Annotated in this window: 105 protein-coding genes, 3 tRNA genes and 1 pseudogene (1 of these 109 only partly in view); 49 read left to right on the top strand and 60 right to left on the bottom strand. The window is 65.7% G+C overall.

Annotation, left to right across the window (positions count from 1 at the left end; translation table 11 throughout):
• Both QCE69_RS05400 and QCE69_RS05395 read left to right on the top strand, forming a co-directional pair.
• Positions 1-1,180 (top strand): pseudouridine synthase (locus QCE69_RS05400; RefSeq protein ID WP_309929770.1); only part of this gene is annotated, 1,180 nt, incomplete at its 5' end.
• A 224-nt stretch (positions 1,181-1,404) separates the two neighbouring features.
• Positions 1,405-1,641, top strand: a complete 237-nt coding sequence (locus tag QCE69_RS05395; protein WP_309915464.1) for a hypothetical protein — start codon at positions 1,405-1,407, stop codon at positions 1,639-1,641.
• A gap of 92 nt (positions 1,642-1,733) precedes the next feature.
• On the opposite strand, the gene def is transcribed toward QCE69_RS05395, so the two are convergent.
• From def to QCE69_RS05370, 5 genes are all read right to left on the bottom strand, one after another.
• A complete protein-coding gene (def, locus tag QCE69_RS05390; protein ID WP_309808066.1) occupies positions 1,734-2,267 on the bottom strand; it encodes a peptide deformylase in 534 nt (177 codons plus the stop codon).
• A complete protein-coding gene (gene ligA, locus QCE69_RS05385) occupies positions 2,264-4,342 on the bottom strand; it encodes an NAD-dependent DNA ligase LigA (RefSeq protein ID WP_309929768.1) in 2,079 nt (692 codons plus the stop codon). The genes def and ligA overlap by 4 nt, the downstream gene beginning before the upstream one ends.
• Positions 4,343-4,564: 222 nt before the next feature.
• Positions 4,565-5,827 carry a cell division protein ZipA C-terminal FtsZ-binding domain-containing protein gene (locus QCE69_RS05380; RefSeq protein WP_309929765.1) on the bottom strand — a complete coding sequence of 421 codons (1,263 nt, stop codon included), beginning with the start codon at positions 5,825-5,827 and terminating at the stop codon, positions 4,565-4,567.
• A gap of 188 nt (positions 5,828-6,015) precedes the next feature.
• The gene (gene smc, locus QCE69_RS05375; protein ID WP_309929763.1) at positions 6,016-9,531 is read right to left on the bottom strand and encodes a chromosome segregation protein SMC; all 3,516 of its coding nucleotides are present in this window, start codon (positions 9,529-9,531) and stop codon (positions 6,016-6,018) included.
• Between the two features lie 124 nt (positions 9,532-9,655).
• Positions 9,656-10,663 carry a DMT family transporter gene (locus tag QCE69_RS05370; protein WP_309929761.1) on the bottom strand — a complete coding sequence of 336 codons (1,008 nt, stop codon included), beginning with the start codon at positions 10,661-10,663 and terminating at the stop codon, positions 9,656-9,658.
• A gap of 226 nt (positions 10,664-10,889) precedes the next feature.
• Between QCE69_RS05370 and dapC the strand changes: the two genes are divergently transcribed.
• From dapC to cls, 6 genes are all read left to right on the top strand, one after another.
• On the top strand, positions 10,890-12,110 hold the full coding sequence (dapC, locus tag QCE69_RS05365; RefSeq protein ID WP_309915448.1) for a succinyldiaminopimelate transaminase: 1,221 nt from the start codon (positions 10,890-10,892) through the stop codon (positions 12,108-12,110).
• 66 nt (positions 12,111-12,176) lie between these two features.
• A complete protein-coding gene (gene dapD, locus QCE69_RS05360; protein WP_309808060.1) occupies positions 12,177-13,004 on the top strand; it encodes a 2,3,4,5-tetrahydropyridine-2,6-dicarboxylate N-succinyltransferase in 828 nt (275 codons plus the stop codon).
• Positions 13,005-13,006: 2 nt separating this feature from the next.
• Entirely contained in the window at positions 13,007-13,378 is a 372-nt protein-coding gene (locus tag QCE69_RS05355; RefSeq protein ID WP_309929759.1) for an ArsC family reductase, read from the top strand.
• 97 nt (positions 13,379-13,475) lie between these two features.
• Positions 13,476-14,612, top strand: a complete 1,137-nt coding sequence (gene dapE / locus QCE69_RS05350; protein ID WP_309929757.1) for a succinyl-diaminopimelate desuccinylase — start codon at positions 13,476-13,478, stop codon at positions 14,610-14,612.
• A gap of 43 nt (positions 14,613-14,655) precedes the next feature.
• Positions 14,656-15,540 (top strand): 50S ribosomal protein L3 N(5)-glutamine methyltransferase, encoded by an 885-nt coding sequence (gene prmB / locus QCE69_RS05345; protein WP_309915442.1) that lies wholly within the window; start codon positions 14,656-14,658, stop codon positions 15,538-15,540.
• 144 nt (positions 15,541-15,684) lie between these two features.
• Positions 15,685-17,175, top strand: coding sequence for a cardiolipin synthase (gene cls / locus QCE69_RS05340; protein WP_309929755.1), 1,491 nt, complete (start codon positions 15,685-15,687; stop codon positions 17,173-17,175).
• Between the two features lie 4 nt (positions 17,176-17,179).
• On the opposite strand, the gene QCE69_RS05335 is transcribed toward cls, so the two are convergent.
• Positions 17,180-17,671 (bottom strand): glutathione peroxidase, encoded by a 492-nt coding sequence (locus tag QCE69_RS05335; protein WP_309811483.1) that lies wholly within the window; start codon positions 17,669-17,671, stop codon positions 17,180-17,182.
• A gap of 181 nt (positions 17,672-17,852) precedes the next feature.
• Here QCE69_RS05335 and QCE69_RS05330 point away from each other — a divergent pair, with 181 nt between their 5' ends.
• Both QCE69_RS05330 and QCE69_RS05325 read left to right on the top strand, forming a co-directional pair.
• The gene (locus QCE69_RS05330) at positions 17,853-19,790 is read left to right on the top strand and encodes an ATP-binding cassette domain-containing protein (protein ID WP_309929753.1); all 1,938 of its coding nucleotides are present in this window, start codon (positions 17,853-17,855) and stop codon (positions 19,788-19,790) included.
• 16 nt (positions 19,791-19,806) lie between these two features.
• Complete coding sequence (locus tag QCE69_RS05325; RefSeq protein WP_309929752.1) at positions 19,807-20,844, top strand: CaiB/BaiF CoA-transferase family protein; 1,038 nt, start codon at positions 19,807-19,809, stop codon at positions 20,842-20,844.
• On the opposite strand, the gene QCE69_RS05320 is transcribed toward QCE69_RS05325, so the two are convergent.
• From QCE69_RS05320 to alr, 3 genes are all read right to left on the bottom strand, one after another.
• A complete protein-coding gene (locus QCE69_RS05320) occupies positions 20,841-21,104 on the bottom strand; it encodes a DUF2866 domain-containing protein (RefSeq protein WP_309915434.1) in 264 nt (87 codons plus the stop codon). The two genes, QCE69_RS05325 and QCE69_RS05320, sit on opposite strands and share 4 nt — an antisense overlap.
• Before the next feature lie 197 nt (positions 21,105-21,301).
• Positions 21,302-22,687, bottom strand: a complete 1,386-nt coding sequence (radA, locus tag QCE69_RS05315) for a DNA repair protein RadA (RefSeq protein WP_309900582.1) — start codon at positions 22,685-22,687, stop codon at positions 21,302-21,304.
• A 51-nt stretch (positions 22,688-22,738) separates the two neighbouring features.
• The gene (alr, locus tag QCE69_RS05310; protein WP_309929750.1) at positions 22,739-23,809 is read right to left on the bottom strand and encodes an alanine racemase; all 1,071 of its coding nucleotides are present in this window, start codon (positions 23,807-23,809) and stop codon (positions 22,739-22,741) included.
• Between the two features lie 280 nt (positions 23,810-24,089).
• On the opposite strand from alr, the gene lplT reads away from it, so the two are divergent.
• Genes lplT through thiD form a run of 4 tightly spaced genes read left to right on the top strand, consistent with a single transcriptional unit; the run spans position 24,090 to position 27,728 of the window.
• Positions 24,090-25,397 carry a lysophospholipid transporter LplT gene (gene lplT / locus QCE69_RS05305; RefSeq protein WP_309915426.1) on the top strand — a complete coding sequence of 436 codons (1,308 nt, stop codon included), beginning with the start codon at positions 24,090-24,092 and terminating at the stop codon, positions 25,395-25,397.
• Between the two features lie 36 nt (positions 25,398-25,433).
• The gene (thiM, locus tag QCE69_RS05300; RefSeq protein ID WP_309929748.1) at positions 25,434-26,249 is read left to right on the top strand and encodes a hydroxyethylthiazole kinase; all 816 of its coding nucleotides are present in this window, start codon (positions 25,434-25,436) and stop codon (positions 26,247-26,249) included.
• A 2-nt stretch (positions 26,250-26,251) separates the two neighbouring features.
• Positions 26,252-26,899: a thiamine phosphate synthase gene (thiE, locus tag QCE69_RS05295; RefSeq protein ID WP_309929747.1), complete on the top strand. Its 648-nt coding sequence runs from the start codon at positions 26,252-26,254 to the stop codon at positions 26,897-26,899.
• A gap of 16 nt (positions 26,900-26,915) precedes the next feature.
• Complete coding sequence (gene thiD, locus QCE69_RS05290; RefSeq protein ID WP_309931560.1) at positions 26,916-27,728, top strand: bifunctional hydroxymethylpyrimidine kinase/phosphomethylpyrimidine kinase; 813 nt, start codon at positions 26,916-26,918, stop codon at positions 27,726-27,728.
• A gap of 18 nt (positions 27,729-27,746) precedes the next feature.
• On the opposite strand, the gene QCE69_RS05285 is transcribed toward thiD, so the two are convergent.
• From QCE69_RS05285 to tsaB, 4 genes are read right to left on the bottom strand one after another with little or no spacing between them, the layout of a single operon-like run.
• Positions 27,747-28,730, bottom strand: coding sequence for a DUF1853 family protein (locus QCE69_RS05285; protein ID WP_309929746.1), 984 nt, complete (start codon positions 28,728-28,730; stop codon positions 27,747-27,749).
• Positions 28,730-29,701: a uracil-DNA glycosylase gene (locus tag QCE69_RS05280; protein WP_309929745.1), complete on the bottom strand. Its 972-nt coding sequence runs from the start codon at positions 29,699-29,701 to the stop codon at positions 28,730-28,732. The genes QCE69_RS05285 and QCE69_RS05280 overlap by 1 nt, the downstream gene beginning before the upstream one ends.
• Complete coding sequence (rimI, locus tag QCE69_RS05275) at positions 29,688-30,182, bottom strand: ribosomal protein S18-alanine N-acetyltransferase (RefSeq protein ID WP_309808045.1); 495 nt, start codon at positions 30,180-30,182, stop codon at positions 29,688-29,690. Before rimI ends, QCE69_RS05280 begins: the two co-directional genes overlap by 14 nt.
• Positions 30,179-30,976, bottom strand: coding sequence for a tRNA (adenosine(37)-N6)-threonylcarbamoyltransferase complex dimerization subunit type 1 TsaB (gene tsaB, locus QCE69_RS05270; protein WP_309929744.1), 798 nt, complete (start codon positions 30,974-30,976; stop codon positions 30,179-30,181). The genes rimI and tsaB overlap by 4 nt, the downstream gene beginning before the upstream one ends.
• Before the next feature lie 182 nt (positions 30,977-31,158).
• Between tsaB and QCE69_RS05265 the strand changes: the two genes are divergently transcribed.
• The 3 genes from QCE69_RS05265 to aceA all read left to right on the top strand — a co-directional run bounded on the left by QCE69_RS05265 (position 31,159) and on the right by aceA (position 35,267).
• Positions 31,159-31,428: an acyl-CoA-binding protein gene (locus QCE69_RS05265; protein ID WP_309929742.1), complete on the top strand. Its 270-nt coding sequence runs from the start codon at positions 31,159-31,161 to the stop codon at positions 31,426-31,428.
• Between the two features lie 508 nt (positions 31,429-31,936).
• Positions 31,937-33,562 carry a DEAD/DEAH box helicase gene (locus QCE69_RS05260; RefSeq protein WP_309929740.1) on the top strand — a complete coding sequence of 542 codons (1,626 nt, stop codon included), beginning with the start codon at positions 31,937-31,939 and terminating at the stop codon, positions 33,560-33,562.
• 397 nt (positions 33,563-33,959) lie between these two features.
• The gene (aceA, locus tag QCE69_RS05255) at positions 33,960-35,267 is read left to right on the top strand and encodes an isocitrate lyase (RefSeq protein WP_309915399.1); all 1,308 of its coding nucleotides are present in this window, start codon (positions 33,960-33,962) and stop codon (positions 35,265-35,267) included.
• 112 nt (positions 35,268-35,379) lie between these two features.
• On the opposite strand, the gene QCE69_RS05250 is transcribed toward aceA, so the two are convergent.
• Both QCE69_RS05250 and QCE69_RS05245 read right to left on the bottom strand, forming a co-directional pair.
• On the bottom strand, positions 35,380-35,814 hold the full coding sequence (locus QCE69_RS05250) for a universal stress protein (protein WP_309808040.1): 435 nt from the start codon (positions 35,812-35,814) through the stop codon (positions 35,380-35,382).
• A 105-nt stretch (positions 35,815-35,919) separates the two neighbouring features.
• On the bottom strand, positions 35,920-36,831 hold the full coding sequence (locus tag QCE69_RS05245) for a LysR family transcriptional regulator (RefSeq protein ID WP_309929738.1): 912 nt from the start codon (positions 36,829-36,831) through the stop codon (positions 35,920-35,922).
• Between the two features lie 192 nt (positions 36,832-37,023).
• On the opposite strand from QCE69_RS05245, the gene QCE69_RS05240 reads away from it, so the two are divergent.
• The 3 genes from QCE69_RS05240 (at position 37,024) to QCE69_RS05230 (ending at position 39,913) form a co-directional block, all read left to right on the top strand.
• Positions 37,024-37,803: a haloacid dehalogenase type II gene (locus QCE69_RS05240; protein ID WP_309929736.1), complete on the top strand. Its 780-nt coding sequence runs from the start codon at positions 37,024-37,026 to the stop codon at positions 37,801-37,803.
• Between the two features lie 87 nt (positions 37,804-37,890).
• Positions 37,891-39,492 carry a malate synthase A gene (aceB, locus tag QCE69_RS05235; RefSeq protein WP_309931558.1) on the top strand — a complete coding sequence of 534 codons (1,602 nt, stop codon included), beginning with the start codon at positions 37,891-37,893 and terminating at the stop codon, positions 39,490-39,492.
• A 160-nt stretch (positions 39,493-39,652) separates the two neighbouring features.
• On the top strand, positions 39,653-39,913 hold the full coding sequence (locus QCE69_RS05230; RefSeq protein ID WP_309931557.1) for a DNA-binding protein: 261 nt from the start codon (positions 39,653-39,655) through the stop codon (positions 39,911-39,913).
• A 21-nt stretch (positions 39,914-39,934) separates the two neighbouring features.
• On the opposite strand, the gene QCE69_RS05225 is transcribed toward QCE69_RS05230, so the two are convergent.
• The gene (locus QCE69_RS05225; RefSeq protein ID WP_309929734.1) at positions 39,935-40,225 is read right to left on the bottom strand and encodes a putative quinol monooxygenase; all 291 of its coding nucleotides are present in this window, start codon (positions 40,223-40,225) and stop codon (positions 39,935-39,937) included.
• A gap of 484 nt (positions 40,226-40,709) precedes the next feature.
• On the bottom strand, positions 40,710-41,963 hold the full coding sequence (gene bamC / locus QCE69_RS05220) for an outer membrane protein assembly factor BamC (protein WP_409017799.1): 1,254 nt from the start codon (positions 41,961-41,963) through the stop codon (positions 40,710-40,712).
• A gap of 420 nt (positions 41,964-42,383) precedes the next feature.
• On the opposite strand from bamC, the gene QCE69_RS05215 reads away from it, so the two are divergent.
• Positions 42,384-42,845: a DUF2844 domain-containing protein gene (locus tag QCE69_RS05215; RefSeq protein ID WP_309929733.1), complete on the top strand. Its 462-nt coding sequence runs from the start codon at positions 42,384-42,386 to the stop codon at positions 42,843-42,845.
• A 9-nt stretch (positions 42,846-42,854) separates the two neighbouring features.
• Positions 42,855-44,156 carry a DUF3443 domain-containing protein gene (locus tag QCE69_RS05210; RefSeq protein ID WP_309929731.1) on the top strand — a complete coding sequence of 434 codons (1,302 nt, stop codon included), beginning with the start codon at positions 42,855-42,857 and terminating at the stop codon, positions 44,154-44,156.
• 85 nt (positions 44,157-44,241) lie between these two features.
• Here the strand turns inward: QCE69_RS05210 and pcaC are convergent, their stop codons facing one another.
• The 6 genes and pseudogenes from pcaC to QCE69_RS05180 all read right to left on the bottom strand — a co-directional run bounded on the left by pcaC (position 44,242) and on the right by QCE69_RS05180 (position 49,479).
• Positions 44,242-44,631: a 4-carboxymuconolactone decarboxylase gene (pcaC, locus tag QCE69_RS05205; protein ID WP_309808034.1), complete on the bottom strand. Its 390-nt coding sequence runs from the start codon at positions 44,629-44,631 to the stop codon at positions 44,242-44,244.
• 2 nt (positions 44,632-44,633) lie between these two features.
• On the bottom strand, positions 44,634-45,422 hold the full coding sequence (gene pcaD / locus QCE69_RS05200) for a 3-oxoadipate enol-lactonase (RefSeq protein ID WP_309931555.1): 789 nt from the start codon (positions 45,420-45,422) through the stop codon (positions 44,634-44,636).
• Positions 45,423-45,464: 42 nt separating this feature from the next.
• Positions 45,465-46,802: pseudogene (locus QCE69_RS05195) on the bottom strand (3-carboxy-cis,cis-muconate cycloisomerase); the annotation flags it as partial.
• 4 nt (positions 46,803-46,806) lie between these two features.
• Positions 46,807-48,009: a 3-oxoadipyl-CoA thiolase gene (gene pcaF / locus QCE69_RS05190; protein ID WP_309915383.1), complete on the bottom strand. Its 1,203-nt coding sequence runs from the start codon at positions 48,007-48,009 to the stop codon at positions 46,807-46,809.
• A 95-nt stretch (positions 48,010-48,104) separates the two neighbouring features.
• Positions 48,105-48,761 carry a 3-oxoacid CoA-transferase subunit B gene (locus tag QCE69_RS05185; RefSeq protein ID WP_309929730.1) on the bottom strand — a complete coding sequence of 219 codons (657 nt, stop codon included), beginning with the start codon at positions 48,759-48,761 and terminating at the stop codon, positions 48,105-48,107.
• Between the two features lie 25 nt (positions 48,762-48,786).
• Entirely contained in the window at positions 48,787-49,479 is a 693-nt protein-coding gene (locus QCE69_RS05180) for a 3-oxoacid CoA-transferase subunit A (RefSeq protein ID WP_309808028.1), read from the bottom strand.
• A 252-nt stretch (positions 49,480-49,731) separates the two neighbouring features.
• On the opposite strand from QCE69_RS05180, the gene QCE69_RS05175 reads away from it, so the two are divergent.
• The 8 genes from QCE69_RS05175 to QCE69_RS05140 all read left to right on the top strand — a co-directional run bounded on the left by QCE69_RS05175 (position 49,732) and on the right by QCE69_RS05140 (position 55,025).
• A complete protein-coding gene (locus QCE69_RS05175) occupies positions 49,732-50,568 on the top strand; it encodes an IclR family transcriptional regulator (protein WP_309929728.1) in 837 nt (278 codons plus the stop codon).
• Positions 50,569-50,610: 42 nt separating this feature from the next.
• A complete protein-coding gene (locus tag QCE69_RS05170) occupies positions 50,611-51,534 on the top strand; it encodes a LysR family transcriptional regulator (RefSeq protein WP_309915374.1) in 924 nt (307 codons plus the stop codon).
• Between the two features lie 65 nt (positions 51,535-51,599).
• On the top strand, positions 51,600-52,493 hold the full coding sequence (locus tag QCE69_RS05165; protein ID WP_309929726.1) for a LysR family transcriptional regulator: 894 nt from the start codon (positions 51,600-51,602) through the stop codon (positions 52,491-52,493).
• 149 nt (positions 52,494-52,642) lie between these two features.
• Positions 52,643-53,089 (top strand): hypothetical protein, encoded by a 447-nt coding sequence (locus QCE69_RS05160; RefSeq protein ID WP_309919642.1) that lies wholly within the window; start codon positions 52,643-52,645, stop codon positions 53,087-53,089.
• Positions 53,090-53,324: 235 nt separating this feature from the next.
• On the top strand, positions 53,325-53,924 hold the full coding sequence (locus QCE69_RS05155; RefSeq protein WP_309929724.1) for a hypothetical protein: 600 nt from the start codon (positions 53,325-53,327) through the stop codon (positions 53,922-53,924).
• A gap of 153 nt (positions 53,925-54,077) precedes the next feature.
• Positions 54,078-54,154 (top strand) — tRNA-Pro (locus QCE69_RS05150).
• A 121-nt stretch (positions 54,155-54,275) separates the two neighbouring features.
• Entirely contained in the window at positions 54,276-54,530 is a 255-nt protein-coding gene (locus QCE69_RS05145) for a hypothetical protein (RefSeq protein WP_309915265.1), read from the top strand.
• Between the two features lie 135 nt (positions 54,531-54,665).
• Positions 54,666-55,025 (top strand): hypothetical protein, encoded by a 360-nt coding sequence (locus QCE69_RS05140; RefSeq protein ID WP_309915262.1) that lies wholly within the window; start codon positions 54,666-54,668, stop codon positions 55,023-55,025.
• Here the strand turns inward: QCE69_RS05140 and QCE69_RS05135 are convergent.
• The 15 genes from QCE69_RS05135 to QCE69_RS05065 all read right to left on the bottom strand — a co-directional run bounded on the left by QCE69_RS05135 (position 55,022) and on the right by QCE69_RS05065 (position 69,479).
• Complete coding sequence (locus QCE69_RS05135) at positions 55,022-55,621, bottom strand: short chain dehydrogenase (RefSeq protein WP_309929722.1); 600 nt, start codon at positions 55,619-55,621, stop codon at positions 55,022-55,024. The two genes, QCE69_RS05140 and QCE69_RS05135, sit on opposite strands and share 4 nt — an antisense overlap.
• 194 nt (positions 55,622-55,815) lie before the next feature.
• A complete protein-coding gene (locus QCE69_RS05130; protein WP_309915257.1) occupies positions 55,816-56,199 on the bottom strand; it encodes a MerR family transcriptional regulator in 384 nt (127 codons plus the stop codon).
• Positions 56,200-56,298: 99 nt separating this feature from the next.
• The gene (locus QCE69_RS05125) at positions 56,299-56,703 is read right to left on the bottom strand and encodes an integration host factor subunit alpha (protein WP_309808019.1); all 405 of its coding nucleotides are present in this window, start codon (positions 56,701-56,703) and stop codon (positions 56,299-56,301) included.
• A gap of 70 nt (positions 56,704-56,773) precedes the next feature.
• Positions 56,774-59,206, bottom strand: a complete 2,433-nt coding sequence (gene pheT, locus QCE69_RS05120) for a phenylalanine--tRNA ligase subunit beta (protein ID WP_309929719.1) — start codon at positions 59,204-59,206, stop codon at positions 56,774-56,776.
• Between the two features lie 83 nt (positions 59,207-59,289).
• Complete coding sequence (gene pheS / locus QCE69_RS05115) at positions 59,290-60,303, bottom strand: phenylalanine--tRNA ligase subunit alpha (protein WP_309915249.1); 1,014 nt, start codon at positions 60,301-60,303, stop codon at positions 59,290-59,292.
• Between the two features lie 194 nt (positions 60,304-60,497).
• Complete coding sequence (gene rplT, locus QCE69_RS05110) at positions 60,498-60,857, bottom strand: 50S ribosomal protein L20 (protein ID WP_008350196.1); 360 nt, start codon at positions 60,855-60,857, stop codon at positions 60,498-60,500.
• A gap of 26 nt (positions 60,858-60,883) precedes the next feature.
• Positions 60,884-61,081 (bottom strand): 50S ribosomal protein L35, encoded by a 198-nt coding sequence (gene rpmI / locus QCE69_RS05105; RefSeq protein WP_004191477.1) that lies wholly within the window; start codon positions 61,079-61,081, stop codon positions 60,884-60,886.
• Positions 61,082-61,312: 231 nt separating this feature from the next.
• Positions 61,313-61,840 carry a translation initiation factor IF-3 gene (gene infC / locus QCE69_RS05100; protein ID WP_075583873.1) on the bottom strand — a complete coding sequence of 176 codons (528 nt, stop codon included), beginning with the start codon at positions 61,838-61,840 and terminating at the stop codon, positions 61,313-61,315.
• 47 nt (positions 61,841-61,887) lie between these two features.
• Complete coding sequence (thrS, locus tag QCE69_RS05095) at positions 61,888-63,795, bottom strand: threonine--tRNA ligase (RefSeq protein WP_309915243.1); 1,908 nt, start codon at positions 63,793-63,795, stop codon at positions 61,888-61,890.
• Between the two features lie 306 nt (positions 63,796-64,101).
• Positions 64,102-64,178: transfer RNA gene (locus QCE69_RS05090), tRNA-Val, on the bottom strand.
• A 138-nt stretch (positions 64,179-64,316) separates the two neighbouring features.
• Positions 64,317-66,560, bottom strand: coding sequence for a bifunctional (p)ppGpp synthetase/guanosine-3',5'-bis(diphosphate) 3'-pyrophosphohydrolase (locus tag QCE69_RS05085; protein WP_309929716.1), 2,244 nt, complete (start codon positions 66,558-66,560; stop codon positions 64,317-64,319).
• A 35-nt stretch (positions 66,561-66,595) separates the two neighbouring features.
• Entirely contained in the window at positions 66,596-66,949 is a 354-nt protein-coding gene (locus QCE69_RS05080) for a RidA family protein (protein ID WP_309915238.1), read from the bottom strand.
• A 69-nt stretch (positions 66,950-67,018) separates the two neighbouring features.
• Positions 67,019-67,939, bottom strand: a complete 921-nt coding sequence (locus QCE69_RS05075; protein WP_309915234.1) for an alpha/beta hydrolase — start codon at positions 67,937-67,939, stop codon at positions 67,019-67,021.
• Between the two features lie 191 nt (positions 67,940-68,130).
• On the bottom strand, positions 68,131-68,772 hold the full coding sequence (locus tag QCE69_RS05070; protein WP_309929714.1) for a CoA transferase subunit B: 642 nt from the start codon (positions 68,770-68,772) through the stop codon (positions 68,131-68,133).
• A gap of 2 nt (positions 68,773-68,774) precedes the next feature.
• The gene (locus QCE69_RS05065) at positions 68,775-69,479 is read right to left on the bottom strand and encodes a CoA transferase subunit A (protein ID WP_309929713.1); all 705 of its coding nucleotides are present in this window, start codon (positions 69,477-69,479) and stop codon (positions 68,775-68,777) included.
• A 265-nt stretch (positions 69,480-69,744) separates the two neighbouring features.
• Between QCE69_RS05065 and QCE69_RS05060 the strand changes: the two genes are divergently transcribed.
• Positions 69,745-70,290 (top strand): LuxR C-terminal-related transcriptional regulator, encoded by a 546-nt coding sequence (locus QCE69_RS05060; protein ID WP_309915224.1) that lies wholly within the window; start codon positions 69,745-69,747, stop codon positions 70,288-70,290.
• Positions 70,291-70,299: 9 nt separating this feature from the next.
• Here QCE69_RS05060 and QCE69_RS05055 read toward each other — a convergent pair whose 3' ends face one another.
• A complete protein-coding gene (locus tag QCE69_RS05055) occupies positions 70,300-70,737 on the bottom strand; it encodes a thioesterase family protein (protein WP_309915221.1) in 438 nt (145 codons plus the stop codon).
• A gap of 59 nt (positions 70,738-70,796) precedes the next feature.
• Positions 70,797-71,570 carry an SDR family oxidoreductase gene (locus QCE69_RS05050; protein WP_309808008.1) on the bottom strand — a complete coding sequence of 258 codons (774 nt, stop codon included), beginning with the start codon at positions 71,568-71,570 and terminating at the stop codon, positions 70,797-70,799.
• Between the two features lie 208 nt (positions 71,571-71,778).
• Here QCE69_RS05050 and QCE69_RS05045 point away from each other — a divergent pair, with 208 nt between their 5' ends.
• A complete protein-coding gene (locus QCE69_RS05045) occupies positions 71,779-73,452 on the top strand; it encodes an electron transfer flavoprotein-ubiquinone oxidoreductase (RefSeq protein ID WP_309915218.1) in 1,674 nt (557 codons plus the stop codon).
• Positions 73,453-73,543: 91 nt separating this feature from the next.
• On the opposite strand, the gene aroC is transcribed toward QCE69_RS05045, so the two are convergent.
• The 3 genes from aroC to QCE69_RS05030 form a co-directional block, all read right to left on the bottom strand.
• The gene (gene aroC, locus QCE69_RS05040; protein WP_309929711.1) at positions 73,544-74,650 is read right to left on the bottom strand and encodes a chorismate synthase; all 1,107 of its coding nucleotides are present in this window, start codon (positions 74,648-74,650) and stop codon (positions 73,544-73,546) included.
• Between the two features lie 67 nt (positions 74,651-74,717).
• Positions 74,718-76,658, bottom strand: coding sequence for an MFS transporter (locus QCE69_RS05035; protein WP_309929708.1), 1,941 nt, complete (start codon positions 76,656-76,658; stop codon positions 74,718-74,720).
• 196 nt (positions 76,659-76,854) lie between these two features.
• Positions 76,855-77,307 carry a CBS domain-containing protein gene (locus QCE69_RS05030; protein WP_309808003.1) on the bottom strand — a complete coding sequence of 151 codons (453 nt, stop codon included), beginning with the start codon at positions 77,305-77,307 and terminating at the stop codon, positions 76,855-76,857.
• A 370-nt stretch (positions 77,308-77,677) separates the two neighbouring features.
• Between QCE69_RS05030 and QCE69_RS05025 the strand changes: the two genes are divergently transcribed.
• The 3 genes from QCE69_RS05025 (at position 77,678) to QCE69_RS05015 (ending at position 80,294) form a co-directional block, all read left to right on the top strand.
• Positions 77,678-79,009: an O-acetylhomoserine aminocarboxypropyltransferase gene (locus tag QCE69_RS05025; protein ID WP_309929705.1), complete on the top strand. Its 1,332-nt coding sequence runs from the start codon at positions 77,678-77,680 to the stop codon at positions 79,007-79,009.
• Entirely contained in the window at positions 79,006-79,848 is an 843-nt protein-coding gene (locus tag QCE69_RS05020; protein WP_309929703.1) for an alpha/beta hydrolase, read from the top strand. The genes QCE69_RS05025 and QCE69_RS05020 overlap by 4 nt, the downstream gene beginning before the upstream one ends.
• Positions 79,849-79,973: 125 nt before the next feature.
• Complete coding sequence (locus QCE69_RS05015; protein ID WP_309929701.1) at positions 79,974-80,294, top strand: Mpo1-like protein; 321 nt, start codon at positions 79,974-79,976, stop codon at positions 80,292-80,294.
• Positions 80,295-80,307: 13 nt separating this feature from the next.
• Here the strand turns inward: QCE69_RS05015 and QCE69_RS05010 are convergent, their stop codons facing one another.
• Positions 80,308-81,621 carry a YihY family inner membrane protein gene (locus tag QCE69_RS05010; protein WP_309915201.1) on the bottom strand — a complete coding sequence of 438 codons (1,314 nt, stop codon included), beginning with the start codon at positions 81,619-81,621 and terminating at the stop codon, positions 80,308-80,310.
• Between the two features lie 135 nt (positions 81,622-81,756).
• Here QCE69_RS05010 and wrbA point away from each other — a divergent pair, with 135 nt between their 5' ends.
• From wrbA to QCE69_RS04985, 5 genes are all read left to right on the top strand, one after another.
• Positions 81,757-82,374, top strand: coding sequence for an NAD(P)H:quinone oxidoreductase (gene wrbA, locus QCE69_RS05005; protein WP_309807997.1), 618 nt, complete (start codon positions 81,757-81,759; stop codon positions 82,372-82,374).
• An 8-nt stretch (positions 82,375-82,382) separates the two neighbouring features.
• Positions 82,383-82,778, top strand: a complete 396-nt coding sequence (locus tag QCE69_RS05000; protein ID WP_309929699.1) for a DUF2069 domain-containing protein — start codon at positions 82,383-82,385, stop codon at positions 82,776-82,778.
• A 160-nt stretch (positions 82,779-82,938) separates the two neighbouring features.
• Positions 82,939-84,393, top strand: a complete 1,455-nt coding sequence (locus QCE69_RS04995; RefSeq protein WP_309929698.1) for an FAD-binding oxidoreductase — start codon at positions 82,939-82,941, stop codon at positions 84,391-84,393.
• A complete protein-coding gene (locus tag QCE69_RS04990; protein ID WP_309929697.1) occupies positions 84,390-85,193 on the top strand; it encodes a metallophosphoesterase in 804 nt (267 codons plus the stop codon). The genes QCE69_RS04995 and QCE69_RS04990 overlap by 4 nt, the downstream gene beginning before the upstream one ends.
• Positions 85,194-85,275: 82 nt before the next feature.
• Positions 85,276-85,986, top strand: coding sequence for an SOS response-associated peptidase (locus tag QCE69_RS04985; protein ID WP_309915189.1), 711 nt, complete (start codon positions 85,276-85,278; stop codon positions 85,984-85,986).
• A 14-nt stretch (positions 85,987-86,000) separates the two neighbouring features.
• On the opposite strand, the gene QCE69_RS04980 is transcribed toward QCE69_RS04985, so the two are convergent.
• Complete coding sequence (locus tag QCE69_RS04980; protein WP_309929695.1) at positions 86,001-86,165, bottom strand: hypothetical protein; 165 nt, start codon at positions 86,163-86,165, stop codon at positions 86,001-86,003.
• 115 nt (positions 86,166-86,280) lie between these two features.
• On the bottom strand, positions 86,281-87,219 hold the full coding sequence (locus QCE69_RS04975) for a LysR family transcriptional regulator (RefSeq protein ID WP_309915183.1): 939 nt from the start codon (positions 87,217-87,219) through the stop codon (positions 86,281-86,283).
• Between the two features lie 167 nt (positions 87,220-87,386).
• Here QCE69_RS04975 and QCE69_RS04970 point away from each other — a divergent pair, with 167 nt between their 5' ends.
• The 5 genes from QCE69_RS04970 (at position 87,387) to QCE69_RS04950 (ending at position 92,518) form a co-directional block, all read left to right on the top strand.
• On the top strand, positions 87,387-88,910 hold the full coding sequence (locus tag QCE69_RS04970) for an efflux transporter outer membrane subunit (protein ID WP_309915180.1): 1,524 nt from the start codon (positions 87,387-87,389) through the stop codon (positions 88,908-88,910).
• Between the two features lie 10 nt (positions 88,911-88,920).
• Entirely contained in the window at positions 88,921-91,083 is a 2,163-nt protein-coding gene (locus tag QCE69_RS04965) for an FUSC family protein (RefSeq protein ID WP_309915178.1), read from the top strand.
• On the top strand, positions 91,070-91,273 hold the full coding sequence (locus QCE69_RS04960) for a DUF1656 domain-containing protein (protein ID WP_309929693.1): 204 nt from the start codon (positions 91,070-91,072) through the stop codon (positions 91,271-91,273). Before QCE69_RS04965 ends, QCE69_RS04960 begins: the two co-directional genes overlap by 14 nt.
• A 42-nt stretch (positions 91,274-91,315) precedes the next feature.
• Positions 91,316-92,179, top strand: a complete 864-nt coding sequence (locus QCE69_RS04955; RefSeq protein ID WP_309929691.1) for an HlyD family secretion protein — start codon at positions 91,316-91,318, stop codon at positions 92,177-92,179.
• Positions 92,180-92,272: 93 nt separating this feature from the next.
• Positions 92,273-92,518, top strand: a complete 246-nt coding sequence (locus QCE69_RS04950; RefSeq protein WP_309929689.1) for a hypothetical protein — start codon at positions 92,273-92,275, stop codon at positions 92,516-92,518.
• Between the two features lie 30 nt (positions 92,519-92,548).
• Here the strand turns inward: QCE69_RS04950 and astE are convergent, their stop codons facing one another.
• The 12 genes from astE to QCE69_RS04890 all read right to left on the bottom strand — a co-directional run bounded on the left by astE (position 92,549) and on the right by QCE69_RS04890 (position 105,620).
• Positions 92,549-93,580: a succinylglutamate desuccinylase gene (gene astE, locus QCE69_RS04945; RefSeq protein ID WP_309929687.1), complete on the bottom strand. Its 1,032-nt coding sequence runs from the start codon at positions 93,578-93,580 to the stop codon at positions 92,549-92,551.
• Positions 93,564-94,937 (bottom strand): N-succinylarginine dihydrolase, encoded by a 1,374-nt coding sequence (astB, locus tag QCE69_RS04940; RefSeq protein ID WP_309929686.1) that lies wholly within the window; start codon positions 94,935-94,937, stop codon positions 93,564-93,566. The genes astE and astB overlap by 17 nt, the downstream gene beginning before the upstream one ends.
• Positions 94,938-95,004: 67 nt before the next feature.
• On the bottom strand, positions 95,005-96,477 hold the full coding sequence (astD, locus tag QCE69_RS04935; protein WP_309929685.1) for a succinylglutamate-semialdehyde dehydrogenase: 1,473 nt from the start codon (positions 96,475-96,477) through the stop codon (positions 95,005-95,007).
• 12 nt (positions 96,478-96,489) lie between these two features.
• Entirely contained in the window at positions 96,490-97,521 is a 1,032-nt protein-coding gene (gene astA, locus QCE69_RS04930) for an arginine N-succinyltransferase (RefSeq protein WP_309929683.1), read from the bottom strand.
• Positions 97,518-98,570: an arginine/ornithine succinyltransferase subunit alpha gene (gene aruF, locus QCE69_RS04925; RefSeq protein ID WP_309931553.1), complete on the bottom strand. Its 1,053-nt coding sequence runs from the start codon at positions 98,568-98,570 to the stop codon at positions 97,518-97,520. Before aruF ends, astA begins: the two co-directional genes overlap by 4 nt.
• Positions 98,571-98,586: 16 nt before the next feature.
• Positions 98,587-99,813 (bottom strand): aspartate aminotransferase family protein, encoded by a 1,227-nt coding sequence (locus tag QCE69_RS04920; protein WP_309929682.1) that lies wholly within the window; start codon positions 99,811-99,813, stop codon positions 98,587-98,589.
• 108 nt (positions 99,814-99,921) lie between these two features.
• Positions 99,922-100,890: a GlxA family transcriptional regulator gene (locus QCE69_RS04915; RefSeq protein ID WP_309931551.1), complete on the bottom strand. Its 969-nt coding sequence runs from the start codon at positions 100,888-100,890 to the stop codon at positions 99,922-99,924.
• Between the two features lie 61 nt (positions 100,891-100,951).
• Positions 100,952-101,779, bottom strand: a complete 828-nt coding sequence (locus tag QCE69_RS04910; RefSeq protein WP_309929680.1) for an ATP-binding cassette domain-containing protein — start codon at positions 101,777-101,779, stop codon at positions 100,952-100,954.
• Positions 101,780-101,834: 55 nt separating this feature from the next.
• Positions 101,835-102,566 carry an ABC transporter permease gene (locus QCE69_RS04905; RefSeq protein WP_309929678.1) on the bottom strand — a complete coding sequence of 244 codons (732 nt, stop codon included), beginning with the start codon at positions 102,564-102,566 and terminating at the stop codon, positions 101,835-101,837.
• A 31-nt stretch (positions 102,567-102,597) separates the two neighbouring features.
• Positions 102,598-103,287 carry a histidine ABC transporter permease HisQ gene (locus QCE69_RS04900; RefSeq protein WP_309915151.1) on the bottom strand — a complete coding sequence of 230 codons (690 nt, stop codon included), beginning with the start codon at positions 103,285-103,287 and terminating at the stop codon, positions 102,598-102,600.
• A 242-nt stretch (positions 103,288-103,529) separates the two neighbouring features.
• Positions 103,530-103,937, bottom strand: a complete 408-nt coding sequence (locus QCE69_RS04895) for a hypothetical protein (protein WP_309929677.1) — start codon at positions 103,935-103,937, stop codon at positions 103,530-103,532.
• Between the two features lie 75 nt (positions 103,938-104,012).
• Complete coding sequence (locus QCE69_RS04890; protein WP_309929675.1) at positions 104,013-105,620, bottom strand: EAL domain-containing protein; 1,608 nt, start codon at positions 105,618-105,620, stop codon at positions 104,013-104,015.
• Positions 105,621-105,898: 278 nt separating this feature from the next.
• Here QCE69_RS04890 and QCE69_RS04885 point away from each other — a divergent pair, with 278 nt between their 5' ends.
• From QCE69_RS04885 to rpsU, 4 genes are all read left to right on the top strand, one after another.
• Positions 105,899-106,459 carry an N-acetyltransferase family protein gene (locus tag QCE69_RS04885; protein ID WP_309929673.1) on the top strand — a complete coding sequence of 187 codons (561 nt, stop codon included), beginning with the start codon at positions 105,899-105,901 and terminating at the stop codon, positions 106,457-106,459.
• Positions 106,460-106,492: 33 nt separating this feature from the next.
• Positions 106,493-107,086, top strand: a complete 594-nt coding sequence (locus QCE69_RS04880; protein ID WP_309915140.1) for a YigZ family protein — start codon at positions 106,493-106,495, stop codon at positions 107,084-107,086.
• Positions 107,083-107,427, top strand: coding sequence for a 2Fe-2S iron-sulfur cluster-binding protein (locus QCE69_RS04875; RefSeq protein WP_404987295.1), 345 nt, complete (start codon positions 107,083-107,085; stop codon positions 107,425-107,427). Before QCE69_RS04880 ends, QCE69_RS04875 begins: the two co-directional genes overlap by 4 nt.
• A 163-nt stretch (positions 107,428-107,590) precedes the next feature.
• The gene (gene rpsU, locus QCE69_RS04870; protein WP_006999077.1) at positions 107,591-107,803 is read left to right on the top strand and encodes a 30S ribosomal protein S21; all 213 of its coding nucleotides are present in this window, start codon (positions 107,591-107,593) and stop codon (positions 107,801-107,803) included.
• 385 nt (positions 107,804-108,188) lie between these two features.
• On the opposite strand, the gene QCE69_RS04865 is transcribed toward rpsU, so the two are convergent.
• Both QCE69_RS04865 and QCE69_RS04860 read right to left on the bottom strand, forming a co-directional pair.
• Positions 108,189-108,265, bottom strand: a tRNA-Met gene (locus QCE69_RS04865).
• A gap of 39 nt (positions 108,266-108,304) precedes the next feature.
• Positions 108,305-109,519, bottom strand: the 3' portion of a protein-coding gene (locus QCE69_RS04860; protein WP_309929672.1) for an oligopeptide:H+ symporter. The gene runs 357 nt beyond the window's last position; the window shows 1,215 of its 1,572 coding nt (coding positions 358-1,572); its start codon lies off the right edge, out of view; its stop codon occupies positions 108,305-108,307.

The raw sequence follows: 109,519 nt of genomic DNA, 5'->3' as shown, positions 1-109,519 counted from the left end.
CGGTGACCGCGAACGCGGCCCGCGCAAATCGTTCGAAGGCCGCCCGCCTGCGCGTGGCGAGCGTCCTGCGGGCGATGAAGAGCGTCGCACATTCAAGCCGCGTGGCGACGATTCGCGTCCTGCGTTCGGTGACCGCGAACGCGGCCCGCGCAAATCGTTCGAAGGCCGCCCGCCTGCGCGTGGCGAGCGTCCTGCGGGCGATGAAGAGCGTCGCACATTCAAGCCACGCGGCGACGACACGCGTCCGTCCTTCGGCGACCGCGAGCGCGGCCCGCGCAAGTCGTTCGGCGCCGATGCGCGCTCCGGCCCGGCCCCGCGCAAGAACACGGAGAGTCGCGCACCCGCGCGCGCAAGTCACACCGACACGCGCCAGCCGGCCGCCGCCGAATCCGCACCGAAGCATCGCGATCACGACCACCACGACGGCCTCGTGCGTCTCTCGAAGGTCATGTCGGAACTCGGTCTCTGCTCGCGCCGCGAAGCCGACGAATGGATCGAGAAAGGCTGGGTCCTCGTCGATGGCGAAGTGATCGATACGCTCGGCACGCGCATCCGTCCGACGGCGGAAATCGACGTGCTGCCCGCAGCGCGCTCGGCGCAGTCGCAACGGGTGACCATCCTTCTGCACAAGCCGGTCGGCTATGTGTCGGGTCAGGCGGAAGATGGCTACGAGCCGGCCGTCACGCTGATCACCCCGGCCAATCGCTGGGAAGAGGATCGCGCTGGCATCCGCTTTGCGCCCAGCCACTTGCGCACGCTCGCGCCGGCCGGACGGCTCGACATCGATTCCACCGGCCTGCTGGTGCTGACCCAGGACGGCCGCATCGCGAAGCAGCTGATCGGCGGTCATTCGGAAGTGGACAAGGAATATCTGGTGCGCGTGCGGCTCGGCGACCATACCGTCGATGTCGACAAGCATCTGCCCGCGGAACAACTCGCGCTGCTGCGCCACGGCCTCGAACTCGACGGCGTGCCGCTCAAGACCGCCCAGGTCAGCTGGCAGAACGGCGAGCAACTGCGCTTCGTGCTGCGCGAAGGCAAGAAGCGGCAGATTCGCCGGATGTGCGAGCTCGTGGGGCTGGAAGTGGTCGGGCTGAAGCGCATCCGCATGGGCGGCGTCACGCTCGGCAACCTGCCGCCGGGACAGTGGCGCTATCTCGGACCCAACGAATCCTTCTGAACGCCGCGCGTCGGGACCTGCCCGGCGCGTGGCGTACACGCCACTTTTACCGCTCTGAAAGGCACGATCCATCGCGGATCGTGCCTTTTCTTTTTTGACCGCTTTTTGGTTAAAGAAAATGAATCATCGATCCGTTACATCTGGCAGGCCAGGGCGCGACGCGCATGGCCGCGCCGGCCAGATGAACGGCGGCAAGCATTGAACGGCATCGAAGGAGAATGGCCATGTCAGTTGAAATCATCGTGCGGGAAACCGGAACCGGCCTCGAAATCGTCAGCGGCCGACGACGGCTCGAAGCCCTGCTCGCCCTGCGCGACGAAGTCGTCGTGATGAGTCCGGGCGTCGGTGAAATGGTGATCGCACGCCTGCCCGATGGCCGCCTCCAAGCCACCGCCAATCCCGAACACGTCGCGCTGTTCCGTCAGCCGGACATCTCCGGCATTTCCAAAACCCTCGCCTGAACGCAAGGCCGCGTTGTGTGAAGCGGCCTCCCGTCCAGCGTCCTTCCAGGCCCGGGCGGCGCATGCAGCCAGCGCATGCCGCCGGCCCGGCGTCAGTCGTCGTGGGCCGGATCCAGTCCGGGGAACAGCACTTCGGTGAAGCCGAACTTCGAGAAGTCGGTGATGCGCATCGGATAGAGCTTGCCGATCAGGTGATCGCACTCATGCTGCACGACGCGCGCATGAAACCCCTCGGCAAGCCGCTCGATGGCATTGCCATATTGGTCGAAGCCCTGATAGCGGATCATCGAGAAGCGCTGCACCACGCCGCGCAGCCCCGGCAAGGACAGGCATCCTTCCCAGCCCTCCTCCATGTCATGCCCGTTCGGCGAGATGATCGGATTGATCAGCACCGTCTCGGGTACCGAAGGCGCGTCGGGATAACGCTCGTTGTGGCCGAAGCCGAAGATCACCACCTGCAGATCGACACCGATTTGCGGCGCGGCCAGTCCTGCCCCGTTGGCGTCGCGCATCGTGTCGAACATGTCCTGCACGAGCGCGTGCAGTTCCGGCGTGTCGAAGTGCTCGACCGGCTGCGCGATCCGCAACAAGCGCGGATCGCCCATCTTCAAAATTTCGCGAATCATTGAATGGCTCCTTCCAAGAGCTTGCGCATACCGTCTTCGTCGAGCACCGGAACGCCGAGTTCCTCCGCTTTTGCAAGCTTGCTGCCGGCTTCCGCGCCCGCCACGACATAGTCGGTTTTCTTCGATACTGATCCGGCGACTTTCGCCCCGGCGTTCTCCAGTATTTCCTTGGCTTCTTCACGCGAGAGCGTGGGCAGCGTGCCCGTCAGCACGACGGTCTTGCCCGCCAGCACGCCCTGCGGCGCCTTCGGTGCGGGCGGACCTTCGGGCCACGACACCTTCAGACGCAACTGTTCGATCACATGCTGGTTGTGCGCCTCGCTGAAGAAGTTGTGGATGGCCTCGGCCACGATCGGGCCGACATCGTTCACTTCGAGCAGCTCTTCGACCGTTGCCTTCATGATCGGGTCCAGCGACCCGAAGTGCTTCGCGAGATCCTTCGCAGTCGATTCGCCGACGTGCCGGATCCCCAGCGCATAGATGAAGCGCGCGAGCGTCGTGTTGCGCGCTTTCTCAAGCGAGTCGAGCAGGTTCTGCGCGGATTTGTCGGCGAAACGGTCGAGCGCCGCGAGCGTCGAGAAGCCGAGGTTGAAGAGGTCGGCGGGCGTGCGCACGAGATTCTCTTCGACCAGCTGGTCGATGATCTTTTCCCCGAGTCCGTCGATGTCGAGCGCCCTGCGCTGCGCGAAGTGCCACAACGCCTGCTTGCGCTGCGCCGGGCAGAACAGCCCGCCGGTGCAGCGTGCAATGGCTTCGTCTGGCAGGCGTTCGATCTTCGAGCCGCATACCGGACATTCCGTGGGCATGACGAACTCGCGCGCATCAGCGGGACGCCGATCGAGAATAGCCCCGACGACCTCGGGAATCACGTCGCCCGCGCGCCGCACGGTGACGGTATCGCCGATGCGGATGTCCTTGCGCCGCACTTCGTCCTCGTTGTGCAGCGTGGCATTCGTGACCGTCGCGCCGCCGACGAACACCGGCGCGAGCCGCGCGACCGGCGTGATGGCGCCGGTGCGGCCGACCTGCACGTCGATGCCGACGAGCTGCGTCAGCGCTTCCTGCGCGGGAAACTTGTGGGCGAGCGCGAAGCGCGGCGCGCGCGACACGAAGCCCAGTTGTTCCTGCTGGTCGCGCCGGTCGACCTTGTAGACGACGCCGTCGATGTCGTACGGCAGCTTGTCGCGCTTCTCGCCCACCTTGCGGAAGAAGCCGAGCAGGCCGTCCGCGCCTTGCACCACGGCGCGCTCCGCGTTCACGGGCAAGCCCATGTCCTTGTACCAGTCGAGCAGGCCGGTGTGCGTGGCCGGCATCTCGGCGCCGTCCAGCACGCCGATGCCGTACGCGAAGAACGACAGCGAGCGCTGCGCGGTCATCTTCGAGTCGAGCTGGCGCAGGCCGCCCGCTGCCGCATTGCGCGGATTCGCGAACTCACGCTGCCCGGCATCGCGCTGCCGCTGGTTCAGGCGCTCGAAGTCGCGCTTGAACATCAGCACTTCGCCGCGGACGTCCAGCCGTTTGGGCACATGCTTGCCCTTCAGCGTGAGCGGGATCGAACGGATGGTGCGGACGTTGGCCGTGACGTCCTCGCCGGTCGCGCCGTCGCCGCGCGTGGCCGCCTGCACGAAGCGGCCGTCCTCGTAGCGCAGCGAGATGGCGAGGCCGTCGAACTTCAGTTCGCACGCATAGTCCACGGGCGCCTGGTCCAGCGCGTCGGACACGCGCTTGTCGAAGGCGGCGATGTCCTCGTCCGCGAACCCGTTGTTGAGCGACAGCATGGGCACGTCATGCACGACCGGCGTAAAGCCTTCGGCCACTTCGCCGCCGACCCGCTGGGTGGGCGACTCCGGCGTGACCAGGTCCGGATGCGCGCTCTCGATGCCCTGCAGTTCCTTGAACAGCGTGTCGTATTCGGCGTCGGGCAGGTCCGGCTGATCCAGCACGTAATAGGCGTAGTTCGCGCGCTCCAGTTCCGAGCGCAGCCAGGCGGCGCGTTCGGCCGGATGATCGGCGCTGGGCACGGCGGCGCCCGACTTGCGGCTGGCGGCGGACTCGGCTTTGGTTTTTGCGGACATGCTTGTGGAATGATTGAGATCGATCGCGCCTGTCCGTGATTGCGATCCTGCAACCCGACAGGCAGTCGTTCGATTGTCGCAGAAGATCGGACAATCGGGGCATCGGCCGAACGGCCAGCACATGCGGCTCGACACGCCATTGCACAGGATAAGCAGGCAAAAGAAAGCGCCCCGGTCGGGGCGCGGTCTTCACTGCCGGAACAGCGCGTGCAACCCTTGCGCTTACTGGCTGAACAAACGCCGCGTCGCCGGCGATCCGGCCGGCATGCCCGCCTGCTCCAGCTTGGCATACAGCGTCATCAACTGCTTCTCGATGGCGAGCAGCGCGGACTCCGGCAGCGGCCGGCGCTGATCGTCGACGACGCGCGCGCCGATGCGCTCCGACAGCGACTTCGCGTAATCGCACATGAGGCGGAACGGCAGGATGTCTTCGTCGGCGACCGGCACGTCGAGCACCAGCGTGATCATCTGGCCGCCCTTGTAGGTGAGGTCGTCGCGCAGGAAGTTGGTGTCGCCGAACAGCAGCATGAACACCGGGTTCTGCTTCGCGTCGAGCTTGACGAAGCGCGTGCCGTCGCGCGACAGCAGCAGGCCGTCCTGCGACGCCACCGCCTGCACGTAGTTGGCGGACCACGGCGCGCCGTCGGAGAGAATGTTGATCGACAGTTGCGCGTCGCATTGCGCGGCGAAGCCGTCCAGCTCGCGCGCCATGCCGACCGTTTCCATCATGTCGGGGAATTCGGGCGCACCGTCGAGCGCGTCGGCCAGACGCTGCACGCCCGTCACGAATTCCGAGAATTCCAGTTCATTCAGCGGCCCGCTGCGATTCGCCAGTTGCGCCGCCGCGCGCAGTTCCTCATAGCGCCCGCCGTTGCGCGGCAGTTCCCACGCGCTGTCGCCTTCGGGCTTGCCTTCGATCGTGACGGGCTTCGTGCCCGCGCGGCGCAGACGCTGCGCCAGCGGAATCACGCGGTCGCCCGCGACCGGCGCGGCAAGACGGATAGGCACGACGCAATCGATGCGGCGATCCACGACCGCCGGCAGCGCCGACGAATGCGTGGTCGCGGCAGGCATCACCGGCTCGGCGCGGGTTTCGTCGGCGTCATCGCCAGAGATTTCGGCTGCGCCGTTCGGCGCCGTCGCTTCGGCCTGGAGATCGACGGCCGTGTCAGCCGGCGGAACCGGCACAACAGGCGGCGTCGAGGCTGCCTGCGTGGCCTGCGCCGTGCCGAAGCTCGGCTCGACGCGCGAATCACGCTCGGCGGCGCCGTCTCCGGCGGCCGGCTCGCGGCGCGGCTGGCGCACCGGCTCGATGAACGGCTGCTCGTCGTCAGCGTCCTGGCGCGCGAGCGCGTCGGCGGCTTCGTCCGGCATCGGGCGCGGCATCTTGCGCCGCACCTTGGCGTTCTGCCACGCGTTGTACACCACCACGCCGCCCACCACCACGGCACCGGCTCCAATCAAACCGAGCGTCAACTCATCCATGCAGGCTCCATCATTCTTTTACGTTACGAAGCGCCGCGCGATCTGTCGCCCGCATCGCACCGCGTTCCGGCTTGTCGCCGCCGCCTGGCCGATGCGCGCCACTCCGCGCCTTTGCGCACGCCGCCGGATCATCGTCCGGCCCAATCAACCCATGACTCAGTGAAACAGTGTCGCGAACCGCGAGACCTTCAGCCGTTCTGCGCGAAACCCGCCGCCGATTCCATGTCCACCGCGACGATGCGCGACACGCCCTGCTCCTGCATCGTCACGCCGATCAACTGCTGCGCCATTTCCATCGCGATCTTGTTGTGCGAGATGAACAGGAACTGCGTCTTGACCGCCATCGCGCGCACCAGGTTCGCAAAGCGTTCGGTGTTGGCGTCGTCGAGCGGCGCGTCCACTTCGTCGAGCAGACAGAACGGTGCCGGATTCAGCTGGAACATCGCGAACACGAGCGCGGTTGCGGTCAACGCCTTCTCGCCGCCCGACAGCAAGTGAATGGTCGAATTCTTCTTGCCGGGCGGCTGCGCCATCACCTGCACGCCGGCGTCGAGAATTTCGTCGCCGGTCATGATGAGCCTCGCCTGCCCGCCGCCGAACAGCCGCGGGAACAGTTCGCCGAAGTGACGGTTCACTTCATCGAAGGTGCCTTGCAGCAGCGCGCGGGTTTCCTGGTCGATCTTCTGGATTGCATCTTCGAGCGTGTTGATGGCGCCGGTCAGGTCGGCCGACTGGGCGTCCAGGAAGTGCTTGCGCTCGGTCGCCGAGGCGAGTTCTTCCAGCGCGGCCATGTTGACCGGACCCAGCGCGAGGATCGCGTTGTTCAGGCGCGTGACCTCGCCCTGCAGATACGACGGCTTCATGTCCGGCGCGAGCTTCTGTGCGAGCTCGGCTTCGTCGACGCCCGCCGCCTGCAACTGCTCGACGAACTGCTCGCCGCTGATGCGCGCCGCCTGTTCCTTCAACTGCAATTCGTTGATGCGGTCGCGCAGCGGCTGCAGCGAGCGCTCGGCCAGCAGACGCTGTTCGTCGCACTGGCGCAGGCGCGCGGTCAGGTCGTCCAGTTCGATGCGCGCCGCATGCAGCGCTTCCTCGCGCGCGCCGCGCACTTCCAGCGCGTCGTGCAGGCCGGTTTGCGCGGTCTGCTCGTTGATGGTCTCGAGCTCGGCGCGGGCGTCTTCCAGCGTGGCCGCGATCTGCTCGCTCTGGTCGTGCGCGGTGTCGATGTTGCGCCGGTACTCGTCGATCTTTGCGGACAGGCCGCGCACGGCAAAACCGGCATCGCTCGCGGCGCGTTCCAGCTCGCGCAGTTCCTGGCGCGCGGCCGTGAGCTGTTCGTCGAGGGTTTCGAACGCAAGCTGGTTGTCCTCGAAGCGCGCCTGCAACTGGGCGATCTCGCCGTCGTGACGCTCGAACGCGGCTTCGGACTCGGCGCGCAACGCACGCTGCTCTTCGACCTGCGCGGCGATCTCTTCCAGTTCCTCGCCGATCTGCGTGTTGCGCTGCGTATAGCGCTCATGCGCCTGCGCGAGCTTCAGCACGTCGAGCTGCAGTGCATGGACGCGCTGGGTGGCGCGCTCGGCGGCGGCGCGGGCTTCGGCAAGCGTCTGCGAGGCCTGCGTATGGGCGGCATCGGCACGCACGGCGTTGGACTTCGCTTCGTCCGACAAGAGCGCCTGCGCGCGTACCTGCCTGGTCAGATTCTCGATTTCCTGTGCCCGCGCGAGCATGCCCGACTGCTCGGAGTCCGACGCATAGAGCTGCACGCCCACGCGCGTCACCACGTGCCCCGCCTTCACGACGAATGCGCCGCCATCGGGCAGTTGCTGACGCTGGGCCAGCGCCTGCGCGAGGTCGTCGGCGACGAAGGTCGCGGCAAGCCATTCGTTGAGCACGGCACGCAGGCCCGGATCGTCGATGCGCACCAGCGACAGCAGCGGCCGCAAGCCCTGCGGCGTCTCGACCGGCTTGCCCGCGACGGGCGGCGAATAAAATGCGAGCTTGGCCGGCGGCGCGTCGGTGGCGAAGGCCTTGATCCAGTCCAGGTTCGACACCTCGAGCGCAGCCAGGCGTTCGCGCAGCACGGATTCGAGCGCGGCTTCCCAGCCCGCCTCGACATGCAGCTTCTTCCACAGACGCGGCAGCGCGCCGAGCTCGTGCTTGTCGAGCCACGGCTGGACCTTGCCTTCGGTCTGCACGCTTTCCTGAAGCTGCTTCAATGCCGCGAGACGCGCTTCGAGCTGATGAATCTGCGCGCTTTCCTTCTGCACGCGTTCCTGCGCGGCGCGGCGTTCAGCGTCCAGACGCGGCACGGTTTCCTGCGCGTCCGTGAGACGCGCCTGGGCTTCCGCGAGAATTTCTTCGTTCTCGGCCAGTTGCATGCGCAACTCTTCGAGCTGCGCTTCATCCGGTGCGTCGAGGCCGCTCGCCTCGTTCTTCAGACGTTCCTGGCGCTGCTGCAACTGCTGCAGCTGCTGGTCCGCGTTGCGCTGATGGGCGGCTTCGAGCTTGAGCGCCTGCTCCGCCCGCGCGATGCCCGCACGCTCCTCGTTCAACTGCGTCTGCGCGTCGCGCCAGCGGGCTTCGAGCGCGGGCAGTTCATCGTGTTTCGTCGCGGCGCTTTCCTGCGCGATGGCCGCCTTTTCCTCGCCCTCGGCCAGTGCTTCGGTCGCCGTATCGATTTCGTCGCGCGCCTTCAGCGCCTGAACCTGCCATTGTTCGCGCTGCGCGGTAAGCGCGGCGATCTGCGCCTGCACCCGGTTGCGCGACTCGACGATGAAGCGGATCTCCGCTTCCAGCCGGCTCACTTCGGCATTCGCCTCATAGAGCGCGCCCTGCGCGCCCTGCATCGAATCGCTGGCGCTGTAGTGCGCGACGCGCAGCGTTTCCAGCTGCGCCTCGACTTCGCGCAGACGCGCCGTCTGGGCTTCGAGCTCGACCTGCGCCTCGCGGATCGCGCGCTGCTGGCGCTCGGCCTCGTTGCCCGCTTCCTTCTTGCGCAAGAGCCACAGCAGACGCTGCTTCTCTTCGCCTTCGGCCTGCAAGGCCTTGTACTTCGTCGCGACGACGGCCTGCGCCTCGAGCTTCTCGAGATTGGCGCCCAGTTCGCGAACGATATCCTCGACGCGCGTCAGGTTCTCGCGCGTATCGTGCAGGCGGTTCTCGGTTTCGCGGCGGCGCTCCTTGTACTTCGAGACGCCCGCGGCTTCCTCGAGGAACACGCGCAACTCTTCCGGCTTGGCTTCGATGATCCGCGAGATCATGCCCTGCCCGATGATCGCGTACGCGCGCGGACCCAGGCCCGTGCCGAGGAAGATGTCCTGGATGTCGCGGCGGCGCGCCGGCAGATTGTTGATGTAGTAGCTGGAGGTGCCGTCGCGCGTGAGCACGCGCTTGACCGCGATCTCGCCGTAGCTGCTCCATTGGCCGGCGGCGCGGCCGTCGGCATTATCGAAAATGAGTTCGACGCTTGCCCGGCTGCCGGGCTTGCGCGCCGTCGAGCCGTTGAAGATCACGTCCTGCATCGATTCGCCGCGCAGCTCCGAGGCGCGCGATTCGCCGAGCACCCAGCGCACGGCATCGATGATGTTGGACTTGCCACAGCCATTCGGCCCGACGACGCCGACCAGCTGGCCGGGGACCTGAAAATGCGTGGGATCGACGAAGGACTTGAAGCCAGCGAGTTTTATCGAGGTCAGACGCACGGCGATATCGCTGTTTTGAATGAGACGGAGGATGAATGGCAGACAGGCCGCAGTGCGGCCCGTCGATCGTCATGGGCCGGTACGCTGCATGGATCTGCGCCCGGGCCCGGCGAAGCGGACACCATCATACCATCGCGCGAACCGATTTCTTTTTGCTTTCCGGCGCGTGTTCGCTCGCGCCGGACGCCTCGGACGCGTGCGGCGAACGCGGTGAATCCGACGATCGCGGCACGCTGGGCGGCACGCGCCGCCGGTGCACCCACGCCGACAGCACGCACGCCGCGACGATGCACGCACCGCCCGCCCATTCGCGCGGACCGGGCACCTCGCCCGCGAAGAGCCAGGACGACAGCGCCGTCACCACGAGTTCGAACAGCATGATGATGGACGCGCGATTCGGCGGCACGCGCGCGAGCCCGAGCTGCACGATCATGTTGTTGCCCGCGAGCACGATGCCGAGCCCGATCACGATGCACGCGACCATCGGCCAAAGCGCGGCGGCGGGCGGCGCGGGCATCGGCTCGAACAGCGTGGCGAGGGACGCGAGCAAGGCCGCGCCGCCGAAGATCACGGCGGTGCGCATCTCGGCCTTCATGGCGGGCAGCGTGCGCGAGACCTTGACGATCAGCACGTTGCTCATCGCGAAACCCATGCCGCCCATCAGCCCTGCCCACTCGGCGAGGCTGGCGGGCAGCGGAAGCCCCAGCTCGGGCGACCAGAGCATCGTCACCGCGCCTGCGAGCGAGAGCAGCGACAGGCACGCATCGGCGCGCGTCAGGCGTTCCCTGAGGATGAAGTGCGCGAAGACCGCGGTCCACGCGGGTGTCAGATAGAACAGCAGCAGCACGCGCATCACCTGGCCGTGGATGGCGCCCCACACGAAGCCCAGGTTGGTCACGCCCGACGCCAGCCCGAGCGCGACCAGCAGCCAGTGCCAGGACAGCGTGCTGATCGAGCGGCGCCGGACCAGCAGCACGAACAGACAGGCGGCGGCGCTGGTGGTGGCGCTCGCGGCGGTGCCGGTGAAGCCCATGGCGGCGAGCATGCGCATCGGATACCAGACGAGTCCCCAGACGGACGCGCCGAGCATGATCGCGAACGTGGGCCATGCATTGCGCAGACTGCCGGTCATTGCGGCGCGCCGGTCATGGTGTGCTTCTTCACTACTGTCTCCGGTTTGATGGTTCAGCCTCTTGAGGCGGCGGACCGCCGGCCGTTTCACGCATACGGCCCCGCGCTATAATCTTCAGCTTGCCTTGCGCGCGCGTTCAAAGCACTCGGTGGCGAGTGTCTGTCTCGTTCCGTTCGATGCCCTTCGGATGCCGCTCGCGCGTCGACCCCTGCTTATCGATCACGCCGTGAATCCACTTCTCAAGACACTTCAGCCCTATCCGTTCGAAAAGCTTCGGGCGCTTTTCGAAGGCATCGAACCGCGCGCCGGATTCACGCCGATCGGCTTCGGCATCGGCGAACCCAAGCATCCGACGCCGCCGCTCGTCCGCGACGCGGTGATCGCCGCCCTCGACGGCCTCGCATCCTACCCGGCGACGCTCGGCAGCGAGCCATTGCGCAAGGCGATCGCGGCATGGGTCATGCAGCGCTACGGCCTCGAGAAAGTGAATCCGGCGACCGAAGTGCTGCCTGTATCGGGTTCCCGCGAAGCGCTGTTCTCGCTCGCGCAGACCGTGATCGACAGCCGCAGCGCGGGCATGGCCGAAGCGCCGCCCATCGTACTCTGTCCGAACCCGTTCTATCAAATCTACGAAGGCGCCGCGCTGCTCGCTGGCGCCGAGCCCTACTTCGTCAACAGCGATCCGGCGCGCAACTTCGCCTGCGATTACTCCGCTGTCCCGGAAGACATCTGGGCCCGCACGCAACTGCTCTACGTGTGCTCGCCGGGCAACCCGACCGGCGCGGTGCTCACGCTCGACAACTGGCGCGAACTGTTCGCGCTCTCGGACAAACATGGTTTCGTGATCGCCTCGGATGAGTGCTACTCGGAGATCTACTTCGACGAAGCGCAGCCCCCGCTCGGCGGCCTGGAAGCAGCCCGCCTGCTCGGCCGCGGCTTCGAGCGTCTGGTCATGCTGTCGAGCCTGTCGAAACGCTCGAACGTGCCGGGCATGCGCTCGGGCTTCGTCGCCGGCGACGCAGCGATCCTGAAGGACTTCCTGCTGTATCGCACGTATCACGGCGCGGCCTTGTCGACGATGTTCCAGCGCGCGAGCATCGCCGCCTGGCAAGACGAAACGCACGTGCGCGAAAACCGCGCGAAGTATGTGGAGAAGTTCACGACCGTCACGCCGATGCTCGCCGAGGTGCTCGACGTGCGCCTGCCGGACGCCGCGTTCTATCTCTGGGCGAACGTCGAACGCACTGGCCTGACGGATACCGAGTTCGCGGCGCGCCTGTACGCCGACTATAATGTGACCGTTCTGCCGGGCTCCTTCCTCGCTCGCGCGGCGCATGGCACGAATCCCGGCGTCGGCTTCGTGCGCATCGCGCTGGTGGCCGAAACCGGGGAATGTGTCGAAGGCGCACGCCGCATCGTCGAATTCTGCCGCTCGCTCGCGTCCTGAGCTTGAAGAACTGAGTCTCACGGACCCATCGCCAGCCGGCCCGATTACCCATCCTCGAACCCTACTATGTCGCAACAACTTCAGAGCATCATCGATACCGCCTGGGACAACCGCGCCGAGCTCTCGCCCAAGGCCGCGCCCGCCGAAGTCCGCGAAGCCGTCGCGCACGCCATCGAACAACTGGACAAGGGTCACATGCGCGTCGCTGAAAAGCGCGACGGCGAGTGGACCGTGAACCAGTGGCTCAAGAAGGCCGTGCTGCTGTCGTTCCGCCTCGAAGACAACGCGCCGATGCCCGCCGGCGGCTACTCGCAGTTCTACGACAAGGTGCCCTCGAAGTTCGCGAACTACACCGCGGAAGACTTCGCGGCAGGCGGCTTCCGCGTCGTGCCGCCGGCCATCGCGCGCCGCGGCTCGTTCATCGCGAAGAACGTCGTGCTGATGCCGTCGTACACCAACATCGGCGCCTACGTCGACGAAGGCACGATGGTCGATACCTGGGCCACCGTCGGCTCGTGCGCGCAGATCGGCAAGAACGTGCACCTGTCGGGCGGCGTGGGCATCGGCGGCGTGCTGGAGCCGCTGCAGGCGAACCCGGTCATCATCGAGGACAACTGCTTCATCGGCGCGCGCTCGGAAGTGGTGGAAGGCGTGATCGTCGAAGAAAACTCGGTCATCTCGATGGGCGTGTACCTCGGTCAATCCACCAAGATCTACGACCGCGAAACCGGTGAAGTCAGCTACGGCCGCATCCCGGCGGGCTCGGTGGTGGTGGCGGGCAACCTGCCGTCGAAGGACGGTTCGCACAGCCTGTACTGCGCCGTGATCGTCAAAAAGGTGGACGCCAAGACGCGCGCCAAGGTCGGCCTGAACGAACTGCTGCGAGGCGACTGAACGTGGCCCGCGGCTCGACTCCAACCACCGTCGTCTACGGCATTCCGAACTGCGACACCGTGAAGAAAGCGCGCGTGTGGCTGGAAGAGCACGGCGTGCCGTTCGAGTTCCACGACTTCAAGAAGGCCGGCGTGAATGACAAGCTGATCCAGGACTGGCTCAAGGACGTGCCGCTGGACCAACTCATCAACAAGCGCGGCACCACCTGGCGCGGTTTGTCGGAGGTCCACAAGGCCGAGGCCGGCACCACGGCCGGCGCCATTGCACTGATGATCCACAAGCCGTCCATCATCAAGCGGCCGGTAATCGTCGTGAACGGGCGCGTGAAGACGCTCGGTTTTTCCGCCGAGCAGTACGACACGCTCTTCGCCTGAGTCCCCGCGATGACTGTGCCTCTTACGGTCATCGCCCGCTTGCTTCGAGTGCCGGCCCGCGCGCCGGCATTTTTCATCGCACCTACGTGAATTCACCATGTCCGGCACCCTTTCCCTCACCGAAGCGCTGATCGAGCGCGCCTCCGTCACGCCCGACGACCAGGCCTGTCAGGCGCTGATGATCGAGCGGCTCGCCGCGCTCGGCTTCGACTGCGAAACGATCGAATCGGGCGGCGTCACCAACCTGTGGGCCGTGAAGCGCGGCACGGACCCGTCCGGCAAGCTGCTCGCCTTCGCGGGCCACACCGATGTCGTGCCCACCGGCCCGCTCGAACAGTGGACCTCGCCGCCCTTCACGCCGACCCACCGCGACGGCAAGCTCTACGGCCGCGGCGCGGCGGACATGAAGGCGTCGCTGGCGGCGTTCGTCGTGTCGAGCGAAGAGTTCGTCGCGCAGCATCCGCAGCATCGCGGCACGCTCGCGTTCCTGATCACCAGCGACGAGGAAGGCCCCGCCACCGACGGCACCATCAAGGTCGTCGAAGCACTGATGGCGCGCGGCACGCGGCTCGACTACTGCATCGTCGGCGAGCCGACGTCGAGCGCGACGCTCGGCGACATGGTCAAGAACGGCCGGCGCGGCTCGATGAGCGGCAAGCTCATCGTCAAGGGTGTGCAGGGGCATATTGCCTATCCGCATCTGGCGAAGAATCCGGTACATCTGCTGGCCCCGGCGCTGACGGAACTCGTCGCGGAAAAATGGGACGACGGCAACGAATACTTCCCGCCGACCACCTGGCAGGTGTCCAACCTGCACTCCGGCACCGGCGCCACCAACATCATTCCCGGCCTCGCGGACCTGATGTTCAACTTCCGCTTCTCGACGGCGAGCACGGTGGAAGGACTGCAGGCCCGCGTCCACGCGATCCTCGACCGGCACGGCCTCGACTACGACCTGACGTGGACCGTCAGCGGCCTGCCCTTCCTGACGCCGCGCGGCGCGCTGTCCGACGCGCTGGAGCAGGCCATCCACGACGAAACCGGCGTGCGCACCGAGCTGTCGACGACCGGCGGGACGTCGGATGGACGCTTCATTGCGCAAATCTGCGATCAGGTCGTGGAATTCGGCCCGCCGAACGGCACCATCCACAAGATCGACGAGCATGTGGAAGTGCGCTTCATCGAGCCGTTGAAAAACGTGTACCGCCGCGTGCTGGAACGGCTCATCGCCTGAAACGGTCCGCTCAATCCAGTCCGACAACAAACAGGAGCCTTCCATGGCGCTACCCTTCACGACCGTGCGCGACCTGCTGCGCTTCGGCGTCTCGCGTTTCACGCAAGCCGGACTCTCGTTCGGCCATGGCACGACCAATGCCTACGACGAAGCCGCCTATCTGATCCTGCATACGCTGCATCTGCCGCTCGACACGCTCGACCCGTTCCTCGACGCGCGCCTGCTCGACCATGAAATCGACGCCGTGATGAAGGTGATCGAACGCCGCGCGACCGAGCGCGTGCCCGCTGCCTACATCACGCAGGAAGCGTGGATGCACGGCAACCGCTTCTACGTGGACGAGCGCGTGATCGTGCCGCGCTCGTTCATCGGCGAATTGCTGCAGGACGGCCTGCAACCCTACGTGGCGGACCCCGATCAGGTGACGCGCGTGCTCGAACTCTGCACCGGCTCGGGCTGCCTCGCGATTCTCGCGGCGCACGCGTTCGACCATGCCGATGTCGATGCCGTCGACATTTCCGCGGACGCGCTCGCGGTGGCGCGCCGCAACGTCGACGACTATGGACTCGACGCGCGCGTGACCCTGTACGAAGGCGACCTCTACGCGCCGCTGCCGACCACGCGCTACGAGGTGATCCTCTCGAACCCGCCCTACGTCAACGCCGAGTCGATGCAGGCGCTGCCGCGCGAATACCAGCACGAGCCGGAACTGGCGCTGGCGGGCGGTGCGGACGGCATGGATGTGGTGCGGCGCATCGTGCGCGAAGCGGGCAAGTGGCTGACCGAAGACGGCGTGCTGGTGGTCGAGATCGGCAACGAGCGGGCAAATGTGGAAGCGGCGCTGGGCGGCCTCGACCTCGTCTGGCTCTCGACCAGCGCCGGCGACGACAACGTGTTCCTGATCCAGGCCGCCGACTTGCCGGCCTGAGACCGCACGACCGGGCGTCGCGGCACGACTTCGCGACACTGCGCGGCGCCCCGCTGCAACGATTGCTGACACTTCGCGCGGAAGGCTTGGGTAAGATGGCGAATCGCCGTCAGCCTACCCTTTTTCCTCTCCCGTTTCGCGTCTATGCAAGCATCGGACTGGCTCCACATAGGCACGCTGGTGATCGCCGCGCACGTGCTGGGCGTGATCGCCGCGATCCATGCCGTGATTCATACGCGCACCTCGCAAGGCGCGGTGGCGTGGGCCGTGTCGCTGGTCGCGATGCCTTACTTCACGCTCATCCCCTACCTGTTCCTCGGCCGCAGCAAGTTCGCCGGCTATATCGACGAGCGCCGCCTCGAACTCGATATCCTGCGCAGCCGCTCGAAACCCGCCGAATGGGATTCCGGCGCACGCAGCGATGCGCCCGACACCCTGCCCGCTCTGGATTCTTCAGGCGCGCGCGGCGAACTGGCGCCGGGACCGGCCGCCTATCTCGGCAACCCGACCATCCGCACGCTGCAGCGCCTGTCCGGCATGCCGTTCCTGCGCGGCAATTCGGTGCGCGTGCTGGTGAACGGCGACGCCACCTTCGCCGCGATCCTCGACGCCATTGCCACCGCCGAGCACTACGTGGTCGTGCAGTTCTTCATCGTGCGCGACGACGCCCTCGGCGAGATGCTGAAGGACGCGCTCATCCGCCGGGCGCAGGCAGGCGTGCGCGTGTACTTCCTGTATGACAGCGTCGGCAGCTTCGACCTGCCGCATCGCTACGTGAACGCACTGCGCGCGGGCGGCGTGGAAATCCATCCGTTCGCGGCCAAGCGCAAGTTCGTCCACCGCTTTCAGATCAACTTCCGCAATCACCGCAAGATCGTGGTGGTGGACGGCAAGCGCGCGTTCGTTGGCGGTCACAACGTGGGCGTCGAGTATCTCGGCGGCAATCCGCGTCTCTCGCCCTGGCGCGACACCCATGTGGAAGTGCGCGGACCGGCCATCGCCAGCATCCAGTTCGTCTTCACCGAGGACTGGTACTGGGCCACGCAGCGCCTGCCCGAACTCGGTCCCGCACCGCATTCGGACGAGAACATGCATTGCATGGTGCTGTCGAGCGGCCCCGCCGACAAGCAGGAAACCTGCTCGCTGTTCTTCGTGGAAGCGATCAATGCGGCGCGCGAGCGCATCTGGATCACTTCGCCCTATCTGATTCCCGACGAAGCCGTGTTTTCCGCGCTTCGTCTCGCGGTGCTGCGCGGCGTGGACGTGCGCATCCTGATTCCGAGCCGGCGCGATCATCACGTGGTGTTCGCGGCGTCGAAACTCTTCGCCTACGACCTCGTGCAGGCGGGCGTGCGCATCTTCCGCTACCAGCCGGGCTTCCTGCATCAGAAAGTGGTGCTCGTGGACGACACGGCCGCGTCCGTGGGCAGCGCGAACCTCGACAACCGTTCGTTCCGCCTGAACTTCGAAATCACGGTGCTCACCGTGGACCGCGCTTTCGCAGCCGAAGTGGAAGCGATGCTGGATGCCGATTTCGCGCATTCCGTCGAGATCGACACGAACGATTATCGCGGCGCCGTGTTCTGGCGGCGCATGGCGATGCACGTGGCGCGGCTGTTCTCGCCGATCCTCTGAAGCCTCAGAGCAGCTTTTCGATGTCCTCGACGATCGCCTCGGGCTTGGTCTGAGGCGCATAGCGCTTGACCACGGCGCCGTTGCGGTCCACGAGGAACTTCGTGAAATTCCATTTGATGGCCTCGATGCCGAGCAGCCCGGGTTCCTTGTCCTTCAGGTACTTGAAGAGCGGATGGGCGTTCGCGCCGTTCACGTCGATCTTCGCGAACATCGGGAAGGTGACGCCGTAGTTCTGCTCGCAGAACGCACCGATCTGCGCGGCGTCGCCGGGCTCCTGCTTGCCGAACTGGTTGCAGGGAAAGCCCAGCACCTCGAAGCCGCGCGCGGCGAGCTGCTGATAGACCGCCTGCAAGCCCTTGTATTGCGGCGTGAAGCCGCATTCGCTCGCCGTGTTGACGATCAGCAGCACCTTGTCCCGGTACTGGTCCAGGGTGACGGTGCCGCCGCCGAGGGTTTCGGCCGAGAAACCGTAGATGTCCGTGCCGGGTGTGCTCATGGATTCGCTCATGATCCTGCTCCTGAAAGGCGCGCTATGCGCATTCGATGAAAGTCCCGGGATGCTAACCCGCCGCGCGAATGCCTGCCATCGGCCGAACGGACGACCCCTGTGGCGCGATCGGTCCGGTCTAAAATAGCGCTTTCTCTTCAAGCCGCGCCCCCTTCGCCGCCCTACGCACGTGATCCGCTTCAACCAGTTCAGCCTGTCGCGCGGCACCAAGCCGCTTTTCGAAGACACCAGCTTCACGCTCAATCCGGGCGAAAAAGCCGGTCTCGTCGGCGCCAATGGCGCAGGCAAGTCCACGCTCTTCTCCGTGCTGCGCGGGGAACTGCACGCGGACGGCGGCGACTTTTCCATGCCGCCGTCGTGGCGCATTGCCCATGTCGCGCAGGAAACGCCCGCCGTACACCGCAGCGCGCTCGAGTACACGTTGGACGGCGATACCCGCCTGCGGGACATCGAAGCCCGCATCGCGGCTGCCTCCGCCGCGCACGACGGCGCCGCCGAAGCCGAAGCGCACGCCGCCTTCGCGGATGCCGACGGCTACACCGCCCCCGCTCGCGCCGAAACCTTGCTGCTGGGCCTCGGCTTCACGCTGGAGCAAACGCGTGAGCCCGTTTCCAGCTTTTCGGGCGGCTGGCGCATGCGGCTGAATCTCGCCCAGGCGCTGATGTGCCCGTCGGACCTCCTGCTGCTCGACGAACCGACCAATCACCTGGATCTGGACGCCATTGTCTGGCTGGAAGACTGGCTCGCGCGCTATCCGGGCACGCTGGTCGTGATTTCGCACGACCGCGAGTTTCTCGATGCAGTCTGCAACGTCACGCTGCATCTGGAAAATCGTCAGGTCAAGCGCTACGGCGGCAACTACAGCCAGTTCGAAGTGCTGCGCGCCCAGCAGATCGCGCTGCAGCAGAGCGCCTATGAGAAGCAGCAGAAGACGGTCGCGCACCTGCAAAGCTTCATCAACCGCTTCAAGGCGAAGGCCACCAAGGCCAAGCAGGCGCAGAGCCGAGTGAAGGCGCTCGAAAAGATGGAGCTGATCGCGCCGGCGCACGCGAGTTCGCCGTTCACGTTCGAGTTCCGCGAACCCGACGCGGCGCCCAATCCGATGATGGTCATGGAGGACGTGCGCTGCGGCTATCACAGTGAGGAAGGCGGCGAGATTCCGATTGTCGAGGGCGTGTCGCTGTCCATCCAGAACGGCCAGCGCATCGGCCTGCTCGGCGCCAACGGCCAGGGCAAGTCCACGCTCATCAAGACCCTGGCGCACACGCTCGCGCCGTTGTCGGGCGACGTGCGCCAGGGGCGCGGTCTGCAGATCGGCTATTTTGCGCAGCATCAGCTGGAAACCCTGCGTCCCGACGATTCGCCGCTCCAGCATCTCGCGCGCCTCGCCCCCGACGCGCGCGAACAGGAATTGCGCGATTTCCTCGGCAGCTTCAACTTCTCCGGCGACATGGCCACGGCGAAAATCGCGCCCTTCTCCGGCGGCGAGAAAGCGCGGCTGGCGCTGGCGCTGATCATCTGGCAAAAGCCGAACCTGCTGCTGCTCGACGAACCGACCAATCACCTCGACCTCGAAACCCGTCATGCGCTGACCATGGCGCTCGCGCAGTTCGAAGGCACGCTGATCCTGGTGTCGCACGACCGCCATCTGCTGCGCGCGACCACGGACACCTTCATGCTGGTCGCGAAACATCGGCTTCATCCGTTCGACGGCGACCTCGACGACTACCGCGACTGGCTGCTGCAACATGCCGCCGAAACGCGCGCGGCGGCTCGGGAAGCGGGCGCGGCGGCGGCGGGCGAGGCGCAGGACAGCGGCGTGAACCGGCGCGAACAGCGTCGGCAGGACGCGCAGGAGCGGCAGAAGCTTGCGCATCTGAAGAAGCCGCTGCAGACGCGCATCAAGAAGATCGAAAAGGAAATGGACACGCTCAACGCCGAGAAAGCCGAACTCGATGCGTTCGTCGCCGATCCCGCGAGCTATGACACGGCCTTGAAGACCCGGCTGACCGAGACGCTCCGTCGTCAGGGCGAAGTCGGTGCGCGTCTCGAAACGCTCGAAATGGAATGGCTCGACACGCACGAGGAACTGGAGCAGATCGGCTGATGAGGAGACCCGCCACGTGACGCCTGCACTCACCGGCCTGCGCGTCCTCGACCTGACGCGGCTTCTGCCCGGACCCGTCGCCACGCTGCGGCTGGCGGAACTCGGCGCCGACGTCCTCAAGATCGAACCGCCGGGCGACGGCGACTATGCGCGCACGATGCTGCAAAGCCCGGCCGACCGCGCGCGCGGCGTGCCGAGCGCGTTCTATCGCATCGTCAATCGCGGCAAACGGCAGGTCACGCTGGATCTGAAAACGCCGGAAGGTCGCGCCCGGCTGATCGAACTGGCGCGCGACGCGGACATTCTGGTGGAAAGCTTCCGCCCAGCGGTCATGGCGCGGCTGGGTGTGGGTGACGAGGTGCTGCGCGAGGCCAATCCGAAGCTCGTCTATTGCGCGATCACGGGCTTCGGCGCCGAGGGACCGTTTGCGCACAAGGCCGGTCACGACCTGAACTACATCGCCTACGCGGGCGTGCTCGATCAGCTAGCCGCCCGCGACGGCACGCCCATCGCACCGAATTTCCAGCTGGCCGACCTGCTCGGCGGCGCGTTGACGGCAGTGACGGAAATGCTCGCGGCAGCGTGGCAGGTGGCGCGCGGCGGCGCGGGAAGGCGCATCGATATATCGATGACGCACGCGATGCACGCCCACAACGTGATGGCCCACATCGCGCTCGCCAATGAAGACCCCTCGGTCACGCGCGCCGGCGCGGGTTTGCTGAACGGTGGCGTGCCCTGTTACGACGTGTATCGCACGCGCGATGAACGCTTCATTGCCGTCGGCGCGCTCGAGTTGAAGTTCTGGCGAACGCTGTGCGAAGCGCTCGGCCGCCCGGACTGGGCCGGCCGTCACTGGAGTCTCGGGCAGGCTATCGGCGGCGTGGATGCGGCGCAACTGTCGGCGGAACTCGCGGCATGCTTTCGCGAGCGCACGCGAGACGAATGGATGGCGTTGCTGGAGCCGCTCGATTGCTGCGTCGCGCCGGTGCTCACCCCCGCCGAAGCGGCCATGCATCCTCTCTTTACAGCGCAAGCACGCCAGACGCCAGACTAGCGGCGAGGCAGAACCTGGCGCGGCTCGCGTTCGTCATCCACCAGCACGTGCTTGCGGCCGGTCACATGCTTGCGGATGGTGGCGACCACTTCGTCTTCGGTGACGTCGGCGGCAACGGCGCGGCGCGAAATCTGGCCGTTCTCGTCGATCCATTCCACGATCCTGCAGCCGCTGCCCCACGGCTGCTGCAGCGGCGCGGAGACACGGCAACCGCGCAGATGGAACGCGGGCTTCGGCCGGGTAGATTTCAGGTGTTTCAAAGCGTGGTCCTCTCGATCCTTCCAGTCACCTCGCTTCTTGAGAGGCGTGAGCGAGGTTGCCGGGTCCGTAGCTCTGGAAGGATAAGAAAAGCGCGCTTCGATTGGGTTACATTGCGCAACGATAATTTTACGACGCGTTACGAGGGGCCCGATCATTGCAGGTTTCCCTGCCGCACGGCGCGCGCTACGCGAACGTCCTATTCGAGATCGCGCACCCGGTCTATCGCTTCCTCGATGCGGTCCACAGCCACGACCTTGAGTCCGTCGATCGCCTGTTTCGGCGCATTCGCCTTCGGAATCAGCGCGACCGAAAACCCGAGCTTGGCAGCTTCCTTCAGACGGTCCTGGCCGCGCGGCGACGGCCGGATCTCGCCGGCCAGTCCGACCTCGCCAAAGGTGATGAGCCCCTTGGGCAGCGGCTTGTTGCGCAGCGACGAGTGAATGGCGAGCAGCACGGCCAGATCGGCCGCGGGTTCGGTGATCTTGACCCCGCCGACCGCATTGAGGAACACGTCCTGGTCGAAGCACGCAATGCCCGCGTGCCGGTGCAGCACCGCGAGCAACAGCGCCAGACGGTTCTGCTCCAGGCCGACGGCAAGACGGCGCGGATTGGGAACATGGGCGGTATCGACCAGCGCCTGCACTTCCACCAGCAAGGGCCGCGAGCCTTCCTGCGTCACCAGCACGCACGAACCCGAGACGCTCTGCTCGTGCTGCGAGAGAAACAGCGCCGACGGATTGGCGACGCCGCGCAAACCCTTTTCCGTCATCGCGAACACGCCGAGTTCGTTGACCGCGCCGAAGCGGTTCTTGAACGCGCGCACGAGCCTGAACGACGAGTGCGTGTCGCCCTCGAAGTACAGCACGGTATCGACGATATGCTCCAGCACGCGCGGCCCCGCGAGACTGCCTTCCTTGGTCACGTGGCCGACCATGATGATCGCCGTGCCGGTCTGCTTCGCGATGCGCGTCAGTTGCGCCGCGCACTCGCGCACCTGCGCGACCGAACCGGGCGCCGAGGTCAGCGCTTCGGAGTAGATGGTCTGGATGGAGTCGATCACGGCGACTTCGGGCCGCTGCTCGTCGATGGTCGCCTGGATCTTTTCGAGCTGGATTTCCGCGAGCAGCGCGAGGTCGCCCACACCGCTCGAACCGCCGATCAGCCCCAGCCGCTGCGCCCGCAACGCGATCTGCGCGCCGGATTCCTCGCCGCTCACATACAGCGCGGGCCGTTCGCGCGCGATCTCGGCAAGCGATTGCAGCAACAGCGTGGACTTGCCGATGCCCGGATCGCCGCCAATCAATACGACGCCGCCCGGCACCAGACCGCCGCCCAGCACGCGGTCGAATTCACCGACGCCGGTGGTGAAACGCGGCACGTCGGCGGCCTCGATGTCCGCCAGCTTGCGCACCGCCGAACTCTTCGCCAGCGCCTGGAAGCGATGCGCCGAGGGCGCCTGCTCCACCGTCTCCACCAGCGTGTTCCACGCCCCGCACGCGGCGCACTGGCCCGTCCACTTTGGCGATTGTCCGCCGCATTCGCTACACGTATAAAGCGTCTTCGCCTTTGCTGCTTTTGCCACGTAATGCCTTGCCTTGTTCTAGAGTCGTTCGGATTGCCTGTCGGAGGCGCGTCACTCCGCGCGCACCGGCACGCGCTGCGCGATCGCGCACATGAGTTCATAGCCGACCGTACCCGCCGCGGCCGCGACGTCATCGACCGGCAAGTGCGAGCCCCACAGTTCGACGCGCGAACCGATGCCCGCGTTCGGGCACGGCGTGAGATCGACGGTGAGCATGTCCATCGAGACGCGGCCGACGAGCTTCGTGCGCACGCCGTCGACGATCACCGGCGTGCCTTCCGGCGCCACGCGCGGATAGCCGTCCGCGTAACCGCACGCGACCACGCCGACGCGCATCGACTGCCCCGCCGTGAAGGTCGAGCCATAGCCGATGCTGCTGCCCGCATCGACCGTCTGCACGGCGATCAGCTCGGATTGCAGCGTCATGGCGGGCTTGAGTCCGATGGCGGCAATATCCGCGGTCACGCCCGACGGCGAAGCGCCGTACAGCATGATGCCCGGCCGCACCCAGTCGAAATGCGCGCCTTCATGCCACAGCAGGGCCGCCGAATTGGAGAGGCTGCGCGCGCCGGCAATACCCTCGGCGCCGCGCTCGAAGGCCTCGAGCTGATGAGTGATGCCGCGCGGGCCGTCGGCATCGGAGAAATGGGTCATCAGCGTGATCTGGCCGATGCCCTGGCACGCCCGCGCCCGCTCCCACGCCGCGCGATACTTCTCCGGCCGGTAGCCCAGGCGGTTCATGCCGCTGTTCATCTTCAACTGGACGTTGACGGGCTTCGAAAGCCGCGCCATTTCCAGCATGCGCAATTGCTCGTCGCAATGAATGGCGGTGGTCAGGCTGTAGCGGTCGATGACGTCGATGTCAGTCGGGCGGAAAAAGCCTTCGAGCAAAAGAATCGGCCCCGCCCAGCCCAATTCACGCAACTTCGCGGCTTCTTCGAGGTCGAGAAGCCCAAAGCCGTCCGTCGCGCGCAATCCCGGGAACGCCCGGGCAAGACCATGGCCATACGCATTGGCCTTGACGACGGCCCAGATCTTGGATTTCGGCGCGAACTTCCGGGCAATGGCGAGATTGTTGGCGAGTGCGGCGGTGTGGATGGTTGCGGATAGGGGGCGCGGCATGAGTGTCTGGTTGAAAGGCAATGAAGGCGGCCGGAACGGCGAGCATACGCCAGCGGGATGCATCCCGCTGCGCCGCTCAGGCGCCTTGCGAATCAGTAAGTTATGACGAATCTTCGGGACGGGCGTGCCATTTCGCACGTCATCGAGATTACTGCTAGTCAGAATGCATCTATTTTCGTGTTATAAAGCCGTGCGCACAACCCATTTCGAAAGGCATAAGCCCGGTCACACACGACGTGCCCGGGGCGGATCACCCGCAGTGAGGAAAGCTTCGGATCAGATGAAAAAAGGTTTTTACACCATCATGGCCGCGCAGTTTTTCTCATCGCTGGCCGACAACGCTCTACTGATCGCTGCCATTGCACTGCTGAAAGATCTTCACGCCCCGAACTGGATGACGCCGCTGCTCAAGCTGTTCTTCGTCCTCTCGTACGTGGTGCTCGCGGCCTTCGTCGGCGCCTTCGCGGATTCCCGGCCCAAGGGTCACGTGATGTTCGTGACCAATTCCATCAAGGTGGTCGGCTGCATCACCATGCTGTTCGGCGCGCATCCGCTGCTCGCGTACGGCATCGTCGGCTTCGGCGCCGCCGCCTACTCGCCCGCCAAGTACGGCATTCTCACCGAGCTCCTGCCGCCCGACCGTCTCGTGGCGGCGAACGGCTGGATCGAAGGCACGACGGTCGGCTCCATCATCCTCGGCACCGTGATGGGCGGCGCGCTCATCAGTCCGCATATCGCGAGTCATCTGCTGTCGCTGCACATTCCGCGCATCCATACGCCCGCCGAAGCCGCGATGCTCGTCATCATGCTGATGTACGTGATCGCCGCGATGTTCAACCTGCGCATTCCCGACACCGGCGCGCGCTATCCGAAACAGGAAACGCGCCCGCTCAAGCTGATCACCGATTTCGCCGACTGCTTCCTCATCCTCTGGCGCGACAAGCTCGGCCAGATTTCGCTGGCCGTCACGACGCTCTTCTGGGGCGCGGGCGCCACCCTGCAATTCATCGTACTGAAATGGGCCGAAGTCTCGCTCGGCATGACGCTTTCGCAGGCGGCCATCCTGCAGGCCGTCATCGCGGTCGGCGTGGCCGTCGGCGCCGTGCTGGCGGCGGCCCGCGTGCCGCTCAAGCGCTCGCTCTCGGTGCTGCCGGTCGGCATCATGATGGGCATCGCCGTCATGGTGATGGCGTTCTACACCCGCCATCTGTTTCCGGCGCATTGGGGCATCTACTTCGGCAAGCTGCACTTCCCGGGCTATCTGCTGATCGCCTATCTGTTCCTGATGGTGGTCGGCGGACTGTCGGGCTTCTTTGTCGTGCCGATGAACGCGCTGCTCCAGCATCGCGGGCACGTGCTGCTGTCGGCGGGACATTCCATCGCCGTGCAGAACTTCAACGAGAACCTCTCCGTGCTCGTCATGCTGTGCCTGTACGCGGTGCTCGTCTGGCTCGACATGCCGATCCAGTTCGTCATCGTCATGTTCGGCTCGTTCGTCTGCCTCATGATGTATTTTGTGATGCGCCGGCATCAGGCCAACCAGCGCGCGTTCGATTCAGTCGCGCTGATCGGCGAGGCGCGGCACTGATGCGTCACTGACGCGCCGCTTCATCGACATCACCTCATGCTCGCCGCCGACCTCTACGCCTTCGTTTCCCGTGTGCGCGAGCGCGCTCCGCTGGTGCATTGCCTGACCAATCTCGTCGTCACCAACTTCACGGCCAACGTGCTGCTGGCGCTCGGCGCGGCTCCGGCGATGGTCGTCGCGCGCGAGGAAGTCGCGGAATTCGCGCCCATCGCGCAGGCACTGTCGGTCAATCTCGGCACGCTCGACGTGCCCCAGACGCGCGCGATCCGCGCCGCCGTGCACGCCGCCAACGACGCGCGCACGCCGTGGATCCTCGATCCCGTCGCGGTCGGGCCGCTCTCGTTCCGCACTGATTTCGCGCTCGACCTGCTCGATGCCAGACCTGCCGTCATCCGCGGCAACGCTTCCGAGATCATCAGCCTGTCGGGCGGCGCGGCAAGTGGACGCGGCGTCGACAGCACCGCGGCCACCGACGCCGCCCTCGATGCCGCCCAGATCCTCGCGCTCAAAACACGGGCGGTGGTTGCCGTGACGGGCCAGACCGACTACGTGACCGATGGCCGCCGCGTGATCGCGCTCTCGAACGGCTCGCCCTTGATGACGCGCGTGACGGGCGTCGGCTGCGCGCTCTCGGCGACGGTCGCGGCGTTCGTCGGCACGGCGTCCGATGCCAGTGAGTTCTGGGCCGCGACGGTGGCCGCCGTCGCCTATTCGACCATCGCCGGCGAACTCGCCGCGCGCGACGCCGCCCTGCCCGGCAGCTTCGCGGTCGCGTACCTGGACCGGCTCGCATCGCTCGATCAGGCCGCGTTCGGCCAGACGCTCGTGCAGCGCGACGTCGTCGTGAGCTGACGATGCGCACCGCCTTCGACCTGTCGCTGTACCTCGTGCTCGATCCGGTGCAGTGCGGCGGCCACGACGCGGCTGTGCAGGTCGCGCGCGCGGCGCTCGAGGGCGGCGCCACGCTCGTGCAACTGCGCGCGCCCGAGTGGCACAAGCGCGCGTGGTTCGACCTCGCGCGAGACATCCTGCCGCTGACGCGCGCGCACGGCGTGCCCTTCGTCATCAACGATCACGTCGATGTCGCGCTCGCCGCCGGCGCCGATGGCGTGCATGTCGGCCAGCGCGACCTGCCGGCCGGCGTCGTTCGGGACATGCTCGGGCCGGATGCGCTGATCGGGCTGTCGGTGTCGAATCTCGAGGAGACCGCCGCAGCCGACGCGCTCGCCGGCGTCATCGATTACCTGGGCGCAGGGCCGGTCTACGCGACGCCGACCAAGACCGACGCTTCCACGCCATGCGGCATCGACGGCCTCGCGGCCATCCGCGCCGCCGCGCGTTTTCCGACTGTGGCGATCGGCGGCATCCAGGCGCACAACGCCGCCGACGTGCTGCGCGCCCGGCCCGCCGGCCTGGCCGTGGTATCGGCGCTCTGCCGGGCCGCGGATCCGCGTGCAGCCGCGGCGGCCCTGCGCGCGACGATCGCCCGCGCTCCAACCTGAATTCGCCATGTCCGACATGTCCGCCACGCAAACCATTCCCAACGTGCTCACGATCGCCGGTTCCGACTCGGGCGGCGGCGCGGGCATCCAGGCCGATCTCAAGGCCTTCTCCGCGCTCGGCGCCTACGGCGCGAGCGTCATCACGGCGCTGACCGCGCAGAACACGCGCGGCGTCACGGCGGTCCATGCGCCTGAGCCGTCGTTCATCGGCGCGCAGCTGGACGCCGTGTTCGACGACATCCGCATCGACGCGGTCAAGATCGGCATGCTGGCGAACGCGGGCATCGTGCGCGCGGTCGCCGACGCACTGCGGCGTTACCGGCCGAAGCATGTCGTGCTCGATACCGTGATGATCTCGAAAAGCCATCATGCGTTGCTGGCGCCGGAAGCCGTCGCCGCGTTGCGCGACGAACTGCTGCCGCTCGCGATGCTCGTCACGCCGAATCTGCCGGAAGCGGCCGCGCTGCTCGGCACCGAATCCGCCGCCGACGAAGACGCGATGGTCCGTCAAGGCGAAGCGCTGCGCGCGCTCGGCGCGCAGGCCGTGCTGATGAAAGGCGGCCATCTTGCCTCGACGGAAAGTCCGGACTGGCTCATCGAGGAACATGGCGCGTTGCGGCTCGGCGGCGTGCGCGTGCCGCTCAGGAACACGCATGGCACGGGCTGCACGCTGTCGTCGGCGATCGCCGCCTTGCTGGCGCACAGCGGCGATCTGGCGAGCGCCACCTCGGAGGCCAAGCGCTACCTGACCGGCGCGATCGAGGCGAGCGGGCAACTCGACGTGGGCCACGGTGTCGGGCCGGTGCATCATTTCTTTCGCTGGTGGTGAGTCGCGTCCTGATTGACGTCAGACTGCCTGTCGGGCGAAGGCGCGCGCGGCGTCCGGCCATCCGTCCGGCACGATGAAGCCGCGCGATTCCTCGACCCAGTCTTTCGCCTCGTTGCGCGCGTAGGTGGCGATCATCGTCGGCGTCGCCGCGTGAGCGAGGCGCAGGGCGATTTCGTCCGATTCGGCCACGAGCGCGTCGGCGGCCGCTGCATCGATCCGGCGCGACGCGAGCCACGCCATGCGCGGCTGCACGACCCAGGCGCGTTCGCCGTGCGAAGACGCGGCACGCGCCGCCCGCCATTCCGACGCCGTCAGCCACCAGCCGCGCACATGGTTCGCGCCGATCTCCGACGCAGGCCTGACCGCCTCGGCATGCAGGCCATGATAGAAGAGCCGGCCCTTGATGAAGGATTGCGCCCGCCAGGGACCGTCGAAGCCGAGCGCCGCGAATTCGGCGCGCGCGGTCAGCCCGAGCTGATGCGTGAGCAGACGCGCGTGCTTGAGATCGAAGCGATCCTGCAGGTTCGGGCCGACATAATCGGACAGCCGCGCGGTAGAGGCGGGGTCGCCCGAGCCGTCGCCGATATGCAGATAGAACTTCACCGCCAATTCCCAGTGCAGCTTCGCGCCATTGGCGCCTTCGAGCAGGAAGTCGCATTCGCCGATGGTCTGGCGCTGGCGCCGTACCGGCACGTTCGCCGCGACGAGACGCGCCGCCGGCCCATGAACGAGAAAGTAGCGCAGCAGACTTTCCGCGTAGATGCCGAGACGGGTGAAGCGCGGATCGCGTGCGTGTTCATGCAGGCTCTGCGGCGCGGTGTCGAGTTGCGTGAGCCAGGCGAGCGTCGCGTCGTATTCGGCGGAGGACGCGACCGGCTGTGCCAGTTCCGCGTCCGCGCCGCTCAGCAGATCCGGCCCGAACAGCAGCCAGGCGAGGTCGCGCACGGTGACGTCGTCGAAACGTTCGACGAGGCGCGTCAGTTCGCTCGCCGTGACCGCCATCAGCGGCCGCCCTTCCCCGATGCTTGCCGCGCGTCTTCCCCGGCGCCGGGCTGGACGCCGAGCGCCGTGAGCGCGTCGCGATGGGTCGCGCGCGCGAGACAGAGATCGGCCCAGGCCTTCGACTTGTCCTGCAGACTGCGCAGCAGATAGGCCGGGTGATACGTGACGATCACCGGCACGCCCTGATACGCGTGCACGCGCCCGCGCAGCGACGCAATGCTGGCATCGCTCTTGAGCAGACTTTGCGCGGCGAAGCGTCCCATCGCGACGATCACCTTCGGCTTCACCAGGGCGACCTGCCGTTGCAGATACGGCTCGCAGCGCGCGACTTCATCAGGCTCGGGATTGCGGTTGCCGGGCGGACGGCACTTGATGACGTTGGCGATATAGACGTTCGACACGCGCGACAGCGTGAGCGCGCGCAGCATGTTGTCGAGCAGCTTGCCCGCCTGGCCGACGAACGGCTCGCCCTGCTTGTCCTCGTTCTCGCCCGGTGCCTCGCCGATCAGCATCCAGTCCGCCTCGCGATCGCCGACGCCGAAAACCGTGTTCGTGCGCCGCTCGCACAAACGGCAGCGCTGGCAGTTCGAGACACGGTCGGCGAGCGCATCCCATTCGAGCGTGGCGATGTCGAGGTCGCCGGGGGCGTCGGCCAGCGCGGGTTCGGGGGCGGCGGGCGCTTCGTCGGTCCAGGGGAGATCGTCGTAGGCGTCGAGCGGCGGGAGGTCGGAAGCGGACGGCGCTTCCGGCCGCTCGGCTTTCGGTTGCGCGGCTTCGGGCCGTGAGGCCGGCAAGGGCGATGCGGCATGCACTTCCCTTCGATCCGTGACGGGCGGCGCTTCCGCAACCCCCGCAGCCGTTGCTTGCACTTCGGGCGCGTCCGCCTGCATTGCGGGCGCCTTGGCCGCCGCGCGCCGGACCCACACCGGCCCGATTCCGAGTTCTTCGATCAGCGATTCATCGAGCGCCATGCGCACTCTCCTTCGAAAACGACAGACGCATGACGATTGCGTCCTCGCGCGAGCGATGCCGCGCGGGGTAATAGTTCTTGCGGCGCCCGATGGCGGTAAAGCCGAAGCGTTCGTATAGCTGGATGGCGCGCGGATTGGACGGCCGCACTTCGAGCAGCACGCCTTCGAGCTTTTCAGAACGCGTGATGCGCACCGCCTCGCGCAGCAGCGTGAGCCCCGCGCCCGCGCGCTGCGCCGCCGGCGCGACACACAGGTTCAGCAGATGCATCTCGTCGACCACCGGCATCAGCACGCAATAGCCGATCAGCGTGCCCGTCACATGCCGCAGGCAGACGCCGTAATACCCATTGCGCAAGGAATCCTGGAAATTGCCGCGGCTCCACGGAAACTCATAGGCGAGTTTCTCGACCGCGGCGACTTCGTCGAGGTCGGCTTCGGTCATCGGCGTGAGATACCGGTCCGCCAGCAGCACGCCGCTCACCGCAGCGCCTCCTCGCGGGCCCGCATGCGCTCGGCCGTGGTCTGCGCGACCTTGTCGCGCACGTATTCCGGCGCCGCGTGTTCGGGTGCGACGGTACGGCCCGCGCGCCACGCCCGCAAGCCGAGCAGCGCGACGGGCAACGCATGCGGCAGCGCCTCGCGATCCACGTGTGCGGCGGCGGCAAGCGCCGGCAGCCGCTCGCTAAAAGCCGCCGCGGCGTTGCCGGCCAGCGTGAACGGCACATCGGGCAGCGCGAGCGCGCCGGGCGCATCGAGCGCGGCCGGATGCAGCGTGCGCCACTCGTCCGACGCGGCGTCGTAGGCGTAGTCGGCCCAGTAGACCTCGTCCATGCGCGCATCGAGCGCGGCGAGCACGCGCTGCGGCGCGGCGGGATCGTGCAGGCGCGCCGCTTCGGCGCAGGCGAGCAGCGTGCTCACCGGCACCACCGGCACATTCAGTCCGAACGCCAGCCCCTGAGCGACGCCCGTTGCCGTGCGCAGACCGGTGAACGACCCCGGACCCGCGCCGAACGCGATGGCGCCGCAATCGGCGAGTGCGAGGCCCGCGTCATCGAACAGCTCGCGCACCGCGGGCAGCAGGCGGGTGCTGGACACCGCGCCGGTGGCCTCGTGGCGGAACCAGGCGCGCACCGCGCCGCTCACATACTGCGGCGCGACGGACGGGATGGCGGTGTCAGGGGAAGGAGAAGCGGAATCGGCGAGTAACAGCGCGACTGAGCAGAACTCGGTCGATGTGTCGAGAGCCAGCAGGACTGTGCGTGTGGCTGTGGGCATGGCAGTGCGTGTCATAGCCGGTATTGTAATGCGACACCTGCACCGGTTTCGCGCCATCGACGCTTACGACAGGAGGCGCGCGCGTCTGGAAGGCGTGCCCGGTTCGAAGAAAGCCTCGACAGGCAAAGCGCGTGGCGCTTGCTAAGATCGACCGCAGCCTTTTCAACCCGAATGGAGCACGCATGACCGAGATCGAGCAGCAATTCGCGCAGGCCCAAACCGACGTCACCGAGTTGCCCGAGCGGCCCGGCAATCTCACGCTGCTGCGCCTGTATGCGCTCTTCAAGCAAGGCAGCCTCGGCGACATCCAGGGCGAAAAGCCCGGCTTCACCGATATCGCCGGCAAGTTCAAGTTCGAAGCGTGGGAAGCGCTGAAAGGCACGCCCGCCGACGAAGCCAAGGCGCGCTACGTCGAACTCGTCGAATCGTTGAAACGCGGCGAAGCGACCTGAGCCTGCGGGGCTCGCTGCGTCATTCAGGCGCGAACATTCCCCGAAACGAACCGCACCGCATCTGCTCATGCCCGTCCCTGGCGCGCGAATGCGCCAAAACGGCGTCATGATCTGGCGCGGTGCAGCAAATTCCTATATACTTGCGCTTCTGTGTCGTGCGGCGGCTGCCCGGCTTTTCAGCCAGGCCTCTTGCAGCAAGGCACATCGTAGCGTTTCGCTCCAATCCAGTTTAGAAACTGTCCCCTCCCTGCTAGGCCGTTTTGCGTTGCTTTGCACGCAGTCAGTGTCCCCGGCCCGTCATGCATCAGGCTGACGTCAGCGCCCATCGCTCGGTTCCGGCCGAACGGGCCTGCCGTATCCGATACAGCTTCTAACAAAGAGACTCGCCGCCCGTTCGCGTGAGTGACCTTCGTTTTTCGATTTGCTCGCTGTTTTTTCGCTCGCTGAATCCAACGACTTGGGTATGCCGATTGGCGCCGACGCCTTATTCCTCGTTTCAAGGATCGACATGACTTCGAGCTTCACCGCTAGCCCGTTGGACAACCTCGCAGCAGACATTGGCCTCACCCCCACCACCGACACGCCCGTCGCCGCAGCCGACGTGCCCACCGGCTCCACTTTCGAATCACTCGGTCTTTCGGAAGACATCATCTCCGCATTGACCGCCGCAGGCTACGCCAGCCCGACGCCCGTGCAGCAGCGCGCGATTCCCGCCGCGCTCGCCGGCCGCGACCTGCTCGTCTCCAGCCCGACCGGTTCGGGCAAGACGGCCGCGTTCATGCTGCCCGCCATCGAGAAGTTCTCGCAGATGCAAAAGCTGGAAGCCCAGCAACCGCGCCCGCCGCGTGACCCGAACGCCGCGCGCGGCCGTCGTCCGCAACCGATCGCGCGTCCGAAGCTGCTCGTGCTGACGCCGACCCGCGAACTCGCGATGCAAGTCTCGACCGCTGCTTCCACCTACGGCAAGCACCTGCGCCGCCTGCGTACCGTCAGCATCCTCGGCGGTGTCGCGTACGGTCAGCAATTGATGCTGCTCGCGAAGAACCCCGAGATTCTCGTCGCCACGCCGGGCCGCCTGATCGATCACCTCGAGCGCGGCCGTATCGACCTGTCCGAACTGAACATGCTCGTGCTCGACGAAGCCGACCGCATGCTCGACATGGGCTTCATCGAAGACATCGAGACGATCGTCGACGCCACGCCGGCCTCGCGCCAGACGCTGCTTTTCTCGGCGACCATCGACGGCAAGATCAGCTCGCTGACCGGCCGCCTGCTGAAGGATCCGGAGCGCATCGAGATCGTCCAGAAGCTCGAAGCGAAGAGCAACATCGCGCAGACCGTGCACTATGTGGATGACCGCGATCACAAGGACCGCCTGCTCGACCACCTGCTGCGCGACGACGCGCTGGACCAGGCGATCGTCTTCACGGCGACCAAGAGCGACGCCGACCTGATCGCCAACCGTCTCGCCGACGCCGGCTTCGAATCTGCCGCGCTGCACGGCGACCTGCCGCAAGGCGCACGCAACCGCACCATCCGCGCGCTGCGCGAGCGCCGTGTGCGCGTGCTGGTGGCGACCGACGTCGCGGCTCGCGGCATCGACATTCCGGGCATCACGCACGTCTTCAACTACGACCTGCCGAAGTTTGCCGAAGACTACGTGCACCGCATCGGCCGCACCGGCCGGGCGGGCCGCAGCGGCACCGCCGTCAGCCTCGTGCATTACGCCGAGATGGGCGCGCTCAAGCGCATCGAGCGTTTCGTGCGTGCGCCGCTGCCGGTGAATGTCGTGGTCGGCTTCGAGCCGCGCAAGAGCCCGCCGAAGGGCGGGTTCGGCGGCGGCCGCGGCCGTCCGGGCGGCAACGGCGGTGGCGGCCGACGCTTCGGCAATGGCGGCGGCAGCAGCAGCAGCCGAGGCTACGGCCCGAGCAACGCCAGCGGCTACGGCAACAAGCCGAATGCCGGCTCGCGTGAAGGCGGTTATCGCGGTGGCAACAGCGAAGGCGGCTATCGCGGTGGCAACAGCGACGGTGGTTATCGTGGCGGCAATCGCGGCGAAGGCGGCTATGGCTCGCGCGACGGCTACAGCGCACGCCGCAACGACGGCCCGCGCGCACCGCGCCGCGGCAGCTAAGCCCTCGTCTGACAGGAAGCGGCCACGCGCCGCTTCCGGCTTCACCAGAAAACCGATGCCCCGTGCATCGGTTTTTTTTCGCCTTGTCGCCTTATTTCACGATGCGCAATGGCCTTTTGTGTCGCAAAAGATGTGCTGCGCGGCACAAATTTACGCATTGCAACATAGAAAATGCAATTCCGAATGACGAAATCTCAAGCTTAAATTACTGATTATAAACAATAAAAAGATTCGCAATTTCTGCTCACAAGGGGTGTTTCGCGCGGCGACGTTTGCCTAGACTCTTATATAAGAGTTGAGCAAACACACAGCGCCCGATACGGCGCACCAAGCTCAAGTCCAGGAAAAATCACCGCTTCACGAATCGCCGTTCATTCCAATCTCAAGGAGAAACGCAATGACCTCACGTCAACAACTCGCTCAGCAACTCCATCAGCAATGGGAAAGCGACCCGCGCTGGAAGGGCATCAAGCGTGGCTACTCGGCGGACGACGTCGTGCGCCTGCGCGGCTCGGTGCCGGTGGAGCACACGCTCGCGCGGCGTGGCGCGGAGAAGCTGTGGGCGTCGATCAACGAAGAGCCGTTCGTCAACGCGCTCGGCGCGCTGACCGGCAACCAGGCGATGCAGCAGGTCAAGGCCGGCCTGAAGGCCATCTATCTGTCGGGTTGGCAGGTGGCGGGCGACGCCAACGTCGCGGGCGAAATGTATCCCGACCAGTCGTTGTATCCGGCCAATTCGGTGCCGCTCGTCGTCAAGCGCATCAACAACACGCTCACGCGCGCCGACCAGATCCAGTGGTCGGAAGGCAAGAATCCCGGCGATGAAGGCTACCTCGACTACTTCGCGCCGATCGTGGCCGACGCCGAAGCAGGCTTCGGCGGCGTGCTCAACGCGTTCGAACTGATGAAGGCGATGATCGAAGCCGGCGCGGCCGGCGTGCACTTCGAGGATCAGCTGGCTTCAGTCAAGAAGTGCGGCCACATGGGCGGCAAGGTGCTCGTGCCGACCCGCGAAAACGTCGCCAAGCTGACGGCCGCGCGCCTCGCCGCCGACGTCTGCGGCACGCCGACGCTGCTGATCGCCCGCACGGACGCCGAAGCCGCCGATCTCGTCACCTCCGACATCGACGACAACGACAAGCCGTTCCTCACCGGCGAGCGCACCGTGGAAGGTTTCTTCCGCACGAAGCCGGGCCTGGAGCAGGCGGTGTCGCGCGGTCTCGCCTATGCGCCCTACGCGGATCTCGTGTGGTGCGAGACGGGCAAGCCGGACCTCGAATACGCGAAGAAATTCGCCGAGGCGATCCACAAGGAATTCCCGGGCAAGATGCTGTCGTACAACTGCTCGCCGTCGTTCAACTGGAAGAAGAATCTCGACGACGCGACCATCGCCAAGTTCCAGCGCGAACTCGGCGCGATGGGCTACAAGTTCCAGTTCATCACGCTCGCGGGCTTCCACGCGCTGAACTACTCGATGTTCAACCTCGCGCACGGCTACGCCCGTTCGCAGATGAGCGCGTTCGTCGAACTGCAGCAGGCCGAGTTCGCCGCCGCCGACAAGGGCTTCACGGCGGTCAAGCATCAGCGCGAAGTGGGCACCGGCTATTTCGACGCGGTCACGCAGACGGTCGAGCGCGACGCATCGACCACCGCGCTGCACGGCTCGACGGAAGACGAGCAGTTCTTCGACAAGAAGGTGGCTTGACCCTCGCGTCGATCATCACGCGGTGACAGGCTGAATCAGGGAGCGTAGTGAAGAAAGCGGCGGCCGCCGTCCTCGCGAAAGCGGGCGGCGGCCGCTGCGCACTGGCCGGTTCTCAGCGATACACGATCACAGGAATCTTGGTGTGCGTGAGCACGCGCTGCGTCTCGCTGCCGATCAACAGGCTGCCGAGCCCGCGGCGTCCGTGCGACGCCATCAGGATGACGTCGCAGCCATTCTGCTCCGCCGCTTCGATGATGCCGATATACGGCGCCGCCTCGATGCTCGTGACGCTGTTGCAGGGCACGCCGGCGTCGTCGGCGGCGCGCATGACCGCATGCAGATGCTCGCGGGCTTCGTTCTCGGCGCGGGCGTGGAAATCGTCGGGCGGCTCGACGGCGACATCCGCGAACGGCGAATACGGATATTGCGGCAGACACGCATAAGCCGTGATGCGCGCGCCAACGGATTGCGCGAGATCGATCGCGCCGTCGATGGCCTTCTGCGACAGCTCGGAGCCGTCGGTCGGCACCAGGATGTGCTTGAACATGGCGTCCTCCTTCGAACCTCGGGGCACGCTTCATTGTAGTCAGGGCCGCGCGGCGGCGAGACGTTTCGCGCCGCACTGCCCGGCGTGCCGGAGCGAACGTCCCTGCTACGCCTCGTCGCCCCAATATCCCGGAGCGTTGTACGTATGCTTGAGCAGATCGAGGAAAAGGCGCACGCGCAGCGGCAGATGCCGGCGCTGCGGAAACACCGCGTGAATGCCGATGGGCGGCGCAGCAAAGCCTTCGAGCACGCTCACGAGCCGTCCTTCACCGATGTCCTCGCCGACCTCCCACCACGAGCGCCACGCCAGTCCACGGCCTTCCAGACACCATTCATGCAGGACCGCGCCGTCGGAACATTCCATCGTGCCCGACACCTTGATCGTCACGACTCGGCCGTCCTGCTGGAACACCCAGCCGCGCTGCTGATTCGCCGATGCCCCGAGCGCCAGACAATTGTGCTGGGCGAGCGCGGCGAGATCGGCGGGCGTGCCGCGGCGTGCCAGATAGTCCGGCGACGCGACGCACACGCGCCGGTTCTCGCCGAGCTTCAGCGACACCAGCGACGAATCCGGCAATTCTCCGAGCCGCACGGCGCAGTCGAAACCTTCATTGACGAGATCGACCATGCGGTCGGTCAGGTCGAGGCTCACCGACACATCCGGATGCTGCGCGGTGAAGCGCGGCACCAGCGAGGCGACATGCCGCCGGCCGAAGCCCGCCGGCGCCGACACACGCAAGTGCCCGCTCGCCTTCACGCCGCCCGCCGATACGCTGGCCTCGGCGTTCTGCATGTCGTTGACGATGCGCTGGCAATCCTCCAGGAACGCCGAACCTTCGAAGGTCAGCGTGATCCTGCGCGTGGTGCGCACCAGCAGCTTGACGCCAAGACGCTCTTCGAGCGCGTCAAGCCGGCGTCCGATCACGGCCGGCGCGATGCCTTCCGCCTGCGCCGCCGCCGAGAGACTGCCTCTCGCTGCCACCGAGGCGAAGGTTTCTATCTGCTTGAACCGATCCATGCGTTTTCGTCGTCATTCAGGGAGACCGGACACAGATTAGGTATTAAAAAGTAAAAGATCAAGTGATGTTGCGGTGCTTTTTCCATCACCTGGATCACGAATAAAATCGGTCCCGACCTCTACACGGAGCGCACGGCTATGTCGGCCAGAACGACACTCACCGCAAACGCGACACCCCCGTCTCTCCCCGACATGCCCCGGCTTCCGCGCGCCGTCATCTTCGATGCCTACGGCACCCTCTTCGACGTCCATTCGGTCGTCGCCGCCGCCGAACAGCTGTTCCCGGGACGCGGCGTCGCGCTGTCGCGGCTATGGCGCCGCAAGCAGATCGAATACACCCAATTGCGTACGCTCGCCGACCCGGCCGGCACGCACTACGAGCCGTTCTGGAAGATCACCGTCGATGCGCTGCGCCACGCCGCCGCGCGTCTCGCGCTCGCCGACGCGCTGACCCGCGCCGCCGAAAAGCGCCTGCTCGACGAATACGCGTGCCTCTCGACGTTTCCCGACATCGTGCCGGCGCTCACGGCGCTGCGCGACCGCTTCAACCTGCCGCTCGCGATCCTCTCGAACGGCAGCGCCCCGATGCTCGAGGTCGCCGTGAAAAGCGCCGGCATGAGCGGCCTGTTCGATCACGTGCTGTCCGTCGATGCCGCGCGCGCCTATCCGCCCGCCCCCGCCGCGTATGCACTCGGCACGCGCGCCTTCGACGCGCCGCCGCGCGACATCGTGTTCGTCTCGGGCAGCGGCTGGAACGTCGCGGGAGCGACCTGGTTCGGCTACACGAGTTTCTGGATCAATCGCGCGGCGCTGGCGGCCGAAGAACTCGGCGTCGCGCCGCATGGACGCGGGCGCGGCATGGCGGATCTCGTCGCGTTCGTCGAAGCGAGCGCGGTGCGCCCGCCCGCGCGAGAGCGCAGCCGCACAGCGGGCAGTACGGCAGGCAGCGCGCGCCGTTCGTCCGCGGCCTGAGTCGCCACGCATCAATCCCACGCAAGCCACTACGCAAAACCAGCAAGCAAAACCGTCTGACCGACCAAGGAGAAAACAATGACCTCAATCTCGAATCCGCTCACGCTGCCGAAGGGCATGGCCATCTCGGCCGACATCAAGCCGGACTACCAGGCCATCCTGACGCCCGAAGCGCTCGAACTGGTCGCGGCGCTGCACCGTCAGTTCGAACCGCGCCGCCAGCACTTGCTCGCTGCACGCGTCGAGCGCACCCAACGCCTCGACGCCGGCGAGCGCCCCGATTTCCTCGACGCCACGCGCTCGATCCGCGAGAGCGACTGGACCGTCGCGCCGCTGCCGAAGGATCTGCAATGCCGCCGCGTCGAGATCACGGGTCCGGTCGAGCGCAAGATGATCATCAACGCGCTCAATTCCGGCGCCGATTCGTACATGACCGACTTCGAGGATTCGAACGCGCCGAACTGGGACAACCAGATCGTCGGTCAGATCAATCTGCGCGACGCGGTGCGCCGCACGATCTCGCTGCAGCAGAACGGCAAGTCGTACACGCTCAACGACAGGACCGCGACGCTGATCGTCCGTCCGCGCGGCTGGCATCTCGACGAAAAGCACGTGACCGTCGACGGCCAGCGCGTGTCCGGCGGCCTGTTCGACTTCGCGCTCTATCTGTTCCACAACGCGCACGAGCTGATCGCGCGCGGCAGCGGTCCTTACTTCTATCTGCCGAAGATGGAGAGCCATCTCGAAGCGCGCCTGTGGAACGATGTGTTTGTCGCGGCACAGGAGGCGGTCGCCATTCCGCGCGGCACGATCCGCGCAACCGTGCTCGTCGAGACGATTCTCGCCGCCTTCGAAATGGACGAGATCCTCTACGAACTGCGCGAGCACAGCTCGGGCTTGAACGCGGGCCGCTGGGACTACATCTTCTCGGCGATCAAGAAGTTCAAGAACGACACGGACTTCTGTCTCGCCGACCGCGCGAAGATCACGATGACCTCGCCGTTCATGCGCGCCTATGCGCTCGAACTGCTGAAGACCTGCCACAAGCGCAATGCGCCGGCGATCGGCGGCATGTCGGCGCTGATTCCGATCAAGAACGATCCCGCGGCGAACGAGCGCGCCATGGACGGCGTGCGCTCCGACAAGACGCGCGACGCCACCGACGGCTACGACGGCGGCTGGGTGGCGCATCCGGGCCTCGTGCCGATCGCGATGAAAGCGTTCGTCGACGTGCTCGGCGATCAGCCGAACCAGATCGGCAAGCAGCGCCCTGATGTCCAGGTTACCGCGCACGATCTGCTCGATTTCCGTCCGGAAGCGCCGATCACCGAAGCCGGTCTGCGCAACAATGTGAACGTCGGCATCCACTATCTCGGTTCGTGGCTCGCGGGCAATGGCTGCGTGCCGATCCACAACCTGATGGAAGATGCCGCGACCGCCGAGATCTCGCGCTCGCAAGTGTGGCAGTGGATCCGCTCGCCCAAGGGCTCGCTCGACGACGGCCGCAAGGTCACGGCCGCGCTGGTGCGCGAGATCACCATCGACGAGCTGGAGAAGGTGAGAATGAGCGTCGGCGCAACGGGCGCGGACACGAAGCCGTATGAACGCGCGGCGAAGATCTTCGAGGAGATGTCGACCTCGGCCGACTTCACCGAGTTTCTGACGCTGCCGCTGTACGAGGAGATCTGAGCGCGTCGTCCGCAACGACGCTTCAGCGTGCGAGAAAAACGGCCTGCGGGCCGTTTTTTCGTTTGAGGCGCATGATGGACCGAGCATGGCGTGTGCTACATTGCGCATCGCCTTTTTCAACGATTCAACCGTGGAGCGCACTCACCGTGCGAACGACAGCATGAGCAACATCCAGCTCGATATCGAATGGACCGAAGCGGCATCGCGCAAGATCGAAAAACTGATGCCGCGCAACGCCAACAAGGACGCATACCTGGCGCTGCCGCCCATCGAATGCCTGCCGATGGAAGGCGACGTGCTCTTTCTCGGTCCGGACGGCAAGCAGCAGCCGTTCATCGTCGCGGAACGCCAGTACCATCACGAAGGCGACGCCGACTGGACCATCATCCTCATTCTCGACGTGCCGCACGAAACGCACTGACAACGTCCCGCTCCTGCGGGCTCAGAGGAGCTTCGTCGCCTTGCGCACTTCGCCGTGTTCGCACAGCGCCGGCGCCTTCGCGCGGAATGCCTGGATGTGCGGCGCCTGTCCGTGTGCGTCGAGCGCGTCCTGGCTCTCCCAGCGCTCGACGAAGATGAAGCGGCGCGGCTCCTCGTTGTCGCGATGCAGGTCGTATTGCAATGCGCCGTGCTCCTTGCGCGTCGGCTCGACGTTCGCTTCGAGCACCTTCTTCAGTTCCTCTTCCTTGCCCGGCTTCGCGACAAATATCGCGACAACGGCGACTTCCGACATGAGCTTCTCCTGTCCTCGTTGATTGACGAAGCACGAGCATAACCGTCCGCGTCATGCGCTGCCGGAATCACATGAGCGCGCCACAGGCGCAAGCCACAAAGAAAAAGCCCGCGTTTCGGTGGAAACGCGGGCAAAAACCGTCGCCCTACGAGGATAGGCGACGGGGCCATCGGGGCTCGCTGCATGGCGAGCCAATGTTCGGCATGTCTGGTGCATTGCGCGGGATGACTCGCTTGTCGAAGAAGTTCAAGCGGCGATTCGCGCCATTGATGCAATGTACTATCCATGGGCCTATTCTTTATAAGCTTTTGCGCACATTTCCTGATCGAAAGAATTGTCTGCGCATATCGAAGGCGAGTTTCGCATTAGCGCGCATTACGAAACGAGCATGCGATGACCGCTTTTGCTGGAATCTTCGCGAGCGATGCAAACAAAAACGCCTCCCGGAGGAGGCGTCGCGAAGAGCAGCGTCTTGCGGGAGAGATCAGCTGATCTGCCCGGCGAGGAGCGCCATGATCTGACGCGCTTGCGGCGACGAATCCGGATTGCCCTTGTCATCGACAATCGCGACGCGCGTCTGCGCTTCCGTCACGGCCCGCACGTTGACCTGATACTGCTTGGCCTTCATTTCCTTGCGGCCGTGGAACACCTGGCTCCAGAAGCCCTGCTCCGCCGACGTCTTGTCGGTCGGATCGACGTAGCGCACGTAGTACATGCCCTTGGCGCGATCCCGGTCATCCACGGTGAAGTTCGCGCGATCGAGCGCGGTGCCCACGCGCAGCCACGCGCGATCGTAGGCTTCCGGCAAGGTGATTTGCGAGGTATCGGCCTCGGGCACGACTTCGTTGCGGATCGGCGTGTTGCCGGCATTCGCGACGTTCTGTGCCGCGACCGAAGCCGCCTTGGCATCGCCGCCCTTCGCAGCTTGCGCGCTTGCACCTGCCGCGCCGACGGCGGCCGGCGTATCCAGCGAAGTCGCGCCGCCTGAAGCCGCGCGCTGGTCGGACAACGCCAGCGAGGACATCAACCGCTTCAGATATTCGTTCTCGAGCGCGGGATCGTTGGGACGCGCCTGCCACTGGCTCGAATCGTTGTTGACGCCGGTGAGCGCCTCACGCATGCCCTTTTGACTGACGAACACGTAGGTGCCGCCGTCCGGCGCTTTTTCGAGACGCGTCCGGTACTTGTTGCGCTCGGCCGTGACATACGAATTGCCGGTGGCCTTGGCGAGCGTGTCGCGAATCAGGCCGTCGGAAATCTGCGGATGGGTTTCGTTCCAGTCCGTTTCCATCACGCCCTTGTCGCGCTGATCCACCACCAGCAGGAAGCCCTGCTCCTGCCAGAAGCGACGGATTTGCGGCCACACCTGATCAGGGGACTTGCCGTCGACCACGAGCCAGCGCTCGGCGCCGTCCCGCTGGATGTGCATGCCCGAGACGGGCGGCACGACGGTCGGCGCGTTCGGGGCGACTTTCTGTACTTGCTGGAGATCGGAGAGCGAGGCCTGTCCGCCCTGCGGCGGCAGCGAGCGCGAGTCGGATGCTTCGTCGATCAGATTCGGCGGCACGGCGAGAGACACCTGCTTCGAACGCTGATCGCTCTTGTAATTGAACGCATTGGGATTGGTCGAGCCGCATCCCGCCACGATTCCTGCCACCGCGAGCAGCGCAGCCATGCGCGTGGCCGCCCGCGTGGTGAGCTGCTGGGTTACCCGCCTGGTTACACGAAAATCTGTCATGTCTGGAAAGTCCTTCCGCTACGCCACGGGCGTTCTTCCGTGGATCAACCCGTTATTTTACCGATCCCGCGCGCGCTGGTGCAAAAACACGGGATATCCCTCATGACCGGCACGGCGGCATGAGTCGGCAAGCTGCGTTGCATTCGATCTCGGTCCTTCGTTGCGACGCCCGACGCCGATGGACCATTCGGACGAGCTGCCAAAGCGACCCGACAAGAAATGACAATTTATGACGTTTGATCGAGGCGGCGTTTGCCGTTCGTGTTCGCGCCAACCCGCTGATTCATATTGGATTTTCTTGATGAGCGCAATATTCGGCGTATAGCTGTTCAAAAGCAGCCATCTATTGCGAAGGCTAACCATAACCCTAGAATCTCCTCTCAAACAATACGAAAACTCCCAATCTGAGAGAGAGATTCGATGGCCAAGATCAGACATCCTAAAAATATCGCGCGGGGGCTCGCGGTATGTTCTCTACTGCTGACGGCGACCGCGACGGCTCATCTCGGCGGTACGGTGCGCGCGTCGGACGAAGCGTCGGACGCCGTCATGCGGCGGGCGCAATCGGGCCTGCCGGCCTTCAGCGAAACGACCGACGCGAACGGAATCGTCATCCGCGAGTATGTCGATGGAAACGGCGCGGTCTACGCCGTATCCTGGCGCGGGCCCGCGATGCCGGATATTCAGGCGCTCCTGGGCGCGCATTTTGAGACGTTCAGGGAAGGCGCGCTGGCATCGATGGGCGCGCTCGGACTGCACACGGCGCAGGTGGCGACAGGAGACCTGGTCGTCGAGAACCACATGCGCCTGCGCGAGTTCAGCGGACGCGCGTGGCTCGCGAACGCGCTGCCGCCCGGCGTGAACGCGTCGGACATTCAGTAGGAGGCCGCCATGCCCTGCCTCGAAGCGTTTCGTGAAGCCTGCGCGCTGCTGCTCGTCATGACGCTCTGCTCGCTGCTGGTTGCCTGCGGCGGCGGTGGCGGAGGAGATGGCGCGGCGGGGGGGGCCAGCGCCCGCGGGACCGCCACCGCCCAACCCGCGCCACCCGCATCTTCGGCTGCACCCGCACAGGCAAGCGCGCCGGACGCGGCGAGCACGGCCGTCGTGCAATCGTCGTTGCCCAACGTGCAGCCCGTCACCGTGTCCCGCACCTCCACCGACACGCGCAACATGCTGCAAACCAGCGTGACGCTCTGCGTGCCGGGCACGAACACCTGCCAGACCATCGACGGCATTCAGGTCGATACCGGATCGCACGGTCTGCGTGTCCTGGCCTCCGCGCTCGATCCGACGATGGCGCTGCCGCCCGTCGCGGGCAGCACGTCCGGCTCGGCGATGGCGGAATGCGCCGTGTTCGGTTCCGGCTACACGTGGGGCGCGGTGCGCCAGGCCGACATCCGGCTCGCGGGCCAGCTGGCGGCCTCGACGTCGGTGCAGATCATCGCCGACCCGTCGGTCCCCGCTGTTGCGCAGGATTGCAACCAGTCGGGACTGTCGATGCTCAACGCAACCACGCTGCGCGGCAACGGCATTCTCGGCATCGGGCCTTTCGTCGCCGATTGCGGCGCGAACTGCGCCAGCGCGCCCATGCCGCGCTGGTATTACCAGTGCACGTCGGGCGCGTGCGCCGCAAGCCCGCTCGCGGTCGCGCAGCAGGTGACGAATCCGGTCGCGAACTTCGCCACCGACAACAACGGCGTCGTGATCGAACTGCCCGACGTGCCGGATAACGGCGCCTTCAGCGTCAACGGCACGCTGACCTTCGGCATCGGCTCGCAGGCGAACAATGCGCTCGGCTCGGCCACGGTGCTCGCCGCGAATGCGTCGAGCGCCTACGTGTCGACGGATTTCGGCGGCACGACCTATGGCGCGAGTTACATCGACAGCGGTTCGAACGGCCTGTTCTTTCCCTCGACGACACTCGCCCGCTGCGGCGCATGGTTCTGTCCGGCGACGACGCAGTCGCTCAGCGCGACGATCCGCTCGCCGGCGGGCGCGCAAAGCACGGTGAATTTCAGCGTCGCGTCCTCGACGAGCCTGTTCGGCAGCGGCAATTACGCCTTCGACAATCTCGCGGGGCCGTCGAACAGTGGCTTCGCCTGGGGCTTGCCGTTCTTCTTCGGCCGGCGCGTCTTCACGGCGTTCCAGGAACGCGCGACGCCGGCCGGCGCCGGTCCTTACTACGCGTTCTGAACCGCGCATGAAAAAAGCCGTCCCGGTTTGCGCCGGGACAGCTTCAGGATCCGCTTCGATATCTGCTTCGAGAACGCGCGCGCGGCTAGGCCTGCTTCTGCTTCTCTTCGTCGAAGATTTTCTGCGCCAGGTGATACGCCGAGTTAGCTGCCGGCACACCGCAATACACGGCCGTCTGCAACAGCACTTCCTTGATCTCGTCCTGCGTCACGCCGTTGTTCTTCGCGGCGCGCAGATGCAGCGCGAGTTCCTCGCTGCGATTCAGCGCGACCATCATCGCAATCGTGATGAGGCTGCGCGTGTGCCGCGGCAGGCCGTCGCGCGTCCAGATCTCGCCCCATGCATAACGCGTGATGAAGTTCTGGAAATCGGTCGTGAGTTCGGTGCGGTTCGCAAGCGACCGGTCCACGTGCGCGTCGGACAACACCGCGCGGCGTACCTTCATCCCGGCTTCGTAGCGTTCGTCATCGGTCATGCTCATGCTCCAAGAAAGTCGAGAACGGCGCGGGTGTATTCGTTGCGCTTTTCGATGTTCGACAAATGCGCCGCGTCCAGTTCGAGATAACGCGCGCCTTGGATATAACCCGCCAGCTCGCGGCCCTGCTCGGCGGTCGTCGAGAGATCGTGCGTACCGGCGATCATCAGCACCGGCAGCGAGATGGTCTTCGCTTCGTCACGCAGGTCGGCGTCGCGGATCGCTTCGCAATTCGACGCGTAGCCTTCGCCCGACGTATGGCGGAACACATCGCGGATGTTGGCGAGCGCAAGCGGCTCGCGCTCGATGAACGGCGCGGTGAACCAGCGTGCGATCACGGCGTCGGTGAGCGCGGGCATGCCGCCCGGCTCGCGCGCTTTCGCGGCGCGCGGCGTCCACACCGCGTCCGAGCCGATCAGCGCGGCCGTGTTCGACAACACGACGCGCGCAAAGCGCTCTGGATGACGCGCCGCGAGGCCGATGCCGGTGAGGCCGCCCATCGACAGGCCGCAGTAGTGCGCGCGCTCGATCTTCAGATGATCCATGAGGCCGATCACGTCGCCGATCAACTGATCGATCGTGTACGGCCCGGGCGGCACGTCCGAGTGACCGTGGCCGCGCGTGTCATAGCGCACGACCCGGTAATGCTGCGCGAACGCCTCGATGTTCGGCGTCCACATCGACACATCCGCGCCGAGCGAGTTGGACAGCACGAGCCACGGGGCGCTGTCGCCCGCCGTGGCATCGACGCGATAGTGCAGCCGGGTTCCGTTGACTTCAGCAAGAGGCATGTCTTGACGCTCCTGTTCTTTCGGTTCTTTCAAGTTGGCGTTCGCGATGGCGGCATCGACGAACGACTGCGCCTGTCCGACGTAGTTCGCCGGATCGAGCAAGGATTCGAGTTGAGCGCGCGACAGATGGCGCATCACGGTTTCGTTGGCGGCGAGTGCTTCGAGCAACGGGCGGCCGTTCGCGACCGCCGCCTTCGATGCCCCTTCCACCAGCTTGTGCGCCTCCATCCGGCCGATGGCATCGCCCAGCGCCAGCATCACCGCTTCGCCGAGCACCAGGCCGTGGGTGGCATCGAGATTCTGCGCGAGCCGTTCCGCGTTCACTTCCAGCCCCGCGACGATGCCGTTGAGATTCGCCACCGCGCCCGCCGCGAGCCGCGCGAGGTCGGGCAGCGCTTCCCATTCGGCCTGCCAGCCGCCGAGCGCGCGTTCGTGCTCCTGGACCATGCCGGCGAAGATCGTCGCGACGAGATTCGGCGCGCGCGTCGCGGCCGTCAGCACCGCCGCGCAGCCGACCGGATTGCGCTTGTGCGGCATCGTCGACGAACCGCCCTTGCCCGCCGCCGCCGGCTCCGCGACTTCGCCGACCTCGGTCTGCATCATCAGCGAGATGTCGCGCGCGATCTTGCCGAGCGTGCCCGTCAGCATGCCGAACCAGGCCGCGGCTTCCGCAATGCGGTCGCGCTGCGTATGCCACGGCAGGACCGGCAGCGTCAGATGAAGATCGTCCGCGAGCGACTGCGCGACCGGCAGTGCGTGGTCGCGCAGACTCGCGAGCGTGCCCGCCGCGCCGCCGAACTGCAGCACCAGCGCGCGCGCTTTCAGCTCGCCCAGGCGCGCGCGCTGACGCGTGATGGCGTCGAGCCATTGCGCGAACTTGAGACCGAGCGTGATCGGCAGCGCCTGCTGCAGCCACGTGCGGCCGATCATCGGCGTCGCGCGGTGCGCCTGCGCCTGCGCGGCGAGCGCCGTGGCGAGCGTGCGCAGGTCGGCATCGAGCTGATCGAGCGCGGCGCGCAGTTGCAGCATCAGTCCCGTGTCGATGATGTCCTGGCTCGTCGCGCCCCAGTGCACATACTTCGCGGCCTCGGCGTCGCGCGCCTTGACCACGGCCGTCAACTGCTTGACGAGCGGAATGGCCAGATTGCCGCCCGCCTGCGCGCCGCTCATCAAGGCTTGCGCGTCGATCTCGTCGGCCTGGCACGCGGCGACGATCGCGTCCACGGCGCTCGCCGGAATCACGCCATGCAACGCCGACGCACGCGCGAGCGCGGCTTCGACGTCGAGCATCGCCTGCACGGTCGCGCGCGGCGACCAGAGCGCGTTGGCGGCCTCGCTGCCGCAGATCAGATCCGTGAGACGTCCCGTGGCTGCGAACATGCGCTTACACGCGCTCGATGACGATCGCGATGCCCTGGCCCACGCCGATGCACATCGTGCACAGCGCGTAGCGACCGCCGGTGCGATGCAGCTGATAGCTCGCGGTCGTGACGAGACGCGCGCCCGACGCGCCGAGCGGATGGCCCAGCGCGATGGCGCCGCCGTTCGGGTTGACGCGGGCGTCGTCGTCGGCCACACCGAGCATGCGCAGCGTCGCGAGACCTTGCGCGGCAAACGCTTCGTTCAGCTCGATCACGTCCATCTGGTCGATGCTCATGCCGAGGCGCGTCAGCAGCTTCTGCGACGCCGGCGCCGGACCGATGCCCATCACGCGCGGCGGCACGCCCGCCGTGGCGACGCCGAGAATGCGCGCGCGCGGCGTGAGGCCGTGACGCTGCGCGCTTTCTTCGTCGGCGATCAGCATGGCGACCGCGCCGTCGTTCACGCCCGACGCATTGCCGGCCGTCACCGAACCGTCCGGCCGCACGACGCCCTTCAGCTTCGCCAGCGCCTCAAGCGTGGTTTCGCGCGGGTGTTCATCGCGCCCGACGACCAGCGGGTCGCCCTTCTTCTGCGCGATCGTCACCGCGACGATCTCCTGCGCCAGCGTGCCGTCCTGCTGCGCGCGGGCCGCCTTCTGCTGCGAGCGCAGCGCGAACGCGTCCTGATCGGCGCGGCTCACCTTGTAGTCGTCGGCGACGTTTTCGGCGGTTTCCGGCATCGAATCGACGCCATATTGCTTCTTCATCAGCGGATTGACGAAGCGCCAGCCGATGGTCGTGTCATGGATCTCGGCGGCGCGCGAGAACGCGCTCGTCGCCTTGCCCATCACGAACGGCGCGCGGCTCATGCTTTCCACGCCGCCCGCGATCATCAGCGTGGCTTCGCCCGCCTTGATCGCGCGCGCGGCAATGCCGACCGCGTCCATCCCGGAGCCGCACAGGCGGTTGACGGTCGAGCCCGGCGTGCCGACCGGCAGGCCCGCCAGCAACGCCGACATGCGCGCGACGTTGCGGTTGTCTTCGCCCGCCTGGTTGGCGCAGCCGTAGATCACTTCCTCGACCGCGTCCCAGTCCACGTCCTTGTTGCGTTCGATGAGCGCGCGCAGCGGCACGGCGCCGAGATCGTCGGCGCGCACTGACGAGAGTGCGCCGCCGTAACGGCCGATCGGCGTGCGGATCGCATCACATACGAAGGCTTCTTTCATTGCTTGGCTCCAGTATTGTCTTGTGTCTCTCAGGCTCAGGCTCAGGCTCGGGCTCGGGCTTCGGCTCGGGCTTCGGCTCGGGCTCGGTATGCCGTTCAGGCGGCTTCGCTCAGCGGGGCATATTGCAGCGGCACCTGCGCGAGCTTCTGCAGCTCATCGAACGACAGGCCTTCCAGCATTTCCCGCACGACGAAGCCTTGCGGCGTGACGTCGAACACGGCGAGGTCCGTGTACACGCGATCCACACACTGCACGCCCGTCACCGGATACGAGCATTGCGCAACCAGCTTGCTTTCGCCCTGCTTGGTCAGCAGTTCCATCATCACGTAGACCTGCTTTGCGCCAATTGCGAGATCCATCGCGCCGCCGACCGCTGGAATCGCATCCGGCGCGCCAGTGTGCCAGTTCGCGAGATCGCCGTCCGCCGACACCTGGAACGCGCCGAGCACGCAGAAGTCGAGATGGCCGCCGCGCATCATCGCGAACGAATCCGCGTGATGGAAATAGGCGCCGCCCGTGAGCAGCGTGACGTGCTGCTTGCCGGCGTTGATGAGTTCGTCGTCTTCCTCGCCCTTGGCCGGCGCCGGGCCCATGCCGAGCAGGCCGTTTTCGCTGTGCAGGAAGATCTCGCGGTCCGCCGCGAGGTGGTTGGCGACGAGCGTCGGCACGCCGATGCCCAGGTTCACGTAGGCGCCTTCGGGAATGTCCGCGGCCACGCGCCGGGCCATTTCGTCACGAGTGAGTTTCTTCATGGCTAAATCCTTCCTCAACGTTCATTCAGGCAGCGAGTTCGGCTTGATGCACCGCTTGCGGCACTTCCACCACGCGCTGCACGAAAATGCCCGGCGTCACGATATTCTCGGGGTCCAGTTCGCCCAGCGGCACGACCTTCGACACCTGGACGATGGCCGTCTTCGCGGCGCTCGCCATGATCGGGCCGAAGTTGCGCGCCGTCTTGCGATACACCAGATTGCCCCAGCGGTCGCCCTTGAATGCCTTCACCAGCGCGAAGTCCGCATGCAGCGGCGACTCCAGCACGTAGTGCTTGCCGTCGATCTCGCGCGTTTCGCGGCCTTCCGCGAGCTTGGTGCCGTAGCCCGTCGGCGTGAAGAATCCGCCGATGCCCGCGCCCGCCGCGCGGATGCGCTCGGCCAGATTGCCCTGCGGCACGAGTTCGAGCTCGATCTCGCCCGCGCGATACAGCGCGTCGAACACGTGCGAATCGGTCTGGCGCGGGAACGAGCAGATGATCTTGCGCACGCGCTTCGCCTTCAACAGCGCGGCCAGGCCGATGTCGCCATTGCCGGCGTTGTTGTTGACGATCGTGAGATCGCGCGCGCCCTGCTCGATGAGCGCGTCGATCAGCTCGGACGGCATGCCCGCCGTACCGAAACCGCCGATCATGATGGTCGCGCCGTCGTGGACGTCGGCCACGGCCGAGGCGAGCGAATCGAAAATCTTGTTGATCATTGCCGTTCTTCTCCAGTCTGGACGCCCGAGGTCGCCGCAGGCATCCGTCCCGTTCCAGGGTTTATCTGCTCGAAATCAGACTTGCAGCTGACTCGCGAATCAGCTTGTCAGCGAATGTTCGATATGCGAACATGGATTCGTTTAGCGAACATCGGCATGGTAGTCCCGCGTTTGTTGCCGTGTCAACGAAGCACTGTCGAAGTGCGGGTTTTCACGGAGCTGCCGCTGCTTCGCGCCACCTGGATCATGCCTATGAAACCCTCAGCCTCAGCCGCTCGCGAGATCGACACGACACATGCGCCGGATGCACCGGATGCACAGTCGCGTCCCGGCGACGCGTATGTGCAGTCCTTCGCGCGCGGGCTGTCGGTGATCCGTTCCTTCGACGCCAGCCGGCCCGCCCAGACCCTCACCGACGTCGCCGCGGCCACCGGGCTCACGCGCGCCGGCGCGCGCCGCATCCTGCTCACCTTGCAGGCGCTCGGTTATGTCGAGGCGGACGGCCGCCTGTTCCAACTTACGCCAAAAATACTCGACTTGGGCTTCGCGTACCTGACGTCGATGCCGTTCTGGAATCTCGCCGAACCGGTCATGGAAGATCTGGTCGGACAGGTGCACGAGAGCTGTTCGGCGGCCGTGCTGAACGGCGCGGAGATCGTCTATGTGCTGCGGGTACCGACGCACAAGATCATCACGCAGAACCTATCCATCGGCAGCCGGCTGCCCGCGTTCTGCACGTCGATGGGCCGGGTCCTCCTCGCCGCGCTCGACGAAGCCAGCCTCGACGCCATCCTCGATGCCAATCCGCTGGTGGCGCGCACGCCGCGCACGATCGTCGACCGCGCTGCGCTGAAGGAAGCCATTGCGGTCGTGCGCGCGCAAGGCTGGGCCATCGTCGATCAGGAACTGGAAGAAGGACTGATTTCGATGTCGGCGCCGATCCGCGACCGGCAAGGCCGGGTGATCGCGGCGCTCAACATCAGCGGCAATGCCCAGCGCAAGAGCGCGAAGCAGATGGTGAAGGCCTTTCTCGAGCCCTTGATGGATGCCGCGCAGCGCGTGTCGGACATGGTCGCGCGGCGCGGCTGATGGTTTTTTCCGCAGGTTGAAGCATTGGACGCAGTGAGCGCCATGAACGATCTCGATCTGAACCTGATCCCGTACCTCGTCGCCATCGAGGAGACGCGCAACGTAAGCCGCGCCGCCGAGCGGCTCGGCGTGAGCCAGCCGCGTGTATCGACGGCGCTGGCGCGGCTGCGCGAGTATTTCAACGACCCGCTGTTCGTGCGCACCGCACGCGGCATGGAGCCGACGCCACGCACGCTCGCGCTGGTGCCCGCCGCGCGCGAGGCGCTCGCCCGCATCGAGCGCGGCATGCTCGACCGGCAGCATTTCGATCCGTCCACGAGCTCGGAAACCTTTTCGATCGCGCTGTCGGACGTCGGCGAGATCGTGTTCCTTCCGCGGCTTCTGCAGGCGTTCGCGCAACAGGCGCCGAATGCGAATCTGCGCTCGGTGTCGGCTTCGCATGGCGATGTCGGACGCGGGCTCGAAGCCGGTGAAATCGATCTGGCCATCGGTTACTTTCCGGATCTGCGCGGCAACAACTTCTTCCAGCAGCGGCTCTTTTCACACCGGTTCATCTGCCTGATGCGGCGCGATCATCCGTTTGCACGCGAACCGCTGACGCTGGAACGCTTTCTCGCCTGCGGACACGCGGTGGTGCGCGCGGAAGGCCGCAGCCAGGAAATCCTCGAGAATCATCTCGACCGCGAACGCGTGCGCCGCCGCGCCGTACTCGAAACGCCGCACTTCATGAGCCTGCCGTTCATCCTGTCGCGCACCGACCTGATCGCCACGGTGCCGCATGCGATCGGCTTCGCGTACGTCGCCGAACACGCATCGATCACGCTCGCCGAACCGCCGCTCGCGCTGCCGCGCTTCGATCTCAAGCAGCACTGGCATCGCAAGTTCCATAACGACGCGCGCACGAAATGGCTGCGCGGTGTCGTGGCCGCGCTGTTCAACGACGAGCTCGACGAATGGCCGAAGTGAGCTTCACCTCGCGGGCGATGAATCCCGCTAACATCGCAGTTTTATTGCCCGGCGGGAAATGATCGATGGATGCGCTGACCAGTCTGCGGGTGTTTCGCGAGGTCGTCGAGGCGGGCAGCTTCGTGAAGGCCGCCGAGCGCCTCGACATGTCGACCGCCATGACCAGCAAGCATGTCGCGAATCTGGAGCGGCAGTTGCGCGTGCGTCTCCTGAACCGGACCACGCGCCATCTCAGTCTCACGGAAGCCGGCAGTGTGTATTTCGAGCAATGCAGCGAGGCGCTCGATATCCTGCAGGCCGCCGAGGCGGCCGTCGGCGCGCAGACGGCGCAGCCGCAGGGCGTGCTCAAGGTGACCGCGCCGGGCTGGTTCGCCAATCCCACGTTCGCTGAACTCGTGGTGGCCTATCAGGCGCGCTATCCCGGCGTGCTGGTGGACGTGCGGCTGGAGAACCGCTTCGTCGATCTGGTCGAGGAAGGCTACGACATGGCCTTGCGCGCGACCTCCGATCCCTCGCCTTCGCTGATCGTGCGGCCGCTGTGCAGGATGCCTTTCCTGCTCGCGGGCGCGCGTGGCTATCTGGAGCGGCACGGCCAGCCGCGCCATCCGGACGATCTCGCCCGGCACCGACTGGTGTTGCCGACTTACACCAATATCGAATCGGTGACGCTGACCGGACCGGACGGCGCGTTCACCGTGAAGCATCAGGCCGTGCTCAAGACCAACGACACCGCGATGGCGCTGCAACTCGTGCGCGCCGGGCTCGGGCTCGCCTACTTTCCGGCGTGGATCGCGGAACCGGAATTCGCATCCGAAACGCTGCTGCGCGTGTTGCCGGACTATTCAGCGTTCGCGCCATCGGTGTACGCGGTGTACACCAGCCGCAAGTTCATGACAAGCAAAGTGCGCACCTTCATCGATTTCCTCTCCGACGCGCTCAGCGATCGTCTGCCTTATTAGGATTACTCGTATTCGTGCTTGAGGGACGGCGTGCCATCATCGCGCCGCTTCCCGAAGCGTGCGCGCGATGTGGTGTGTCGCAGGTGTGTCGCGATCTCGCGCGTCGCCGGGACTTTCCCTCACTTCGTCTGTCACGAGGTTTGCGCGACATGGTTTTTCCCTGGCTTCCCCTGGCGCTCGGGCTATGCCTGCTGGCGTTCGTGATATTCGTGTGCCGTACGGTCAATGCAGCTTGCGGCGTCCCGCGATGGAACGGCGCGCTGTTCTTCTTTGCACTGTGTGGTCTGGCCATGCTGCTGGACTTCGCCCTCACGATGATCTTTGCTTCGGCCAGCTTCTACGAGCGCACGGAGTATGAGCGCTATGCGTCCCGGAACGAATGGGGTGAACGCGCTGTGACTTATCTGATCCAGTTGACGATCGCACTGGCGCTGGCGGTGCGGTTCCGAAGGCGTCAGCGATTCGCGCGATGTCGTGCGGGCGGGAGTGCGAGGGCTTGCGCGAAATGTCCGGTGGAGCGACGCGCGCAGTGCAAGCAGCGCGATGTCGTGCAGATTCAGACGTCGGCTTATACGCGGTCGGAGTTGCGGCTGTAGGGGTCTTGTACGGTGACTGTCTGTGCGCGTTGAGCCCGTTTTCCTGAGGCAAGTTTCGCATCTACAACAGAGACATCCAATGAGACGACATGCACCTATCGCCGCCGCTTCGGCCGCGATCATCCTGACCGCATGCGGCGGCGGTGGAAGCGACAACGGGCCGTCGACGCCCGTTTCCACGGCGTCTGCGGCAGGGCTTTACTCGGGTAAAACAGACAGCAACCGGCAAGCCTCCGTGCTCATTCTCGACGACGGGCGCCTGTATTCGATCTACTCCGTCGCTGGCAATACGAACTTCATCGCGGGCGGGGTGATTGGAGCGGTCACGTCGAGCAACGGCAAGTTGTCAAATGGCAGCGGCATCGACTACAACCTCGAGGGTCAAGGCAGTAACGCAGTCACGCTCTCTGGCGCTTATTCCGCGAAAGCCCTCCTCAACACCACGCTCCTCTACGCAAACGGAGCGAAGACCACCTTCGCGGGCACCTACGATCCGAGCTACGACACCGTACCCATGCAGGCCACGGTCACAGGTATCTTCAAGGGAGAAAGCGTGACCAACGGCGGCAACGACACAAACGTCACGCTTACGGCAGACGCCACCGGTTCGATCACGGGTACGGGCACGAGTTGCAATTTCACCGGGTCCATCAAGCCGCATGCGTCGGGCAACGTCTACGACCTGACGATTCGCTTCGGTGCTGACAACTGCGCCTATCCGAACACCACTGCATCGGGTGTTGCGATCATGACTGGAACGACCATGCGTGCTGAACTTCAGACGCTTCAGTCACCGACGAAAGCGGGCGTGCTCTTCGTTGGCGCAAGACAGTAATTAGCTGGCGGCACATAGGGCCGGCGCGCTTGCGGCCGGCCCGCCGCCACGCTACAATCGCCGTTCTTTGCTACACACCCTGCTGCCTCACAGCGCAGTTCGGGATCGTGGCGAAGGGTCAGACGGCAACGCCAGACCTTTCGCAAAGGCAATCGGGGCGTAGCGCAGCCTGGTAGCGTACCTGCATGGGGTGCAGGTGGTCGGAGGTTCAAATCCTCTCGCCCCGACCAGTACAAGAAAGGCTCTCTGGTCTCGACCAGAGAGCCTTTTTCTTTGCCGCTCCAATCAAGCTTGAAAAGAACCCGCTTGGGAATTTGAAGAACCGTTACGTACACACGGCGAGCAAGAACGATGGCGTATAACAAGCTCAACAACCCGCGCGCATTTCCCGGCAATACGAATTTCGGGATGTCGCTCCGGGACTATTTCGCCGGTCAGGCCCTGGCGGGCGACATGGCAGATGACTTCTTGTCAAACGATGCCTCCTCCGAGTTTCTCGAAGAGCGCGCGCAGTTTTACTACCGTCTGGCCGACGCCATGCTCAAGGCCCGCGCGGAAGAGGAGGCCCTCTCCAGCACCGGCGCGATGATGGGCTTCAGCGTCTGACAGTCGAAAGCCTTTTGGCGACTGTCGAAGGTGATTGCTTCAACGCTTAATGCTCATACGTTAAGCACGAAAAATGACTTGTCAATCAGCTATTTAAGCTCTAGTCTTAACGTGACGCATAAGGATTGGCGCGCCATGCCCTCGACCGTATCCACGCCCATGCAATCCGGGCGCATTTCGTCAGATCGACCTTTCTCCCGTTTGCGCGAGGAAGTCTCGAAATGGTTCGATTCCACGAGTCACGCGCGCGTTGCCCGCTACGGGCGCATCTATCCCGGCGGCAGCCGCTACGTGTGTCTGAGCGCGCCCAAGCCCGGCGGTCGATACGCGCTCTACTTCTTCCATCACGGCGATGACGACTGGCGCATCTATCCGCCGTCGGGCGTCGGACCGAGCATTGTTTATTGCTCGGTCGACGTCAAAGCGCCCGCCCCTTCAGCCACTCGCGCCGCGCTTCGCCCGAAGCGACGCCTGCGCGCCGCCCTCAAGTCCTAGCTCCTGGCGGCGAGGAGCGTCTGCCCGGTGATGGCCTCATCGATGGCGCGCTGATAGACCTTTGCAACCTCCGCGGCGGCAATGCCCTGCGACGGATCCTTGCCCATCGATTCGAGCGTCTCCGCAACCCATCCCGGACTCACTACATTCACGCGCAAGGTGCCTTGCAGTTCCAGCGCCGCGACCCGCACGAAACCCTCCAGCCCCGCATTGACGATGCTCACCGCAGCCGCGCCGACCATCGGTTCCTGCGCCAGTGTGCCGCTCGTCAGCGTGATCGAGCCGCCGGTCTCCACATGTCCGCTGGCGCAGCGCACGAGGTTCACCTGACCCATCAGTTTGTTGGCGAGGCTGAAGGCATAGTCCGATTCGTCCAGCGCATCGAGGGGCTTGAACTTCGCTGCTCCGCCGACACACACCACTGCACCAACCATCCCCACTCGCTCGTACAGGGCGACGATGCTCGCCTTGTCCGACAGATCCACAGCCACGTCGGAGCCCTTGCGGCTCGCGGTGATCACTTCGTGCCGGTGTTCGAGGAGTCGTTTGATTTCAGTGCCCAGCAGACCGGTTGCGCCAACGAGCAGTACTCGCATAAAGCCTCCTGAATCGATAGGACGAGACGGGGACAAGCAGGCGTATCGTACTGAGCCGGTGTGCGGCATGCAGCGCATGAACTCGGCCGCACAACTGCGCCAATGCTTTTTGCGCAGACAAAAAAATGCCGCGACGAATCGCGGCATTGCGCTACCTGCATCACCCAGGCACATCGATCATCCGGAGACGGCCTTCAGCCGCCCAGCAAATCGATCACCTTAAGAATCTCCTTGCGCAACTGATCGACATCCACCGATCCCTGCGCTGCTTGCGGATCGCCCGGCATGCCCTCGGCTTCAGCTTCGTCGGCGCTTGCACGGCCTTGCGAGTCGAGGCGATTGCGGGCGCCATTGATCGTGAAGCCCTGCTCGTACAGCAGGTCACGGATGCGCCGGATCAGCAGAACCTCGTGATGCTGATAGTAGCGGCGGTTGCCGCGCCGCTTCACCGGTCTCAGCTGCGTGAACTCCTGTTCCCAATAGCGCAGCACGTGCGGCTTGACGCCGCACAGTTCGCTCACTTCGCCAATCGTGAAATAACGCTTGGCCGGGATAGGAGGCAAGACGACTTTTTCCATCGTCGATCAACCATCGTGGTTATTGATGTCGATTGAAGCGCGGTGGTCAGCAGCAGCGGAAAGCGCGGATCATGCCGCATGCCTTCCGTGAATCAGGAATCAGCGTGCGAGATCCGTCTCCGCTCCCGTTTCAACCAGCGCCTTCAGCTTCTGACTTGCATGAAACGTGACGACTCGCCGCGCCGCAATGGGAATGGCCTCGCCGGTCTTCGGATTACGCCCGGGACGCTGCGGCTTGTCGCGCAACTGAAAATTGCCGAAGCCGGAGAGCTTGACGCTCTCGCCGCTCTCCAGCGCGTCGCGAATGACTTCGAAGAAAGCTTCGACCATGTCTTTCGCCTCGCGCTTGTTCAAGCCGACGTGGTCGAACAGCATCTCCGCCAGTTCGGCTTTCGTGAGCGTCGGCGTGTCGCCGGGCGCGCTCGAGGTCGGGATATCTCGGGTCATGGCGCTGCGCTGCGCCGAAAGAAGGGCTTCGAAATCACTCGAGTTCATTTGGTTCATATCGGTAAAACGGCGCGTAACACGCTTGAGACCTTGGGCGTTGTGCGGATGGGCCGACTCCAGAGGAAGGCTATCCGCGCAATCGCGCGCCGTGTACTCGAGTCAGACGATCCACCAGGGTTTTGATGGCCGTATCGACTGTTTCGTCCTGAAGCGTGCCGCCAGTATCTTGCAACGTTACACGGAAGGCAAGACTTTTCTCGTGCGCGCCCAACCCTCCGGAAGTATTTGATTTTGGACGAAATTCGTCGAAAAGCGCAACCCTCGTGACGTGCCTGCAGGCGGGTTCCGAACGGGCGTTTTCGAGCTCGTCGAGCAGCGCCCGAACCGGCACGTCCTGATCCACGACGACCGCGATATCGCGTCGCACCGGAGGGAATTTCGACACCTCGGACGTCGCCGGCAGCGCGCGTTCCATCAACGCTTCGGCATCGACTTCGAAGACGACCGGCGCATGCGGAAGGTCATACTTTTGCAGCCAGCGCGGATGCAATTCGCCGATCCAGCCCACCGCGCGCCCCGCCACCTCGATACGCGCGCTGCGTCCCGGATGCAGCGCCGGATGTTCGGCCTTCACGAAACGCGGCACGACCGGCGCGAACAGCGCCTCGACGTCGCCCTTGACGTCGAAGAAGTCGACGTTGCGCGTAGCCGCGCCCCATTGCTCCTCGATGACCGGGCCATATGCGAGGCCGCCGATCATCTTCGGCTGCGCATAGCCTTGCACGCTGAGTTCGCCTGCCTGCACGGACGCGTCGCGATGAAACACGCGGCCCGCCTCGAACACGCGGATACGCTCGGCGCGACGGTTCAGGTTATGACGCAGCACTTCGATCAGGCTGCCGAACAGCGTCGTGCGCATGACCGAGAGCTGGCTCGCGATCGGGTTCAGCAGCTTGATGGGCTGATCGTTGCCAGCGAAGTCCTTCTCCCACTCGGCATCGACGAAACTGAAGTTCACCGTCTCCGAGTAATCGCGCGCGGCGACCGCGTGACGCAGCACGTGGATCGAACGGCGGGTCTCGTCGGTGCGGCGCATTTCGCTGTGCGCGACCGGCGGACGCGCCGGAATCTTTTCGAAACCATAGATGCGCGCGACTTCTTCGATCAGGTCTTCCTCGATCTCGATGTCGAAGCGATACGGCGGCGGCGTGACCTTGAAGGTATCGCCGTCGCGCTCGAACGCGAGGTTCAGGCGCGTGAAGATCTGCGCGATCTCCCCGGCGCCGATCTCCACGCCAATGATGCGATGCGCGCGCGACACGCGCATCGCCACCGGATTGCGTTCGGGCACGTTGACGATCTGGTCGTCGACCGGACCCGCCGCGCCGCCGCAGATGTCCAGAATCAGGCGCGAGATGATTTCGATGTGCTCGACGGTCGTCGAATAATCGACGCCGCGCTCGAAGCGATGCGCGGCATCGGTCGAGAAGTTGTACTTGCGCGCGCGGCCGCGAATGGCGTCGGGCCACCAGAACGCGGCTTCGAGATAGATGTTCGTGGTATCCAGCGACACCGCCGTGCTGTCGCCGCCCATGATGCCCGCGAGGCTTTCGACATGACGGTCATCGGCGATCACGCCGACGGTTTCATCGAGCTCGACGGTGTTGCCGTTCAAGAGCTTCAGCGACTCGCCCTGCTTGCCCCAGCGCACTTCGATCGCGCCATGGATCTTGTCGAGATCGAACACGTGCGACGGACGCCCGAGCTCGAGCATCACGTAGTTCGAGATGTCGACGAGCGCGGAAATGCTGCGCTGGCCCGCGCGTTCGAGCCGCTCGACCATCCATTGCGGCGTCTTCGCATGCGCGTTCACGCCGCGAATCACGCGGCCGGAGAAGCGGCCGCACAGGTCAGGCGCGAGGATTTTCACGGGCAGCTTTTCGTCGAGCGTGGCTTCGACTGCCGGCACCTCGAGCGCCTTCAGCGGCGCGCCGGTGATCGCGGCCGTTTCGCGCGCGACGCCATACACCGACAGGCAATCCGCCTTGTTGGGCGTGAGCTTGATCTCGAAGACCGTGTCGTCGAGATTGAGCGCCTCGCGGATGTCCTGGCCGACTTGTGCATCGGCGGGCAGGATCAGCAGGCCGCTGTGATCTTCCGACAGCTTCAGTTCGCGCGCCGAGCACAGCATGCCCTGGCTATCGACGCCGCGCAGCTTCGCGGGCTTGATCACGAACGGCTCGCCGCCCGCTTCGGCCGGCGGCAGCACGGCGCCCATCAGCGCAACCGGCACCTTGATGCCCGGCGCCACGTTCGGCGCGCCGCACACGATGTTCAGCTGCTCGCCCGTGCCGGCATCGACCTGGCAGACGTTGAGCTTGTCCGCGTTCGGATGCTTCGCGACTTCGAGCACCTGGCCCACGACGATCTTCGTGGTGGGCGGCGCAACCGGCCGCAGGTCTTCGACTTCAAGGCCGGCCATGGTCAGCGCGTGCGCGAGTTCGTCGGTGGAGAGCTGCGGATCGACGAAACTGCGGAGCCAGGATTCTGGGAATTGCATGGATGTTTACGTTCGAAATGTTTGGAGTCTCGGGTCCGGCTTCGGCGGGTGCGAGCAGCCGGACGTCGCGGGCCGTGCGTGCTTCAGGCGAACTGGCGCAGGAAACGCAGGTCGTTCTCGAAGAACAGACGCAGGTCCTGCACGCCGTAGCGCAGCATCGTCAGGCGCTCGAGGCCGCTGCCGAACGCAAAGCCGATATAGCGCTCCGGATCGAGGCCCATGTTGCGGATGACGGTGGGATGCACCTGGCCCGAGCCGGAGATTTCCAGCCATTTGCCCGCGTTCTTGCCGTGCTCGAACATCATGTCGATCTCGGCCGACGGCTCCGTGAACGGAAAATACGACGGACGGAAGCGCACGAGAATGTCGTCGCGCTCGAAGAACTTCTTCAGGAAATCGGTGTAGGCGCCCTTCAGGTCGGCGAAGCTGATGTTCTCTTCGATCCACAGGCCTTCGACCTGGTTGAACATCGGCGAGTGCGTGGCGTCGCTGTCCACGCGGTAGGTGCGACCCGGCACGATCACCTTGATGGGCGGCTTGTTCATGCGCGCGTAACGCACCTGCATCGGGCTCGTGTGCGTGCGCAGCAGGAGCGGCCGGCCGTCGGCATCCTGGCCGTCGACATAGAACGTGTCCTGCATCGAGCGCGCCGGATGGTTTTCCGGGCTGTTCAACGCGGTGAAGTTGTACCAGTCGGTTTCGATCTCGGGACCGTCGGCGACGTCGAAGCCGATCGAGCGGAACACCTGCTCGACGCGCTCCCACGTGCGCATCACCGGATGCAGCGTGCCGGCGCCGGCGCCGCGGCCGGGCAACGTGACGTCGATGGCTTCTGCCGCAAGACGCTGGTTGAGCAACGCGTCGGCCAGCGCCTGGCGGCGGGCGTTCAGCGCGGCTTCGACTTGCTGCTTTGCCTGGTTGATGCGCGCGCCTTCGGTCTTCTTCGCTTCGGGATCGAGCTTGCCCAGACCCTTCAGCAAGTCGGTCAGCGCGCCCGACTTGCCGAGAAAGCGCGCTTTCTCGTTTTCGAGCGTGTTGGCGTCGGTGGCGTGTTCAAAGGCGCTTTTCGCGTCCGCGACAATCTGATCCAGATCCATTGATCCCATCTTCTTAACGTCGAAGTTCAAACAGAGGTTCGGTTTTGCTCATCCACGCCGATACGCGCGCATGCGATGTGCAAAACCGTCCGACCAACAAAAACGGGGCTCGGTGAGAGCCCCGTTTTCTGCCTTCGCGCCGCCGTCAACAACCCGGCGACGAGAAGGCGAACCACGCAGTACTAATTTCGCAATTAGGCTGCAACGGCGGCTTTCACCTGCTTCACGATCGCAGCAAAAGCAGCCTTGTCGAACACAGCCATGTCAGCCAGCACCTTGCGGTCGAGTTCGATCGACGCCTTCTTCAGGCCGTTGATGAACACGCTGTAGGTCATGTCATGCTGACGCACCGCCGCGTTGATACGCGTGATCCACAGTGCGCGGAACACACGCTTCTTGTTGCGGCGGTCGCGGTAGGCGTATTGGCCAGCGCGCATGACCGCCTGCTTGGCGATGCGATAGACGTTATTGCGACGGCCGCGGTAACCCTTGGCCAGACGGATGATCTTCTTGTGACGGGCCCGTGCGGTAACCCCACGTTTTACTCGAGGCATGTTGCGCTCCTTAAGTTAAGTTGAGGTTAGGCGAACGGCAGCATTGCGCGGACGGAGTTCAGATCGGAATCATGAACGGCCGTGGCGCCACGCAGATGGCGTTTGTTCTTGGTGGTTTTCTTGGTAAGAATGTGGCGCTTGAACGCTTGACCGCGCTTGACGGTACCGCCCGGACGCACCACGAAGCGCTTTGCAGCGCTCTTCTTGGTCTTCATCTTCGGCATGAAACTACTCCAGTTTATTAGATGGTCATGGGTGTGCGGCTGATCCGTCCATGCTGGCCAAGACCCCTTCCCGCCCTTCGAAACCCACGCGCCACTTGTTTGCAGACGACTCGGTAAAGAGTCGCCGCTTTGCATGACCGGCGTCACCGAGATGACGCCGGCCTGAAACTGCCGGCAATGCCGCACCGACCGCCATTCGACGGCGCGCGATCCATTGCTTGTTGCTTGAGGTTACTTGCCCTTCTTCTTCGGGGCCAGCACCATGATCATCTGACGCCCTTCCATCTTCGGCATCTGCTCGACCTGGCCGAATTCGTCGAGATCCGACTTCAACCGTTCCAGCATGCGCATGCCGATTTCCTGGTGCGCCATTTCACGACCGCGGAAACGCAATGTGATTTTCGTCTTGTCGCCGTCTTCGAGGAAGCGGGTGAGGTTGCGCAGCTTGACGTTGTAGTCACCGTCATCCGTGCCGGGGCGGAATTTGACTTCCTTCACCTGCACGATCTTCTGCTTGAGCTTCGCCTCGTGTTGCTTCTTCGCTTCCGAGTATTTGAACTTGCCGTAATCCATCAAACGGCAGACAGGCGGAGAAGCCTGCGGCGCGATTTCGACGAGATCGACATCGAGCTGTTCCGATTGACGGAACGCCTCGGCCAGTTTCACGATTCCGAGCGGCTCGTTGTCCACTCCGACCAAGCGCACTTCCGGTGCGGTAATTTCACCGTTGATGCGATGTGACGACTTATCAGTAGCGATGTTACGTTTCCTCTAAAAATTAAAAAACAAGCCGCGCTGCGAGTGACTTACCTGAACGCCCGCACATCCTGCTGCAGACGCTCCAGAAATGCGTCGACCGGCATCACGCCCAGATCGACACCGCCACGAGCACGCACGGCTACGGTTTGCGCCTCACGCTCCTTGTCACCGACAACCAGCAAATACGGCACCTTCTGCAGCGTGTGCTCGCGTATTTTATAGCTAATCTTCTCATTGCGCAAATCGCACTCGACTCTAAGCCCTTGTTTTTGCAACGATTGGGTCAGATTCGCGGCATATTCTGCCTGACTTTCGGCAATATTGAGCACGACTGCCTGCGTCGGCGCGAGCCACGGCGGCATGGCGCCGGCGTGGTGTTCGATCAGAATCCCGAGGAAACGCTCCATTGACCCGACGATTGCACGATGGAGCATCACCGGACGCCGGCGGCTGTTGTCCTCGGCGACATATTCGGCGCCCAGACGCTCCGGCAACACCATGTCGAGCTGCAGGGTGCCGCATTGCCACGAACGGCCCAGCGCATCCTTGATGTGGTACTCGATCTTCGGACCGTAGAACGCGCCCTCGCCTTCGAGCTCTTCCCATTCCAGACCGCATGCGGTCAGTGCCTCGCGCAGACCTTGCTCCGCGCGATCCCAGGTTTCATCGCTGCCCGCGCGCTGTTCAGGGCGCAGCGACAGCTTGATGGCGATGTGATCGAAGCCGAAATCCTTGTACACGCTCATGGCCAGCGTGTTGAACGCGATGGACTCCGCGATGAATTGATCTTCGGTACAGAAGATGTGCGCATCGTCCTGAACGAAGCCGCGCACGCGCATCAGGCCGTGCAGCGCGCCCGACGGCTCGTTGCGGTGGCACGATCCGAACTCCGCATAGCGCAACGGCAGATCGCGGTACGAGCGCAGGCCGTGATTGAACACCTGCACGTGACCCGGGCAGTTCATCGGCTTGATGGCGTAGTCGCGCTTTTCCGACTCGGTCGTGAACATGTTTTCACGATAGTTCTGCCAGTGACCCGAGGCTTCCCACAGCGAACGGTCCATGACCATCGGGGTCTTGATCTCGAGATAGCCGGCCTCGTTCACACGACGGCGCATGTATTGCTCGACCTGCTGCCACAGCGACCAGCCCTTCGGATGCCAGAACACCATGCCGGGCGCCTCGTCCTGCAGATGGAACAGGTCGAGTTGCTTGCCGAGCTTGCGGTGATCGCGCTTCTCGGCTTCTTCCAGCATGTGCAGATAGGCTTCCTGGTCTTCCTTTTTGGTCCAGGCGGTGCCGTAGATGCGCTGCAGCTGCTCGTTCTTCGAGTCGCCACGCCAGTAGGCGCCCGCAAGCTTCATCAGCTTGAAGACCTTGAGCTTGCCGGTGGACGGCACGTGCGGCCCGCGGCACAGGTCGGTGAAACCGCCGTGCGAATACAGCTTGATTTCGTCGCTTTCAGGGATCGACTCGATGATCTCGGCCTTGTACTTCTCGCCGATGCTCTTGAAGTACTCGACGGCCTCGTTGCGCGACACCACGCGGCGCGACACCGGCTCGTCCTTCTTGACGAGTTCCTGCATGCGCTTTTCGATCTTTTCGAGATCTTCGGGGGTAAACGGCCGGCTGTAGGAGAAGTCGTAGTAGAAGCCGTTGTCGATGACCGGTCCGATGGTCACCTGCGCCTCGGGGAACAGGTCCTTCACCGCATACGCCAGCAAGTGCGCGGTAGAGTGGCGCACGACATCGACGCCTTCCGGGTCCTTGTCGGTGACGATGGCAAGCGACGCGTCGCGGTCGATCAGGAAGGAGGTATCGACGAGTTCGCCGTTGAGCTTGCCGGCGAGCGCGGCCTTGGCGAGGCCCGCACCGATCGATGCCGCGACTTCCGCGACGGTCACCGGGTGGTCGTATTGACGGACCGACCCATCAGGCAAACGTACCGAAACCATATCGTTCTCCAGAACGCCGGCGCACGCCGGGCGATGTCGTTTGAGGCTTGCCTCGCGATCTCACGTTGAGAAATCGGGAGACAAAAAAAATGCGGCCCCGCTATCGAGGGGCCGCATTCACTTTTCACACTGACCGCGAAACAATTTGGCAGAAGGCGAATTAGGTCCTCGACTAGCGTCGCTCCGAAACTGTTTCGGTCAACGTTCGACGTGCCATTTTCATTCGCCTTTTGCACTGAGCGCCATTCAGACGCCCTTCGCGGTTTGAAAACCCGCGGACCGGAGTCCGCAAGCCTTCTTTTTCGTTGGTAGGCTCGATTGGACTCGAACCAACGACCCCCACCATGTCAAGGTGGTGCTCTAACCAGCTGAGCTACGAGCCTGAAAGAAGTGAGATTATATGGAGTATTTCGAACCTTGGCAAGGGTTTGTCCGGAGAAACTTCAAGTTTATTCGCCGAACCGCGGATCTTTCGGTGAATTCCGCTGCGGCAAGTCAGGCGGAATTCACTGAGACGGCACTCACGCCCGCCGCGACGCCCGGATCACGCCCGGCACTTCGCCCAGCAACGTGCAGGCGCGCTGGATCTGTGCCGCGCTCGACACTTCCACCGTGAACTGCATGTACGCGACATTGCGGCGGCTCTGGCTCTTCACGCCGATCACGTTGATCTTCTCGCGCGCGAACACTTCCGAGATATCCCGCAGCAAGCCTTGCCGGTCGGTCGACTCCACCGACAGATCCACCGGATAAACCGACGAGCCGCGCCCGTTCATCACCTCCGCCGACCAGGTCGTATGCAGCACGCGCTCCGGCGAGCGCTGCGCCATGCGCTTGAAGGTCGTGCAGTCGGTGCGATGGACCGACATGCCTTTGCCGCGCGTCACGAATCCGGCGATCGGGTCCGGCGGCGCGGGCCGGCAGCAGCGCGCCAATTGCGTCAGCAAGGCATCGACGCCGACGACGAGCACGCCCGTCGACGCGCCATGAGCCACGCTCTGCCCGCTGCTGCGCTTCTCGAACTGCTCGGGCGCTTCCGGTTCGGGCTCGGGCGGCGGCGCGTCGGAGAGCGCCTGCTCGATGTTGCGCAGGCTGAACTCGTCCTTGCCGACGACCGCGTACAACTCCTCCGGCGTCTTGAAGCCGAGCTTCGTGGCGAGTTGATCGAGGCTGACGGACGTCTTGCCTTCTCGCTGCAGTGTCTTTTCAACGATCGTCCGGCCCGCCGCGATGGTCTCCGCCGCATCCGCCGCAAGGAACCACGAGCGCACCTTCTGCCGCGCCCGCGGGCTGTGCAGATAGCCGAGCTGCGGGTTGAGCCAGTCGCGCGAGGGGCCGCCCTCCTTCACCGCGACGATCTCGACTGTCTGGCCGTTTTGCAGCTGCGTATTGAGCGGCACCATTGCGCCGTCGACACGTGCGCCACGACAACGATGCCCCAGCTCGCTGTGCAGGTGATAAGCGAAATCGACAGGCGTCGCGCCGTGCGGCAGCGCGATCACGCGGGCCTGCGGCGTCAGCACGTAAATGTGGTCGTCGTCGAGCGTGGCGTCGCGCAGATGCTGCCAGCCGCGCTTTTCCGCTTCCGCATCGCCGTCGCCCTCGCCTTCCACGTCGTCCTTCCAGGCCAGCAGCTGACGCAGCCACGCGATCTTCTCGTCGTATTTCTCGCTCGCGGTCACCTGCCCCGCGTAACCGCGCGCGCCCGCTTCCTTGTAGCGCCAGTGCGCCGCCACGCCGTACTCGGCGAACTGATGCATTTCCTGCGTGCGGATCTGCACTTCGAAGGCCCGCCCGTCGTCGCCGATCACGACCGTGTGCAGCGACTTGTAGCCGTTCGGCTTGGGCCGGGAAATGTAGTCGTCGAACTCGCGCGGAACCGGCTGCCACAGGTTATGCACGATGCCGAGCACGGTGTAGCAATCCTTGATGTCGCCGACGATCACGCGAAACGCGCGCACGTCGTTCAGCTCCGAGAAGTCGAGATGCTTGCCGCGCATCTTCTTCCAGATGCTGTAGATGTGCTTCGGCCGGCCGCTCACTTCAGCCTTGATGTGCGCGGTGTCCAGCTCGCGCTGCAGGCGCGCGATCGCCTCGGTCACATAGCTTTCGCGTTCGACGCGCTTTTCGTCGAGCAGCTTCGCGATACGCTTGTACGTGACCGGATCCTGGAAGCGGAACGAGAGGTCTTCCAGCTCCCACTTCAGTTGCCAGATGCCAAGCCGGTTGGCGAGCGGCGCGTAGATCTCGAGGGTTTCGCGCGGCACGTCCGGCGGCGGATCGATCTTGTGCGCGGCATGAAAGCGCAAGGTCTGCACCCGCGACGCCAGCCGGATCAGCACCACGCGAATGTCCTGCGCGAATGCCAGCAGCATCTTGCGCAGCGACTCGACCTGCGCGCGGCGGGCCGCCTGTGCGTCGCGGGTATCGGGAAACTCGGCCAGCGTGGCGCGCGAGCTGACGGAACCGAGCCGCAACAGCTTTCGGACATCGCCGACGAGACGCTGCACTTCCGGACCGAAGCGCTCGGTGATGAGCTTCTCGGGATCGTCCAGATGCGGCGCCAGCGCGAACAGCGCCGCCGCCGCGACCGCGTGCGCATCGACATTGAGCGTCTGCATGATGCGTGCGGTGCCCACCGCGTGCTCCGCGAGCAGTTCGCCCGTCGACAGCCGGGCGTCCCGCGCGTGCTCGTGCACGAACGCGAGCGCGTCGTCGATCGACGGCTCGGGCCAGGTCTCGGTGGGAACGGCGGTCTCGCTCATGCGGGAAATGCGACTGCTTCAGCCGATACGAAGGTTCAGGTGCGCTGCGCCGCGACCACGACGACTTCGACGAGGCACGCCGGATTGGCCAACTTGGCCTCGACGGTGGCGCGCGGCGGCGCGTTGCCGTCGGCAACCCACGCATCCCACACCGCGTTCATGCCGGCGAAGTGCACGAGATCGGAGATATAGATCTGCACCGACAGCAAATGCGCCTTGTCGCTGTTGGCCTCTTCCAGCAGACGGTCGATGTGGCCGAGCACCTCACGCGTCTGGCCGGTGATGTCCTGGTCCGTGTCCTCGGCGATCTGGCCGGCGAGATAGACCGTACCGTTATGAATGGCGGTTTCGGACAGACGCGGGCCGACGTGATGACGAATGACTGCCATGATGGGTTCCTGACGATGGTTGATGGAGATGGGATCGATGAAGCTGTGCGGCTTCGGCCAAGCCCGATATTATGCCCCGCTGCCGCTATCGCCCAGAAAGAACCCTTTGGCAATGGCGATTTGATCGTCGGCAAGAAACGCCGGCGCGTGGCCCACGCCGGGAATCTCGACGCTCGTCACCGCTTGCCCCGTCTTCACCATCCGCTCGACGGTTTCGCGCGACAGCAGATCAGAAGTCTCGCCGCGTACGACCAAAACCGGCGAGGCGATGCACGCTACCGAATGCCACAGGAACGCCTCATACGCGGCGGCCTGCTCCTCGGTCACCGACGCGAACGGCGTGGCAATGGCCGGGTCGTAGTGGAAGGTCCACGCGCCGTCGCGCTCGCGCAGCAGCGGCGTGTTGATGCTGGTCCATTCCGCGTCGCTGAGCGGCCCGAAGCTCGCCGCGAGTTCCGCCGCGCGCCGCACGCCCTCTTCGAGGGAAGCAAAGCGCGCCGGCTTGCCCAGATATTCGCCGATCCTTCCGAGCGCGACCGGCTCGATATGCGGCCCGACATCGTTCAGGAGCAGCTTGCGGATGGGCGAGTCCGGCAGTCCGCCGAGCGCCATGCCGATCAGTCCGCCCATCGACGTGCCGAACCAGTCCACCGTCTCCACGTTGAGCCGCGCGATCAGCGTGACCATGTCCGCGACGTATTGCGGCACGCCGTAGTAACGCGGATCCGCCAGCCAGCCTGAGAGCCCGCGCCCGACGACATCCGGACACACGACCCGATACTCATGGGCGAACGCCTTCGCGAGCTTGTCGAAGTCGCGCCCCGAGCGCGTGAGGCCATGCACGCAGAGCAGCACGCGCGGGTTCGACGGATCGCCCCATTCCGTGTACGCCACGCGATGCAGCCCGCCCGGACTCGCGCATTGCACGAAGCGCTGGCGCGGCTCGCCCAGCTCCGGGTGAACGGGTTCGACGACGATCGGTGCGGTCATGAAGCGGTCCTCGCGAATGAGATTGCGGTTGGTGACTTGGATTGCAACGATTGTACGGCGCGTGGCGTCCTCCGGAATCCCGCTGGCCGAACGGACGACCCTGAACGAACCATCGGCGCGAAAAGCAAAACGGGCGCAGCCCGAAAGCCGCGCCCGTTCGAGATCCGGCGCTTAAACCGCTTGCCCGCGCGTCACTTCACGCCCGAGACATCCAGCGGCGCACCCGTCTTCTGCTGGATTTCCTCAACCGACACGCCGTCCGCAAGCTCGACCAGCCGCAGTCCGTTCTCCGTGACGTCGATCACGCCGAGATCCGTGATGATGCGGTCCACGACGCCCACGCCCGTCAGCGGCAACGAGCATTCTTCGAGGATCTTGTGCTGGTCGCCCTTGGCGACGTGCTCCATCAGCACGACCACCTTCTTGACGCCGGCGACCAGGTCCATCGCGCCGCCCATGCCCTTGATCATCTTGCCGGGGATCATCCAGTTGGCCAGGTCGCCCTTCTTGCTGATCTGCATGGCGCCCAGGATCGCCAGGTTGATGTGGCCGCCGCGAATCATCGCGAACGAATCCGCCGACGAAAAAATCGACGAGCCCGGCAAGGTGGTCACGGTCTGCTTGCCGGCGTTGATGAGGTCGGCGTCCACTTCGTCTTCATACGGCGACGGGCCGATGCCCAGCAAGCCGTTCTCCGATTGCAGCCACACTTCCATGCCGTCCGGCACGTGATTGGCGACGAGCGTCGGCAGGCCGATGCCCAGGTTCACGTAGAAGCCGTCCTGCAGTTCCTGCGCCGCGCGCGCGGCCATCTGGTCACGAGTCCAAGCCATGATTAATCTCCTTTCGCGCGGACGATGCGTTGTTCGATGCGCTTCTCGGGCTGTGCGTTCAGCACGAGGCGCTGCACGAAGATGCCGGGCGTGTGGATGGCGTCCGGATCGAGCTCGCCCACCTCGACGATCTCTTCCACTTCCACCACCGTGATCTTGCCGGCCATCGCGCACATCGGGTTGAAGTTGCGCGCCGTGCGGCGGTAGATCAGGTTGCCGGACTTGTCGGCCTTCCACGCCTTCACGAGCGCGACATCCGCCGTCAGCGAATGTTCGAGCACGTAGTGGTTCTCGCCGAACTGGCGCGTTTCCTTGCCTTCCGCGATCACGGTGCCGAAGCCGGTGTTGGTGAAGAAGGCCGGGATACCCGCGCCGCCCGCGCGCAGCTTTTCGGCCAGCGTGCCCTGCGGCGTGAATTCGAGTTCGAGTTCGCCGGCCAGGTATTGCCGTTCGAACTCCTTGTTCTCGCCGACGTAGGAAGAAATCATCTTCTTGACCTGGCGAGTTTCGAGCAGTTGCCCGAGACCGAAGCCGTCGACGCCCGCGTTATTGCTGATGCAGGTGATGCCCTTCACGCCGGTGTCGCGCAATGCGGCGATCAGCGCCTCGGGAATGCCGCACAGCCCGAAACCGCCGACGGCGAATGTCTGCCCGTCCTTGACGATGTCCTCGAGCGCGGCTTTCGCGCTGGGATAGACCTTGTTCATCTGTGTGTCCCTTCCATGTGTGAAACCAACTGAGAAACGGCTGTTGAGCGGTTTTGCACCGGCCTTGATCCGTCGGCTTGTGAACCGTCACGACGCTGTCACCCGACGCGCGGACGGCCTGCTGGCGAGGCAGAAGCGTGGCGAAAGAGTACGCTGCCCGGCTGATCCGGCACAATACGCAAAAATACATAAGTCATTGCCCGCGCGCGTTTGGTTCCCGGCCCCGTCAGCCGCGCCGCGCCAAGCGCCCGGGCGCCCGGATCACATGCCTGCACTGGACTATCAAACCGCGTTTCATCTCGCGCCCGTCGGGCTCGTGCTCTCGCGCGAGCGCGCGATCGAGGACTGCAACGCGCAGCTCTGCGCGATCTTCGGCTTTGCGCGCGAGGCGCTCATCGGCCAGTCGTTCGAGGTGCTGTATCCGTCGCCGGACGAATTCGCGCGGATCGGCGAGCGGATCGCCGCGCACATCAGCAAGGAAGGCACCTACAGCGACGACCGCATCATGAAGCGCAACAATGGCGAGCTCTTCTGGTGCCACGTGACCGGCCGCGCGCTCGACCGCGCCACGCCGCACGCAGCCGGCGTCTGGACCTTCGAGGACCTGAGCGCGACGCGGCGGGTCGCCATCGAACTGACGCCGCGCGAACGGGAGATCGCCGCGCAGCTCGTGACCGGCAAGACCAGCAAGCAGATCGGCCGCGTGCTCGACATCAGCCCGCGCACCGTCGACATCTATCGCGCGCGACTCATGCGCAAGTACGACACCGGCAACGCCACCGAATTGCTCCAACGGCTGCTCGGCACCTGACCCACGGACTCACAGCGCGACGGACACACCCGTCTCGATCACGCGGCGCAGCGCCTCCGGCAGCGGCGCCGACTTGCCCGCCGCGTACTCGATCCACACGATCTTCGCCGCACCGCGCGCGACCAGCGTGTCGGGCGCATCGGCGCGCACCAGCTCGAAATGCGTGTCGAAGCTGCTGCGTCCCGGCTGGCCGACCGACATCCGGCCGATCACGTCGCCGGGATAGTGCAGTTGCCGGAGAAATTCCATCGACGCGTTCACGATCACCGGCCCCTGCCCCGCGCCGTGGCCGCCCACGATGCCCAGTTGCTCGAACCAAGAAATCCGCACCTGCTCCATGTAGCGGAAATAGACGGTGTTGTTGACGTGCCCGAAGGCGTCCATGTCGCCCCAGCGGATCGGCATGGGTAATTCGATGACGGTGCGGAAGCTTTGCTCGCTGCTCATTGACTGCGTTACCTGTTGCCGTATGACGGCCTGGTTGACTGAAAGTGGAAGGGCCGCGCTCAGACCGAGAAACCGTCGTCCGCGGAAATCACGGCGCCGTTCATGAACTGCGATTCGTCGGCGGCCAGCAGGAGCAGCAGGCCGTCGAGATCGTTCGGCGTGCCGACGCGCCGGCGCGGCAGCATCGACATGAGCTTCTGCCCCTGCTCGGTCTTCCAGTGGTGGTGATTGATCTCGGTGTCGATATAACCCGGGCAGATGGCGTTGACATTGATGCCGTGGCGGCCCCATTCGAGCGCCATGGACTTCGTCATCTGCACGACGGCGGCCTTGCTCATCGAATAGACGCCGATCTGCGGAAACACCCGCAGCCCCGCCACCGAGGCGATGTTGATGATCCGGTACGCCGGTTTCGCGGCGCCGTTGCCGCGCATGATCATGCGCTTGGCCACTTCCTGCGCGACGAAGAACGCTCCGCGCACATTCGTGCCGAAAACGAATTCGAAGTCGGCGGGCGTGACGTCGGTGAGTTTCTGCGTGGTGGAGACGCCCGAGTTGTTCACCAGGATGTCGATGGTGCCGGCTTCCGTCTCGGCATGCGCCACGGCGGACTTGACGCTCTGGTAATCCGTCACGTCGAGCGAGACCACGTGCGCCGCGCCGCCCGACGCCTCGATCTCCGCGCGCAATTCCTTCAGCCGCTCCGTGCGGCGGCTCGCGAGCACCACCTTGGCCCCCGCCTGCGACAGCACCTGCGCGAAACGTTTGCCCAAACCACTGGACGCGCCGGTAATCAGCGCGACCTTGCCTTCCAGGTTGATCGAACGGCCCATTGTGCTTCCTTTTCCAGGGTGGATTCAGCCTCGACGGCGCACCGGGCGTGCGCCGCAAGCCATCAGCGTCGGCACCGATGGCACAGGCGCCGCCATAATAGTACGTTCGTGCGAATATAACGAGCATCGGTTGCGGGCTGCCTGAGCTTCCCCGACAATACGCGATCCCCGAACCCGAAAGGGCATTCTAAAGTACAGAGGAGCATTGATGACCCCGGCGAGCCTCATCGAGCAGTACGGTCCCCGCGAATCGATGGAATACGACGTCGTGATCGTCGGCGGTGGGCCAGCCGGTTTGTCGGCGGCCATCCGGTTAAAGCAACTGGCGGAAGAAAAAGGCGTCGAGATCGGCGTGTGCGTGCTGGAGAAAGGCTCGGAGGTCGGTGCGCACATCCTGTCCGGGGCGGTGATGGACCCGCGCGGGCTTGCAGAACTGATTCCCGACTGGAAGGAAAAAGGCGCGCCGCTCGACGTCGAGGTGACCGAGGACCGCTTCCTGTTCCTGTCCCAGAACGACGCGAAGCAGGTGCCGAACTGGCTGCTTCCCGACAACTTCAAGAATCACGGCAACTACGTGATTTCGCTCGCCAACGTCACGCGCTGGCTGGGCCAGCAGGCCGAGGCGCTGGGCGTCGAGATCTTTCCGGGCTTTCCGGCAGCCGAAGTGCTGTATGCGGACGACGGTTCGGTGCGCGGCGTGGTCACGGGCAACATGGGCGTCGGCAAGGACGGCCAGCCGACCGAGAACTTCCAGCTCGGCATGGAACTGCACGCGAAGTACACGCTGTTCTGCGAAGGCGCGCGCGGGCATCTCGGCCGCCAGCTGATCGACAAGTACAAGCTGAACCGCAATGCCGATCCGCAGGTGTACGGCATCGGCATCAAGGAGCTGTGGGAAATCGATCCGGTCAAGCACAAGCCCGGCCTCGTGATCCACACGGCCGGCTGGCCGCTCGAACCGGACACCTACGGCGGCTCGTTCCTCTATCACATGGACAACAACCAGGTGGTGGTGGGCTTCGTCGTCGGGCTGGGGTATTCGAATCCGTATCTGTCGCCGTTCGAGGAATTCCAGCGCTACAAGACCCATCCGTCGATCCGCGCGTTCCTCGAAGGCGGCAAGCGCATTTCCTACGGCGCGCGCGCGATCACCGCGGGCGGGCTGATGTCGCTGCCGAAGCTGAGCTTCCCGGGCGGCGCGCTGGCGGGCGATGACGCCGGCTTCCTGAACGCCTCGCGCATCAAGGGCAGCCACGCGGCGATCAAGTCCGGCAAGATGGCCGCCGAAGCCGCGTTCGACGCCGTGCAGGCCGGCCGCCAGAACGACGAACTCACGGCCTATCCGGAAGCGTTCGAGAGCTCGTGGCTCAAGACGGAGCTGTATCGGGCGCGCAATTTCAAGCAGTGGATGAGCAAGGGCCTGTACCTCGGCACCTTCATGGTGGGCCTGGAGCAGAAGGTGATGGGCGGCAACGTGCCCTGGACGCTGCACCATCAGCACTGGGATCACGAGATGCTGAAGCCGGCTTCGCAGTGCAAGCCAATCGTCTATCCGAAGCCCGACGGCAAGCTCACCTTCGACCGGCTCTCGTCCGTGTTCATCTCGAACACGAACCATGAGGAGAATCAGCCGGCGCACCTGACGCTCAAGGACCCGAAGGTGCCGGTCGATGTCAACCTGCGCACCTATGCGGGCCCGGAAAGCCGCTACTGTCCGGCGGCCGTGTATGAATTCGTGAAGGGCGACGACGGCAACGAACGCCTGCAGATCAACGCGCAGAACTGCGTGCACTGCAAGACGTGCGACATCAAGGATCCGACGCAGAACATCGTGTGGGTCACGCCGGAAGGCGGCGGCGGCCCGAACTATCCGAACATGTGATGGCGTGCGGCCGGGTTCCGGCTGCATCGTTCGAGCGAAAGAAAACGGGCGCCATGGCGCCCGTTTCTCATTTCAGGTTCGCTCCTGCCGCCTACTTCGACGGCGCCTGAGCCGCGATCTTCGGCGTGCCCACCACGACGTCGCCGCATTGCGCGCGATGCCGCAGCGCGTGGTCCATCAGCACCAGCGCGAGCAGCGCTTCGGCAATCGGCGTGGCGCGGATGCCGACGCACGGATCGTGACGGCCAAAGGTTTCGACGGTGGCGGGCGCGCCGTCCTTGTCGATGGACTGGCGCGGCGTACGGATGCTCGACGTCGGCTTGATCGCGATGGACACCGTGATGTCCTGCCCACTTGAAATGCCGCCGAGAATGCCGCCGGCGTTGTTGGTGGCGAAGCCTTCGGGCGACATCTCGTCGCCGTGCTGCGAACCGCGTTGCGCGACGCTCGCGAAGCCCGCGCCGATCTCCACGGCCTTTACGGCATTGAGGCCCATCATCGCGTGGGCGATGTCCGCGTCGAGCCGGTCGTACAGCGGCTCGCCGAGACCCACCGGCACGCCGCTCGCCACCACCTCGATGCGCGCGCCAACCGAATCGCCGTCGCGGCGCAGGTTGTCCATGTATTCCTCGAGCTGCGGCACGATCTGCGCGTTCGGCGAGAAGAACGGGTTCTCCCGCACGTGCTCCCAGCTTTCGAACGGAATCGCCACTTCGCCCAGCGCGCTCATGCAGCCGCGCGTCTCGAGGCCGAACTTCTCGCGCAACCATTTCTTCGCGACGGCGCCCGCGGCCACGGTCGGCGCAGTGAGACGCGCCGACGAACGGCCGCCGCCCCGATAGTCGCGCACGCCGTATTTCTGCAGGTACGTGTAGTCCGCATGACCGGGACGGAAGCTCTGCGCGATGTTGCCGTAGTCCTTGCTGCGCTGGTCGGTATTGCGGATCAGGAGCGCGATGGGCGTGCCCGTGGTCACGCCTTCGAACACGCCGGAAAGAATCTCGACCTGGTCGGGTTCCTGACGCTGCGTCACGTGCCGCGACGTGCCGGGGCGGCGGCGATCCAGCTCGATCTGGATGTCGGCTTCGGTGAGCGCCATGCCGGGCGGGCAGCCGTCGATCACGCAGCCGATCGCCGGACCGTGCGATTCGCCGAAGTTCGTGACGGTAAAGAGCGTGCCAAGGGTATTGCCGGACATGAGCGTCGACCTGATAAAAAGTGTCGGGGGAAACCGCCATTATGCCAGCGCCGCCCGCCGACGCGCCCTAGCGGCGCGCCCCGCGCAAGGCCGACACCACCTCCTGCAGATGCTGCGGCGTCGCATCCTCCGGCGCGATCGGCTCGCCCACCGCGAGCGTCAGCCGCGTCATCGCGCCGCGCCGGATCGGCCGCGGCCATTGCGCGTCTTCGTGACGCGAGAACACGCTGCCCCACAGGCCGCGCAGCGCCATCGGCACGACGGGCGCCGGATGGCGCCGCAGAATCTCGGCGATGCCATGCCGGAACGGATTCAGCTCGCCGGTGCGCGTGAGCCTGCCTTCCGGGAAGATGCAGACCAGATCGCCCTCTTCCAGCGCCTGGGCGCACGCGTCGTAGGCGCGTGCGAGCATGGCGGCGTCCTCGTGCGCGGGCGCGATCGGAATGGCCTTCACGTGGCGGAACATCCAGCCGAACAGCGGCGTGCGGAAGATGCGGTGGTCCATCACAAAGCGGATCGGCCGCGGACTTTCGGCCATGATCACCACGGCGTCCACGAAACTTACGTGGTTGCACACCAGCACGGCCGCGCCATGCGCGGGAATGCGCGCTGCATCGACCAGCCGGATGCGATAGAACGTATGCACCAGCAGCCACGCGATGAAGCGCAGCAGGAACTCCGGCACGAGCGAATAGATGTACAAGGCGACCACCACATTCAGCAGCGCGGTAGTGAGGAAGAGTCCCGGAATGCCGACGCCGAAGGACGTGAGCGCAAGCGCCATCAGCGCCGACACGATCATGAAGAACGAATTGAGGATGTTATTGGCCGCGATGATGCGCGCACGATGCGTGGGCTGGCTGCGCGCCTGGATCAGCGCGTAGAGCGGCACGCTGTAGAAGCCGCCGAACATCGCCAGCAGAAACAGGTCCGCGAGAATGCGCCAGTGCGGCAGCGCAAGCAGAAACTCGCCGACGCCCAGCAGATGTTCCGCCGGCATCATCCGGTGGCTGGCGAAGAACAGGTCGACCGCGAACACGCTGATGCCGATGGACCCGAGCGGCACGAGCCCGATCTCCACGCGCCGCTTCGACAGGCGCTCGCACAGCAGCGAACCCGTGCCGATGCCCAGGGAAAACGTCGCGAGCAGGACGGTCACGACGTCAGGATCGGCGGACAGCACGTCCTTGGCGAAGTTGAAGAACGAGGTCAGGAAGGTCGCGCCGACGAACCATAGCCAGGAGATGCCGAGCAGGCTCAGGAACACGGTGCGGTCGGATTTCGCGAGCCGCAGGTTGCGCCAGGTTTCCGAGAACGGATTCCAGTTGATGCGCAGCCCGGATTGCGACGGCGCCGACGCCGGCACGAACGCGGCCGCCACCCTTCCGATCAGCGCGAACGCAAAGCAGGCGCAGGCGAGCAGCAGCGCGCCGTGTTCGGACGCGCCCGCTGCCGCGCCGCCGATGATCGTGCCGAACAGGATGGCGACGAAGGTGCCCATCTCGACCAGCCCGTTGCCGCCGACCAGTTCATGCGCGTCGAGATGCTGCGGCAGATAGGCATATTTCACCGGGCCGAACACGGTGGAATGCACGCCCATCAGGAAAGTGCAGGCGTACAGCAGCGGCGCGCTGTGCCACAGGAAGCCCGCGCCGCCGATCAGCATCACGACGATCTCGAAGCTCTTCACGAGGCGCGCGAGGACGGCCTTGTCGTATTTGTCGGCAATCTGGCCGGAGGTCGCCGAGAACAGCACGAACGGCACGATGAAGATGGCGGAAATCAGGAACGCGGCCGTCTTCGGATCGACGCCGGAAAAGCGCGCCGCCTGGAACGTCACGAGCGACGTGAAGCCGACCTTGAAGACGTTGTCGTTCATCGCACCCAGGAACTGCGTCCAGAAAAACGGTGCGAAACGGCGCTCGCGCAGCAGGCGGAACTGGCTTTCGCCGGCTGCATGCGAACGTCGGGAGTCGCGCTCTCGGGCGCGCGGCGGATGGTCGCTCATGTGTTGCGGGAGGGTGAGATTGGGTGTCGGGCGCGCCCGAATGGAAGTCGTTGGAGCGAGACGGGTTGCCGGGCGGGGCGAAAAAAAGCGCGCCGGTCGGGCGCGCTTTGCGGGGCGCGGGGTTCAAGCAAGCTGCTCAAACCGCCCGAGCCAGATCATGTCTGATTGCGAAGTTCCGCCGCAAAAAATGACGCGCTCAGCGCGCTTCTTCCTGCTGCTCGGGCCAGTCGCGGATATAGGCCTTCAGCATGCGGTTCTCGAAACCCTGCTCCTCCACCACCGCCTTTGCAACGTCATAGAACGAGATCACGCCCATCAGCTGACGCTTCTCCATGACCGGCAGATAGCGCACATGATGCTCGAGCATCATGCGGCGGACTTCGTTCACGTCGGTTTCCGGCGTGCAGGTGAGCGGATGGTCGTCCATGATCTTGCGGATGGTGGACGTGCCCACCGAACCGCCGTTGTCGCGCAAGGTCACGATGATTTCGCGGAAGGTCAGCATGCCGACCAGGTCGCCGTACTCCATGACGACCAGCGAGCCGATGTCGTGCGCCGCCATGGTGTCGACGGCCTCGCCGAGCGGGGTGTCCGGTGTGACGGTGAAAAGGGTGTTGCCCTTCACCTTGAGAATGTCGCTGACTCGCATGGTTGTCTCCTCGCGAATGGCCGCACGATGCCTGTTGCAGCCTGAAACGTTGACGCCGCCGGCGTTGCGCACGGCGTGCAGCCGCGGTGCGAACGGGGTGGAAAGATGGATCGATGCTATCGGAAAGACTCGCAAAAGAAAAGGCGAACGGCCCGGGAAACGCCCGCACTGGCCGGATGGACAAGGCTTTGCGCGGTTTCGAGTGCCTGCTTTGGAGCATGCATCCGGCGTGGCTTGTTCCTGACGCAGCCCTGACGCAGCCCTGACGCAGCCCTGATGTTCGCCCTAAGTTTGAACGCCGAATCCCCGATGTTACGATGATCGGCCCTTGTTCGCCGCCCGCCGGCACCCTGCGCGCCGGCCGTCCACGATGCCAGCCAACCGCTTCGACACGCTCGCGCTGCACGCGGGCGCCGCGCCCGACCCCGCCACCGGCGCCCGCGCGACGCCCATTTATCAGACCACCTCCTTCACCTTCCGCGACACCGATCACGCCGCCGCGCTCTTCAACATGGAGCGCTCCGGGCACGTCTATTCGCGCATCTCGAACCCGACCGTCGCGGTGTTCGAGGAACGGGTCGCGGCGCTCGAAGGCGGCGTCGGCGCGATCGGCACCGCGAGCGGCCAGGCCGCGCTGCATCTCGCGATCGCCACGCTGATGGGCGCGGGCTCGCATGTGGTCGCGTCCAGTGCGCTCTACGGCGGCTCGCACAATCTGCTGCATTACACCTTGCGGCGCTTCGGCATCGACACCAACTTCGTCGCGCCGCACGATCTTGACGCCTGGCGCGCGGCCGCGCGGCCCGAAACACGCCTGTTCTTCGGCGAGACGCTCGGCAATCCGGGCCTCGACGTGCTCGATATCGCGGGCGTCGCGGAAATCGCGCATGCGCACGGCGCGCCGCTGCTGGTCGATTCCACCTTCACGACGCCGTATCTGCTGCGCCCTTTCGAACACGGCGCGGACCTCGTCTACCACTCGGCGACCAAGTTCCTCGGCGGCCACGGGACGACCGTCGGCGGCGTGCTCGTCGACGGGGGCACCTTCGACTTCGCCAACGGCCGCTTCCCCGAATTCACCGAGCCTTACGACGGCTTTCACGGCATGGTGTTCGCCGAGGAAAGCACCGTCGCGCCCTTCCTGCTGCGCGCCCGCCGCGAAGGCCTGCGCGACTTTGGCGCCTGTCTGCATCCGCAAGCCGCGTGGCAACTGCTGCAAGGCATCGAAACCTTGCCGTTGCGCATGGACCGGCATGTCGCGAACACGCGCAAGGTGATCGAATTTCTGCTCGGTTCCGCGGCGGTCGAGGGCGTGGCCTATCCCGAACTGCCGACCCACCGCGACCACGCGCTCGCCCAGCGCCTGCTGCCGCGCGGCGCGGGCGCGGTGTTCAGCTTCGACATCAAGGGCGGCGTGCCGGCGGCGCGCAGCTTCATCGAGACGCTCACGCTGTTCTCGCATCTCGCGAATGTCGGCGATGCACGCTCGCTCGTCATCCATCCGGCTTCCACGACCCATTTCCGCATGGACGCCGCCGCGCTCGCCGCGGCGGGCATCGGGCCGGGGCGCATCCGTCTGTCGATCGGTCTGGAGGATCCGGACGACCTGATCGACGACCTGAAGCGCGGGCTCAAGGCGGCGCAAAAGGCCGCCGAGAACGCAGGCGCAGGCGCCGCCGCAACGCTCGGGAGCCGCGCATGAAATTCGATCATCACGGCCGCGCTGCCTACGCCTATACCGGCGGCAAATCGTTCGACGCCGCGCGGCCTGCCGTCGTGTTCATTCACGGCGCGGAGCACGATCACAGCGTGTGGGCGTTGCAGACGCGCTATTTCGCGCATCACGGCTTCGGGGTGCTCGCGCTCGATCTTCCGGGACATGGACGCAGCGCCGGCGCGCCGTTGTCGACCATCGGCGCGCTGGCCGACTGGGTGATCGGCGTGCTCGACGCGGCCGGCGTGCGGCAGGCGATCTTCGTCGGCCACAGCATGGGCTCGCTGATCGCGCTCGACGCCGCCGCGCGCCATCCGGAGCGTGCGCTGGGTCTCGCGCTGCTCGCGACCGCCGCGCCGATGACCGTCTCCGCGACCCTGCTCGACGCGGCCCGCGAGCACGAGCCGGAGGCCATCGAAATGGTCAATCAGTGGTCGCATTCGACGCTCGCCGCAAAACCTTCGAGCCCCGCGCCCGGCTTCTGGCTGCAAGGCGCGAACCGGCGGCTGATGGAGCGCGTGAGCCTGCTGGGCGAGGCCCTGCTCTTCCATACCGACTTCAGCGCCTGCAATGCCTACGCGGAGGCGCTCGAACGCGCCGGCGCGGTGCGCTGTCCGGTGTGCGTGCTGAGCGGCCGCCGCGACATCATGACGCCGCCGCGTGCGTCGCGTCCGGTCGTCGAGGCCTTGAGAAAGGCCGGCGCGACGGTGCAGACAGTGGAACTGGACGCGGGTCACGCCATGATGACCGAACAGCCGGACGCGACGCTCGATACCCTGTTTGCATTCGCGCTCGATTGCGCGCGCGGCACTCGCCCGCCCGCTTGAAACGCCCCCCCGGAACCCCCGCTTGCGCCGCGCCTGCCGCCGCCGCAGAATGAATCTTGCTGGTGTCGGAGAGCCGGCGCGCCACGCGCCGCAGCACATCAGCCAAGCATGACAGGGAGGCCGTCATGGCGCACGCCGCACACGGGGAGCATTTCGCGAACTTCGCCCAGTTCTATCCGTTCTATCTCGAGGAGCATCGCAATCTCATTTCGCGCCGGCTGCATTTCATTGGTTCGCTCGGCGTGATCGGCTGTCTCGCCATGGCGATCGCCACCGGCGACTGGCTCTGGTTGCCGGCGGCCGTGATCTGCGGCTATGGCTTCGCGTGGGTCGGCCACTTCTTTTTCGAGAAAAACCGGCCGGCCACGTTTCGCCACCCGATCTACAGCCTGATGGGCGACTGGGTGATGTTCAAGGACATCTGCATCGGCAGGATTTCGCTCTGACGGCTCATGCAATTCATGCCGTCTGCCGGGGCAGCGCGGAAGGCGGCGGCTCGCGCAGGCGCGCGTCAGTCAGCGCCGAGGCGCGCGCGGCGATCAGCGAGCCCACCGTGATGTCCAGCGCGTCGTTTTCGAGCGCGTTCATGAGCGCGGCGCAATCCACCTGCGCGGCATCGAGCTTCAGCTGATATTCGAGTTCCGCGCGATCGATCACGAACTGGTCGAACAGCATCGTCACCGTCATCTGGTTCGGATTCGCGATAAGCACGTAACGCGGCTGGCGCGCGTCCTCCAGCCGGCCGATCCAGCCGAGCGCGTCGAGCCGGGCGATGAGCCGGTTTGAGGTATCGAGGTCGCAGCGCGCCATTGTCGAGAGTTGCAGCGCGGTGTAGCCGGGCTTGCCTTCGACGCGCGCCTCCACCAGCCGCGCCAGGATCTCGAGCGCGTCCAGCAGGTCGCTGCCGGGGAAATCGCGCCGGTGATATTGCCCGGTGCGAATGGCGGGCAGCGCGGAAGTCACCATGGCGCCGACCAGCGCGATCATCCAGCACAGATAGACCCACAGCAGGAACACCGGCAACGCGGCGAAGGCCCCGTACACCGCCGTGTAGGTGGGAATGCGCCGCACGTAGGAGCCGAAACCACGCTTGCCGAGTTCGAACGCAACCGCCGCAATCAGCCCGCCCACCAGCGCATCGCGCCACTCCACCTTGCAGTTCGGCATGAACACGTAGATGAGCGTGAACGCGACCGCCGTCAGCGGCAGCGAGACGCCGGTCAGCGCCCATTCGATGACCGGCGGCATCAGGTTGTGCGAGCCCGCGAAGGCGACCGAATGCGCGAACACATAGGACGAGATGGACAGGCTGCAGCCGAACAGGATGGGGCCGAGCGTGATGATCGACCAGTAGACCAGCACGCGCTGCGCGAACGGACGCGCCTTGCGCACGCGCCAGATGACGTTGAACGCGGATTCGACGGTCATCATCGTCATCACGGCGGTCACGAACAGGATGATCATGCCGACGGTCGTGAGTCCCTTCGCCTTGGCCGCGAACTGGTTCAGGTATTTGAAGATCTGGTCGTTGATCTGCGGCGGCATCAGGTGGACCGCCAGGAAATCCTGCAACGAAGCCTGGAACGAGCCGAAGATCGGAAACGCGGTGAACAGCGCGAACGCGACCGTGGCGAGCGGCACCAGCGACAGCACGCTCGTAAACGTCAGGCTGCCGGCCACCTGCGCGACGCGGTCTTCACCGATGCGGCGCGCCACGAAGCTGGCGAGACGCCTGACCGCGGCGAGATCGATGGAAAGTGACTGCAAAGGCATTCTCCTCGTCGTGATTTCCGGCGTACGCCACGGCGGCGGGCCATGCCCGCCTTGCCCCATGCCCGCATTACCGGGAGGGCGCACGCCCCGGAAACCAGCTCAAAACCTATAATAGCCGTTCACTGAAAAAGCCTTATGAACGACATCCTCGTGCTTTATTACAGCCGCCATGGCGCGACCCGCGAGCTTGCGCTCGCCATCGCCCAGGGCGTCGACAGCGTTCCCGGCATGCAGGCGCGCGTGCGCACGGTGCCGCCGGTATCCGCGGTTTGCGAAGCAACCCAGCCCGACATTCCCGCCGACGGTCCGCCCTACGCCGAGCTACGCGATCTCGAGGAATGCGCGGGCCTGGCGCTGGGTTCGCCGACGCGCTTCGGCAACATGGCCGCGCCGCTCAAGTATTTTCTCGACGGCACCACGCCGCAATGGCTCTCGGGCGCGCTCGCGGACAAGCCCGCCTGCGTGTTCACCTCGACCGGCAGCCTGCACGGCGGCCAGGAAAGCACCCTGCTTTCGATGATGCTGCCGCTGCTGCATCACGGCATGCTGATCCTGGGCATTCCGTACACGGAGTCGCGTCTCTCCACGACCCAGAGCGGCGGCACGCCTTATGGCGCGTCGCATCACGCGCGCCTCGGCAGCGACTCCGCCAGCCACGGCATCACCGCCGACGAAAAGGCGCTCGCCATTGCGCTCGGCGCGCGGCTCGCGCGCACGGCGCTCAATGTCCAACGCGGCGCGCAAGCAGCCTGACGCGGACGATGAACGCACCCGCCGCCATTTCCCGCCGCCACCCTGCCTATGCCCGTGGCGCACTCGCGAGCCTGATTGCGCTGATCGTGCTGGCGCTGCTCTGGGAACTCTGGCTTGCACCGGTGCGGCCAGGCGCCTGGGCGCTCGCGCTGAAAGCCGTGCCGCTGGCGTGCGCGCTGCCGGGCGTGGCGCGCAAGAACCTCTACACAATGCAATGGGCCGCGATGCTCGTCCTGCTCTATATCGCCGAGGGCGTGGTGCGCGGGATGACGGATGCGGGCCTGTCCGCGTCGCTCGGCTGGCTCGAAGTGCTGCTTGCGGCAGCCTTTTTCGGCTTCGCGCTGGCGTATGTCGCGCCATTCAAGCGTGCGGCGAAGCTGGATGCGCGTGCGAAGAAACGCTGAGCCGTGCGCTTTTCCCACGCCTGCATCGCTTCGACGTGATGCTTTGTAGCACGATTCCCGGCGCATCGTGCGTGCCTATGCCATTCGGCCGAGGTTCGCTTCGCGCCGCCCTGCGCGATACTCTGCACTACGCCTGAACCCCTTTCCTGCCCAACCGTTCATGACCGCCACCCAAGCTTTCGTTTCCGCCTGCGCCGAACTGCTCGGCACCTCGCACGTCCTGACCGATACCCACGACACCGAGCCGTATCTCGTCGACTGGCGCAAGCGCTATCGCGGCAATGCGTGCGCCGTGCTGCTGCCCGCGAACACCGAACAGGTGGCCGGCGTCGTGCGGCTGGCGCGTGAATACCGCATCGCCATCGTCCCGCAAGGCGGCAACACCGGCCTGGCCGGCGGCGCCACGCCGGACAACACCGGCGCACAGGCCGTGCTGAGCCTGAAGCGGCTGAACCGCGTGCGCGGCATCGACCCGCACAACAACACGATCACCGTCGAAGCGGGCGTCGTGCTGGCCGAGATCCAGGCGCGCGCGCAGGCGGCACAGCGTCTGTTCCCGCTGAGTCTGGCCGCCGAAGGCAGCTGCACGATCGGCGGCAATCTTGCGACCAATGCCGGCGGCACCGGCGTGCTGCGCTACGGCAACACGCGCGAGCTGTGCCTCGGGCTCGAAGTGGTCACGCCGCAGGGCGAGATCTGGGACGGCCTGCGCGGGCTGCGCAAGGACAACACGGGCTACGATCTGCGCGATCTCTACATCGGTGCGGAAGGCACGCTCGGTATCATCACGGCCGCCGTCATGAAGCTGCACCCCGCGCCGGTCGCGAAGGTCACGGCTCTTGCCGGTCTGGCGTCCGCGCAGGCCGCGCTCGACTTCCTCTCGCTGGCGCAGCATCACGCGGGCGCGCTGCTGACCGGCTTCGAACTCATGTCGGACTTCTGCATGCGCCTGGTCGGCCGGCATTTCCCGCAGTTGCGCTATCCGTTCGAGGCCACGCATGCACAGACGGTGCTGCTCGAATTCTCGGACAGCGAAAGCGAAGCGCACGCCCGCGCCCTCTTCGAGCGGCTGATGGAAGAAGCGCTGGAGCAAGGCATCGTGGAAGATGCGGTGGTGGCCGAGAATCTCGCGCAGTCGCAGGCGTTCTGGTCGCTGCGTGAACACATTCCGCTTGCACAGGCAGAGGAAGGGCTGAACATCAAGCATGACATCGCCGTGCCCATCTCGGGCATCGGCCGCTTCATCGAGGAAACCGACGCGATCATCGCGAAAGCCGTACCCGGCGCGCGCATGGTGACCTTCGGGCACCTCGGCGACGGCAATCTGCACTACAACGTGCAGGCGCCCGAAGGCGTCGACGAAAAGGCCTTCCTGGCGGAATGCGAAACGCAGATCAACGCGCTCGTCTACGATCAGGTGCATGCGCATCGCGGCAGCATCAGCGCGGAGCACGGCCTTGGCCAACTGAAAGCCGAGGAAGCCATGCACTACAAGTCGCCGGTCGAGGTGCGCCTCATGCAGGCGGTCAAGGCCGCGCTCGATCCCGACCACCTGATGAACCCCGGCAAGGTCGTGCACTCCGGCGCGGCGCCTGCCAAGGAGAACGGCGCATGAAGATTCGCGTGCTGTCGGACCTGCATCTGGAGTGCGACGAGCCACTGGCCATTCCGTACGCGAAGGCGGATCTCGTCGTGCTCGCCGGCGACATCCACAACCACGCCGAAGGTCTGCGCTGGGCCGCCGAGAATTTCGATTCCGATGTCCCGGTCATCTACGTGCCCGGCAATCACGAGTACTACGACGCCGAATTCGGCGCGATGGAAGCGGCCATGCAGGACGCCGCCCGCAGCGTCGACAACGTGCATTACCTGAACAACGCGTCGCTGGTGGATCGCCGGGGCGCGTGGCGCGTGCTCGGCACGACCTTGTGGACGGACTTCGAGCTGTTCGGATCGGGCGAGAGCGACATCGGCCGCGCCTGCGAGGCGTGTACGAAAGTCATGCTCGACTACAAGGGGGCGATCCAGCTCGCGTGGCCCGAGCCGGACGGCGAGCCGCGCGCGTTCGCACCCGACGACTCGCTGGCGCTGCACGAGCAGGCACGCGGCTGGCTCGAAGCCGAACTCGCGAAGCCCTTCGCGGGCCAGACGATCGTCGTCACGCATCATGCGCCCCGGCGCGAGAGCCTTGCGCCGCAGTATGCGGAAGACATCGTTTCGGCGGGGTTCGTCAACCACTTGCCCACGCTCGCGCGCGCGCCGGTCGCGCTGTGGATTCACGGCCATACACATACTTCGTTCGATTACGAAGCAGACGGCACGCGTGTGGTATGCAATCCGCGCGGCTACTTCAGCAGGCGCAGCGGCCGCTGGGAGAACGAGCAGTTTGCGTGGGACAAGGTGGTCGAGATCTGAGCGTGAGCGACAGCGAGACGAACTGAAGGAAGGTAACCCGACAAGCAGCACGGAACCCTGTTGGACCCTGCGGAGGAACGCCATGTGCGGCCGAATCAGCCAGTACCGACTGCCGATGCATTACGCGCAACGCCTGCATCTGAAAAATCCGTTCGTGCTCGTGGATGCCGCCGACCGGCGTCCGGGCTATAACCTCTCGCCGGGCACGCATCCGCTGGGCGTGTATCCGGACGAATCCATCCGTGCCGTTCACTGGGGATACTGCCCGCCGTGGGCGCTGCAGAAGAAACTGCCGCAGACCATCAACGCGCGCGTCGAAACTGCGGCGACGAGCGCATATTTCAAGCATCTGTGGAAGAAAGCGCGCATCCTGATCCCGGCCGATGGCTGGTTCGAATGGCGCATCGAGCCGCGTGCGGACAACCCGGCCGCGAAGCCCGCCAAGCAGCCGTACTACATCCAGCGCGCCGACGGCGAGCCCATGTACCTTGCCGCGCTCACGAGCATCATGCGCGATGAAGATGCCGCCGCGCCGGGCGCGGGCTTCGTGATCGTGACGGCGGCCGCCGACGAAGGTCTCGTCGACGTCCATGACCGCCGGCCACTTGTCTTTGCGCCCGCCGCCGCGCGACGCTGGCTGGATCCGGACGCCACGCCCGATGATCTTGCGGCCTTGGTCAAGACGGATGGCGTACCGGCGTCGCATTTCGTATGGCACCGCGTGTCCACCGACGTCAACCGCGCCACGAACGACGAACCACGCCTGATCGAGCCGCTGGAAACGCTGCTCTGAGCAGGCAGCGCCTTTTAACGCCTGCGCGTCTCGCGGTCGTCGTCGATGCGGATTGGCACGAGGCGGCGCCGTGCATTGCGTTCAGACTGAGCACGCATCGCATTGAACAGATCGCGCGAAGCCGGAATCGCGATCAGCAGCAACAAAGCCGCGAGGGCGAGCAGAAGTGGCGTACTCATGTAAGGTCCCCGTAAAAGGTGCGAGTGGTCGAAGGCTGACATTACCAAGCTGCGGACGCTTCGTGAGTAAGCAAGTGTTGCGCCGCACCTAATTTCGTAACAGCCGCGCCTGCGCTCAGCTGACCACGAACTCCTTCAGGGAATCGGTATCGGCCGCGAGCGTGTCCGGCATGACCTCGCGCAGGAATTCCACCCAGGTGCGGATCTTCGCGTCGAGATACTGGCGCGACGGATACAGCGCGTACACGTTCAACTCCTGCATCGTGTACTGCGGCAGCACCCGCACCAGGGTGCCCGCGCGCAAGGCCGGCAGCGCGGATGACGTCGGCAGCACGCCGACACCCATGCCCTCGCGCAGCGCCACGACCATCGCGTCGGCGACGTTCACCGTAAACACCGACGGTCCCAGACTTACGGTTTCCTGCCCGTTCGGACCGTCGAACACCCAGCGGTCCGGCGGAAATACCGGCGTCATCAGATGCAGGCAGGTATGGCGCACGAGATCCGACAGCACATGCGGCGCGCCATGCTTCTCCACATAGGCCGGCGACGCGCACGCGATGCTGAACACCGAACCCAGCCGCGCCGACACCAGCGCCGAGTCGGGCAATTCGGAGGCGAGCACGACGGACACGTCGTAACCTTCGTCGAGCAGATCGGGCACGCGCTGCGCCAGCGTCAGATCGACCTGCACCGAAGGATGCCGCTCCTGGTAGCGCGAGATCATCGGCACGATGTAATGCTGGCCGAAGCTCGTCATCGAATGCACTTTCAGTTTGCCGGAGGGCCGCGCATGGGCGTCGCCCGCCTCGGCTTCCGCCTGGTCCACGTACGCCAGAATCTGCTCGCAACGTTGCAGATAGCGCTCGCCGGCCTCGGTAAGCGCGATGCGGCGCGTCGTGCGATTCAACAGGCGCGCACGCAGATGCGCCTCGAGATCCGAAACGGCCCGCGATGCATACGCGGTTGTCGTGTTGAGATGCTGCGCGGCTGCCGTGAAGCTGCCCGCCTCCACGACCCGCACAAATACGCGCATGTTCTGCAGCGTGTCCATAGCGCTTTTCCGACAATGAAACTGGTGACGTGACGAATTGTTGCACTTCTCGCAAGAGGGATTATCACACAATTCGTAAAAATGCTTTGCGTGCTCGCGGGTTATTCGACAAATACTGCAAAAATATAATCACTTCCAGGAAATTGATTCAAATTTGGGAGTAAATCGTGCGAGGGCGAGTAATCCGCAAGACTGCTTCAGCCACAGTTCTTGCAACTATCCTGATCATCTCCGGGTGCGCCAGCACCGGCAACATCGCGCCTCACGATTCGCTGAACGACGCCGCGACGCTCGACGTCGGCACCGCGATCCGGCAAGCCAACGCCGATGCCCAATGGCCCGCCGAACAATGGTGGCGCGCCTATCAGGACCCGCAACTGGACCAGTGGATCGAACGCGCGACGAGCGGCAATCCGACGCTCGCGATGGCCGCGGCGCGCGTGCGCGAGGCGCATGAAGCCGCGGGCATTGCGCGCTCGGACCTGTATCCGCACGTCGATGCCGCCATGAGCGTCGCGCGCAAGAACTGGCCCAACAACGACTTCTATGGCCCCGGCCCTTACGCGGACACGACCACCTGGGACGACACGGCCGGACTGACGCTGTCCTACAACCTCGACCTGTGGGGCCGCGACGAGAACAATGCCGAACGCGCGCTCGATGTCGCCCACGTCCGCGCCGCCGACGCCCGCGCCGCGCAGCTCGATCTCGAAACCAACGTGGTGCGCGCCTATATCGGCTTCTCGCAGGCGTTCGCGCTGCTGGACATCGCGCAGCAAACGCTCGAACAGCAGCAACATATCGCCGACCATGCGCGCCGCCGTCTGAACGGCGGCATCGGCACGCAGCTCGAACTCAGCCAGGCCGAAGCGCCGCTGCCCGAGTACGAGCGGCAGGTCGACATCTATCAGGAAGAGATCGCACTGGCGCGCCATCAGCTGGCCGCGCTCGCGGGCGCAGGGCCGGGCGCCGGAGAAGCGCTGACGCGCCCCGCCCTGTCGCTCGCCACGCCGTTGCCGCTGCCTTCCGCGCTGCCGGCCGAGCTCGTCGGCCACCGGCCCGATATCGTCGCTGCCCGCTGGATGGTGGCGGCGCAGGCGCGCGGCATCGACGTCGCGAAGGCCGGCTTCTATCCGAACATCAACCTGGCCGCGTCGCTCACCCAGGCCTTCGCGGGCGGCGCGCTGCTGAGTTTCCTCACGAGCAAGGCGTCGGGCTACAGCTTCGGCCCGGCCATCTCGCTGCCGATCTTCGAAGGCGGACGCCTGCGCGCGCAACTGGGCGCGGCATCGGCGCAATACGACGAAGCCGTCGACCACTACAACGCGACGCTGGTCGCGGCGCTGAAGGACATCGCGGATCAGGTCGTGCGCGTGCATTCGCTCGATACCCAGCTCGACGCCTCGGGCCGCTCGGTCGCCGCCGCGCGCAAGAGCTACGACCTCGCGAACGAAGGCTACCGGCGCGGTCTCACCGATTACCTGAACGTGCTCGTCGCGCAGACGCAGTTGCTCAAGGCGCAGGATGGCCAGGCGCGCGTGCGCGCGGCACGGCTCGCGGCCTATGCAACGCTTACGTCGGCGCTCGGCGGCGGCCTCGACGATCCGTCGAACGGGCCGGAGCAGACCGCGCTCGCGCCGTCTCGGCACATCAGCACGCTCGGGCAGCTGAGCGCGCACGGACCGAAGTGAGGCGGCGCCCATGACCTCCTCCACTCATCCAGCAGGCGCACGGCACACGTTCATGCGGGCGCTCGCCGACTGGGCGCGCACCGACGGGCTCGCCTGGATCTACATCTTCAAGGCCGTGCTCGCGGCGCTGCTCGCGTTGTGGCTCGCGATGCGCCTCGACATGCAGCAGCCGCGCACCGCGATGACCACGGTATTCGTCGTGATGCAGCCGCAAAGCGGCATGGTGCTCGCGAAAAGCTTCTACCGTTTCTGCGGCACGATGGTGGGCCTCGTCGTGATGATGGTCTTCATCGGTCTGTTCGCGCAGCAGCCGGTGCTGTTCCTGTCGGCCACCGCGTTGTGGGTCGGCATCTGCACGGCGGGCGCGGCGCGCAACCGCAACTTCCGCTCGTACGGCTTCGTGCTGGCGGGCTACACGGCGGCGTTGATCGGCATCCCGGCCGCGCAGCATCCGGACGGCGCGTATCTGTCGGCGCTGACGCGGGTCGGCGAAGTGACGCTCGGCATCCTCTGCTCGGGCGCGGTCAGCGCGCTGATCTTTCCGCAGCACGCGGGCGAACAGGTCCGCACCACCGTACGCCGCCGCTTCACGCAATTCGTCGATTACGTGTGCCGCGCGATGTCCGGCGCCATGCCGCGTGCGCAGATCGAGCGGACCAACCTGGCGTTCGTCGCGGATATCGTCGGCTTCGAGGCGGCGCGCAGCGTCGCGGTGTTCGAGAATCCGGAATCGCGCAGGCGCGGCGGCCGGCTCGCGCGGCTGAACAGCGAATTCATGAACGCCTCGACGCGCTTCCACGCGCTGCATCAGTTGATGAACCGGCTGCGCGAGAACGCATCGGTGACCACCATCGCCGCGCTCGAACCGTTCTTTCGCGAAGTGCCGCCGCTGTTCTCGATCGCGGGCGAGCCGGTGCGCAACGCCGCCGACGCCGCACAAGCCGCCACGCAGTTGCGCGCCTACCGGGCCGCGTTGCCGCCACGCGTGCGCGCGGCGCGCGCCGGCGTCGACACGCATCCGGACTTCGTGCCGCTCGAATTCGACACGGCCACCGAACTGCTCCATCGCTTCGTCGACGACATGCTCGCCTACGCCGAAACCTATGCGTCGCTGAGCGCGCCGTCGCACGAACGCGAGCGCTGGGTTGCCCGCTATGTGCCGCGCACCAACCTGTTCGCGGCGGCCGTGTCGGGGCTGCGCGGGGCGGTCGTCATGTTCGCGCTGTCGGCGTTCTGGATCGGCACGGCCTGGCCGAGCGGCGGCACGATGGTCCTCAACGCGGCCGCCGTGTGCGCGCTGGCGTCGTCGTCGCCGCGGCCCGCGCTGATGTCGGCGCAGATGGCGGCCGGCACGCTGCTCGCCGCGCTGGCCGGCATGGTAGTGGTCTTCGGCGTGTTCCCGCATGTGGACGGCTTTCCGATGATGTGCGCCGCGCTCGCCCCCGCGCTCATGTTCGGCGCGTATCTGAGCACGCGGCCCCGGTTCGCGGGCGCGGGCATCGGCTACTGCATCTTCTTCTGTTTTCTCGCGGGCCCGGACAATCTGGTCCACTACGATCCGACCGGCTTCATGAACGACGCCCTCGCGCTGGTGCTGTCGATGATCGTCGCCGCGATCGCCTTCGCCGTGCTGCTGCCGACCGATGCGCCGTGGCTGCGCAAGCTGCTGCTCGCCGACCTGCGCCGTGAAGTGGCGCACGCGCGCCGTGGCCGCCTGCCGCGCATCAAGACGCACTTCGAGAGCCGCACGCGCGACCTGCTCGCGCAGATCAACGCGATCGCGGCCGGCCGTGCCGACTTGCAGCGCGACGCGCTGCAATGGCTCTTCGCGGTGCTCGAATTCGGCAATGCGGTGATCGACCTGCGGCACGAACTCGCTGCTTCCGAAAGCGATGCTCCGATGCAGTGGCAACGCCAGGTCGAGGCGACGCTCGATGCCGTCGCGCGGCTGTTCGAACGTCCGGGTCCGCAACGCTTCGACACCACGCTCGCCGCCACCGCGCGTGCAATCCAGGAAGTGCAGGCGGCGTCCGAAAACCCGCGCCAACTGCGGCGCGTGACAAGTCATCTGCATCTGATCCGTACCGCGCTGCTCGACCCCGAAGCACCGTTCGCACGACACGCGTCGGTTGATCCAGCCACACCCGAAGGAGCGCCCCATGTTCCCGCGTAACGTCGCGATCCTCGAAGCGTATGTGCCGACGATCCTGCTGCTCTTCATCGCCGGCGCGGTGCTGACGTGGTTCATCGACCGCGTGCTGGCGCTGACCGGGCTGTATCGCGTGGTCTGGCATCCGGCGCTGTTCCGCGCGAGCCTGCTGGTCTGCATCTGCGGCACGCTCGGGCTCGTGGCGTATCGCTGAGCTAGCCGTTCAAACCTTCAACCCAGTCCAGAGAGTTGCATCATGGTTCTCAGAAAGATCATCGGCCTCGTGCTGACCCTCGCGATGTTCGCGGTGGCGCTCGTCATCGGGCGCGTGCTGTGGGTCCACTACATGGATGAGCCGTGGACCCGCGACGGCCGCGTGCGCGCCGATGTCGTCAACGTGGCGCCGGACGTGTCGGGCGCGGTCGTGCAGTTGCCGGTGCGCGACAACCAGTTCGTCAAGAAGGGCGACCTGCTGATGGAGATCGATCCGTCGCATTACCGGATCGCCGTCGAGCAGGCGCAGGCGAACGTGGCGGCGCGCGCCGCCGAATTGCGCATGCGCCGCGCGGACGCCGCGCGCCGCGCCGACATGGACAGTCTCGTCGTCTCGAAGGAATCCCGCGACAACGCGCAACAGACCGCCTCGACGGCGGCGGCGCAGCTCCAGCAGGCCCAGGCCGCGCTCGATGCCGCGCAGCTCAATCTCGAACGCACGCGGGTGGTGTCGCCGGTGGACGGCTACGTGACGAACCTGAACGTGTTTCGCGGCGACTATGCGACGGCGGGCACGGCGAAGCTCGCGATCGTCGACAGTCACTCGTTCTGGGTCTACGGCTACTTCGAGGAAACCAAGCTGCCGCACGTGCGCGTGGGCGACCGCGCGTCGATCCGCCTGATGAGCGGCGGCGAACTGCAGGGCCACGTGGAGAGCATCTCGCGCGGCATCTATGACCGCGACAATCCGCAGAGCCGCGAACTGCTCGCCGACGTCAATCCGACCTTCAACTGGGTGCGGCTCGCACAGCGCGTGCCGGTGCGCGTGGGTATCGATCACATCCCGGACGGCGTGCTGCTCTCGGCCGGAACGACGGCCACCGTGGTGATCGCGCCATCCATGTAGGGCCGCGCAGTGCGCAGTCCTCGCTGACCGCCATGCCGATTGTGATATTGGTGATGAGCTACCCGGACACGGCAGACTCAAGCGGAGGATGCGATGAAACGAGGACCGTTCAGCGAGGCAGGCAGGAGACGGCGCCGCATGTTCCTGAGCCGCGCGCACGTGGCGCTGGCCGCGGCCGGCACGCTGGCGGCGTGTTTCGGCATCGGCATGGCGATCAACGGCGGACTTGAGTTCAACCGGACCAAGGTGTTCACGGGCGTCGGGATCATCGCGGTATCGACCGTGCTGTATATCTCGATGCTCTTCGTCAAGGACGATCCCGCGCCGCCGGATCAATGACCGGCGACGGTCTTGCCCATTGCTCCCGTGTCAGGCAAGCGTCGCGAGCGTGGCATCGGTCGTATCGACGACCATCAGGCCCGCGCGCAATCCCGGCTTCACCTTCGGGTTCGGAAACACGATGCGCTCTTCGTCGTGTGAAACCGTGTAGCGATAATCGCCGTCCCGGGCCAGTTCCGTGCCCGCTGCGAACGCGGTGAAGTTCGGCACATCGCCGGCTACGTTCAGCACGAAATGCTCGCTGCGCTTGTCGATCTGCGCGACCACGCTGAATACGCGCAACGACGCCTCCCCTGCCGCTGAAGCGGCTGCCGGCGCGCCCGCCAGCAAGCGGCGCAGCGCGCCATCCGCCGCCGTGAAGCGCGTCAGGTCGTTCTGCCCGAACGGCCGCACCTTGCCGAGTTCCAGCGTGCAGGCCAGCGCGCCCGCATGCTGCGCGGTGAACTGCGTGAACGTATGACCCTTCTCCCGATGCAGCAGCACGGCCTGGAGACGCGCGTCGCGCAGCCAGTCGAACATCGCGCGCGCGGGCGGCGCGCCGGTGTACGGCAGCAACGCGAACTGCTCGAACACCGAGGCGCGGATCGCCGTATGCATGTCGATGTGCCACTTGTCGTGCGCGGCGTCCGCGAAGAAAGCCAGCGCCGCCTGTTCCAGTTCCACCGCGCGCGGCGCTTCACGGCTGGCGCCGAACTGCGCGTGACGGCCGCCGAAGAGCCGGTTCAGATCGTCGTCGGCATAACGCTCGCCCGCGCGCATCGCGCCGATGTTGCCCAGAATCACCAGCAGCCGCGCAGCCAGCGGCGCGCGGCCGCTTGCGACATCCGCCACGAGCCGCGTCAGCAGTTCGATCGGCGCGGTTTCGTCGCCGTGAATGCCCGCCGAGGCAAGCACGCTATGCGAAGGCGCATGCTCCGGTTCGAGGCGCAGCACGCCTTCTCCCAGCCACGTCCAGCGCACGCCCGAGGCCGTCGTGCCGGCGTGCGTCGCGGGTACGCCGTTGCCGAGCGTGAAGCCGAGAAAATCGTCGAGCATGCGCGAAGCATCAGCGCTGGAAATCATAGAGGGCACCCAGTCCGAGGATGGTCGTCAGTTCGTCGAGCGCCGTACGCGACTCGACGAGCAACTTTGGATCGGCGAGATCGGCCGGCGCGAGGCGATCGCGGTAATGCCGCTCGATCCACGCGTCGAGCCGCGCGAACAGCGCGTCGTTCATCCACGCGTGCGGGTTCACGGCCGCGCGCTCGGCCTCGTTCAGCACGACGCGCAAGCGCAGGCAGGCCGGGCCGCCGCCGTTCTTCATGCTCTCGCGCAGGTCGAAGACGAGCACCTCGTCAATGGGCGTCGAGCGCGCCGCGAGCCCGTCCAGATAGGCCGCCACGCGCGCATTCTCGCGGCATTCCTGCGGCACCACCAGCACTTGCCGTCCATCCGCCGCCGACAGCAACTGGCTGTTGAACAGGTACGACGTCACCGCGTCCTCGACGCTCACTTCGTCCGCCGGCACTTCGAGCGCGGTGAACGTGGCGCCGCGTGCCTCGAGCCGCGTGCGTAGCGCGTCATACACCGCGTGCCGATCGACGAAGGCCTGCTCATGGCAGAACAGCGTCGTGAGATTGCCCACCGCGATCACGTCGTTGTGGAACACGCCGGCATCGATCACATCGGGCGACTGTTGCGCGAACACGGCCGCGTCGACGTCCAGGCCATGCAGGCGCGCCACCGCGCGGCTCGCCTCCAGCGTCTGCCGCGCCGGGTAGCGCCGGGGCTGCGGACCCGCGCCATACTCGCTGCGGCCATACACGAAGAACTCGACGCCCGGCGCGCCGTACGCGCTGGCGAAGCGCGTATGGTTCGCCGCGCCCTCGTCGCCGAGCGCGGGCGTTCCAGGCAACGCGTGATGTATCTGGAAGTGCGCGTCATCGGCGAAGATCGCGCCGAGCGAACGGCGCGTCTCGTCATGCTCGATCGCGCGATGCAGTTTCGCCGCCAGATTGGCCGGCGTGAAATGCACGCGGCCATCGGCGGTGTCGGCGGACGGACTCACGGTCGCCGCGTTCGCGGTCCACATCGCCGATGCCGAGCTCGCCGCCGCCAGCAGTTCGGGCGCTTCGCGCGCCGCGCGGGCGATCACGCTGGCGTCGTCGCCCGAGAAGCCCAGCGCGCGCAACAGCCGCACCGAAGGCCGTTCGAGCGGCGGCAGCACGCCTTGCCGGAAGCCCGCGTCCGCGAGGCGCTTCATCTTGCGCAGACCCTGGCTGGCTGCGGCCTTCGGATTGGCCACCGACTTCTCGTTGCTGCGCGACGCGACATTGCCGAAGGACAGTCCGGCGTAGTTGTGCGTCGGGCCGCCCAGCCCGTCGAAATTCGCCTCATAAGCCTTCGGCGCTTCTTTAGGTGCCTCTTTCGATGCCTGCATCATGAATCCTTCGCGATGACCGCTTGCCGTGCCGGAACTTCGCGCGACATGGCGCGTGACACAAAACTCAAAACCGCATGCCCGGCGACAGGCTCGCGGGCATCTGGAGCTGCGCGCTCTCCACCGATGCCATCGGATACGAGCAGTAGTCCGCCGCGTAATACGCGCTCGGCCGCTGATTGCCCGACCGCCCGATGCCGCCGAACGGCGCCGCCGACGATGCCCCATTGGTCGGCCGGTTCCAGTTGACGATGCCCGCGCGAATCGTGCGCTGGAAGTGCGTCCACGCGTGTTCGTCATCGGCGAGCAGGCCGGCGGAGAGACCGTAGGCGGTGTCGTTGGCGCGCTCGATGGCTTCGTCGAAGCTGCGGTAGCGCGTGATTTGAACCAGCGGGCCGAAGTGCTCTTCGTCGGGCACGTCGCGCGCCTGCGTGACATCGAGAATCGCCGGCGTGACGAAGCCGAGATGCGCGTCGCGTTGCTGCATCGACAGCACGGGCACGGCGCCCGCCTCGACGAGGTGCCGCTGAGCCTCGACGAGCCGCGCCGCCGCGCGCGCCGAAATCACCGCGCCCATGAACGGCTGCGGCTCCTCGTCATAGGCGCCGACGCGCAAGTTCGCGCTCACTTCAGTGAAGCGGTGCAGGAAGCGTTCGCCGAAGGCATCGTCGGGGACGAAGAGACGCCGCGCGCACGTGCAGCGCTGGCCCGCCGACAGGAACGCCGATTGAATCGTGTGATGCACGGCGGCGTCGATGTCTTCCACCGGCGCGACGACGAGCGGATTGTTGCCGCCCATCTCGAGCGCGAGCACGATCTCGGGCCGGCCGCCGAACTGCTTGTGCAGCAGCGTGCCGGTGTCGGAGCTGCCAGTGAAGAACAGGCCGTCGATCTGCCGGTGATTGGCGAGCGCCACGCCCGTGTCCTTCTCGCCTTGCACGAGATTGAGCACGCCCGCGGGCAACCCCGCCTGGATCCACAGCGCGACGGTCGCGGCCGCGACGCCGGGCGCGAGTTCCGACGGCTTGAATACCACCGCATTGCCCGCGATGAGCGCCGGCACGATATGCCCGTTCGGCAAATGCCCCGGAAAGTTGTACGGCCCGAACACGGCAACGACGCCGTGCGGCCGATGCCGCAGCACCGCGACGCCATCGGCCATCGGCGCGCGCTTTTCACCGGTGCGTTCGTGATAGGCCTGCACGGAGATATCGACCTTGGCTGCCATCGAGGCCACTTCCGTGCGCGCCTCCCACAAGGGCTTGCCGGTTTCGCGGCCGATCACGTGCGCCAGTGCGTCCTTGTTCTCGTTGAGCAGCGCGGCGAAGCGCTTCGCGATCGCCACGCGTTCGTCGAATGCGCGCGCGGCCCACGCGGGAAACGCGCGCCGCGCCGACGACACCGCGCGCTCGACATCTTCCGCCGACGCGCTGTTGCCCTGCCAGACGCTTTCATCGGTGCCCGGGTTGCGCGAGCCGAATGCCGCGCCCCGGCCTTCCTGCCAGTCACCGTCGATATACAACTGATTCGAAATTTCCATGTCGTGTCTCTGTCATCGGGATCGCGAAGCCGAACTCAGCACGCGCACCGCGTCGCCTTCCTTCACGCGCAAGGCTCCTGCTTCGTCCGCCGTCAGCAGGAACGTGCCGCCCTGCACCACGCCGACGGTCGCGCCGCAGCGGAAGTCATCCAGCAGCGTGTTGGACACGAGGCTCTTCACATCACTGTCCGTGTCCGGGCGCGTGCCGATATGCACGCTCGTCAGCACACTTTCACGCACCGTGCGCAAGTCGCCGATATGGCACTCGAGCACCGGACCGGCGTCGAAGATATCGACGTGATTCTCATAGCGCAGGCCTTCCGCCTCCAGCATCTTGCGCGCGGGCGCGGTGTCCTTGTGCGTCACGCCGACCGCGCGCTGCGCGGCGTCGGGCAGCAGGTCGAGATACACCGGATAACGCGGCATCAGTTCCGCCACGAACGACTTCTTGCCGTGCGAACTGAGGTAATCCGCTTCGTTGAAATCGATCTGGTAGAAGTGCGAGCCCACCGCGTTCCAGAACGGCGACTCGCCGTTCTCGTCGAAATGGCCGCGCAATTCGGCGCACAGGCGCTGCGGAAAGCGCTCCGTGAACTGCGCGATGAACATGAAGCGCGAGCGCGACAGCAGCCCGCCCACGCCCGCCGTCCGATAACGCGGGCTCAGGAACAGCGAGCACACCTCCGCATAACCGGTCAGGTCGTGCGACATGTTGAGCAGCGCCATGCGCGTCCATACGCCCATGTCCTTGCTGGCATGCACGACCGTCGATACGCGATAGTTGTAGAACGGCTGCTCCAGCCCGACTTCCGTTTCGATGCCGCATACGCCCGCTACGTCGCCCGTCGCGGTGTCTTCCATCACGAAGAAGTAGCCCGCTTCGAAGGGCGCGGCCGAGCCTTCCAGCGTGCGGCGCGCGCGTTCGACGCGTGCGGCCAGCGCCGCGCGGTCCGGCTTGAAGGTGGTCAGCCCGGGGCCTGTTTCCTGGGCGAGCGCGAGCAATGCGTCGACGTCGCCCGGCTGCGTGCAACGCACGACGATCATGGCAATTCTCCCGAGGCCTGGTGCAAGGGCACGCAACGCACCGTGTCGCCGTCGCTGACGCCGAGTGCCGCGCGCGCCGCCGCCGTGAGCGCGGCGCCGTCGGCGCGCGTGCCGCTCAGCCGCGCGATCACGCAGCGAAACGCATGCGCGCCGCCCGCCGCGACGAGATACGGCGCGCCCGCGCCATCTTCCGCGCCACGCTCACGCACCGCGCGCAGTTCGCCGGAACTCGCCGACGCGCTCTTGTCGACCGCAATGGTCAGCACCGGGCCCGCGTCGAAGATATCGACGTAGCGGTCCGGCTCGAAGCCTTCTTCGAGATGGATGTCGTAGGCGAGCAGCGTATGTTCGTTGGGTTCGCCCAGCACGCGCTGCGCGTCCGCGGGCAGCAGCGGCACATAGAGCGGATAGCTCGGCATCACCTCGGCGATGAACGTGCGGCTGCGTCCGCCCGACTCCGCTTCCACCTGTTCGAAGTCGCGTCCGAAGAACTTGCGGCCGACCGCATCCCAGAACGGCGACGCGCCCGCGTCGTCGGTGACGCCCAGCATCAGCGAGAACACTTCAGTCGAGAAGCGCCGCGGATTCGCGGCGATATAGATCATGCGCGCCCGCGACAGCAGATGCGCGGCCGCGGCGTTGTCTTCATCGCGCAACGATGGATCGATGTAGAAGCCGGTCAGACGGCTCTTGCCGGTCAGTTCGTGCGACATGGTGAGCGCGTGGATCTTGCGGTTCACCTTGAGCTCGCGCGATGCGTGGATCAGCGCATCGTTGCGGAACGCGTGGAACGGCTCGGCATAACCCGCCGACGCGACGATGCTCGAGGTCCCGAGCAGCCGCTTCGTTTCGGACTCTTCGAGCACGAAGAGATAGAACTCCTCGCCGGGAAACTCGACTTCGGCGCGGAACGAATCTTCCGAGAGCGCGACGCGCGGCTCCAGCGCGCGCCGCTCGCGCGGCAGCGAGTGCAGCACCGGTTGCGCGGCGCGCGCCATGCGTTCGAGTTCGTCGAGATCGGCGAGTCTGGCGGGACGGACGAAGAGCATCATCGGGTCCCGGGGTTCACTTGACCGCCGCCGCACTGACCACCTGCTCCAACGCCCGGCCGATGCGCGCGAAACCTTCGTCGAGATCGGTCATCGGCATGATGAGCGAGGGCGCGAAGCGCAGCACGTTCGGCCCGGCGATCAGCATGATGACGCCGTTCGCTGCGGCCGCGTTCAGCACGTCCTTGGCGCGGTCGCGGTAGGCATCGTTCAGTTCCGCGCCGATCAGCAGGCCGCGGCCGCGAATCTCCGTGAAGAGGCCGAAGCGTTCGTTGAGGCGCGCGAGATGCGCCTTGATCGCCCGGCTGCGTTCGTGCACGCCTTCGAGCAGTTGCGGATCGCTGATCAGCTCGACCACCTTTTCCGCGATCGCCGCGCCCAGCGGATTGCCGCCGTAAGTCGTGCCATGCACGCCCACCTTGAAGTGCGCGGCGATGGCGTCGGTCGTCAGCATCACGCCGATCGGGAAGCCATTGCCCAGCGCCTTCGCGCTCGTGAGGATGTCCGGCGTCACACCGTACTGCATGTACGCATAGAAGCTGCCCGTGCGGCCGACGCCGGTCTGCACCTCGTCGAAGATGAGCAGCGCGCCGTGCTGGTCGCACGCGTCGCGCAGACCTTGCAGGAAGGCCGGATCGGCCGGCAACACGCCGCCTTCGCCCTGCACCGGTTCGACGATCACCGCGCAGGTCTTCGGGCCGATCGCCGCGAGCGCGGCCGGCAGATCGTTATACGGCAGATGGCGGATGCCCTGCGGCTGCGGGCCGAAGCCTTCGGCGTACTTCGGCTGGCCGCCGACGCTCACCGTGAAGAACGTGCGTCCGTGAAACGACTGCGTGAACGAGATGATCTCGATCTTGTCGTCACCGTGCTGGTCGATGGCATGACGGCGCGCGAGCTTGAGCGCCGCTTCGTTGGCCTCCGCGCCCGAGTTGGCGAAGAACGCGCGATCCGCGAAGGTCAGGTCGGTCAGGCGCTTCGCGAGACGCAGCACCGGCGCGTTGGTGTAGCCGTTGCCGATGTGCCAGAGCTTGTCGCCCTGTTCGTGCAGCACCTTGAGCAGTTCCGGATGGCCGTGGCCCAGCGCCGTCACCGCGATGCCGCCGGCAAAATCCACGTAGTCGCGTCCGTCCGTATCCCACACGCGCGAGCCGCGCCCCCGGTCGGGCACGAAGTTGGCGGGCGCGAACACCGGCACCATGACCTCGTCGAAGGTCGCGCGATTCACATTGATCTCGGTCATGAGCCACTCCTCTTCAGGTTCCGCATCGGTATCAGGTTCGATATTAGGCAATCGCGCGGGTTCCGTCTTGCGCGTTCGCGACATGCTTCCACCGCTTTGCCCGTCTACTCACGCAGCGCCCGGCGGCTCGATCAGTGCGCCGCCGCGCGGTTCGTCGGGCGTGCCGCGCTGTTTCTCGATCCAGTTGCGGCGCTCCTCGCGCGGCGTCACGCCGAATCGGTCGCGGTAGGCGTTCGAGAAATGCGCCGCCGACGAAAATCCGCACGCCAGGCTGATCTGCACCACCGATTTGTTCGTGCGCTGCAATTGCGTGCGCGCCTTCGTGAGCCGCAAGTTGAGGTAGTACTTTGACGGCATCGCCCCGAGATATTGACGAAACAGCCGTTCCAGCTGCCGCCGCGAGATGCCGGCGAGACTGGCGATCTCGTCGGTGGTGAGCGGATCCTCGATGTTGGCTTCCATCAGCTGGAGCGCGTCGTTGAGGCGCGGATGACGTTCGCCGGGCGCGGTGACGAAGGGAATGCGCTGGCGCTCCGTGCCCGCGCGCAACACGCCGATGCCCAGCGAATCCGCGATGCGTTCCGCGAGGTCCGGGCCGTGATCGCGCGAGATCATCGCCAGCATGAAGTCGATGCTGGCCTGTCCGCCTGTGCACGTGGCACGGTCCCGGTCGATTTCGAAAATCTGCTGGCTGACGATCGCGCGCTCGAATTGCTCGGTGAACTGCTGGTAGGTTTCCCAGTTCACCGCGACGCGATACTGCGCGAGCTGTCCGGCCATCGCGAGCCACCACACGCCGTGATGAATGCCGCTCACGAGCGGCGTGCGCGGCGCCACCCTCGCGAGGCTGGCGAGAAACAGCCGGTAGTCGGCGAACTGCTGGTAGCGCTCCGTGACGACGAGCAGCCAGTCGCAGCGGACGGTGTCGTTGAAGGCGCCGTCGGCGGGCAGTTGCGCGCCGCCCGACAGCGGCACCGGACGGCCGTCCCAGGAACAGATGCGCCACTCGTAGAGGCGATGCCCGTCGATTTCGTTGGCGAGCGCAAGACTGTCGATGATCGGCGCAATGCCGCTCATCGAGACCGGCGCGAGCGCAACGATGGTCACCTGCCGCGGCGCGCCGGCCCCATTCGCCACGTTATTTGAGGCTGCCCGACAGGAACTGGCGCAGGCGCTCGCTCTTCGGCGCCGTGAGCACGTCCGCGGGCGCGCCTTCCTCTTCGGTGCGGCCATGATGCAGGAACATCACGTGATTCGACACGTTGCGGGCAAAGCCCATTTCATGCGTGACGACGATCATCGTGCGGCCCTCTTCCGCGAGCCGCTGCATCACCTTCAGCACTTCGCCGACGAGTTCCGGATCCAGCGCGGACGTGGGTTCGTCGAACAGCATGACATCGGGATGCATCGCCAGCGCGCGTGCAATCGCGACGCGCTGCTGCTGCCCGCCCGACAGATGCGACGGATATTGTTTCTCGACGCGCGGCGGCAGTCCCACCTTTTCCAGATACTCGCGCGCACGCTCTTCCGCTTCCTTTTTCGACACGCCGAGTACGTGGCTAGGCGCTTCCATCACGTTCTCGATGGCCGTCATGTGCGACCACAGGTTGAAATGCTGGAAGACCATCGCGAGCTTGGTGCGCACGCGCTGCAACTGCTTGTGATCCGCGACTTCGAGATTGCCGGTCTTGTCGGCTTTTGTGCGCACCGCTTCGCCATCGACGATGATGCGCCCCGCGTTGGGCCGTTCGAGAAAGTTGATGCAGCGCAGGAACGTGCTCTTGCCCGAGCCGCTCGCGCCGATGATGCTGATCACGTCCCCGGCTTTCGCGGCGAGCGAGACGCCCTTCAGCACTTCGTTGTCGCCGTAGCGCTTGTGAATGTCCTCGGCGACGAGCTTGGTCGCAACGTCCTTGACGGTGGGCTCCAACGCGTTCTCCTCGAGTGATGACAGGGTGTGGTGCATGGGATCGGATTCTACCGCCCGCTGCGGCGGCTGATGCGATGGCTGATGTGGCGGCTCATGCGCGGCGTGTCCGCACCGCGCCGGCCGGCCGCAGATACGCGAGCCGGCGCCGCTCCGCGTGCCGGAACGCCGCCACCAGCGCGAACGAAATCGCCACGTAGAGCAGCGCCGCCACGCCGAACGATTCGAATGACTGATAGGTTGCGGAATTGGCGTCGCGCGCGACCTTCAGGATGTCCGGCACGGTCGCGGTGAAGGCAACCGTCGTTGCATGCAGCATCAGGATCACTTCGTTGCTGTACAGCGGCAACGCGCGGCGCAAAGCGGACGGCAGGATCACGCGCCGGTACATCGTGAAGGTGCTCATGCCGTAGGCGCGCGCGGCTTCCACTTCAGCGTGCGGAATCGCGCGGATCGCACCGGCGAAGATCTCGGTCGTATAGCCGCAGGTGTTGAGCGCGAACGCCAGGATCGCGCAATTGAAGCCGCTGCGAAAGAACGCCTCAAGCAGCGACTGCGTCCGCACGAACTCCAGGCTGTACATGCCGGTGTAAAGCAGCAGCAATTGCACATAGAGCGGCGTGCCGCGAAACACGAAGGTGTAGAGGCGCACCGGCGTCGCCAGCCAGCGGTTACGCGATACCCGCGCGCACGCCAGCGGCACCGCCGCGCAGAAGCCGAGCGCCAGCGACGTCGCCAGCAGCCAGAGCGTCACGACGAGACCCGACGCGCGCAGGCCGTCGGAATAGAGGAAGGGGCGCCAGTATTCGGCGAAGATCTGGATCATGGCTTGGCGCTCGCGGACGGGATCGGCGGGTTCAAAGTTCGGCGTGACGCACGCCGGTCGAATAGCGCCGCTCGAGCAGCGTCAGCACGACGTTCGACGCGCTCGTGATCGCGAGATAGATCAGCGCCGCGACCAGGATGAAGAAGAACATGTGGAAGGTGCTCTTGCCGGCATCCTGCGCGGCCTTGACGATGTCCGCGAGACCGATGATCGACACCAGCGCCGTCGCCTTCACCAGCACCTGCCAGTTGTTGCCGATGCCCGGCAACGCGAAGCGCATCATCTGCGGAAACAGGATCCGGCAGAACACGCGCAGGCCATTCATGCCGTAGGCGCTGCCCGCCTCCAGCTGGCCGCGCGGCACGGCGAGAAAGGCGCCGCGGAAGGTCTCGGCGAAATACGCGCCGTAGATGAAGCCGAGCGTTATGACGCCGGCCGTGAAAGGATCGATGTCGAGCTGGTCCCAGCCCAGTGCGTCGGTCAGATGGTTCAGCGCGATCTGGATGCCGTAGAACAGCAGCAGCATCAGCACGAGGTCGGGCACCGCGCGGATCAGCGTCGTATAGGCGGTCGCGATGCCGCGCAACGGCGCATGCCGGGAGAGCTTCGCCGCCGCGCCCACGAGGCCGAGCAGCACCGCCACTGTCAGGGAGAGCAGCGCGAGCGCCAACGTCTCTTTTGCGCCCGCCCACAGGAGCGGACCGAAACCATGCAGGACCACGAGCCGCCTCCTTCGATGACTGGAATGGCGGCGATGCTCTCAGGACGGCTTTATTTGCTCAAGGCGGCAGGCGGCTGCGTGCTGCGACGCAACATGCAACGCCCGGGGCGGGCTGCGGCCGCGCGCCCCCGTCGAAACGCATGGCCTTATCGCGACAGACAGGAAAACCCGCAGCACCGCCGCCGACGAAAAATGCGCATTTCAGGTCGCATTTCCGATAGCGGACGGCGCGCGGCTCAGGCTTACTTGCCGACCAGGGCGCGCAGATGCTGCGCGACTTCACCGTTGGCCACGGCGATTTCCGGGCTGTCCTGCAGCAAGGGCAGGAACTGCTCCGCGAAGGCCGGATCGCGCGTACCGGCCCGGAACATGCCGAGCACGGCTTTCGCATGCTCGATACGCATTTCCGGCGTGGCCTCGCTGTCGTCGAGGACATCGTCGATGGCGGCGATCAGCGTCGAGAACGGCGCGAGCCAGCGATACGCCGAACCATTGATCACGATCTGCAGGAACTCGCCCGGCGACACCGCGCCGAACTCGGCCTCGTGCCGCGCGCGCAGATGCGCGAGCACGCTGCGATGAAGCGCGAGCAGCGGATGGCGTACGTCGCGCAGAAAAGCGGTGGCGGCTTGGTCGGTGATGGCGGTCATGGCGGGCCTCGTCGTAGGAGTTGCGCTTCAGTTGCGTTTCAGGAAGCTCCCTAAGTAAGGCCGTTTTGCCCGCGATCAAGCACCCCGCGTGCGGCCCGCGTAGCGGATGAATTCGGCCGCGGTCAGCGGCGGCGAGAACAGCCAGCCCTGCCCGAACTGCGCGCCGCGCGCATGCAGATAGGCGGCCTGCTCCTCGCGCTCAATGCCCTCGGCGATCACCTGCACCTCGAGCGTCGCCGCCATGTCGATGATGTGCGAGGCCACACTGCTCGACGCCGCATCCTGCCCGACCGTATCGACGAAGGACTTGTCGATCTTCAAGCCGTCGACGCGGAAGTTCTGCAAGTGCGACAGGCTCGAATAGCCGGTGCCGAAATCGTCGAGATAGACGGCGTGGCCCGCGTGACGGAACGCCCCGATGACTTCCTTGGCGGCATCGGCGTCGAGAAAGCTGCGCTCGGTCGCCTCGATGCGGATCTGCCCCGGCCGAACGCCCTGCCGCGCGAGCGCCGGGCCGAGCACGTCGAGGAAACGGTGCGTCGTCAGGTCGGGCGCGGAGAGATTCACCGACACGTAGTACTCGCGATAGCGCCGCAGAAAGTCGCCGAGTTCGAGCAGCACGGTATCGAGCACCTGGTCCGTGATGGCCTGGATCAGCCCGCGATGTTCGGCGAGCGGAATGAAATCGTCCGGCCGCACGATCCGGTCGTGATACTTCCAGCGCACCAGCGCCTCAGCCCCGACACAGCGGCGCGTGGCGAGTTCGACGATCGGCTGATACGCGACGATGAACTGATGACGGCGCACGGCGTCGCTCAGCTGGCCGCGCGGCGAGAGCCTGCGGAGGATGAAATACGCCGCCCAGCCGGCCACCAGCAAGCCCGCCGCCACGCCGCCCAGCAGCCAGCCCCACGGCAGCGTGCGCACGCGCTGGCGCCACGGCTGATGCGGGGCGCTGACGACGACCGCCAACGGCATCGAGGCCGAGCGCCGCACCACGTAGGGCGAACAGTCGCGCACGGGCGGCGCGGTCCGGTACACGGCGAGGACGGCGGCGGTGGCGGCGGCATCGGCGGCGGGCGCGCTGGCGATCACGCGGCTCACCTCCGTATTGATGACCGCGACGCCTTCCACCGGCGCGGCGGGCGCGCCATGGCTGTCCACGTACAGCGCGGGATCGGCGGCGATATAGAAGCCGTCGCGCCCCATGACCAGCGACGCCTTGCCGCCCGGCAGCCGCGCGAGGCCGTACCACGCGAGCATGCCGTCGCGCGAACGCCAGTCCGGCGGCGGCAGCATCAGACCGCCGGTGACGCCGTCGAGCGCGCCTACCGACACCGCGCCCAGCAGCGAGGAACATTGCCAGCGGCCGTCCCGGTCATAGGCGCCGGCATCGCGCACCTGCGCATGCGTGAGTGCGATGCGCCGCAGTTCGGTCAGATACGGCCGCGAGCACGGCGCCGCCGACACCCGGCCGATCTCGCCGAGCGCGCCGGAGAGGTGCTGGGTGAGATCCTCGGCGCGCCGCAGCGTGGCATCGGCGAACAGGTTGAGACGCCTGGTTTCCTCGAGCCGCTGGCTGCGCTGGGCGAACAGAAAGCCGATGCCCGCCGGCGCCAGCGCCGCAATCACCACGATGACGATCAGAAGCGCCGCCAGCGCCCCACGTTGAGTGTTGTTCATTGCGTGTTATGGTCCGCGGCGCGAGGCAGGCGACTCGCGCGCGTTTTCTCGTTCCCCGACGACAGTGAAACGACGCATCCCGCGCCGTCACCGCGCAGTCCCGGACAAACGACTTAGTGTAGGGGGCGCGCCCAGCCGCGTTCAACGATTTCTTTGCCCGAAAGCACACCGTTTTGGTGGGTTTCCGCACGGCTCCCCGGCCCTTTTTTTGCCGTGGTCACGCCATGCGAGAATCGCCGGTGCGAAATTCTCCTTTTTTGCACTGATCTCTGCCCGCCATGGCTCAAGACCCACCCTCCTCTCCGCTCGTGCGCGACGCCGCGTCCGCCGACTTCGACGGCATCGCCCGGATCTATGCGCATTACGTCGAGCACGCGCTCGCGACCTTCGAGGAAGTGCCGCCGTCCGCCGACGAATTGCGCACCCGCCACGCGGCCATCGCGGCTGCCGGCATGCCGTATCTGGTCGCCGAACTCGATGGCGTGATCGCGGGCTATGCCTACGCATCGGCCTACCGGCCGCGCTCGGCGTACCGGCATACCGTCGAGGATTCGGTTTATGTCGCCGCCGGCTTTCACGGGCGTGGCGTCGGCCGGGCGCTGCTCGGGGCGCTCGTCGAACGCTGCGAACGCGGGCCGTGGCGGCAGATGATCGCGGTGATCGGCAACAGCGGCAATGCCGGATCCATCGCGCTGCACGCGCGGCTCGGCTTCGAGCATGCGGGCGTGTTGCGCGACGTCGGCTTCAAGCATGGCCAATGGGTCGATACCGTGCTGATGCAGCGCGCGCTCGATCCGCTTCCGCAGCCCGCCGCGCAACCGCCCGCGCACAGCAGCTAAGATTCGAGCTTTACGTCCCGCGCGCTTCCAGCCTTGCCGACTTACACCCTCGCCTCCTCCGTCAGCGCGGAAATCGATATCCGCAAGAGCCGTTTCATCGCGTGCGCCATTCCCGTGGCCAATCGCGACGAAGCCATGCGCGAACTCGACGGCCTGCGGGCCGCGCATCCCGGCGCGACGCATGTCTGCTGGGCCCTGCTCGCCGGCGGCCAGTCCGGCATGTCCGACGACGGCGAGCCCTCCGGCACCGCTGGCCGCCCGATTCTCGAAGTGCTGCGCCATCACGAAGTGGACGGCGTGCTGGCCGCGGTCGTGCGTTACTACGGCGGCATCAAGCTGGGTGCGGGCGGTCTCGTGCGCGCCTACACCGACGCGATCGCCACCGCGATGCAGCAGGCCGAGCGCGTGGAGCGGGTCGAGCGCGGGCTGATCGGCATCGAGCTCGACTACGCCGACGAAGCGCGGGTGCGTCGCTGGATCGAGCAGCATGAGGCGGAACTCGTCGAGAGCGCGTACGGAATGACGGTGCGCCTCGTCGTGCGCATGGCCGCCGCCGCGCGTGAACCGGCGGCGCTCGAACTGCGCGATCTGACCAACGGCCGCGCGGGCATCGAGGTACGGACGTGACGGAGCCGGCCGCGGAGCCACGCGCCTTTGCCCTTGTCATCGAGCCGGATGGACACCTGGTCGCCGTAAGGGAGAACGAGAGTCTGCTCGAAGCCGCGCTGCGCGCCGGCTTGTCGCTGCCGCGCTCATGCCGCAACGGCACATGCCGCGCGTGCATGTGCCGGCTTGTCGATGGCGCGGTGTCGTATCGCGTCGACTGGCCAGGGCTGACAAAGGAGGAAAAGGCGCAGGGCTGGATCCTGCCCTGCGTGGCGCTGCCGCACGGCGACGTGACGATCCATCAGCCCGACACCCGCATGGCCGTCCCGGACACGCGCCCCGTGCGCCGGCGCGGCTTCTGACCCGGGTTTGTCGGTATTGTCGTCTTGAATCAACGATCTACGATTGGATTCCCGGAGCCGGCAGAGGAACAATCCACGCAAAGGGCGTGCAGAACGGCTCTCAAAAAGTGTACAATTGCGCTTTGCCCAAAATTCTGGCAGGGCCAGATCAACCGAGATTTCAATGACTAAAGTTCTGCTGAAAGAAAACGAACCGTTTGATGTTGCAATGCGCCGCTTCCGCCGTACCGTCGAGCGTACGGGCCTGATCCAGGAACTCAAGTCGCGCATGGCTTATGAAAAGCCCACCACCGAGCGCAAGCGCAAGAAAGCTGCTGCTGTTGCTCGCCTGCGCAAGCAGATCCGCCGCGCACAACTGCCGAAGAAATTCTATTGATCGATTGCGGGGCCCTGCCCGCATCGGTTCATATCAGTTCGGCATCGCCGCCTGAGTTCGATCGAGTCGCGGTTTCGCGCCGAGAAGGTTGCGCGGAAGCTCGCGGAGTGACGCACAATCTGGTGCGCCCCGGTCGATAGAGGTGGGCAAGATTGCTCAAAGCCTGCATGAGTGAGTGCTCATGCAGGCTTTTCGTGTTTCCGGGGCGGGTGTTGTTGAGAGAAGGTGTGCTTGGCTGCGCGGACGAGGCGTGGGGTCCATCCCCCGGGTCCATCCCCCGGGTCCATCCCCCGGGTCCATCCCGTACGGGACTCGACTCGATGTGCAGGAAACGGACGCACAAAAGCAAAGAGCCCGGCTTGACCGGGCTCTTTGCTTGACGATTTGGTTGCGGGGGTAGGATTTGAACCTACGACCTTCGGGTTATGAGCCCGACGAGCTGCCAGACTGCTCCACCCCGCGTCTGAAGAGTTAAATTATAGACTGAAGCGGCGATCGGAGTCAAACATTCTTTGCGTTCAGCGATATCGGAGCAGGCGCAAGCGATTCGCGTCGGCTTGCCGCCTGTGTCGCCTGCTGATGCGCCCTCGACAGCTTGCCCAGCAACGGCAGCAGCGCAATGGCCACCACCGCTCCGCCGGCCGCCAGCCATCCCAACCCGAAGAACAAGTGCGTATAGAGCGGCAGCGACTGCGCCGCATCGAGATTGCCGGCCGGCATGCGCGCGAAGTTGGCGACGACACTGCCGAGATACTGCGACACGCCCGTCGCGACGAAAAACGCGCCCATCATGAAACCGCCCATGCGCGCCGGCACGTACCGCGCGATCATCGCGAGTCCCAGGCCCGAGACCAGCAGTTCGCCGAACGAGTACAGCCCGTAGCCGGCCACCATGAACCACGACGAGACCCGCCCTTCCACCGCGTAGCGCCCGCTCAAACCGAACACGAAGAAGCCGATGGCCACCACCACGAAGCCCAGCGCGTACTTCGCGGCCACCGGCATGTCGCGTCCGCGCCGGGCCTGACGCGCATACGCGAAGGCGAGCAGCGGGCTCAGCACCATGATCCAGATCGGGTTGAGCGCCTGGAACTGGGCGGCGCTCCAGGTGAACAACGCGATGCCGCCGATCGAGAACGCCGGGTCGACGTTGCGCAGCGCGAACAGCGTGAGCGACGTCGACATCTGCTGGTAGAAGACGAAGAACAGGATCACCTGGAGCGTCAGGATCAGCGCGGCGATCAGGCCGGCGCGCTCGCTGCGGTCGCAGGTCTTGAGCATGAAGCCGAAGATCGCCAGGATCGCGACGCCCGCCGCATACACGCAGGCCACCGCGACCTGCTTGTGCTGCAGGATGAAGACGGTCGAAGCGGCCAGCGCAAGCGATCCCGCGATCACTGCGAACACGCGCGACCCGCGCAGCGGTTCGTCATCGGGCGCCGAGCCGACGTGTGCAAGCGACCGGCGCAGCAGCGCGAAATTGAGCAGTCCGAGCAGCATGCCGCCGCAGCACACGGCGAATGCGGCGTGCCAGCCCCAGTGATCCTTGATCCACGGCGTGGCGAGCATCGAGAACGTCGAGCCGATATTGACCGCCATGTAGTAGATGGTGAAGGCGCTGTCGATGCGCGCATCGTCGCCTTCGAAGATGCGGCGCACGAGGTTCGCCGCGTTCGACTTGAACAGCCCGTTGCCGACCACGATCACGCCCAGCGA

This window comes from Caballeronia sp. LZ032 (assembly GCF_031451315.1).
Classification (GTDB): Bacteria; Pseudomonadota; Gammaproteobacteria; order Burkholderiales; family Burkholderiaceae; genus Caballeronia.
This window is presented reverse-complemented; position numbering and strand designations above follow the sequence as displayed.

What these genes read in the sequence shown, in the direction of transcription:
- QCE69_RS05395 (WP_309915464.1), top strand. Translation starts at nt 1,405, where the DNA reads ATGTCAGTTGAAATCATCGTGCGGGAAACCGGAACCGGCCTCGAAATC.
- def (WP_309808066.1), bottom strand. Translation starts at nt 2,267, where the DNA reads ATGATTCGCGAAATTTTGAAGATGGGCGATCCGCGCTTGTTGCGGATC.
- ligA (WP_309929768.1), bottom strand. Translation starts at nt 4,342, where the DNA reads ATGTCCGCAAAAACCAAAGCCGAGTCCGCCGCCAGCCGCAAGTCGGGC.
- QCE69_RS05380 (WP_309929765.1), bottom strand. Translation starts at nt 5,827, where the DNA reads ATGGATGAGTTGACGCTCGGTTTGATTGGAGCCGGTGCCGTGGTGGTG.
- QCE69_RS05370 (WP_309929761.1), bottom strand. Translation starts at nt 10,663, where the DNA reads ATGACCGGCAGTCTGCGCAATGCATGGCCCACGTTCGCGATCATGCTC.
- dapD (WP_309808060.1), top strand. Translation starts at nt 12,177, where the DNA reads ATGTCGCAACAACTTCAGAGCATCATCGATACCGCCTGGGACAACCGC.
- dapE (WP_309929757.1), top strand. Translation starts at nt 13,476, where the DNA reads ATGTCCGGCACCCTTTCCCTCACCGAAGCGCTGATCGAGCGCGCCTCC.
- prmB (WP_309915442.1), top strand. Translation starts at nt 14,656, where the DNA reads ATGGCGCTACCCTTCACGACCGTGCGCGACCTGCTGCGCTTCGGCGTC.
- cls (WP_309929755.1), top strand. Translation starts at nt 15,685, where the DNA reads ATGCAAGCATCGGACTGGCTCCACATAGGCACGCTGGTGATCGCCGCG.
- QCE69_RS05335 (WP_309811483.1), bottom strand. Translation starts at nt 17,671, where the DNA reads ATGAGCACACCCGGCACGGACATCTACGGTTTCTCGGCCGAAACCCTC.
- alr (WP_309929750.1), bottom strand. Translation starts at nt 23,809, where the DNA reads ATGCCGCGCCCCCTATCCGCAACCATCCACACCGCCGCACTCGCCAAC.
- lplT (WP_309915426.1), top strand. Translation starts at nt 24,090, where the DNA reads ATGAAAAAAGGTTTTTACACCATCATGGCCGCGCAGTTTTTCTCATCG.
- thiM (WP_309929748.1), top strand. Translation starts at nt 25,434, where the DNA reads ATGCTCGCCGCCGACCTCTACGCCTTCGTTTCCCGTGTGCGCGAGCGC.
- thiE (WP_309929747.1), top strand. Translation starts at nt 26,252, where the DNA reads ATGCGCACCGCCTTCGACCTGTCGCTGTACCTCGTGCTCGATCCGGTG.
- thiD (WP_309931560.1), top strand. Translation starts at nt 26,916, where the DNA reads ATGTCCGCCACGCAAACCATTCCCAACGTGCTCACGATCGCCGGTTCC.
- QCE69_RS05285 (WP_309929746.1), bottom strand. Translation starts at nt 28,730, where the DNA reads ATGGCGGTCACGGCGAGCGAACTGACGCGCCTCGTCGAACGTTTCGAC.
- QCE69_RS05280 (WP_309929745.1), bottom strand. Translation starts at nt 29,701, where the DNA reads ATGGCGCTCGATGAATCGCTGATCGAAGAACTCGGAATCGGGCCGGTG.
- tsaB (WP_309929744.1), bottom strand. Translation starts at nt 30,976, where the DNA reads ATGCCCACAGCCACACGCACAGTCCTGCTGGCTCTCGACACATCGACC.
- QCE69_RS05265 (WP_309929742.1), top strand. Translation starts at nt 31,159, where the DNA reads ATGACCGAGATCGAGCAGCAATTCGCGCAGGCCCAAACCGACGTCACC.
- QCE69_RS05260 (WP_309929740.1), top strand. Translation starts at nt 31,937, where the DNA reads ATGACTTCGAGCTTCACCGCTAGCCCGTTGGACAACCTCGCAGCAGAC.
- aceA (WP_309915399.1), top strand. Translation starts at nt 33,960, where the DNA reads ATGACCTCACGTCAACAACTCGCTCAGCAACTCCATCAGCAATGGGAA.
- QCE69_RS05250 (WP_309808040.1), bottom strand. Translation starts at nt 35,814, where the DNA reads ATGTTCAAGCACATCCTGGTGCCGACCGACGGCTCCGAGCTGTCGCAG.
- QCE69_RS05245 (WP_309929738.1), bottom strand. Translation starts at nt 36,831, where the DNA reads ATGGATCGGTTCAAGCAGATAGAAACCTTCGCCTCGGTGGCAGCGAGA.
- QCE69_RS05240 (WP_309929736.1), top strand. Translation starts at nt 37,024, where the DNA reads ATGCCCCGGCTTCCGCGCGCCGTCATCTTCGATGCCTACGGCACCCTC.
- QCE69_RS05230 (WP_309931557.1), top strand. Translation starts at nt 39,653, where the DNA reads ATGAGCAACATCCAGCTCGATATCGAATGGACCGAAGCGGCATCGCGC.
- QCE69_RS05225 (WP_309929734.1), bottom strand. Translation starts at nt 40,225, where the DNA reads ATGTCGGAAGTCGCCGTTGTCGCGATATTTGTCGCGAAGCCGGGCAAG.
- bamC (WP_409017799.1), bottom strand. Translation starts at nt 41,963, where the DNA reads ATGACAGATTTTCGTGTAACCAGGCGGGTAACCCAGCAGCTCACCACG.
- QCE69_RS05215 (WP_309929733.1), top strand. Translation starts at nt 42,384, where the DNA reads ATGGCCAAGATCAGACATCCTAAAAATATCGCGCGGGGGCTCGCGGTA.
- QCE69_RS05210 (WP_309929731.1), top strand. Translation starts at nt 42,855, where the DNA reads ATGCCCTGCCTCGAAGCGTTTCGTGAAGCCTGCGCGCTGCTGCTCGTC.
- pcaC (WP_309808034.1), bottom strand. Translation starts at nt 44,631, where the DNA reads ATGACCGATGACGAACGCTACGAAGCCGGGATGAAGGTACGCCGCGCG.
- pcaD (WP_309931555.1), bottom strand. Translation starts at nt 45,422, where the DNA reads ATGCCTCTTGCTGAAGTCAACGGAACCCGGCTGCACTATCGCGTCGAT.
- pcaF (WP_309915383.1), bottom strand. Translation starts at nt 48,009, where the DNA reads ATGAAAGAAGCCTTCGTATGTGATGCGATCCGCACGCCGATCGGCCGT.
- QCE69_RS05185 (WP_309929730.1), bottom strand. Translation starts at nt 48,761, where the DNA reads ATGAAGAAACTCACTCGTGACGAAATGGCCCGGCGCGTGGCCGCGGAC.
- QCE69_RS05180 (WP_309808028.1), bottom strand. Translation starts at nt 49,479, where the DNA reads ATGATCAACAAGATTTTCGATTCGCTCGCCTCGGCCGTGGCCGACGTC.
- QCE69_RS05175 (WP_309929728.1), top strand. Translation starts at nt 49,732, where the DNA reads ATGAAACCCTCAGCCTCAGCCGCTCGCGAGATCGACACGACACATGCG.
- QCE69_RS05170 (WP_309915374.1), top strand. Translation starts at nt 50,611, where the DNA reads ATGAACGATCTCGATCTGAACCTGATCCCGTACCTCGTCGCCATCGAG.
- QCE69_RS05165 (WP_309929726.1), top strand. Translation starts at nt 51,600, where the DNA reads ATGGATGCGCTGACCAGTCTGCGGGTGTTTCGCGAGGTCGTCGAGGCG.
- QCE69_RS05160 (WP_309919642.1), top strand. Translation starts at nt 52,643, where the DNA reads ATGGTTTTTCCCTGGCTTCCCCTGGCGCTCGGGCTATGCCTGCTGGCG.
- QCE69_RS05145 (WP_309915265.1), top strand. Translation starts at nt 54,276, where the DNA reads ATGGCGTATAACAAGCTCAACAACCCGCGCGCATTTCCCGGCAATACG.
- QCE69_RS05140 (WP_309915262.1), top strand. Translation starts at nt 54,666, where the DNA reads ATGCCCTCGACCGTATCCACGCCCATGCAATCCGGGCGCATTTCGTCA.
- QCE69_RS05135 (WP_309929722.1), bottom strand. Translation starts at nt 55,621, where the DNA reads ATGCGAGTACTGCTCGTTGGCGCAACCGGTCTGCTGGGCACTGAAATC.
- QCE69_RS05130 (WP_309915257.1), bottom strand. Translation starts at nt 56,199, where the DNA reads ATGGAAAAAGTCGTCTTGCCTCCTATCCCGGCCAAGCGTTATTTCACG.
- QCE69_RS05125 (WP_309808019.1), bottom strand. Translation starts at nt 56,703, where the DNA reads ATGAACCAAATGAACTCGAGTGATTTCGAAGCCCTTCTTTCGGCGCAG.
- pheT (WP_309929719.1), bottom strand. Translation starts at nt 59,206, where the DNA reads ATGCAATTCCCAGAATCCTGGCTCCGCAGTTTCGTCGATCCGCAGCTC.
- pheS (WP_309915249.1), bottom strand. Translation starts at nt 60,303, where the DNA reads ATGGATCTGGATCAGATTGTCGCGGACGCGAAAAGCGCCTTTGAACAC.
- rplT (WP_008350196.1), bottom strand. Translation starts at nt 60,857, where the DNA reads ATGCCTCGAGTAAAACGTGGGGTTACCGCACGGGCCCGTCACAAGAAG.
- rpmI (WP_004191477.1), bottom strand. Translation starts at nt 61,081, where the DNA reads ATGCCGAAGATGAAGACCAAGAAGAGCGCTGCAAAGCGCTTCGTGGTG.
- thrS (WP_309915243.1), bottom strand. Translation starts at nt 63,795, where the DNA reads ATGGTTTCGGTACGTTTGCCTGATGGGTCGGTCCGTCAATACGACCAC.
- QCE69_RS05085 (WP_309929716.1), bottom strand. Translation starts at nt 66,560, where the DNA reads ATGAGCGAGACCGCCGTTCCCACCGAGACCTGGCCCGAGCCGTCGATC.
- QCE69_RS05080 (WP_309915238.1), bottom strand. Translation starts at nt 66,949, where the DNA reads ATGGCAGTCATTCGTCATCACGTCGGCCCGCGTCTGTCCGAAACCGCC.
- QCE69_RS05075 (WP_309915234.1), bottom strand. Translation starts at nt 67,939, where the DNA reads ATGACCGCACCGATCGTCGTCGAACCCGTTCACCCGGAGCTGGGCGAG.
- QCE69_RS05070 (WP_309929714.1), bottom strand. Translation starts at nt 68,772, where the DNA reads ATGGCTTGGACTCGTGACCAGATGGCCGCGCGCGCGGCGCAGGAACTG.
- QCE69_RS05065 (WP_309929713.1), bottom strand. Translation starts at nt 69,479, where the DNA reads ATGAACAAGGTCTATCCCAGCGCGAAAGCCGCGCTCGAGGACATCGTC.
- QCE69_RS05060 (WP_309915224.1), top strand. Translation starts at nt 69,745, where the DNA reads ATGCCTGCACTGGACTATCAAACCGCGTTTCATCTCGCGCCCGTCGGG.
- QCE69_RS05055 (WP_309915221.1), bottom strand. Translation starts at nt 70,737, where the DNA reads ATGAGCAGCGAGCAAAGCTTCCGCACCGTCATCGAATTACCCATGCCG.
- QCE69_RS05050 (WP_309808008.1), bottom strand. Translation starts at nt 71,570, where the DNA reads ATGGGCCGTTCGATCAACCTGGAAGGCAAGGTCGCGCTGATTACCGGC.
- QCE69_RS05045 (WP_309915218.1), top strand. Translation starts at nt 71,779, where the DNA reads ATGACCCCGGCGAGCCTCATCGAGCAGTACGGTCCCCGCGAATCGATG.
- aroC (WP_309929711.1), bottom strand. Translation starts at nt 74,650, where the DNA reads ATGTCCGGCAATACCCTTGGCACGCTCTTTACCGTCACGAACTTCGGC.
- QCE69_RS05035 (WP_309929708.1), bottom strand. Translation starts at nt 76,658, where the DNA reads ATGAGCGACCATCCGCCGCGCGCCCGAGAGCGCGACTCCCGACGTTCG.
- QCE69_RS05030 (WP_309808003.1), bottom strand. Translation starts at nt 77,307, where the DNA reads ATGCGAGTCAGCGACATTCTCAAGGTGAAGGGCAACACCCTTTTCACC.
- QCE69_RS05025 (WP_309929705.1), top strand. Translation starts at nt 77,678, where the DNA reads ATGCCAGCCAACCGCTTCGACACGCTCGCGCTGCACGCGGGCGCCGCG.
- QCE69_RS05020 (WP_309929703.1), top strand. Translation starts at nt 79,006, where the DNA reads ATGAAATTCGATCATCACGGCCGCGCTGCCTACGCCTATACCGGCGGC.
- QCE69_RS05015 (WP_309929701.1), top strand. Translation starts at nt 79,974, where the DNA reads ATGGCGCACGCCGCACACGGGGAGCATTTCGCGAACTTCGCCCAGTTC.
- QCE69_RS05010 (WP_309915201.1), bottom strand. Translation starts at nt 81,621, where the DNA reads ATGCCTTTGCAGTCACTTTCCATCGATCTCGCCGCGGTCAGGCGTCTC.
- wrbA (WP_309807997.1), top strand. Translation starts at nt 81,757, where the DNA reads ATGAACGACATCCTCGTGCTTTATTACAGCCGCCATGGCGCGACCCGC.
- QCE69_RS05000 (WP_309929699.1), top strand. Translation starts at nt 82,383, where the DNA reads ATGAACGCACCCGCCGCCATTTCCCGCCGCCACCCTGCCTATGCCCGT.
- QCE69_RS04995 (WP_309929698.1), top strand. Translation starts at nt 82,939, where the DNA reads ATGACCGCCACCCAAGCTTTCGTTTCCGCCTGCGCCGAACTGCTCGGC.
- QCE69_RS04990 (WP_309929697.1), top strand. Translation starts at nt 84,390, where the DNA reads ATGAAGATTCGCGTGCTGTCGGACCTGCATCTGGAGTGCGACGAGCCA.
- QCE69_RS04985 (WP_309915189.1), top strand. Translation starts at nt 85,276, where the DNA reads ATGTGCGGCCGAATCAGCCAGTACCGACTGCCGATGCATTACGCGCAA.
- QCE69_RS04980 (WP_309929695.1), bottom strand. Translation starts at nt 86,165, where the DNA reads ATGAGTACGCCACTTCTGCTCGCCCTCGCGGCTTTGTTGCTGCTGATC.
- QCE69_RS04975 (WP_309915183.1), bottom strand. Translation starts at nt 87,219, where the DNA reads ATGGACACGCTGCAGAACATGCGCGTATTTGTGCGGGTCGTGGAGGCG.
- QCE69_RS04965 (WP_309915178.1), top strand. Translation starts at nt 88,921, where the DNA reads ATGACCTCCTCCACTCATCCAGCAGGCGCACGGCACACGTTCATGCGG.
- QCE69_RS04960 (WP_309929693.1), top strand. Translation starts at nt 91,070, where the DNA reads ATGTTCCCGCGTAACGTCGCGATCCTCGAAGCGTATGTGCCGACGATC.
- QCE69_RS04955 (WP_309929691.1), top strand. Translation starts at nt 91,316, where the DNA reads ATGGTTCTCAGAAAGATCATCGGCCTCGTGCTGACCCTCGCGATGTTC.
- QCE69_RS04950 (WP_309929689.1), top strand. Translation starts at nt 92,273, where the DNA reads ATGAAACGAGGACCGTTCAGCGAGGCAGGCAGGAGACGGCGCCGCATG.
- astE (WP_309929687.1), bottom strand. Translation starts at nt 93,580, where the DNA reads ATGATTTCCAGCGCTGATGCTTCGCGCATGCTCGACGATTTTCTCGGC.
- astB (WP_309929686.1), bottom strand. Translation starts at nt 94,937, where the DNA reads ATGCAGGCATCGAAAGAGGCACCTAAAGAAGCGCCGAAGGCTTATGAG.
- astD (WP_309929685.1), bottom strand. Translation starts at nt 96,477, where the DNA reads ATGGAAATTTCGAATCAGTTGTATATCGACGGTGACTGGCAGGAAGGC.
- astA (WP_309929683.1), bottom strand. Translation starts at nt 97,521, where the DNA reads ATGATCGTCGTGCGTTGCACGCAGCCGGGCGACGTCGACGCATTGCTC.
- aruF (WP_309931553.1), bottom strand. Translation starts at nt 98,570, where the DNA reads ATGCTCTTCGTCCGTCCCGCCAGACTCGCCGATCTCGACGAACTCGAA.
- QCE69_RS04920 (WP_309929682.1), bottom strand. Translation starts at nt 99,813, where the DNA reads ATGACCGAGATCAATGTGAATCGCGCGACCTTCGACGAGGTCATGGTG.
- QCE69_RS04915 (WP_309931551.1), bottom strand. Translation starts at nt 100,890, where the DNA reads ATGAGCGGCATTGCGCCGATCATCGACAGTCTTGCGCTCGCCAACGAA.
- QCE69_RS04910 (WP_309929680.1), bottom strand. Translation starts at nt 101,779, where the DNA reads ATGCACCACACCCTGTCATCACTCGAGGAGAACGCGTTGGAGCCCACC.
- QCE69_RS04905 (WP_309929678.1), bottom strand. Translation starts at nt 102,566, where the DNA reads ATGATCCAGATCTTCGCCGAATACTGGCGCCCCTTCCTCTATTCCGAC.
- QCE69_RS04895 (WP_309929677.1), bottom strand. Translation starts at nt 103,937, where the DNA reads ATGACCGCCATCACCGACCAAGCCGCCACCGCTTTTCTGCGCGACGTA.
- QCE69_RS04890 (WP_309929675.1), bottom strand. Translation starts at nt 105,620, where the DNA reads ATGAACAACACTCAACGTGGGGCGCTGGCGGCGCTTCTGATCGTCATC.
- QCE69_RS04885 (WP_309929673.1), top strand. Translation starts at nt 105,899, where the DNA reads ATGGCTCAAGACCCACCCTCCTCTCCGCTCGTGCGCGACGCCGCGTCC.
- rpsU (WP_006999077.1), top strand. Translation starts at nt 107,591, where the DNA reads ATGACTAAAGTTCTGCTGAAAGAAAACGAACCGTTTGATGTTGCAATG.